This is a genomic window from Pseudomonas sivasensis, from assembly GCF_013778505.1.
GTDB lineage: Bacteria > Pseudomonadota > Gammaproteobacteria > Pseudomonadales > Pseudomonadaceae > Aquipseudomonas > Aquipseudomonas sivasensis.
The window spans coordinates 455,720-568,346 of the sequence record NZ_JAAOWU010000001.1 but is presented as its reverse complement, the minus strand read 5'-3'; the positions used below and the strand labels follow the sequence as shown (position 1 = coordinate 568,346).

The 112,627-nt window shown below is 59.7% G+C and carries 110 protein-coding genes, 1 other RNA gene and 1 riboswitch (2 of these 112 cut by a window edge); of the genes, 68 read left to right on the top strand and 43 right to left on the bottom strand.

Translation table 11 applies throughout. The features are described from left to right. From G9Q84_RS02550 to G9Q84_RS02535, 4 genes are all read left to right on the top strand, one after another. Positions 1-455 carry the end of an aldehyde dehydrogenase family protein gene (locus tag G9Q84_RS02550; RefSeq protein WP_032886252.1) on the top strand. It extends 991 nt beyond the left edge of the window, so 455 of the gene's 1,446 nt are visible here — the last part of the coding sequence; its start codon lies beyond the left edge, outside the window; it ends in the stop codon at positions 453-455. Between the two features lie 98 nt (positions 456-553). After that, complete coding sequence (locus tag G9Q84_RS02545; protein ID WP_032886253.1) at positions 554-1,918, top strand: MFS transporter; 1,365 nt, start codon at positions 554-556, stop codon at positions 1,916-1,918. Positions 1,919-1,929: 11 nt separating this feature from the next. Further along, positions 1,930-3,483, top strand: a complete 1,554-nt coding sequence (gene garD / locus G9Q84_RS02540; protein ID WP_181642845.1) for a galactarate dehydratase — start codon at positions 1,930-1,932, stop codon at positions 3,481-3,483. A 191-nt stretch (positions 3,484-3,674) separates the two neighbouring features. Beyond that, positions 3,675-4,616: an AEC family transporter gene (locus G9Q84_RS02535; protein ID WP_032886255.1), complete on the top strand. Its 942-nt coding sequence runs from the start codon at positions 3,675-3,677 to the stop codon at positions 4,614-4,616. Here G9Q84_RS02535 and G9Q84_RS02530 read toward each other — a convergent pair. The 6 genes from G9Q84_RS02530 to gatC all read right to left on the bottom strand — a co-directional run bounded on the left by G9Q84_RS02530 (position 4,613) and on the right by gatC (position 9,837). Next, positions 4,613-4,993, bottom strand: a complete 381-nt coding sequence (locus tag G9Q84_RS02530; RefSeq protein WP_181642844.1) for a carboxymuconolactone decarboxylase family protein — start codon at positions 4,991-4,993, stop codon at positions 4,613-4,615. The two genes, G9Q84_RS02535 and G9Q84_RS02530, sit on opposite strands and share 4 nt — an antisense overlap. Beyond that, positions 4,990-6,036 carry a calcium/sodium antiporter gene (locus G9Q84_RS02525; RefSeq protein WP_181642900.1) on the bottom strand — a complete coding sequence of 349 codons (1,047 nt, stop codon included), beginning with the start codon at positions 6,034-6,036 and terminating at the stop codon, positions 4,990-4,992. Before G9Q84_RS02525 ends, G9Q84_RS02530 begins: the two co-directional genes overlap by 4 nt. A gap of 58 nt (positions 6,037-6,094) precedes the next feature. Beyond that, positions 6,095-6,466 (bottom strand): septal ring lytic transglycosylase RlpA family protein, encoded by a 372-nt coding sequence (locus tag G9Q84_RS02520; RefSeq protein ID WP_032886258.1) that lies wholly within the window; start codon positions 6,464-6,466, stop codon positions 6,095-6,097. Positions 6,467-6,625: 159 nt separating this feature from the next. Next, positions 6,626-8,071: an Asp-tRNA(Asn)/Glu-tRNA(Gln) amidotransferase subunit GatB gene (gene gatB / locus G9Q84_RS02515; protein ID WP_181642843.1), complete on the bottom strand. Its 1,446-nt coding sequence runs from the start codon at positions 8,069-8,071 to the stop codon at positions 6,626-6,628. Between the two features lie 10 nt (positions 8,072-8,081). Then, on the bottom strand, positions 8,082-9,533 hold the full coding sequence (gene gatA, locus G9Q84_RS02510; protein WP_181642842.1) for an Asp-tRNA(Asn)/Glu-tRNA(Gln) amidotransferase subunit GatA: 1,452 nt from the start codon (positions 9,531-9,533) through the stop codon (positions 8,082-8,084). A 16-nt stretch (positions 9,534-9,549) separates the two neighbouring features. Further along, positions 9,550-9,837: an Asp-tRNA(Asn)/Glu-tRNA(Gln) amidotransferase subunit GatC gene (gatC, locus tag G9Q84_RS02505; protein WP_003188556.1), complete on the bottom strand. Its 288-nt coding sequence runs from the start codon at positions 9,835-9,837 to the stop codon at positions 9,550-9,552. Positions 9,838-10,047: 210 nt separating this feature from the next. Here gatC and mreB point away from each other — a divergent pair, with 210 nt between their 5' ends. The 8 genes from mreB (at position 10,048) to tldD (ending at position 21,272) form a co-directional block, all read left to right on the top strand. Then, the gene (gene mreB / locus G9Q84_RS02500) at positions 10,048-11,085 is read left to right on the top strand and encodes a rod shape-determining protein MreB (RefSeq protein ID WP_002555108.1); all 1,038 of its coding nucleotides are present in this window, start codon (positions 10,048-10,050) and stop codon (positions 11,083-11,085) included. 144 nt (positions 11,086-11,229) lie between these two features. Continuing rightward, positions 11,230-12,345: a rod shape-determining protein MreC gene (gene mreC, locus G9Q84_RS02495; protein WP_181642899.1), complete on the top strand. Its 1,116-nt coding sequence runs from the start codon at positions 11,230-11,232 to the stop codon at positions 12,343-12,345. Continuing rightward, a complete protein-coding gene (gene mreD / locus G9Q84_RS02490; protein WP_032886262.1) occupies positions 12,345-12,833 on the top strand; it encodes a rod shape-determining protein MreD in 489 nt (162 codons plus the stop codon). Before mreC ends, mreD begins: the two co-directional genes overlap by 1 nt. A gap of 51 nt (positions 12,834-12,884) precedes the next feature. Further along, positions 12,885-13,481 carry a Maf family protein gene (locus tag G9Q84_RS02485; RefSeq protein ID WP_032886263.1) on the top strand — a complete coding sequence of 199 codons (597 nt, stop codon included), beginning with the start codon at positions 12,885-12,887 and terminating at the stop codon, positions 13,479-13,481. Between the two features lie 70 nt (positions 13,482-13,551). After that, positions 13,552-15,009: a ribonuclease G gene (gene rng / locus G9Q84_RS02480; RefSeq protein ID WP_032886264.1), complete on the top strand. Its 1,458-nt coding sequence runs from the start codon at positions 13,552-13,554 to the stop codon at positions 15,007-15,009. Positions 15,010-15,085: 76 nt separating this feature from the next. After that, a complete protein-coding gene (locus G9Q84_RS02475; protein ID WP_181642841.1) occupies positions 15,086-18,901 on the top strand; it encodes a YhdP family protein in 3,816 nt (1,271 codons plus the stop codon). Between the two features lie 63 nt (positions 18,902-18,964). Next, complete coding sequence (locus tag G9Q84_RS02470; RefSeq protein ID WP_181642840.1) at positions 18,965-19,813, top strand: carbon-nitrogen hydrolase family protein; 849 nt, start codon at positions 18,965-18,967, stop codon at positions 19,811-19,813. 16 nt (positions 19,814-19,829) lie between these two features. Next, the gene (tldD, locus tag G9Q84_RS02465; protein WP_032886267.1) at positions 19,830-21,272 is read left to right on the top strand and encodes a metalloprotease TldD; all 1,443 of its coding nucleotides are present in this window, start codon (positions 19,830-19,832) and stop codon (positions 21,270-21,272) included. A 45-nt stretch (positions 21,273-21,317) separates the two neighbouring features. Here the strand turns inward: tldD and yjgA are convergent, their stop codons facing one another. Further along, positions 21,318-21,839 (bottom strand): ribosome biogenesis factor YjgA, encoded by a 522-nt coding sequence (gene yjgA, locus G9Q84_RS02460; RefSeq protein ID WP_017138246.1) that lies wholly within the window; start codon positions 21,837-21,839, stop codon positions 21,318-21,320. Positions 21,840-21,947: 108 nt separating this feature from the next. Between yjgA and pmbA the strand changes: the two genes are divergently transcribed. The 6 genes from pmbA (at position 21,948) to G9Q84_RS02430 (ending at position 27,196) form a co-directional block, all read left to right on the top strand. Continuing rightward, entirely contained in the window at positions 21,948-23,294 is a 1,347-nt protein-coding gene (pmbA, locus tag G9Q84_RS02455) for a metalloprotease PmbA (RefSeq protein WP_032886268.1), read from the top strand. A gap of 141 nt (positions 23,295-23,435) precedes the next feature. Then, complete coding sequence (locus tag G9Q84_RS02450; RefSeq protein WP_095183841.1) at positions 23,436-23,831, top strand: FagA protein; 396 nt, start codon at positions 23,436-23,438, stop codon at positions 23,829-23,831. Beyond that, positions 23,824-25,200 (top strand): class II fumarate hydratase, encoded by a 1,377-nt coding sequence (locus G9Q84_RS02445; RefSeq protein WP_095183842.1) that lies wholly within the window; start codon positions 23,824-23,826, stop codon positions 25,198-25,200. Before G9Q84_RS02450 ends, G9Q84_RS02445 begins: the two co-directional genes overlap by 8 nt. A 27-nt stretch (positions 25,201-25,227) precedes the next feature. Continuing rightward, entirely contained in the window at positions 25,228-25,656 is a 429-nt protein-coding gene (locus tag G9Q84_RS02440; protein WP_032886271.1) for a hypothetical protein, read from the top strand. 1 nt (position 25,657) lies between these two features. Beyond that, entirely contained in the window at positions 25,658-26,269 is a 612-nt protein-coding gene (locus G9Q84_RS02435) for a superoxide dismutase (RefSeq protein ID WP_095183844.1), read from the top strand. 33 nt (positions 26,270-26,302) lie between these two features. Next, positions 26,303-27,196: a ZIP family metal transporter gene (locus G9Q84_RS02430; protein WP_181642839.1), complete on the top strand. Its 894-nt coding sequence runs from the start codon at positions 26,303-26,305 to the stop codon at positions 27,194-27,196. Between the two features lie 37 nt (positions 27,197-27,233). Here G9Q84_RS02430 and G9Q84_RS02425 read toward each other — a convergent pair whose 3' ends face one another. The 10 genes from G9Q84_RS02425 to G9Q84_RS02380 form a co-directional block, all read right to left on the bottom strand. Next, the gene (locus tag G9Q84_RS02425; RefSeq protein ID WP_032886274.1) at positions 27,234-27,506 is read right to left on the bottom strand and encodes an HPr family phosphocarrier protein; all 273 of its coding nucleotides are present in this window, start codon (positions 27,504-27,506) and stop codon (positions 27,234-27,236) included. Positions 27,507-27,522: 16 nt separating this feature from the next. Next, positions 27,523-28,380 (bottom strand): RNase adapter RapZ, encoded by an 858-nt coding sequence (gene rapZ / locus G9Q84_RS02420; RefSeq protein ID WP_032886275.1) that lies wholly within the window; start codon positions 28,378-28,380, stop codon positions 27,523-27,525. Positions 28,381-28,382: 2 nt separating this feature from the next. Next, positions 28,383-28,847: a PTS IIA-like nitrogen regulatory protein PtsN gene (gene ptsN, locus G9Q84_RS02415; protein WP_032886276.1), complete on the bottom strand. Its 465-nt coding sequence runs from the start codon at positions 28,845-28,847 to the stop codon at positions 28,383-28,385. 12 nt (positions 28,848-28,859) lie between these two features. Further along, a complete protein-coding gene (gene hpf / locus G9Q84_RS02410) occupies positions 28,860-29,165 on the bottom strand; it encodes a ribosome hibernation-promoting factor, HPF/YfiA family (protein ID WP_095183847.1) in 306 nt (101 codons plus the stop codon). Positions 29,166-29,240: 75 nt separating this feature from the next. Then, positions 29,241-30,734, bottom strand: a complete 1,494-nt coding sequence (locus G9Q84_RS02405; RefSeq protein ID WP_032886277.1) for an RNA polymerase factor sigma-54 — start codon at positions 30,732-30,734, stop codon at positions 29,241-29,243. 197 nt (positions 30,735-30,931) lie between these two features. Beyond that, the gene (lptB, locus tag G9Q84_RS02400) at positions 30,932-31,657 is read right to left on the bottom strand and encodes an LPS export ABC transporter ATP-binding protein (RefSeq protein WP_004372092.1); all 726 of its coding nucleotides are present in this window, start codon (positions 31,655-31,657) and stop codon (positions 30,932-30,934) included. Next, the gene (lptA, locus tag G9Q84_RS02395) at positions 31,657-32,190 is read right to left on the bottom strand and encodes a lipopolysaccharide transport periplasmic protein LptA (protein WP_095183848.1); all 534 of its coding nucleotides are present in this window, start codon (positions 32,188-32,190) and stop codon (positions 31,657-31,659) included. The genes lptB and lptA overlap by 1 nt, the downstream gene beginning before the upstream one ends. Further along, the gene (gene lptC, locus G9Q84_RS02390; protein WP_181642838.1) at positions 32,177-32,749 is read right to left on the bottom strand and encodes an LPS export ABC transporter periplasmic protein LptC; all 573 of its coding nucleotides are present in this window, start codon (positions 32,747-32,749) and stop codon (positions 32,177-32,179) included. Before lptC ends, lptA begins: the two co-directional genes overlap by 14 nt. 8 nt (positions 32,750-32,757) lie before the next feature. Continuing rightward, complete coding sequence (locus tag G9Q84_RS02385; RefSeq protein ID WP_181642837.1) at positions 32,758-33,282, bottom strand: KdsC family phosphatase; 525 nt, start codon at positions 33,280-33,282, stop codon at positions 32,758-32,760. Further along, positions 33,283-34,257 (bottom strand): KpsF/GutQ family sugar-phosphate isomerase, encoded by a 975-nt coding sequence (locus tag G9Q84_RS02380; RefSeq protein ID WP_032886281.1) that lies wholly within the window; start codon positions 34,255-34,257, stop codon positions 33,283-33,285. Positions 34,258-34,568: 311 nt separating this feature from the next. Between G9Q84_RS02380 and G9Q84_RS02375 the strand changes: the two genes are divergently transcribed. The 10 genes from G9Q84_RS02375 to hisC all read left to right on the top strand — a co-directional run bounded on the left by G9Q84_RS02375 (position 34,569) and on the right by hisC (position 42,625). Beyond that, positions 34,569-35,378 carry an ATP-binding cassette domain-containing protein gene (locus G9Q84_RS02375; RefSeq protein ID WP_003171811.1) on the top strand — a complete coding sequence of 270 codons (810 nt, stop codon included), beginning with the start codon at positions 34,569-34,571 and terminating at the stop codon, positions 35,376-35,378. After that, complete coding sequence (gene mlaE / locus G9Q84_RS02370) at positions 35,378-36,175, top strand: lipid asymmetry maintenance ABC transporter permease subunit MlaE (protein WP_010213107.1); 798 nt, start codon at positions 35,378-35,380, stop codon at positions 36,173-36,175. Before G9Q84_RS02375 ends, mlaE begins: the two co-directional genes overlap by 1 nt. Further along, positions 36,175-36,642: an outer membrane lipid asymmetry maintenance protein MlaD gene (gene mlaD, locus G9Q84_RS02365; protein ID WP_003171814.1), complete on the top strand. Its 468-nt coding sequence runs from the start codon at positions 36,175-36,177 to the stop codon at positions 36,640-36,642. The genes mlaE and mlaD overlap by 1 nt, the downstream gene beginning before the upstream one ends. An 11-nt stretch (positions 36,643-36,653) precedes the next feature. After that, positions 36,654-37,301: an MlaC/ttg2D family ABC transporter substrate-binding protein gene (locus G9Q84_RS02360; RefSeq protein WP_032886283.1), complete on the top strand. Its 648-nt coding sequence runs from the start codon at positions 36,654-36,656 to the stop codon at positions 37,299-37,301. Further along, complete coding sequence (locus G9Q84_RS02355) at positions 37,298-37,603, top strand: STAS domain-containing protein (RefSeq protein WP_032886285.1); 306 nt, start codon at positions 37,298-37,300, stop codon at positions 37,601-37,603. Before G9Q84_RS02360 ends, G9Q84_RS02355 begins: the two co-directional genes overlap by 4 nt. Positions 37,604-37,717: 114 nt before the next feature. Then, positions 37,718-37,957: a BolA family protein gene (locus G9Q84_RS02350; protein WP_181642836.1), complete on the top strand. Its 240-nt coding sequence runs from the start codon at positions 37,718-37,720 to the stop codon at positions 37,955-37,957. 23 nt (positions 37,958-37,980) lie between these two features. Beyond that, positions 37,981-39,246: a UDP-N-acetylglucosamine 1-carboxyvinyltransferase gene (murA, locus tag G9Q84_RS02345; protein WP_010213103.1), complete on the top strand. Its 1,266-nt coding sequence runs from the start codon at positions 37,981-37,983 to the stop codon at positions 39,244-39,246. Positions 39,247-39,485: 239 nt separating this feature from the next. Next, complete coding sequence (gene hisG / locus G9Q84_RS02340) at positions 39,486-40,121, top strand: ATP phosphoribosyltransferase (protein WP_003171824.1); 636 nt, start codon at positions 39,486-39,488, stop codon at positions 40,119-40,121. 128 nt (positions 40,122-40,249) lie between these two features. Next, the gene (hisD, locus tag G9Q84_RS02335) at positions 40,250-41,569 is read left to right on the top strand and encodes a histidinol dehydrogenase (RefSeq protein ID WP_032886288.1); all 1,320 of its coding nucleotides are present in this window, start codon (positions 40,250-40,252) and stop codon (positions 41,567-41,569) included. A 3-nt stretch (positions 41,570-41,572) separates the two neighbouring features. Next, positions 41,573-42,625, top strand: coding sequence for a histidinol-phosphate transaminase (gene hisC / locus G9Q84_RS02330; protein WP_032886289.1), 1,053 nt, complete (start codon positions 41,573-41,575; stop codon positions 42,623-42,625). Between the two features lie 124 nt (positions 42,626-42,749). Here the strand turns inward: hisC and G9Q84_RS02325 are convergent, their stop codons facing one another. Beyond that, positions 42,750-44,024 (bottom strand): uracil-xanthine permease family protein, encoded by a 1,275-nt coding sequence (locus G9Q84_RS02325; protein ID WP_181642835.1) that lies wholly within the window; start codon positions 44,022-44,024, stop codon positions 42,750-42,752. Positions 44,025-44,026: 2 nt separating this feature from the next. Beyond that, positions 44,027-44,665 carry a uracil phosphoribosyltransferase gene (gene upp / locus G9Q84_RS02320; RefSeq protein ID WP_004372055.1) on the bottom strand — a complete coding sequence of 213 codons (639 nt, stop codon included), beginning with the start codon at positions 44,663-44,665 and terminating at the stop codon, positions 44,027-44,029. A 164-nt stretch (positions 44,666-44,829) separates the two neighbouring features. Between upp and G9Q84_RS02315 the strand changes: the two genes are divergently transcribed. From G9Q84_RS02315 to G9Q84_RS02305, 3 genes are all read left to right on the top strand, one after another. Continuing rightward, a complete protein-coding gene (locus G9Q84_RS02315; protein WP_032886291.1) occupies positions 44,830-45,387 on the top strand; it encodes a hypoxanthine-guanine phosphoribosyltransferase in 558 nt (185 codons plus the stop codon). 60 nt (positions 45,388-45,447) lie between these two features. Further along, a complete protein-coding gene (locus tag G9Q84_RS02310; protein ID WP_032886293.1) occupies positions 45,448-45,933 on the top strand; it encodes a hypothetical protein in 486 nt (161 codons plus the stop codon). 125 nt (positions 45,934-46,058) lie between these two features. After that, positions 46,059-46,346 (top strand): PA4642 family protein, encoded by a 288-nt coding sequence (locus G9Q84_RS02305; protein WP_095183854.1) that lies wholly within the window; start codon positions 46,059-46,061, stop codon positions 46,344-46,346. 55 nt (positions 46,347-46,401) lie between these two features. On the opposite strand, the gene mqo is transcribed toward G9Q84_RS02305, so the two are convergent. Together mqo and G9Q84_RS02295 are read right to left on the bottom strand one after the other, a co-directional pair. Beyond that, positions 46,402-47,910: a malate dehydrogenase (quinone) gene (gene mqo / locus G9Q84_RS02300; RefSeq protein WP_181642834.1), complete on the bottom strand. Its 1,509-nt coding sequence runs from the start codon at positions 47,908-47,910 to the stop codon at positions 46,402-46,404. 728 nt (positions 47,911-48,638) lie between these two features. Continuing rightward, positions 48,639-48,872 (bottom strand): hypothetical protein, encoded by a 234-nt coding sequence (locus G9Q84_RS02295; RefSeq protein ID WP_032886296.1) that lies wholly within the window; start codon positions 48,870-48,872, stop codon positions 48,639-48,641. 194 nt (positions 48,873-49,066) lie between these two features. On the opposite strand from G9Q84_RS02295, the gene G9Q84_RS02290 reads away from it, so the two are divergent. Further along, positions 49,067-49,654 carry a YajG family lipoprotein gene (locus tag G9Q84_RS02290; RefSeq protein ID WP_181642833.1) on the top strand — a complete coding sequence of 196 codons (588 nt, stop codon included), beginning with the start codon at positions 49,067-49,069 and terminating at the stop codon, positions 49,652-49,654. Positions 49,655-49,710: 56 nt separating this feature from the next. On the opposite strand, the gene G9Q84_RS02285 is transcribed toward G9Q84_RS02290, so the two are convergent. Then, on the bottom strand, positions 49,711-49,920 hold the full coding sequence (locus G9Q84_RS02285; RefSeq protein ID WP_122680353.1) for a hypothetical protein: 210 nt from the start codon (positions 49,918-49,920) through the stop codon (positions 49,711-49,713). Between the two features lie 183 nt (positions 49,921-50,103). On the opposite strand from G9Q84_RS02285, the gene G9Q84_RS02280 reads away from it, so the two are divergent. Continuing rightward, positions 50,104-50,361 (top strand): hypothetical protein, encoded by a 258-nt coding sequence (locus tag G9Q84_RS02280; RefSeq protein WP_095184310.1) that lies wholly within the window; start codon positions 50,104-50,106, stop codon positions 50,359-50,361. Positions 50,362-50,481: 120 nt separating this feature from the next. On the opposite strand, the gene G9Q84_RS02275 is transcribed toward G9Q84_RS02280, so the two are convergent. Next, on the bottom strand, positions 50,482-51,645 hold the full coding sequence (locus G9Q84_RS02275; protein ID WP_181642832.1) for a 1-acyl-sn-glycerol-3-phosphate acyltransferase: 1,164 nt from the start codon (positions 51,643-51,645) through the stop codon (positions 50,482-50,484). A gap of 132 nt (positions 51,646-51,777) precedes the next feature. On the opposite strand from G9Q84_RS02275, the gene G9Q84_RS02270 reads away from it, so the two are divergent. From G9Q84_RS02270 to G9Q84_RS02255, 4 genes are all read left to right on the top strand, one after another. After that, positions 51,778-51,960 (top strand): CPXCG motif-containing cysteine-rich protein, encoded by a 183-nt coding sequence (locus G9Q84_RS02270; protein WP_081797681.1) that lies wholly within the window; start codon positions 51,778-51,780, stop codon positions 51,958-51,960. A gap of 11 nt (positions 51,961-51,971) precedes the next feature. Beyond that, positions 51,972-52,232 (top strand): putative signal transducing protein, encoded by a 261-nt coding sequence (locus G9Q84_RS02265; RefSeq protein ID WP_095183856.1) that lies wholly within the window; start codon positions 51,972-51,974, stop codon positions 52,230-52,232. A gap of 36 nt (positions 52,233-52,268) precedes the next feature. Continuing rightward, the gene (locus tag G9Q84_RS02260) at positions 52,269-52,889 is read left to right on the top strand and encodes an SOS response-associated peptidase (RefSeq protein ID WP_095183857.1); all 621 of its coding nucleotides are present in this window, start codon (positions 52,269-52,271) and stop codon (positions 52,887-52,889) included. A gap of 141 nt (positions 52,890-53,030) precedes the next feature. Beyond that, entirely contained in the window at positions 53,031-53,849 is an 819-nt protein-coding gene (locus tag G9Q84_RS02255) for a M48 family metallopeptidase (RefSeq protein WP_032886302.1), read from the top strand. A 136-nt stretch (positions 53,850-53,985) separates the two neighbouring features. Here G9Q84_RS02255 and G9Q84_RS02250 read toward each other — a convergent pair whose 3' ends face one another. From G9Q84_RS02250 to G9Q84_RS02240, 3 genes are all read right to left on the bottom strand, one after another. Beyond that, positions 53,986-54,570: a TMEM165/GDT1 family protein gene (locus tag G9Q84_RS02250; protein WP_005784895.1), complete on the bottom strand. Its 585-nt coding sequence runs from the start codon at positions 54,568-54,570 to the stop codon at positions 53,986-53,988. Between the two features lie 88 nt (positions 54,571-54,658). Further along, positions 54,659-54,780, bottom strand: a riboswitch (yybP-ykoY riboswitch). Between the two features lie 50 nt (positions 54,781-54,830). Beyond that, positions 54,831-55,829, bottom strand: a complete 999-nt coding sequence (locus G9Q84_RS02245; RefSeq protein WP_122680351.1) for a class I SAM-dependent methyltransferase — start codon at positions 55,827-55,829, stop codon at positions 54,831-54,833. A gap of 30 nt (positions 55,830-55,859) precedes the next feature. Continuing rightward, positions 55,860-56,825 (bottom strand): 2-hydroxyacid dehydrogenase, encoded by a 966-nt coding sequence (locus G9Q84_RS02240; protein WP_181642831.1) that lies wholly within the window; start codon positions 56,823-56,825, stop codon positions 55,860-55,862. An 84-nt stretch (positions 56,826-56,909) separates the two neighbouring features. On the opposite strand from G9Q84_RS02240, the gene G9Q84_RS02235 reads away from it, so the two are divergent. The 7 genes from G9Q84_RS02235 (at position 56,910) to G9Q84_RS02205 (ending at position 67,873) form a co-directional block, all read left to right on the top strand. After that, a complete protein-coding gene (locus tag G9Q84_RS02235) occupies positions 56,910-57,542 on the top strand; it encodes a LysE family translocator (RefSeq protein ID WP_016978297.1) in 633 nt (210 codons plus the stop codon). Between the two features lie 261 nt (positions 57,543-57,803). Next, a complete protein-coding gene (locus tag G9Q84_RS02230) occupies positions 57,804-59,486 on the top strand; it encodes a fatty acid--CoA ligase (protein ID WP_095183859.1) in 1,683 nt (560 codons plus the stop codon). Positions 59,487-59,816: 330 nt separating this feature from the next. Beyond that, positions 59,817-61,691, top strand: a complete 1,875-nt coding sequence (locus G9Q84_RS02225) for a DUF1302 domain-containing protein (protein ID WP_181642830.1) — start codon at positions 59,817-59,819, stop codon at positions 61,689-61,691. A gap of 30 nt (positions 61,692-61,721) precedes the next feature. Continuing rightward, on the top strand, positions 61,722-63,086 hold the full coding sequence (locus G9Q84_RS02220) for a DUF1329 domain-containing protein (protein WP_032886307.1): 1,365 nt from the start codon (positions 61,722-61,724) through the stop codon (positions 63,084-63,086). A gap of 242 nt (positions 63,087-63,328) precedes the next feature. Beyond that, positions 63,329-66,058: a winged helix-turn-helix domain-containing protein gene (locus G9Q84_RS02215; RefSeq protein WP_181642829.1), complete on the top strand. Its 2,730-nt coding sequence runs from the start codon at positions 63,329-63,331 to the stop codon at positions 66,056-66,058. Positions 66,059-66,219: 161 nt separating this feature from the next. Then, positions 66,220-66,864, top strand: a complete 645-nt coding sequence (locus tag G9Q84_RS02210) for an MBL fold metallo-hydrolase (protein WP_122755602.1) — start codon at positions 66,220-66,222, stop codon at positions 66,862-66,864. Between the two features lie 235 nt (positions 66,865-67,099). Next, complete coding sequence (locus G9Q84_RS02205; protein ID WP_032886310.1) at positions 67,100-67,873, top strand: YiaD family glycine zipper/OmpA-like lipoprotein; 774 nt, start codon at positions 67,100-67,102, stop codon at positions 67,871-67,873. A 68-nt stretch (positions 67,874-67,941) separates the two neighbouring features. Here G9Q84_RS02205 and G9Q84_RS02200 read toward each other — a convergent pair whose 3' ends face one another. From G9Q84_RS02200 to G9Q84_RS02185, 4 genes are all read right to left on the bottom strand, one after another. Next, a complete protein-coding gene (locus G9Q84_RS02200; protein WP_032886311.1) occupies positions 67,942-68,523 on the bottom strand; it encodes a BON domain-containing protein in 582 nt (193 codons plus the stop codon). Continuing rightward, positions 68,520-69,113 carry a phosphoheptose isomerase gene (locus tag G9Q84_RS02195; protein WP_032886312.1) on the bottom strand — a complete coding sequence of 198 codons (594 nt, stop codon included), beginning with the start codon at positions 69,111-69,113 and terminating at the stop codon, positions 68,520-68,522. The genes G9Q84_RS02200 and G9Q84_RS02195 overlap by 4 nt, the downstream gene beginning before the upstream one ends. Positions 69,114-69,205: 92 nt before the next feature. Then, positions 69,206-69,577 carry a YraN family protein gene (locus G9Q84_RS02190; protein ID WP_032886313.1) on the bottom strand — a complete coding sequence of 124 codons (372 nt, stop codon included), beginning with the start codon at positions 69,575-69,577 and terminating at the stop codon, positions 69,206-69,208. Further along, on the bottom strand, positions 69,577-71,388 hold the full coding sequence (locus G9Q84_RS02185; RefSeq protein ID WP_095183864.1) for a penicillin-binding protein activator: 1,812 nt from the start codon (positions 71,386-71,388) through the stop codon (positions 69,577-69,579). The genes G9Q84_RS02190 and G9Q84_RS02185 overlap by 1 nt, the downstream gene beginning before the upstream one ends. A gap of 187 nt (positions 71,389-71,575) precedes the next feature. On the opposite strand from G9Q84_RS02185, the gene rsmI reads away from it, so the two are divergent. From rsmI to lpxC, 18 genes are all read left to right on the top strand, one after another. Next, on the top strand, positions 71,576-72,481 hold the full coding sequence (gene rsmI, locus G9Q84_RS02180) for a 16S rRNA (cytidine(1402)-2'-O)-methyltransferase (protein WP_163033157.1): 906 nt from the start codon (positions 71,576-71,578) through the stop codon (positions 72,479-72,481). Between the two features lie 95 nt (positions 72,482-72,576). Further along, positions 72,577-72,930: RNase P RNA component class A (rnpB, locus tag G9Q84_RS02175), an RNA gene on the top strand. Positions 72,931-73,284: 354 nt separating this feature from the next. Next, the gene (gene mraZ / locus G9Q84_RS02170; protein ID WP_003171868.1) at positions 73,285-73,740 is read left to right on the top strand and encodes a division/cell wall cluster transcriptional repressor MraZ; all 456 of its coding nucleotides are present in this window, start codon (positions 73,285-73,287) and stop codon (positions 73,738-73,740) included. After that, a complete protein-coding gene (gene rsmH, locus G9Q84_RS02165) occupies positions 73,737-74,684 on the top strand; it encodes a 16S rRNA (cytosine(1402)-N(4))-methyltransferase RsmH (protein ID WP_032886315.1) in 948 nt (315 codons plus the stop codon). Before mraZ ends, rsmH begins: the two co-directional genes overlap by 4 nt. Continuing rightward, positions 74,681-74,974 carry a cell division protein FtsL gene (gene ftsL / locus G9Q84_RS02160; RefSeq protein WP_003216203.1) on the top strand — a complete coding sequence of 98 codons (294 nt, stop codon included), beginning with the start codon at positions 74,681-74,683 and terminating at the stop codon, positions 74,972-74,974. Before rsmH ends, ftsL begins: the two co-directional genes overlap by 4 nt. Next, complete coding sequence (locus G9Q84_RS02155; protein ID WP_163033163.1) at positions 74,974-76,716, top strand: peptidoglycan D,D-transpeptidase FtsI family protein; 1,743 nt, start codon at positions 74,974-74,976, stop codon at positions 76,714-76,716. Before ftsL ends, G9Q84_RS02155 begins: the two co-directional genes overlap by 1 nt. Beyond that, positions 76,716-78,179: a UDP-N-acetylmuramoyl-L-alanyl-D-glutamate--2,6-diaminopimelate ligase gene (locus tag G9Q84_RS02150; protein WP_181642828.1), complete on the top strand. Its 1,464-nt coding sequence runs from the start codon at positions 76,716-76,718 to the stop codon at positions 78,177-78,179. Before G9Q84_RS02155 ends, G9Q84_RS02150 begins: the two co-directional genes overlap by 1 nt. Continuing rightward, positions 78,172-79,542 (top strand): UDP-N-acetylmuramoyl-tripeptide--D-alanyl-D-alanine ligase, encoded by a 1,371-nt coding sequence (locus G9Q84_RS02145; protein ID WP_181642827.1) that lies wholly within the window; start codon positions 78,172-78,174, stop codon positions 79,540-79,542. Before G9Q84_RS02150 ends, G9Q84_RS02145 begins: the two co-directional genes overlap by 8 nt. Beyond that, on the top strand, positions 79,542-80,624 hold the full coding sequence (gene mraY, locus G9Q84_RS02140; RefSeq protein WP_032886319.1) for a phospho-N-acetylmuramoyl-pentapeptide-transferase: 1,083 nt from the start codon (positions 79,542-79,544) through the stop codon (positions 80,622-80,624). Before G9Q84_RS02145 ends, mraY begins: the two co-directional genes overlap by 1 nt. A gap of 6 nt (positions 80,625-80,630) precedes the next feature. Beyond that, on the top strand, positions 80,631-81,977 hold the full coding sequence (murD, locus tag G9Q84_RS02135) for a UDP-N-acetylmuramoyl-L-alanine--D-glutamate ligase (RefSeq protein WP_032886320.1): 1,347 nt from the start codon (positions 80,631-80,633) through the stop codon (positions 81,975-81,977). Beyond that, positions 81,974-83,197 (top strand): putative lipid II flippase FtsW, encoded by a 1,224-nt coding sequence (ftsW, locus tag G9Q84_RS02130; protein WP_032886321.1) that lies wholly within the window; start codon positions 81,974-81,976, stop codon positions 83,195-83,197. Before murD ends, ftsW begins: the two co-directional genes overlap by 4 nt. Continuing rightward, complete coding sequence (gene murG / locus G9Q84_RS02125) at positions 83,187-84,257, top strand: undecaprenyldiphospho-muramoylpentapeptide beta-N-acetylglucosaminyltransferase (RefSeq protein ID WP_181642826.1); 1,071 nt, start codon at positions 83,187-83,189, stop codon at positions 84,255-84,257. Before ftsW ends, murG begins: the two co-directional genes overlap by 11 nt. Further along, a complete protein-coding gene (gene murC / locus G9Q84_RS02120) occupies positions 84,250-85,695 on the top strand; it encodes a UDP-N-acetylmuramate--L-alanine ligase (protein WP_032886323.1) in 1,446 nt (481 codons plus the stop codon). Before murG ends, murC begins: the two co-directional genes overlap by 8 nt. After that, positions 85,692-86,648 (top strand): D-alanine--D-alanine ligase, encoded by a 957-nt coding sequence (locus G9Q84_RS02115; protein WP_099601151.1) that lies wholly within the window; start codon positions 85,692-85,694, stop codon positions 86,646-86,648. Before murC ends, G9Q84_RS02115 begins: the two co-directional genes overlap by 4 nt. A gap of 4 nt (positions 86,649-86,652) precedes the next feature. Continuing rightward, complete coding sequence (locus tag G9Q84_RS02110) at positions 86,653-87,522, top strand: cell division protein FtsQ/DivIB (RefSeq protein WP_032886325.1); 870 nt, start codon at positions 86,653-86,655, stop codon at positions 87,520-87,522. A 15-nt stretch (positions 87,523-87,537) separates the two neighbouring features. After that, entirely contained in the window at positions 87,538-88,800 is a 1,263-nt protein-coding gene (gene ftsA, locus G9Q84_RS02105; RefSeq protein WP_032886326.1) for a cell division protein FtsA, read from the top strand. Positions 88,801-88,866: 66 nt separating this feature from the next. Continuing rightward, a complete protein-coding gene (ftsZ, locus tag G9Q84_RS02100) occupies positions 88,867-90,072 on the top strand; it encodes a cell division protein FtsZ (RefSeq protein WP_095183868.1) in 1,206 nt (401 codons plus the stop codon). Positions 90,073-90,184: 112 nt separating this feature from the next. Further along, the gene (gene lpxC / locus G9Q84_RS02095; RefSeq protein ID WP_003171886.1) at positions 90,185-91,096 is read left to right on the top strand and encodes a UDP-3-O-acyl-N-acetylglucosamine deacetylase; all 912 of its coding nucleotides are present in this window, start codon (positions 90,185-90,187) and stop codon (positions 91,094-91,096) included. Positions 91,097-91,250: 154 nt separating this feature from the next. Here the strand turns inward: lpxC and G9Q84_RS02090 are convergent, their stop codons facing one another. From G9Q84_RS02090 to G9Q84_RS02065, 6 genes are all read right to left on the bottom strand, one after another. Further along, the gene (locus G9Q84_RS02090) at positions 91,251-92,747 is read right to left on the bottom strand and encodes a sensor domain-containing diguanylate cyclase (RefSeq protein ID WP_181642825.1); all 1,497 of its coding nucleotides are present in this window, start codon (positions 92,745-92,747) and stop codon (positions 91,251-91,253) included. An 87-nt stretch (positions 92,748-92,834) separates the two neighbouring features. After that, complete coding sequence (locus G9Q84_RS02085) at positions 92,835-94,163, bottom strand: OprD family porin (protein WP_099601153.1); 1,329 nt, start codon at positions 94,161-94,163, stop codon at positions 92,835-92,837. Between the two features lie 287 nt (positions 94,164-94,450). Beyond that, entirely contained in the window at positions 94,451-95,815 is a 1,365-nt protein-coding gene (locus G9Q84_RS02080) for a heavy metal sensor histidine kinase (RefSeq protein ID WP_181642824.1), read from the bottom strand. Beyond that, a complete protein-coding gene (locus G9Q84_RS02075; protein ID WP_032886331.1) occupies positions 95,805-96,482 on the bottom strand; it encodes a heavy metal response regulator transcription factor in 678 nt (225 codons plus the stop codon). Before G9Q84_RS02075 ends, G9Q84_RS02080 begins: the two co-directional genes overlap by 11 nt. An 8-nt stretch (positions 96,483-96,490) precedes the next feature. Continuing rightward, positions 96,491-99,580 carry a multidrug efflux RND transporter permease subunit gene (locus tag G9Q84_RS02070; RefSeq protein ID WP_181642823.1) on the bottom strand — a complete coding sequence of 1,030 codons (3,090 nt, stop codon included), beginning with the start codon at positions 99,578-99,580 and terminating at the stop codon, positions 96,491-96,493. After that, positions 99,577-100,743 (bottom strand): efflux RND transporter periplasmic adaptor subunit, encoded by a 1,167-nt coding sequence (locus tag G9Q84_RS02065; RefSeq protein WP_032886333.1) that lies wholly within the window; start codon positions 100,741-100,743, stop codon positions 99,577-99,579. The genes G9Q84_RS02070 and G9Q84_RS02065 overlap by 4 nt, the downstream gene beginning before the upstream one ends. A 213-nt stretch (positions 100,744-100,956) precedes the next feature. On the opposite strand from G9Q84_RS02065, the gene G9Q84_RS02060 reads away from it, so the two are divergent. Next, a complete protein-coding gene (locus G9Q84_RS02060; protein WP_032886334.1) occupies positions 100,957-101,190 on the top strand; it encodes a hypothetical protein in 234 nt (77 codons plus the stop codon). A gap of 166 nt (positions 101,191-101,356) precedes the next feature. Next, positions 101,357-102,130, top strand: a complete 774-nt coding sequence (locus G9Q84_RS02055; RefSeq protein WP_095183873.1) for a transporter substrate-binding domain-containing protein — start codon at positions 101,357-101,359, stop codon at positions 102,128-102,130. 24 nt (positions 102,131-102,154) lie between these two features. Here the strand turns inward: G9Q84_RS02055 and G9Q84_RS02050 are convergent, their stop codons facing one another. The 5 genes from G9Q84_RS02050 to G9Q84_RS02030 form a co-directional block, all read right to left on the bottom strand. After that, a complete protein-coding gene (locus G9Q84_RS02050) occupies positions 102,155-102,898 on the bottom strand; it encodes a YkgJ family cysteine cluster protein (RefSeq protein WP_095183874.1) in 744 nt (247 codons plus the stop codon). 108 nt (positions 102,899-103,006) lie between these two features. Further along, on the bottom strand, positions 103,007-103,489 hold the full coding sequence (locus G9Q84_RS02045; RefSeq protein ID WP_181642822.1) for a GNAT family N-acetyltransferase: 483 nt from the start codon (positions 103,487-103,489) through the stop codon (positions 103,007-103,009). Positions 103,490-103,492: 3 nt separating this feature from the next. Beyond that, positions 103,493-104,395: a chemotaxis protein CheV gene (locus G9Q84_RS02040; RefSeq protein WP_032886338.1), complete on the bottom strand. Its 903-nt coding sequence runs from the start codon at positions 104,393-104,395 to the stop codon at positions 103,493-103,495. An 89-nt stretch (positions 104,396-104,484) separates the two neighbouring features. Continuing rightward, positions 104,485-105,459: a 2-hydroxyacid dehydrogenase gene (locus tag G9Q84_RS02035; protein WP_032886485.1), complete on the bottom strand. Its 975-nt coding sequence runs from the start codon at positions 105,457-105,459 to the stop codon at positions 104,485-104,487. A gap of 213 nt (positions 105,460-105,672) precedes the next feature. Continuing rightward, positions 105,673-106,641: a LysR family transcriptional regulator gene (locus G9Q84_RS02030; protein ID WP_027604744.1), complete on the bottom strand. Its 969-nt coding sequence runs from the start codon at positions 106,639-106,641 to the stop codon at positions 105,673-105,675. Positions 106,642-106,823: 182 nt separating this feature from the next. On the opposite strand from G9Q84_RS02030, the gene G9Q84_RS02025 reads away from it, so the two are divergent. The 4 genes from G9Q84_RS02025 to G9Q84_RS02010 are packed head-to-tail and all read left to right on the top strand — an operon-like array spanning position 106,824 to position 111,584. Then, positions 106,824-108,335, top strand: a complete 1,512-nt coding sequence (locus G9Q84_RS02025; protein WP_179179504.1) for an efflux transporter outer membrane subunit — start codon at positions 106,824-106,826, stop codon at positions 108,333-108,335. A 10-nt stretch (positions 108,336-108,345) separates the two neighbouring features. After that, positions 108,346-110,523: an FUSC family protein gene (locus G9Q84_RS02020; protein WP_032886340.1), complete on the top strand. Its 2,178-nt coding sequence runs from the start codon at positions 108,346-108,348 to the stop codon at positions 110,521-110,523. Continuing rightward, the gene (locus G9Q84_RS02015; RefSeq protein ID WP_032886341.1) at positions 110,513-110,713 is read left to right on the top strand and encodes a DUF1656 domain-containing protein; all 201 of its coding nucleotides are present in this window, start codon (positions 110,513-110,515) and stop codon (positions 110,711-110,713) included. The genes G9Q84_RS02020 and G9Q84_RS02015 overlap by 11 nt, the downstream gene beginning before the upstream one ends. A 10-nt stretch (positions 110,714-110,723) precedes the next feature. Beyond that, on the top strand, positions 110,724-111,584 hold the full coding sequence (locus G9Q84_RS02010; RefSeq protein ID WP_122680340.1) for an efflux RND transporter periplasmic adaptor subunit: 861 nt from the start codon (positions 110,724-110,726) through the stop codon (positions 111,582-111,584). Between the two features lie 102 nt (positions 111,585-111,686). Here G9Q84_RS02010 and G9Q84_RS02005 read toward each other — a convergent pair whose 3' ends face one another. Next, positions 111,687-112,088 (bottom strand): DUF4440 domain-containing protein, encoded by a 402-nt coding sequence (locus tag G9Q84_RS02005; RefSeq protein ID WP_181642821.1) that lies wholly within the window; start codon positions 112,086-112,088, stop codon positions 111,687-111,689. Next, positions 112,088-112,627, bottom strand: partial view of an MFS transporter gene (locus G9Q84_RS02000; RefSeq protein WP_122755612.1) — the final stretch only. Its footprint extends 642 nt past the window's final position; only the last 540 of its 1,182 coding nucleotides appear in the window; its start codon lies beyond the right edge, outside the window — the gene reads right to left on this strand; its stop codon occupies positions 112,088-112,090. The genes G9Q84_RS02005 and G9Q84_RS02000 overlap by 1 nt, the downstream gene beginning before the upstream one ends.

Genomic DNA, 112,627 nt, shown 5'->3' with positions numbered 1-112,627 from the left:
AGTTGGATCAGGACTTGAAATACATCGACATTGGCCAAAGCGAAGGCGCGCGGCTGGTCAGCGGTGGCGGCCTGGTGACGTGTGACACCGAGGGTTACTACTTGGCGCCGACGCTGTTTGCCGACAGCGAAGCCGCCATGCGCATCAGCCGTGAAGAAATTTTCGGTCCAGTGGCAAACGTTGTGCGCGTTGCGGACTACGAGGCGGCACTGGCCATGGCCAACGACACCGAATTCGGTTTGTCGGCGGGCATTGCGACCACATCGTTGAAATACGCCAACCACTTCAAGCGCCACTCCCAGGCTGGGATGGTGATGGTCAACCTGCCCACGGCAGGCGTGGATTACCACGTTCCGTTCGGTGGCCGGAAAGGCTCGTCCTATGGCTCGCGGGAGCAAGGTCGCTATGCACAAGAGTTCTACACAGTGGTGAAAACCAGCTACATCGGCTCGTAAGACGCTGCACCCAGTGGGGGCCGGACGCCTGCCGGCTCCCACGCTAAAAACACAAAACTATTACCCGCAAAAAAAATAATTAGTGGGAGTACTTCTACATGCAAGCGACCAAGCCGACTCACGTCCGCTATTTGATCCTGCTCATGCTGTTCCTGGTGACCACGATCAACTACGCCGACCGGGCCACCATCGCCATCGCAGGCTCCAGCCTGCAGAAAGACCTCGGCATCGACGCGGTCACCCTCGGTTATATCTTCTCTGCATTCGGTTGGGCCTACGTGGCCGGGCAAATTCCCGGTGGCTGGCTGCTGGACCGATTCGGCTCGAAAAAAGTCTACGCCCTGAGCATCTTCACCTGGTCACTGTTCACCGTGCTGCAAGGCTATGTCGGTGAGTTCGGTGTATCCACCGCGGTTGTTGCGCTGTTCATGCTGCGCTTTATGGTGGGCCTGGCCGAAGCGCCTTCCTTCCCGGGTAACGCTCGGATTGTGGCGGCCTGGTTCCCCACCGCCGAGCGCGGTACGGCCTCGGCGATCTTCAACTCGGCGCAGTACTTCGCCACGGTGTTGTTCGCGCCGCTGATGGGCTGGATCGTCTACCGCTTTGGCTGGCAGCACGTGTTTATCGTGATGGGCGTGATCGGCATCGTGTTCTCGCTGATCTGGCTGAAAGTGATCCACAGCCCGCGCCAGCACCCGATGATCAACGAAGCTGAGCTCAACCACATCGCTGCCAATGGCGCGATGGTCGATATGGATCAGGACAAAGGCAAGGGTAAGAAAACCGACGGGCCGAAGTGGGATTACATCCGCCAGTTGCTGACCAACCGCATGATGTTAGGCGTGTACCTGGGCCAGTACTGCATCAATGGCATCACTTACTTCTTCCTGACCTGGTTCCCGGTGTACCTGGTGCAGGACCGTGGCATGACCATCCTCAAGGCCGGTTTCATCGCCTCGTTACCGGCGATCTGCGGGTTTATCGGTGGCGTGTTGGGTGGGGTCATTTCCGACTACCTGCTGCGCAAAGGCCATTCCCTGACCTTCGCCCGCAAGGCACCGATCATCGCGGGCTTGCTGGTCTCCAGTAGCATCATCGCGTGTAACTACGTTGACGTTGAATGGATGGTGGTGGGCTTCATGGCCTTGGCCTTCTTTGGCAAAGGCGTTGGCGCACTGGGTTGGGCGGTGGTGTCCGACACCTCGCCGAAACAAATCGCCGGTCTCAGTGGTGGCTTGTTCAACACCTTCGGTAACCTGGCTTCTATCACCACGCCTATCGTGATCGGCTACATCATCAGCACCACCGGTTCCTTTAAATGGGCCCTGGTGTTTGTCGGTGCCAATGCACTGGTGGCGGTGTTCAGCTATCTGGTTATCGTCGGTCCGATCAAACGTGTAGTACTCAAAGAGCCGCCAACCAAGGGGCCAGAGTTGACCAACCTAACCGAAGCGCATTCCTGAGGGGCCCCGTGATGCAGTTGATTGAACATGCCGACTCGCCGCGTTCCATTCGTTTGCACGAGCGCGACAACGTAGTGATCGTGGTCAATGACCAGGGCGTACCGGCCGGTACCGAGTTTCCGGACGGCCTGGTGACCGTGGATTTCATCCCCCAGAGCCACAAAGTGACCCTGGAAGACATCCCCGAAGGCGGTCAGATTATTCGCTACGGCCAGACCATCGGTTACGCCCTGGCGCCGATTCCGCGCGGCAGTTGGGTCCAGGAAGATCAATTGCGCATGCCGACCGCGCCACCGCTGGACAGCTTGCCGCTGTCCACCGAGGTGCCCGAAACCCAGGCACCGCTGGAGGGGTTTAACTTCGAGGGCTATCGCAACGCCGACGGTACTGTGGGCACGCGTAACATCCTTGGCATCACCACCACGGTGCAGTGTGTGACCGGGGTGCTGGACCATGCGGTCAAGCGCATCAAGGACGAATTGCTGCCCAAGTACCCACACGTCGATGACGTAGTGGCGCTGACCCACAGCTACGGCTGCGGGGTGGCGATCACGGCGACAGATGCGTACATCCCGATCCGTACCGTACGCAACCTGGCGCGCAACCCGAACCTGGGCGGCGAAGCCCTGGTGATCAGCCTGGGGTGCGAGAAATTGCAGGCCGGGCAGGTGATGCACGACAACGACAGTTCGGTCGACCTTAGCGAGCCGTGGCTGTATCGGTTGCAGGATTCCAGCCACGGCTTTACCGAGATGATCGAGCAGATCATGGACTTGGCCGAAGTCCGCCTGAAGAAGCTCGACCAGCGCCGCCGGGAAACCGTGCCGGCATCCGAACTGATCCTGGGTATGCAGTGCGGCGGCAGTGATGCGTTTTCCGGCATCACCGCCAACCCCGCGCTGGGTTACGCCTCTGACTTGTTGTTGCGGGCTGGGGCGACGGTTATGTTTTCCGAAGTGACCGAAGTACGCGATGCCATCTACCTGCTGACTTCTCGTGCGCAAACAAAGGAAGTTGCCGAGGAGTTGGTCAGGGAAATGGACTGGTACGACCGTTACCTGGCCAAAGGCGAAGCAGATCGCAGCGCCAATACCACGCCGGGCAACAAGAAGGGCGGGTTGTCGAATATTGTCGAGAAGTCCTTGGGTTCCATCGTCAAGTCGGGCAGCAGCGCGATCAACGGCGTGCTGGGTCCGGGTGAGCGCTTCAAGAGCAAGGGCCTGATTTTTTGTGCGACGCCGGCCAGCGACTTTGTCTGCGGTACGCTGCAATTGGCGGCGGGGATGAACCTGCATGTGTTTACCACCGGGCGTGGCACGCCGTACGGGCTGGCAATGGCGCCGGTGGTGAAGGTGTCGACCCGTACGGAGCTGGCGCAGCGCTGGCCGGACCTCATCGATATCGACGCCGGGCGCATCGCTACCGGGCGTGCGAGTATCGAGGAGCTGGGTTGGGAGTTGTTCCACTTCTATCTGGATGTGGCCAGCGGTAAGAAAAAGACCTGGGCGGAGCATCACAAGCTGCATAACGACATCACGTTGTTTAACCCGGCGCCGATTACCTGAGACCGAGTCGCCTGCATCGGGGGCAAGGCCCCTCCCACAGTTTGACCGCGTTTATTCTGTAGGAATGCGGTCGAGTGTGGGAGGGTTGGTGCGACGATTCGACTTGCCCCCGATAGCGGTCTACCGGGCGCCGTTGGGCTGTATGGCTTATCATTAGCCACCTAACGACGCTCACCAAGGTTCTCCCCGGCATGCTGGCTATCTTCCTCACCACCCTCACCATCACCGCGCCGGTATTTGCCATGCTGTTCCTGGGTGTGCTGCTCAAGCGCATCAACTGGATCAACGACAACTTTATCCACACGGCTTCGTCCCTGGTGTTCAACGTCACCATGCCGGCGTTGCTGTTCCTGGGCATTCTGCATGCCGACCTGCACTCGGCGCTCAAGCCGGGTTTGCTGATCTATTTTGCCGTCGCCACGCTGGCGAGCTTTGCCCTGGCCTGGGGCTGGGCGATTTTTCGCTGCAAGCGTGAAGACCGGGGCATCTACACCCAGGGCGCGTTTCGCGGCAATAACGGGGTGATCGGCCTGGCCCTGGCCGCCAGCATGTACGGCGACTACGGCATTTCCCTCGGCGCGATTCTCGCGGCGCTGGTCATCCTGTTCTACAACACCCTGTCGACCATCGTGCTGGCGGTGTACAGTCCGGTGATCAAGTCCGACCCGTGGAGTATCTGTAAAAGTGTGGTGGCCAACCCGCTGATCATCAGCGTCATCGTGGCGGCGCCGTTCGCGTTTTTTCAGATTGGCCTGCCGGGCTGGCTGGAAAAATCCATGCAGTACCTGGCGGATACCACCTTGCCGCTGGCCTTGATTTGCATTGGCGGCACTTTGTCACTCGCGGCGTTGCGCAAGAGCGGCAACATGGCGCTGAGCGCGAGCTTGATGAAGATGGTCTGGCTGCCGGTTGTCGCGACCTTGGGCGCGTGGCTGCTGGGCTTTCGCGGTCCGGAGTTGGGGATTCTGTTCCTGTACTTCGGCGCGCCGACGGCCGCTGCAAGTTTCGTGATGGCCAGGGCGGCCGAGGGGAATCATGAGCTGGCGGCGGCGATTATCGTGATCACTACGCTGATGGCGGCAGTGACCACGAATATTGGGATTTTCGTATTGCAGGCGGGTGGCTGGATCTAGCCTTCCTTCTGGAAGCTGTCGATCACTTCCTGGGCCGCGCGGAACGCATCAATCGCAGCCGGTACACCGGCATACACCGCGCAATGCAGCAGCGCTTCGCGAATTTCCTCCACAGTACAGCCGTTGTTCAACGCGCCACGCACGTGGCCTTTGAGCTCCTGTGGGCACTTGAGCGCGGTGAGGGCGGCGAGGGTGATCAGGCTGCGCGTCTTCAGCGGCAAACCTTCGCGGTTCCACACACTGCCCCACGCATGTTCATTGACGAAATCCTGCAGCGGCTGGGTGAAGTCGGTGGCGTTGCCCAGGGCGCGGTCGACGAATACATCGCCCATGACCTGGCGACGCATCTCAACCCCGGGCTTTTTCTGATCGGTCATTTCGATTCCCTCTTGTGTTGGCGGCGCCAGGCGCGCAGCGAGGTGAATAGCAGGATCACCACCAGCGCTGGCAGGACGTAATACAGCATCAATTGTTCAAGCTTGTTGGCCAGGGGCATGCCGGTGGTAAACGACATCACGTGCAGCCCATACGCCAGGTACAGGCCCAGCAATACCAGACCTTCGGCGCGGGTGACGCGGTAGCCGGTATAAAACACCGGCAGGCACAGCACCACCACGCCGAGCATCACCGGCAGGTCGAAATCCAGGGCGTTGGGCGACACCGACAGTGGCGATGGCGCCAGCAGCGCGGTTAGACCCAACACGCCCAGCAGGTTGAACAGGTTGCTGCCGATCACGTTACCCACGGCAATTTCTCGCTGGCCGCGCAGGGCGGCAATCAGTGAGGTCGCGAGGCACGGCAGCGAGGTACCGACGCCGATAAGCGTCAGGCCGATGATGCGTTCCGACAAACCCAGGTCGCTGGCCACGTCCACCGCCGCACCGAGCAGCAGGTGGCCGGCTAGCACCAGGATCAGAAAACCGCCGAGCATCAGCAATACGCTGCTCAGCCAGGGCGCCTGGGTCAAGGTGTCCAGCGTGCGTGGACGCCGCGAGTGTCGGGTCTGGTAGTGCAGCACGCCAAGGTAGGCCATCAAAGCAATCAGCAGCAGAAGACCATCGAGCGGCGTCAGTTCTTCATTGGCTGCAAGGGTAAACACCAGCAGGCCGGCGAGGATCATTACCGGTATATCCAGGCGTACCAACTGACGCGAGACTCGCAAGGGGATGATCAGCGCCGACAGGCCAAGGGTCACCAGGATGTTGAAGATGCTGCTGCCGATTACGCTGCCCACGGCGATGTCGGTATTGCCGGCCAGGGTGGCCTGCAGGCTGACGGTCATCTGTGGCGCGCTGCTGCCGAAGGCCACGATCGTCAGGCCGATGATTAACGGTCGCACTTTGAGGCTGGCCGCCAGGCGCACCGCGGCGCGCACCAGGATTTCGGCGCCGATGATCAGCAGCACAAGCCCGCTGATCAGTTCGAGCAGGCTCCAGGGCGAGAGGGCGGTTAATCCGAAAATGGCCAGGGCTCCGTCTTCAGTTGCTCAGGGCTTGCACGCGAACCCGTGCAGTGCCGCTGCTCAGCATACCCAGTTGCTCGGCAGCCTTGCGTGAAAGATCAATCAAGCGCCCGCGGGTATGCGGGCCGCGATCATTGATGCGCACAACGACGGATTTGTCGTTGTCGAGATTAGTAACCTTGACCTGGGTGCCGAAGGGCAATTGCCGGTGGGCGGCGGTCAGGGCGTTCTGGTTGAAAGGTTCACCGCTGGCTGTTTTCTTGCCATGGTGCCGGGCGCCGTAATAGGAGGCGGTGCCGGTTTCGTCGTAGCCGTTGGGGTTGATGAGGCCGCTGGCGCAGCCGGCCAGTAGTGAAAACAGGGCGCATAGGCCTAATAGACGCTTCATTATCAAGGTGCCCCCATCACAAATATGGGAGGGGGCTCGTCGCCGATAGCGGTGATTCAGTCAAAACATTAATGACTGACACTCCGCCATCGGGGGCAAGCCCCCTCCCACCGCGGGTCCGAGTTAAGCGTGAATTCTCACCCGGACCATTCATCGCATTCAGCCTTCGAGCTTGCTTTTCAGCAGTTCGTTCACCTGTTGCGGGTTGGCCTTGCCTTTGGAGGCTTTCATGGCCTGGCCGACAAAGAAGCCGAACATCTTGCCGCGCTTGGCTTCGTCTGCCGCTCGGTATTGCTCGACCTGTTCGGCGTTGGCCGCCAGCATCTCATCCAGCACCGCCGAGATTGCGCCGCTGTCGGTGACTTGCTTCAGGCCGCGCTTCTCGATGATCTCGTCGGCGCTGCCTTCACCGCTCGCCATGGCTTCAAACACGGTCTTGGCGATTTTGCCGGAGATGGTGTTGTCCTTGATGCGCAGCAGCATGCCGCCCAACTGCTCAGCGGTCACCGGGGCTTCGTCGATTTCCAGGCCCTGCTTGTTCAGCAGGCTGCCCAGCTCAACCATCACCCAGTTGGCCGCCAGCTTGGCGTCACCGGCAATGCTCACGACTTTTTCGAAGTAGTCGGCTTGCTCGCGGCTGGACGCCAATACGCTGGCATCGTAGACCGACAGGCCGAACTGCTCCTGGAAGCGCTCGCGTTTTTGCGGAGGCAATTCCGGCAGGGTTGCGCGGATGTCATTGAGGAACGAATCCTCAAGCACCACCGGCAACAGGTCCGGATCGGGGAAGTAACGGTAGTCGTTGGCTTCCTCTTTGCTGCGCATGGCGCGGGTTTCGTCTTTGTTCGGGTCGTACAGGCGGGTCTGCTGGATCACCTTGCCGCCGTCTTCGATCAGTTCGATCTGGCGACGTACTTCGGTGTTGATCGCCTTCTCGATAAAGCGGAACGAGTTGACGTTCTTGATCTCGCAGCGGGTGCCGTACTCGGCCTGGCCTTTTGGCCGCACCGACACGTTGCAGTCACAGCGCAGTGAGCCTTCTGCCATGTTGCCGTCGCAGATGCCCAGGTAGCGGACCAGCGCGTGGATGGTCTTGACGTAGGCCACGGCTTCCTTGGCGTTGCGCATGTCCGGCTCGGACACGATCTCCAGTAGCGGAGTGCCGGCGCGGTTCAGGTCGATCCCGGTGGCGCCGTTGAATTCTTCATGCAGGCTCTTGCCAGCGTCTTCTTCAAGGTGCGCACGGGTCACGCCGACACGCTTGATGGTGCCGTCTTCCAACGGGATGTCCAGGTAGCCCTTGCCGACAATTGGCAGTTCCATCTGGCTGATCTGGTAGCCCTTGGGCAGGTCCGGGTAGAAGTAGTTTTTGCGCGCGAACACGTTGTGCTGACCGATCTCGGCGTCAATCGCCAGGCCGAACATCACCGCCATGCGTACCGCTTCCTGGTTCAGCACCGGCAATACGCCGGGCATGCCCAGGTCTACCAGGCTCGCCTGGGTGTTGGGCTCGGAGCCGAACGTGGTGGCGCTACCGGAGAAAATCTTCGATTGGGTGGCGAGCTGGGTATGAATCTCCAGCCCGATCACAACTTCCCATTGCATAGTGTTCTCCTCAGAAGCCGTTAGGGGTGCGAGTGTGCCAGTCGGTGTTCAACTGGTACTGGTGCGCCACATTGAGCAGGCGGCCTTCTTGGAAGTACGGCGCGAGCAGTTGCACGCCCACCGGCAGGCCATCGACGAAGCCGGCGGGCATGGACAAGCCCGGCAAGCCCGCGAGGTTGGCGGTGATGGTGTAGAGGTCTTCCAGGTACTCGGCAATCGGTTCGCCGGTCTTGGCGCCGATCTTCCAGGCCGGGTTCGGCGTGGTTGGGCCAAGGATCACGTCGACTTCTTCAAAGGCAGCCATGAAGTCGTTCTTGATCAGGCGACGGATTTTTTGCGCCTTGAGGTAGTACGCGTCGTAGTAGCCGGCCGACAGGGCGTAGGCACCGACCATAATGCGGCGTTGAACTTCGGCGCCGAAACCTTCGCCACGGGAGCGTTTGTACAGATCGGTCAGGTCCTTCGGGTTTTCGCAGCGGTAGCCGAAGCGCACGCCGTCGAAACGCGACAGGTTGGACGAAGCTTCCGCCGGCGCGATCACGTAGTACGCAGGAATGGCGTGCTGGTTGTTCGGCAGGCTGATTTCCTTGATCACGGCGCCCAGGCCTTCCAGCGTCTTGACGCTGTTGTGCACCAATTCGGCGATACGCGGGTCGAGACCGGCGCTGAAGTATTCCTTCGGCACGCCGATGCGCAGGCCTTTGAGCGAGGTATTCAGGCTGCTGCTGTAGTCCGGGACTGGCTCATCGATGCTTGTGGAGTCCTGCGGATCAAAGCCAGCCATGCCTTGTAACAAAATCGCGCAGTCTTCGGCGGTGCGGGCCAGAGGGCCGCCCTGATCGAGGCTGGATGCGTAGGCGATCATGCCCCAACGGGAAACGCGACCGTAAGTCGGCTTCAAACCGGTGAGGTTGGTGAAGGCGGCTGGTTGGCGAATGGAGCCGCCGGTGTCAGTGGCCGTGGCGGCTGGGAGGAGGCGCGCGGCAACGGCGGCGGCGGAACCACCGGACGAACCGCCCGGCACGTGTTCCAGGTTCCACGGGTTTTTCACCGCGCCGTAGTAGCTCGACTCGTTGGCCGAACCCATGGCGAATTCGTCCATGTTGGTTTTGCCCAGGGTCACGGCCCCAGCAGCGGCCAGCTTGGATACCACGGTGGCGTCGTAGGGCGCTTTAAAGTTGTCGAGCATCTTCGAGCCGCAACTGGTGCGAATACCCTGGGTGCAGAACAGGTCTTTGTGGGCGATAGGTGCGCCCAGCAGCGCGCCATTTTCACCGTTGGCGCGACGTACGTCGGCGGCCTTGGCCTGGCTCAGGGCCAGCTCTTCGGTGATGCTGATGAAGCTGTTGACCTTGGGATCGAGCTCGGCGATACGCGCCAGCAAGGTCTTGGTCAGCTCTTCGGAAGAAAACGTTTTGTCGGCGAGACCGCGGGCGATCTCGGCCAGAGTCATGTGATGCATTGCAGGCTCTTTCCCTTTAGTCGATGACTTTCGGAACCAGGTACAGGCCGTTTTCGACCGCTGGCGCGATGGACTGGTAGGCCTCGCGATTATTGCGCTCGGTCACGACGTCTGCGCGCAGGCGCTGGCTCGCTTCCAGCGGGTGAGCCAGGGGCTCGATGCCGTCGGTGTTTACGGCCTGCATTTGGTCAACCAGCCCGAGAATGCTGTTCAGGGCTGCGGTGGTCTGTGGAAGATCGGCGTCATTGAGGCCAAGCGAGGCCAGATGCGCGATTTTTTCCACGTCGGAGCGTTCAAGCGCCATGGGAATCTCCTGTGGAAAACAGAACGGAGGCTGTCCGTGTGTTAGATTGTCGGAACACTACCGCATTTCTACGGTCATAAGGCCGCGATTGTGGGGGTTGGTGCACAGAAAGTCGGCCAATTTAGCACATTGGCGCCTTGCCCAAAATCCCTGTCGTTGTTAGAGTTTGCCGCACTTTTTTACCCACGCGTTGCCTAGGGTCCTTTCCCCATGTTCAAGAAACTGCGTGGCATGTTTTCCAGCGATCTTTCCATTGACCTGGGCACTGCCAACACCCTTATTTACGTGCGCGAGCGCGGTATCGTTCTGAATGAGCCATCGGTTGTGGCCATTCGGACCCATGGTAATCAGAAAAGTGTCGTTGCCGTTGGCACCGAGGCCAAGCGCATGCTCGGCCGTACACCAGGCAATATTGCTGCCATTCGTCCGATGAAAGACGGCGTGATCGCCGACTTCAGTGTCTGCGAGAAGATGCTGCAGTACTTCATCAACAAGGTTCACGAAAACAGTTTCCTGCAGCCCAGCCCTCGTGTGCTGATCTGCGTTCCATGCAAGTCCACCCAGGTTGAGCGTCGTGCCATCCGTGAATCGGCCCTTGGCGCCGGTGCCCGCGAAGTATTCCTGATCGAAGAGCCAATGGCTGCTGCGATCGGTGCCGGCCTGCCGGTTGAAGAAGCTCGCGGTTCGATGGTGGTGGATATCGGTGGTGGTACTACCGAGATCGCCCTGATTTCCCTGAACGGTGTGGTGTATGCCGAATCCGTACGCGTAGGCGGCGACCGTTTCGACGAAGCGATCATCACTTACGTTCGTCGTAACTACGGCAGCCTGATCGGCGAATCCACCGCCGAGCGCATCAAGCAGGAAATCGGTACCGCTTACCCGGGCGGCGAAGTTCGCGAAGTCGATGTTCGCGGTCGCAACCTGGCCGAAGGCGTTCCACGTGCTTTCACCCTGAACTCCAATGAAGTGCTGGAAGCTCTGCAAGAGTCCCTGGCCACCATCGTTCAGGCTGTGAAGAGCGCCCTGGAGCAATCGCCGCCGGAGCTGGCTTCCGATATCGCCGAGCGAGGCCTGGTGCTGACCGGTGGTGGCGCCCTGTTGCGTGACCTCGACAAGTTGCTGGCCCAGGAAACCGGCCTGCCGGTGATCGTCGCCGAAGACCCGCTGACCTGCGTTGCGCGTGGCGGTGGTCGTGCACTGGAAATGATGGATAAACACACCATGGACCTGCTTTCCAGCGAATAAGCTCGTTGGTTGCGCCATGTTTCGCCCGCAGGCAGCACTTCTCAGTGCTGCCTGTCGGCGTTTATCTTCTTCAATCTGCATCCAGGCCGGTTAGATGCCGTATGAATAAAGAGAACATTTGCCTGGGAGGAGCGGCTTATTAAACTGCTTTTCGCCAAAGGCCCCTCATTGGGCGTGCGCTTATTGGTGCTGGTCGTGCTTTCGGTCGCGCTGATGGTGGTCGATGCCCGCTTCTCACTGCTCAAGCCGGTGCGTAGCCAGATGTCGCTGGTGTTGATGCAGACTTACTGGATCACCGACCTGCCGCAACGTCTGTTCCAGGGCGTGTCCAGCCAATTTGGCAGCCGCACCGAGCTCGTCGCCGAAAACGAAAAACTCAAGACTGAAAACCTGCTTTTGCAGGGGCGCATGCAAAAGCTCGCGGCCCTCACGGAGCAGAACGTTCGGCTGCGCGAGCTGCTCAATTCTTCGGCACTGGTCAACGAGAAGGTCGAAGTGGCCGAGTTGATCGGCATGGACCCGAATCCCTTTACTCACCGCATCATCATCAACAAGGGTGAGCGCGACGGTGTGGTCCTCGGGCAGCCGGTACTGGATGCCCGTGGCCTCATGGGGCAAGTAGTAGAGCTGATGCCCTACACATCGCGGGTTCTGCTGCTGACGGACACGACCCACAGCATTCCGGTGCAAGTGAACCGTAACGGCTTGCGCGCGATTGCCAGTGGCACCGGCAACCCCGAGCGCCTGGAACTGCGTCACGTCGCCGACACCGCCGACATCAAGGAAGGCGACCTGTTGGTCAGCTCCGGTCTGGGTCAGCGGTTCCCGGCGGGTTACCCGGTAGCGACAGTTAAGGAAGTGATCCACGATTCCGGTCAGCCCTTCGCCATTGTACGCGCCGTGCCCACTGCCGCCTTGAACCGCAGCCGCTACCTGCTGCTGGTGTTCAGCGATAACCGCACCCCGGAAGAGCGCGCCAACGACGCCGCCCAGGCCCAGGAAGCGGAGGACAAGAAAAACGGCACGGCGCCGGTGATTCCCGCGACCGTACCCAAGCCCGCAGCGGCGACTCCCGTTGTTCCGGCGGCAACTCCAGCAGTTGCAGCGCCCGTGGCCACGCCGGTCAAGCCCGCGGCCCATAACGCGCATCCGGTGAAACCGGCCGCAGCGAAACCGCCGGTCAGCACGCCTGCCACCACGACGCCCGCTACGAAGCCTCCAGCCGCAGCTGCGGCTACCACGCGGCAGAGGGAGGAATAATGGCCAGTACTCATTCGAGCAATGGCTGGATCGTTTGGTTGACGTTCGCCATTGGACTGCTGCTCAGCGTTTCACCGCTGCCGCAATTCATGGAAATCTTGCGACCCCTCTGGCTGGCATTGCTGCTGGCCTTCTGGTCACTGAACCTGCCGCATAAAGTGGGCATGGTCACAGCCATGTTCCTGGGCTTGGCGGAAGATGTGCTATATGGCACCTTGCTGGGCCAGAACGCGTTGATCCTGACCCTCATCACCTTTCTGGTGCTGTCGTTGCAGCAGCGTTTGCGCATGTTCCCGATGTGGCAGCAGTGCCTGGTGATTCTGGTGATCTTCGGCCTGGCGCAGTTGGTACAACTGTGGCTCAGTGCCTTGACCGGTAACCGTCAGCCTACCCTGGCGCTGGTGTTGCCAGCTTTGGTCAGTGCGCTGTTGTGGCCCTGGATCAGTTTCGGTCTGCGTGGGTTACGTCGACGCTATAAAATCAATTGAATGGATTGCGAGGCTCTGCCTGGTTATCGAACCCCACAGGGAGAGTCTGCAATGAATTCGCTTTATCTGGCCTCGGGCTCCCCAAGACGGCGTGAATTGCTGACCCAGATCGGTGTGCCTTTCACCGTGGTCAGCGCCGCTATCGATGAAACTCCTCTTACCAATGAATCAGCTGTTGCCTACGTCGAGCGTCTTGCGCGCGGCAAGGCGTTGGCCGGATTTGCTGCGCTTGATCATCCATTGGGTGCTTGTGTGCTGGGTGCCGACACGGCAGTGATCGTGGACGGTCAGATCCTCGGTAAGCCGGTAGACCAGGCCGATGCCCTGGCGATGTTGATGGCCTTGTCTGGACGTGAGCATGAAGTGCTCACCGCCATCGCGCTCACCGACGGCCAGCGCTGCGAAACCCAATGTGTAAGCAGTCGTGTACGTTTTTGTGGGATCACTGTCGAACAAGCGACAGCCTACTGGCACAGTGGCGAACCCCAGGACAAGGCGGGCGGCTATGCTATTCAAGGGCTTGGCTCGGTGTTTGTCGCGGGCCTCAATGGCAGTTATTCCGCCGTAGTAGGGCTGCCGGTGTGCGAAACCGCGCAACTGCTCGACCAATTCGGCATACCCTGTTGGCAAAACCTTACCGTGCGCTAAACGCCTTGCATCAGCGCCCAGCCTTAAGCGATCGGTCACTATTGTGAAAACGCCTGAACGAGACCCAGCCATGAGTGAAGAGATTCTGATCAATATCACGCCGATGGAATCGCGCGTGGCGGTGGTAGAGAACGGTGTTCTGCAAGAAGTGCACGTTGAGCGCACCCAGAAACGCGGGATCGTGGGCAATATCTATAAAGGCAAAGTAGTGCGGGTGTTGCCGGGCATGCAGGCGGCTTTTGTCGACATAGGCCTGGACCGCGCTGCGTTTATCCACGCTTCGGAAATTTCCCTGCGTGAAGGGCCAGCGGTAGAAAGCATCAGCGCCCTGGTACATGAAGGGCAGAGCCTGGTGGTGCAAGTCACCAAGGACCCCATCGGTTCCAAGGGCGCACGCCTGACCACCCAGCTGTCGATTCCGTCGCGTTACCTGGTGTACATGCCGCGTACTGCCCACGTCGGCATTTCGCTGAAGATCGAAGATGAGGCTGAGCGCGAGCGCCTGAAAAAGGTGGTCAGCGACTGCGTGGCCGCCGAAGGCATCAAAGAGGCGGGCGGTTTTATTCTGCGTACTGCCGCTGAAGGCGCGGGTGCCGATGAAATCCTTATGGACATTCGCTACCTCCGGCGTCTGTGGGATCAGATCGGCGCACAGATCAAAACCATCGGTGCGCCAAGCGTCATCTATGAAGACCTGGGCCTGGCGCTGCGCACGTTGCGCGACCTGGTCAGCCCCAAGATCGAGAAAATTCGTATCGACTCGCGGGAAACCTTCCAGCGAACCACGCAATTTGTTGCCGAGTTGATGCCGGAAATTGCTGACCGCTTGGAACACTACCCTGGCGAGCGGCCGATCTTCGACCTGTATGGCGTCGAAGACGAAATCCAGAAGGCCCTGGAGCGCAAGGTCCCGCTCAAGTCCGGGGGCTATCTCGTGGTGGACCCGGCGGAAGCTATGACCACCATTGACGTCAACACTGGCGCTTTCGTTGGCCATCGCAATCTCGAAGAGACCATCTTCAAGACCAACCTTGAGGCCGCTACTGCGATTGCGCGCCAACTGCGCCTGCGCAACCTGGGCGGCATCATCATCATCGACTTTATCGACATGGAAGATGAAGACCACCAGCGTCAGGTGCTGCGCACCCTGGAGAAGCAGCTCGAGCGCGATCACGCCAAGACCAATATCATCGGTATTACCGAGCTGGGCCTCGTGCAGATGACGCGCAAGCGCACCCGTGAAAGCCTTGAGCAGGTGCTATGCGAACCGTGCAGCAGTTGCCAGGGACGGGGTAAGTTAAAGACCCCCGAAACGGTTTGCTACGAGATTTTCCGGGAAATCTTACGAGAGGCGAGGGCCTATCAGGCCGAAGGTTATAGAGTGCTTGCCAATCAGAAAGTGGTCGACCGGCTGCTGGACGAAGAGTCCGGCAACGTTGCCGAGCTGGAAGGATTTATTGGGCGCACGATTCGTTTCCAGGTTGAAACCATGTATTCCCAGGAACAATACGACGTGGTGCTGCTCTGATCCCCATTCGCGTTCTTTCTTCGAGACCGGCAGACCTTGATCTGCCGTCCGCCTACTGCCTTGAGGGTCGCCTGACATGGAGCGTCTGATACGCTTTTTTGCCGCTTTGACCCGCTGGGGCCTGGGTCTGTGCGCCTTGCTGCTGGTTTTGGCGGCGGTGTATGTGAGCTTGGGTCGTGAATTGACCCCCCTGGTAGCCGAATACCGTGCCGAAGTCGAAGCCAAGGCCCAGGCGGCGTTGGGCGTGCCGCTGCACATCGGCAGCCTGGAAGGGCGCTGGAGCGGTTTTGCCCCGGTGTTGCTGGCCCATGACGTCATGGTCGGCGAGGGCAGCAGTGCCTTGCGTCTTGACCAGGTCGAAGTGGTGCCGGCTATCTGGGAAAGCCTGATGGCGCGTGAGGTGCGTCTCGCGCACCTGCAGGTCAGCGGTCTGCAACTGAGCGCCAAGGAAGACAAGGACGGTCATTGGGCGCTTCAGGGCATGCCGGTTCAGGACGAGCAGCCGCTGGATCCGGAGCAATTGCTCAAGCGCATGCAGATGGTAAAGCGCGTGTCCTTGCTCGACAGCCAGCTCACTTTGCAACCGTTCGATCAGGCACCGGTCACCTTGACCTACGTGGGTCTGAGTCTGCACACCGGCATCACCCGTCAACGTCTGGACGCACGCCTGACCCTGCCAGACGGGCAGCCTATGGCGCTCAGCCTGCGCAGCCGCATTCGCGCCAGCCAATGGAAGGATGCCGAGGTTCAGGCCTATCTCAGCCTGCCGCAAAGCGACTGGGCCAAGTGGATTCCGGCCAAGCTGACTCAGCAGTGGACACTCACGCAGTTCAAAGCCGGCGGTGAATTCTGGCTGAACTGGGGCAAAGGTACTGTGCAGAGCGCGGTGGTGCGCCTCAACTCTCCACAAGTGAAAGGCCGCTACGCAGAACGCAAGCCAGTGCTCATCGAAAACCTGGCCCTCACGGCTTACCTGCAACGCAGTGATACGGGACTTAAGGTGCTGTTTGATTCCCTGGCGATGAACCTGGGTGAAACTCGCTGGGAGTCGCGCCTGCAATTGCAACAGACTCTGGCTACCGATAAGGACCAGGAAGTCTGGAAGTTGCAGGCTGACCGCCTCGACCTGACCCCTATCACGCCATTGCTGAACGCTCTGGCGCCGCTGCCGGAAAGCTTCGCCAAGACCGTCGAGCATCTGAAGGCCATCGGCCTGTTGCGCAACGTGCTGGTGGATTTCCGTCCTCAGGATACGACCGATCAAAAAGTCAGTTTTGCTGCCAACCTTGAGCGGGTCGGGTTTGACGCCTATTTCGGAGCACCGGCCGCGCGAAACGTGTCTGGCAGTATCAGCGGCGACTTGGGCGGTGGCGAGTTGCGCATGGACAGCAAGGATTTTTCCCTGCACCTCGATCCGATCTTCGCCAAGCCCTGGCAATATCTACAGGCCAATGCGCGCCTGACCTGGAAGCTGGATAAAGAAGGCTTCACCCTCATAGCCCCGTATATCAAGGTGCTGGGAGAAGAAGGCAAGATCGCTGCGGACTTCCTGATCCGCCTGCATTTCGACCATAGCCAGGAAGACTACATGGACCTGCGGGTCGGTATGGTCGACGGCGATGGGCGTTTCACTCCAAAGTACCTGCCTGCGGTGCTGAGCCCGGCCCTTGATGAATGGCTGCGCACGGCGATTCTCAAGGGGGCGGTGGATCAAGGGTTTTTCCAGTATCAGGGTTCGTTGAATCACGACGCGTTGCCGGCTTCGCGCAATATCAGCCTGTTCTTCAAGGTGCATGACGCCGAGTTAGCGTTCCAGCCGGGCTGGCCTCATGTGAGCAAGGTCAAGGGTGAGGTGTTTGTCGAAGAGACTGGTGTGCGCATCCTGGCCAGCAAGGGCCAGTTGTTGGATACCAAGGTCAAGGACGTGTACGTCAATATTCCCCACGCACCGTCCGGCAAGGAAAGTCACCTGCTGCTGACAGGTGGTTTTGCCGGCGGCCTGGGGGATGGGCTGAAGATCCTTCAAGAAGCGCCAATTGGTACCGCTTCCACCTTTACCGGCTGGAAAGGCGAAGGCGACCTGCAAGGCAAGTTGGACCTGGATGTTCCGCTTGTTAAAGGCATCGAGCCCAAGATCGTAGTGGATTTCCAGACCGACAAGGCACGCCTGCAACTGGCTGAACCACCCCTGGACCTGACTCAACTCAAGGGCAATTTCCGCTTCGACAGCGCCAAGGGCCTCAGTGGCGAGAACATCACGGCCCAGGCGTTTGACCGGCCGATCTCCGCGCAAATCTTTGCCGATGGCAAACCGGGCAATATCAGCACCCGTGTAACCGCCAGGGGCCAGGTGACGGTCAAGCGGCTGACAGAGTGGTTGAAAATCAGCCAGCCGTTGCCGGTTTCCGGTGATATTCCGTATCAGTTGCAGCTCAACCTGGACGGTGCCGACAGCCAGTTGATGGTCAGCTCCAATCTCAAGGGTGTTGCGGTGGACTTGCCTGCACCGTTCGGCATGCCAGCGAGCCAGGGGCGTGACAGCGTATTCCGCATGACCTTGCAGGGCGCCGAACGACGCTACTGGTTTGATTACGGTGAGCTGGCCAACTTTACCTTTGCTGCGACGCCGGACAAATTCAATGATGGCCGTGGCGAGTTGTTCCTCGGCGATGGCGATGCAGTGCTGCCCGCGGCCAAAGGCTTGCGCATTCGTGGGGTGCTTTCGGAGCTCGACATCGATCCGTGGAAAAAACTGGTGAGCCAGTATGCCGGCAACGATCCGGGTGGCAGTGCCAAGCAACTGCTAAGCGGTGCCGACTTCAAGATAGGCAAGCTCACCGGTTTAGGCACTCAGTTCGATCAGGTCAATCTGCAGTTGGACCGAAAACCCGTTGCCTGGGGCTTGCAGTTCGACAGCCAGCAGGCCAAGGGCAGTGTGACCTTGCCTGATAGTAAGGTCGCGCCGATTGGGGTCAACCTGCAATACGTAAAACTACCGGCGGTGGACCCGACGGTGCAGGCCGATGAAAACGCCCCCGACCCGTTGGGCAGCATCGACCCAAAAGATATTCCGGCTCTGGATATCGCCATTGCGCAACTGTTCCAGGGGCCAGAGCTGCTGGGCGCGTGGTCGCTAAAAATCCGTCCAACCACTAAAGGCTTGGCTTTCAGCGATCTGGACCTGGGCCTGAAGGGCATGCAGCTCAAAGGCGCTGGCGGATGGGAAGGCGCTCCAGGGGGCAGCAGCAGTTGGTACAAAGGCCGCCTGGACGGTAAAAATATCGCCGATGTACTCAAGGGCTGGGGCTATGCACCCACTGTAACCAGCGAAGACTTCCATCTGGATGTGGATGGGCGTTGGCCTGGTTCGCCGGCGTGGGTCGGGCCAAAGCGCTTCTCCGGTAGCCTGGATGCAGCGTTCCGAAAAGGTCAGTTTGTTGAAGTAGAAGGTGGCGCCCAGGCGCTGCGGGTGTTCGGTCTGCTCAACTTCAACTCCATCGGGCGACGCCTGCGGCTGGATTTCTCCGACCTGCTCGGCAAAGGCTTGAGCTATGACCGAGTCAAAGGCCTGTTGGCGGCGAGCAACGGTGTGTTCGTCACGCGGGAGCCGATCACTATGACCGGGCCGTCGAGCAACTTGGAACTGAACGGTACCTTGGACTTGGTAGCTGACCGCGTCGATGCCAAGTTGTTGGTGACGTTGCCTGTGACCAACAACCTGCCGATCGCTGCACTGATCGTCGGTGCACCTGCCATTGGTGGGGCTTTGTTCCTGATCGACAAGCTGATTGGTGATCGGGTTTCGCGTTTTGCCAGCGTCCAATACAAGGTGGAAGGACCGTGGAAGGATCCAAAAATCACCTTCGACAAGCCATTTGAAAAACCAAACTGAGGGCCTGCGGAGTAGCATGGGGCTCTCTTTTTTTGGTGCATGCCCATTACGGAGTGTCGGCTCATGTCCTTTGCGGTAATTCAAATGGTCAGCCAGAGCGATGTGTTGGCCAATCTGGCACAGGCTCGGCGTTTGTTGGAAAAAGCGGCGGCGGGCGGCGCGAAGCTGGCGGTGCTGCCGGAAAACTTCGCCGCAATGGGCCGCCGCGACGTGGCGGACATCGGTCGGGCTGAGGCTCTGGGCGAAGGTCCGATCCTGCCGTGGTTGAAACAGACCGCCCGCGACCTCACCTTATGGATAGTGGCCGGCACATTGCCGTTGCCGCCCAAGGACCAACCGAACTCCAAATCCAATGCCTGCTCGCTGTTGATCGATGATCATGGCGAAATCGTTGCTCGGTACGACAAGCTGCATTTGTTTGACGTGGATGTGGCGGATGCCCGGGGTCGCTATCGGGAGTCCGACGACTATACTTTCGGGAGTAACGTGGTGGTGGCGGATACACCGGTCGGCCGTTTGGGCCTGACGGTGTGTTACGACCTTCGCTTTCCTGAGCTGTACAGCGAGTTGCGGGCGGCGGGGGCTGAATTGATCACTGCGCCCTCGGCCTTTACCGCTGTAACCGGTGCCGCGCACTGGGACGTGCTGATACGCGCACGGGCCATCGAAACCCAGTGCTATGTGCTGGCGGCGGCCCAGGGCGGCGTGCATCCGGGACCACGGGAAACCCATGGTCATGCAGCGATTGTCGACCCGTGGGGGCGTGTGCTGAAACAACAGGATCAAGGCGAAGCGGTGTTGCTGGCCGAGCGCGATAGCAGTGAACAGGCGTCGATACGGGCGCGCATGCCGGTGGTCAACCATCGGCGCTTTTTCTCGCAGGGCGCGCAGCGGCCTGCTTCAGAACGATGAATTTAAGGCCAAACCTATGAGCGAGTTGTTGTCCTCAGTCAGTGAACACCTCCTGGCACCCGGTGGCGTGACCATCGAAAGCTTGCAAACCGTGTTGGGTGATCTTGCCGGGCCAGGAATCGACGCCGCTGACCTGTATTTCCAGGGCCAGATTTCCGAGTCCTGGGCGCTGGAAGATGGCATCGTCAAGGAAGGCAGTTTCAACCTCGACCAAGGTGTCGGCGTGCGCGCGCAATCCGGTGAAAAGACCGGTTTTGCCTACAGCAACGCAATCACTTTGGAGGCCTTGGGTCTTGCCGCACGTGCAGCGCGTTCTATCTCCCGGGCTGGCCAAAATGGCACGGTGCAAGCGTTCAGTACTCAGGACGTTGCCCAGCTATACGCGCCGGACAACCCTTTGGAAGTGATCAGCCGGGCGGAAAAGGTCGATTTGCTCAAGCGCATCGACGCGGCTACCCGCGCCTTGGATCCACGTATCCAGCAGGTCACCGTGAGCATGGCCGGTGTGTGGGAGCGCATCCTGGTGGCATCCACCGACGGCGGCCTGGCGGCGGATGTACGGCCTTTGGTGCGCTTCAATGTCAGTGTGATCGTCGAACAGAACGGTCGCCGCGAGCGCGGTGGGCATGGCGGCGGCGGGCGTACTGACTACCGTTATTTCCTTACTGAAGACCGCGCGATGGGCTATGCCCGTGAAGCGCTGCGCCAGGCGTTGGTGAACCTGGAAGCTATTCCGGCCCCGGCGGGTACGCTGCCGGTGGTGCTGGGTTCTGGCTGGTCAGGGGTATTGCTCCACGAAGCCGTGGGCCACGGCCTGGAAGGTGACTTCAACCGCAAGGGCAGCTCTGCCTACAGCGGGCGTATGGGCGAGATGGTTGCGTCCAAGCTCTGCACCATTGTCGATGACGGAACCTTGGCTGGTCGCCGTGGTTCGCTGAGCGTCGATGACGAAGGCACGCCTACCGAGTGCACCACCTTGATTGAAAATGGTGTGCTCAAGGGTTACATGCAAGACAAACTCAATGCCCGCCTGATGGGCGTGGCGCGCACCGGTAATGGCCGCCGTGAGTCCTACGCGCACCTGCCGATGCCCCGCATGACCAACACCTACATGCTCGGTGGCGAAAGCGATCCGGCGGAAATCATCGCCTCGGTGAAACGCGGTATCTACTGCGCCAACCTCGGCGGCGGCCAGGTGGATATCACCAGTGGCAAATTCGTGTTCTCCACCAGCGAGGCGTACCTGATCGAAGACGGCAAGATTACCGCGCCGGTCAAAGGGGCAACGTTGATTGGCAATGGCCCGGAAGCCATGAGCAAGGTGTCGATGGTCGGCAACGACTTGGCGCTGGACAGCGGCGTCGGCGTGTGCGGGAAAGATGGGCAGTCAGTACCGGTCGGTGTCGGCCAGCCAACCCTGAAAATTGATGCGATCACCGTGGGTGGCACGGGGTCGTAAGGGATGGAGCTTCGGGTGGCGAAGACCGCCACCCGGGGAAGGGCATCAACGCAGTCCGCGTTGAGTCTCGTCCAGCTCACGGATGTATTTGAAGATTTTACGGCTGGTCGCGGGCGCCTTGTTATGCGCCTGCTCATGCTGGGCTTGACGGATCAGGGAGCGCAGTTGTTGGCGGTCCGCATCCGGGTAGTCCAGCACGAATTTCTCCAGCACTGCGTCATCGCCCGAGATCAGGCGGTCACGCCAACGTTCCAGATTATGGAAACGTTCGTTGTACTGGCGAGTGGAGGCATCGGTTTGATCAAGCAAGGCCAGAATGGCGTCAGTGTCCTGATCGCGCATCAGCTTGCCGATAAACATGATGTGCCGTTTACGCGCGATATTCGCAGTGTGCTTGGGTGCGTCAGCAAGCGCCCGGCGCATCTCGTCGGTCAGTGGCAGTTTTGCAATCAAGTCTTTCTTGAGCGTTGTAAGGCGCTCGCCAAGGTCAACCAGAGCATGCAGCTCACGTTTGACCTGGGTTTTGCTTTTCTCCCCATCGAGGGAGTCGTCGTAAGAATCAACCATGGTGGCAGTCCGCAAAGAAACGCCGCCATGATAACCAGTCGGGGGCCGCTTGTCCGGCCCGGTCGCTCGATGGCCTTAACCGAAAGCAGAATTTGAGTGGAGAAAACCATGAGTGCAGCCCAAAGCGTCGGTCCGCAAGCGTTACCGGCCCTGCAGGAACAAGTCGAGCAGATCCTTGCCGAGGCTAAGCGCCAGGGGGCCAGTGCCTGTGAAGTTGCGGTCTCGCTGGAGCAGGGTCTGTCGACGTCGGTACGTCAGCGGGAAGTAGAAACTGTTGAATTCAACCGCGACCAAGGCTTTGGCATCACCTTGTATTCTGGGCAGCGCAAAGGGTCGGCCAGTACCTCCGCCAGTGGCCCGGAAGCCATTCGCGAGACTGTGGCCGCCGCGTTGGCGATTGCCAAGCACACTTCCGAAGATGAAAGCTCAGGTCTGGCAGACAAAGCGCTGATGGCCAAGGACTTGAAGGATTTCGATCTTTTCCATGCCTGGGACATTACGCCCGAGCAGGCCATTGAGCTGGCGCTGACCTGTGAAGCCGCTGCGTTTGATGCTGATGCCCGCATCAAGAACGCCGATGGCACCACGTTGAATACTCACCAAGGCTGTCGTGTTTATGGCAACAGCCACGGGTTTATCGGGGGATATGCATCCACCCGTCATAGCTTGAGCTGCGTGATGATCGCCGAGGCCAATGGCCAGATGCAGCGTGATTACTGGTATGACGTGAGCCGTCAGGGTGAACTGCTGGCCGACCCGGTCAGCATTGGTCAGCGTGCCGCACAACGTGCCGCTAGCCGCCTGGGCGCCCGTCCGGTGCCAACCTGCGAAGTGCCGGTGCTGTTTTCGGCGGAGCTGGCGGGCGGTTTGTTTGGCAGTTTCCTTGGCGCAATTTCGGGCGGCAATCTGTATCGTAAGTCGTCTTTCCTTGAAGGCGCGATTGGCCAGAAGCTCTTTCCCGATTGGTTGACCATTGATGAGCGTCCGCACTTGATGCGCGCCATGGGCAGCTCGGCGTTCGATGGCGATGGCCTGGCCACGTACGCCAAGCCGTTCGTCGAGAACGGTGAGTTGGTGTCTTACGTACTGGGTACTTACTCAGGCCGCAAACTCGGCCTGCCCAGCACTGCCAACTCCGGCGGCGTACATAACCTGTTCGTGACCCATGGCGATGAAGATCAGGCAGCGCTGTTGCGGCGTATGGGACGTGGCCTGTTGGTAACCGAATTGATGGGGCACGGCCTGAACATGGTCACCGGCGATTACTCACGCGGCGCGGCGGGTTTCTGGGTGGAAAATGGCGAGATTCAGTTCGCGGTTCAGGAAGTGACGATTGCCGGCAATATGCGTGACATGTTCAAGCAGATCGTTGCCGTGGGTAACGATCTGGAACTGCGCAGCAATATTCGCACCGGGTCGGTGTTGATCGAGCGGATGACTGTCGCCGGCAGCTGATCGATCCTCTCTGAGAAGCGCGCTATCCCACGGATAGCGCGCTTTTTTTGTGCTTGGAATTCAGGGCGATCACAATGCTGCCATTGCGTTGATTCTCAATATCATTTAATAATAAATATCATTATCGAATGAGCGTGGATCATGAGTTCTGTCCTGCATGAGGATCCGTACCTGGAAAGCTGGCGCTGGATGAGTCGTCAGATTCGCTGCGGCCTCGATCCTGATGAACCTCGCCTGATCGAACATTACCTAAATGAGGGTCGATACCTGGCGTGCTGCACTGCGACTCATCCGTGGACGATCGCTGAAACATCATTCCGCCTGTTAATCGATACCGCCAGTGATATCGCCTTGCCTTGGCATTGGCGTTCCACTTGTCTGGATCAGGCTTGGCGCCCTCTGCGCGACTTGGAAAAACTCTCCCACTGTGCCTGCCGCCTCAAGCGCTGGCAGACCTTTGCCTGGCAATTGGCGACGTGCGAATTGCTGCCATCAATCTCTCACTCCGACCTGGTGCAAGGATCTAACGATGAGTAACACCCGTATCGAACGCGACAGCATGGGCGAACTGCAAGTGCCTGCCGAGGCCTTGTATGGCGCACAGACCCAGCGCGCAGTGAACAACTTCCCTATCAGCCACCAACGTATGCCGGCACAGTTTATTCGCGCCTTGATCCTTGCCAAGGCTGCTGCCGCCAAGGTCAACGTCGACCTCAAGCAAATCAGCGAAGGGCAGGGCAAGGCCATCGTTGATGCTGCCCAAGGGTTGCTGGAAGGCGACTTCATGCAGCACTTCCCGGTGGATATCTTCCAGACCGGCTCTGGTACCAGCTCCAACATGAACGCCAACGAAGTGATCGCGACCCTCGCCAGCCGTTTGCTGGGCGAAGCGGTGAACCCGAACGATCACGTCAACTGCGGCCAAAGCAGCAACGACATTATCCCGACCACTATTCACGTCAGCGCGGCGCTGGTATTGCACGAGCAAACGCTTCCGGCGCTTCTTCACCTGGTGCAGGTGATCGAGCAGAAAGCCAAAGAAGTTCACCCGTTCATCAAGACAGGCCGCACGCACCTGATGGACGCCATGCCGGTCCGTATGAGTCAGGTACTCGATGGTTGGGCGCAGCAACTCAAAGCCAATATCGGTCATCTGCAGGACTTGCTGCCAAGCCTGCAGGCCCTCGCGCAAGGCGGAACGGCGGTGGGCACTGGGATCAACGCCCATCCGGAATTCGCGGCGCGTTTCAGTCAGCAACTAAGCAGCCTTACGGATGTGAAATTCACTCCGGGTAAAAACCTGTTTGCGCTGATTGGTTCCCAGGACACAGCCGTGGCGGTGTCCGGCCAACTGAAAGCCACCGCCGTATCGCTGATGAAAATCGCCAATGACCTGCGCTGGATGAACTCCGGTCCACTTGCCGGCCTGGGTGAGATCGAGCTGGAAGGCCTGCAGCCGGGGTCTTCGATCATGCCCGGCAAGGTCAACCCTGTAATCCCTGAAGCGACTGCCATGGTGGCTGCACAAGTCATTGGCAATGACACGGTGATTACCGTCGCTGGCCAATCCGGCAACTTCGAGCTGAACGTGATGCTGCCTATCATCGCCCAGAACCTGCTCAGCAGCCTCGAACTGCTGGCCAACTCCAGCCGCCTGCTGGCGGACAAAGCCATCGCCAGCTTCAAGGTCAATGAAGCCAAGCTCAAGGAAGCACTGTCGCGCAACCCGATACTGGTTACTGCACTCAACCCGATCATTGGATACCAAAAGGCTGCTGAAATCGCCAAGAAGGCCTATCAGCAAGGCCGTCCAGTGATTGATGTCGCCCTTGAGCACACCGACTTGCCGCGCAGCCAACTGGAAATCCTGCTGGATCCGGAAAAGCTCACGGCTGGCGGCGTTTAATCACCGACTCTGCTTTGGAGGCTCACCATGGAGCACTGGAAGCGCACGATCGAACGGGCCAATCGCTGCTTTATGCAAGGCGAGTTGGTTGACGCTCGCGAGGCCTATTTGCAAGCCCTGGCCTTGGCCCAGGTGCTGTTCGAACGCTGGGCGAATGCCGACGAAGCAGTGGCGGCTTGCGTCATTTCCCATCACAACCTGGCGGACCTGCACCTGCACTTGAATCAGCCTGAGGAAAGCGCCGAATACCTTTGCGCCATTCACCAGCGCCTGCTGCAGACCATGCAGGACGCGCGCCTGAGCCCGCAGCTGCGGGAGGCGGCCCTGCGCCAGAGCAGCAAGACTTACGTCGAACTGTTGAATTTCATCAGCGATCACGGCGAGTACCCGCGCACCCATCGCTTGCTGGGCGGTACTGCTGCGCAACCGACTACGCCTCAATACGGAGCACATTGATATGACCTATACCTTGCCTGCCTTGCCTTACGCCTACGATGCCCTGGAGCCGCATATTGATGCGCAAACCATGGAAATTCACTACACCAAGCATCACCAGACCTACATCAACAACCTTAATGCCGCCGTCGAGGGCACTGAGTTCGCCGGCTGGCCGGTGGAAAAACTGGTGTCCAGCGTGCAGCAACTACCGGAAAAGCTTCGCGCTGCCGTGATCAACCAAGGTGGCGGCCACGCTAACCACTCGCTGTTCTGGGCGGTGATGTCACCTCAAGGGGGCGGTAAGCCAGAGGGCGCATTGGGCAAGGCAATTGACGAGCAAGTTGGAGGTTTTGATAGTTTCAAGGAGGCCTTCACCAAAGCCGCATTGACCCGCTTCGGCAGTGGCTGGGCTTGGCTGAGCGTTACGCCGCAAAAGACCTTGGTGGTGGAAAGCAGCGGTAACCAAGACAGCCCGCTGATGAACGGCAACACGCCGATCCTCGGCCTGGACGTATGGGAGCATGCTTACTATTTGCGCTACCAGAACCGCCGCCCGGAATACATCAATGCCTTCTACAGTGTTATTAACTGGCCAGAAGTTGCCGCACGCTATCAGGCTGCTATGGCCTGACATTTACCTCTATAACAAGATCTAAGGCCGACTATGGGCACTGAAACACTGGCGATCGGCAGCGTGCGACTGTTTCGCTATGCGCTTGGCTCGCTACTGCTACTGGCAGGTACTGCATTGCTTGTGGCCCACGGGCTGGCCTGGCTGGACGTTGAACCGCGCATCCTGCGTGCTTTGCAGGGCGGGGCGATCTGCGCGCTCGGTACTGCGCTGGGCGCGGTTCCGGTATTGGTGATTCGGCGGATGCCGGTGGCCGTGAGCGATACCTTGCTGGGCTTTGGGGCTGGCGTGATGCTGGCTGCAACCGCCTTTTCACTGGTGGTACCGGGTATCGCTGCTGCAGAAAGCCTGGGGCTTACGTCCTGGGGCGCGAGCGGGCTGATCAGTTTCGGCATTATGTTGGGAGCGTTCGGGCTGTATCTGGTTGACCGCAGGGTCTCCGGCGCGAGTCCGGAAATGCTGGTGGGCACGCCGGACAAACCGGTGATACCGCCGCGCATCTGGCTATTCGTGTTCGCTATCATTGCTCACAACATTCCGGAAGGCATGGCGGTTGGCGTCTCTGCCGGTGGCGGCATGCCGGATGCCGACAGCTTGGCCATGGGCATCGCCTTGCAGGATGTGCCCGAAGGTCTTGTGATTGCGTTGGTGTTGGCCGGGGCAGGGATGTCGCGGGCCAAGGCATTCCTGATTGGTGCTGCTTCAGGCTTGGTGGAACCGGTGTTTGCCGTGCTCTGCGCTTGGCTGGTGAGCCTGGCCGAGGTGTTGTTGCCTTTGGGGCTGGCGCTGGCTGCCGGGGCGATGCTGTTGGTAGTGACCCATGAGGTGATCCCGGAGTCGCGGCGCAATGGCCACGAAAAGCTCGCCAGCTTGGGGCTCTGCATTGGATTTTGCTTGATGATGGCGATGGATACCGCATTGGGGTGAAGCCGTTGCGGCTTCACGTTTGTGTCAAAGGGTGAGGTTACTCACCCTCATCAAAGTAGTTGTTGATCAACGCCACCAGAGCTTCCATCGCTTCCTGGTCTTGCTCGCCTTCGGTCTTCAAATGAATTTTGGTGCCTTTGCCGGCCGCCAGCATCATCATCGCCATGATGCTTTTGCCGTCGACCATGCTTTCAGGTGTGCGTCCAGCCCTGATCTGGCAGGGGAACTGCCCGGCTACTCCGACAAACTTGGCCGAGGCGCGGGCGTGCAAGCCCAACTTGTTGATGATTTCAATTTCCAGAGCGGGCATCGCGCAGGTGTTCCTTTCAGCTAAGGTCGCGGTGGCGAACCTGGACGTTCTTGAGGGTTTGTTGCAGTGCTTGGCCCAAGCGCTCGGTCAGGTATACCGAACGGTGATGACCGCCGGTGCATCCAATGGCAATAGTGACATAGGCCCGGTTGCTCGCGGCAAAGCGCGGCAGCCACTTGAGCAGATAGCTGGAAATGTCCTGGAACATCTCCTCCACATCCGGCTGCGCGGCTAGGTACTCAGCCACAGGTAGGTCCAGCCCTGATTGGTCGCGTAACTCTGGCTTCCAGTAGGGGTTGGGCAGGCAGCGCACGTCGAACACCAGATCGGCATCCACCGGCATGCCACGTTTGAAGCCAAAAGACTCGACCAGAAACGCCGTGCCAGGCTCCGGTTGGTTCAGCAGGCGCAGCTTGATGGCATCGCGCAGCTGGTAAAGGTTAAGGCCGGTGGTGTTGATCTTAAGGTCGGCGAGGTCAATGATCGGCCCCAGCAACTTGGTTTCGTCCTCGATGGCTTCAGCCAGAGAACGGTGAGGGCTGCTGAGGGGGTGGCGTCGACGGGTTTCGGAGAAGCGTTTGAGCAGCGTCTCTTCATCGGCGTCCAGGTACAGCACATCACAATGAATATGCTTGGCGCGCACTTCTTCCAACAGTTCCGGGAACCGAGAGAGGTGGCTGGGTAGGTTGCGGGCGTCGATCGAAACGGCAACCAGAGGTTGCGCCAGCTCGGTGTGGATCAGAGCGCGTTCCGCCAACTCCGGCAGTAGGCCGGCCGGCAGGTTATCGATGCAATAGAAGCCGTTGTCCTCAAGAACGTTGAGGGCGGTACTTTTACCCGAGCCGGAGCGGCCGCTGACGATGATCAAACGCATGATTACTGCCCGTTTTGCTCATCCAGGACAACTTGGTACAGCGCCTCATTGCTGCCGGCACTGCGCAGTTTGTCGCGTACTTCTTTGCGGTCGAGCATGCTGGCGATCTGCCGAAGCAGTTCCAAGTGCGCATCGGTGGCGGCCTGTGGGACCAACAGAACAAACAGCAGGTCGACCGGGGCGCCATCAATGGCATCGAAATCGATAGGCGCGTCCAAGTGCAGCAGCGCGCTGACAGGTGTCTCACAGCCTTTGAGGCGACAGTGAGGAATGGCGATGCCGTTACCAAAACCGGTGGAACCCAGTTTTTCACGGGCAATCAGAGCCTCGAAGACATCTTGCATCTCCAGTTCAGGCACTTGGCTGCTGATCAGGTTGGCAATTTGTTCGAGGGCTTTCTTCTTGCTGCCGCCCGGCACGTTCACGAGGGAACGGCCGGGGGTCAGGATGGTTTCAAGTCGAATCATGGGTGGGGAGTGTTAGCGGCCTGTGCCCTGAAGAAGGCTCTGCTGCTTTTCCTTATGCTTTTTAAGTTGGCGGTCGAGCTTGTCAGTCAAGGCATCGATTGATGCATACATGTCTTCATGCTCGGCGTTGGCGACTACTTCGCCACCAGGAATCTGTAGGGTCGCTTCGATTTTCTGCTGAAGCTTGTCGACCTTCATGATCACTTGCACATTGGTGATCTTGTCAAAATGACCCTCAAGCTTTTTCAGCTTTTGCTCGACATATTCGCGCAGGGGAGGGGTGACTTCTACATGGTGTCCACTGATGTTGACTTGCATACAGCTTCTCCTTCGTTGCCAGTGCATAAAGCGGCGGGTAGGAATACCCGCCACTGGAACGCTGTGGCCCGCCCGTCACATCAAACGCTTACGCTCGCTGGAAGGCGCGATCCCAAGGGATTCGCGGTACTTGGCGACGGTTCGACGGGCGACCTGAATGCCTTGTGCCTCCAGTAAACCAGCGATCTTGCTGTCACTCAACGGCTTTTTCTGATTTTCCGCGGCAACCAGTTTTTTGATGATTGCGCGGATTGCCGTGGACGAGCATTCGCCGCCTTCTGAGGTGCTGACATGGCTGGAGAAAAAGTATTTCAACTCATAAATACCCCGTGGGGTATGCATGAATTTTTGCGTGGTAACGCGGGAAATCGTCGACTCGTGCATGCCTACCGCTTCGGCGATATCGTGCAGAACCAAAGGCTTCATCGCTTCATCGCCGTATTCCAGGAAGCCGCGCTGATGCTCGACGATCTGCGTGGCGACTTTCATCAGGGTTTCGTTACGGCTTTGCAGGCTCTTGATGAACCAGCGCGCCTCCTGCAACTGGTTGCGCATGAAGGTGTTGTCGGCACTGGTGTCGGCGCGTCGCACGAAACCTGCATATTGCGGGTTGACTCGCAGGCGTGGCACTGACTCCTGGTTAAGCTCCACCAGCCAACGCTCGTTGTCCTTGCGCACGATCACGTCAGGAACTACGTATTCGGCTTCGCTGGACTCGATCTGCGAGCCGGGACGCGGGTTGAGGCTTTGCACCAGCTCGATGACCTGGCGCAGATCGTCTTCCTTGAGCTTCATGCGACGCATCAGTTGGCTGTAATCGCGGCTGCCGAGCAGGTCGATGTAGTCGGTGACCAGGCGCTGGGCCTCGGCGAGCCATGGGGTCTTGGCGGGCAGCTGGCGCAGTTGCAGCTGCAGGCATTCGCTAAGGGTGCGCGCACCAATACCCGCGGGCTCAAATTGCTGGATGCGGTGCAGGACGGCTTCGATTTCGTCCAGTTCGATATCTAGTTCGGGGTCGAAGGCCTCAAGAATCTCTTCGAGTGTCTCGTCCAGATAGCCTTGGTTATTGATGCAATCGATCAGGGTGACGGCGATCAGGCGATCGGTGTCCGACATCGGCGCGAGGTTCAGCTGCCACAACAAATGGCTCTGCAGACTTTCGCCGGCGGACGTGCGGGTAGTGAAGTCCCACTCATCATCGTCGTTGCTGGGCAGGCTGCTGGCGCTGGTCTGGTAGACGTCTTCCCAAGCAGTGTCTACGGGAAGCTCGTTGGGAATGCGTTCGTTCCAATCGCCTTCCTCAAGGTTATCCACCGTAGGGGCGGTCTCTTGGTAGGACGGTTCCTGCACGTCTGCGTTGGGCTTTTGCTCGATGTTGTCGGCCAACGGGTCTGCATTATCGAAGTCGTCGCCTTCTTCCTGGCGTTCGAGCATCGGATTAGACTCCAGGGCCTCCTGGATTTCCTGTTGCAGGTCCAGGGTCGACAATTGGAGCAGGCGGATGGCCTGTTGCAGCTGCGGTGTCATCGTCAGCTGCTGGCCCATTCTTAGGACTAGCGATGGTTTCATGGCAGGGGCTTAACACCTTATTCGCCGGCGCAACGCGCCATCCACGACAGGGCGCGTGAGCGCCAAACATAAGCAAATTATATGCCTGATATCGAGGGCTTTGCCTAGAGCGCGGTAACAATAAAAAACCGGAGGTTTTCATTGACTCCCGCGCATCAGGCAAACGACCTGCCACCGCCTTGTTTGTGCAGGCGGCTTTACAGGCGAAACTCGTGACCCAGGTACACTTCCTTGACCAGTTCGTTGGCCAGAATGGTGGCGGAGTCGCCTTCTGCGATCAGTTGACCATCGTTGACGATATACGCGGTTTCGCAGATATCGAGGGTCTCACGCACGTTGTGATCGGTGATCAGTACACCGATGCCCTTGGCCTTGAGGTGATGGATGATCTGCTTGATGTCGCCAACCGAGATAGGGTCGACGCCGGCAAACGGTTCGTCCAGCAGAATGAACTTGGGGGCAGTGGCCAGGGCGCGGGCGATTTCCACGCGACGCCGCTCACCACCGGACAGGCTCATGCCAAGGTTGTCGCGAATGTGGTTGATATGGAATTCCTGCAGCAGGCTTTCCAGCTCCTGTCGGCGGCCGTCACGGTCCAGTTCCTTGCGAGTTTCAAGGATGGCCATAATGTTGTCGGCAACTGACAGTTTGCGGAAGATCGATGCTTCTTGAGGAAGATAGCCGATACCCGCGCGTGCACGACCGTGCATTGGCTGGTGGCTGACATCCAGATCGTCGATCAGTACGCGACCCTGATCCGCCTGGACCAGGCCAACAATCATGTAGAAGCATGTGGTCTTGCCTGCGCCGTTGGGGCCGAGCAAGCCGACGATCTGGCCGCTGTCGATCGACAGGCTGACGTCGCGCACGACCTGACGGCTTTTATAGGCCTTGGCCAGATGCTGGGCTTTCAGGGTTGCCATTACTCGGCCTTCTTCTTCGGCTGGATAACCATGTCGATGCGTGGGCGCGGTGCGGTGACCTTGCTGCCATTGGCACGACCGGCGTTAGCGATCTGTTTCACGGTGTCATAGGTGATCTTTTCACCTTCCGTGGAGTTGCCATCGGGGCTGAGCACCTTGGCCTGGTCGATCAGCACAATGCGATTCTGCTGGGCGTGATACTGAATGGTCTTGCCGTAGCCCTTCATCGGGCCAGTGTCGGCAGCGGACTGCTTCTGTTCGAAGTAAGCCAGGTTGCCCACTGAGGTCACGACGTCGATGTCACCGGCTTGGGTACGCGTCAGTGTCACGGTATTACCGGTGATCTTCATCGACCCTTGGGTGATGATTACGCCGCCGGTATAGGTGGCAACACCTTGCTTGTCATCCAGTTGCGCATCGTCAGCCGAGATGTGGATCGGTTGCTGGCTATCGTTCGGCAGAGCCCAGGCGCTCACGCTTCCCAGTGCTGCGCCCAAACCGAGCAAAATAGGGAGAGTTTTAACGAGCCTCATACTGTCCTCTTACGTTCGATAGCAGGTGTATCCTGCTTTCTTTCAAATACGCTTTCATTCCCTTGCCAGTCGATACACCGCCAGCGCCGTCGATTCTAACGTCTTGCTCGGTCTGCGCATATTGCTTCTGCGGGAATACGGTCATGCGACTGCTGGTAATCACCGTGTCACGGGCTTTGGCGTCCGTGCGCGCAACACGTACCGAGTCAATCAGTTCTACCTCGGTGCCGTCGGGGTTCACCTCACCACGCTTGCTGGTGACATGCCACGGAAATTCGGTGCCGCGGTACAGGTTCAGGTCCGGATTAGTCAGCAGAGTGACTTCGGTGGCCTTCAAGTGCTCGACTTTGTCCGACGTCATTTCGTACTGCAGCTTGCCGTCGGGCAGGAACTGCACGCTATAGGCATTGGTGGCGTAATAGTCGATGGCCCCCTCGTCGACCCGCGCAACAGGCTGGTCGAGGAAGCGCCCCGGACTGATATTCCAGTAGCCCACCGCGAGGAACAGCGCGGCAATGACCCCGAATAACAGGAAGTTGCGAATCTTTTTGCTCAGCATAAAACGCTCTATAGGTAGGCGGCGTGGGCCGCTTCAAGGCTGCTTTGGGCTCGCAGGATCAGTTCGCAGAACTCGCGTGCTGCACCTTCGCCACCACGGGCGCAGGTGATGCCATGGGCGTGCTCGCGAACAAACGCCGCCGCATTGGCGACGGCCATGCCAAGCCCTACTCGACGAATGACCGGCAGGTCGGGCAGATCATCGCCTAAGTAGGCGACCTGCTCATAGCTTAGGTTGAGTTGGCCAAGAAGCTCGTCCAGAACTACCAGTTTATCCTCGCGGCCCTGATACAGGTGAGGAATCCCCAGGTTTTGTGCGCGGCGTTCCACAACGGGCGTTTTTCGGCCGCTGATAATCGCGGTTTGCACGCCTGCAGCCATCAGCATCTTGATGCCTTGGCCATCGAGGGTGTTGAACGTCTTGAATTCGCTGCCGTCTTCGAGGAAGTACAGGCGGCCATCGGTCAGCACGCCGTCAACGTCGAAAATCGCCAGTCTGATGTTTTTGCCGCGTTGCAACAGGTCGCTGGTCATTTACATCACTCCCGCACGCAGCAAGTCGTGCATGTTCAGGGCGCCAACCGGGTGGTCGTCGCTATCGACAACCACCAGGGCGCCGATCTTGTGGTCTTCCATGATCTTCAATGCTTCGGCTGCCAGCATCTCAGGGCGTGCGGTCTTGCCGTGTGGCGTCATCACTGCATCGATGGTCGCAGTGTGGATATCGATGGTGCGGTCCAGGGTGCGGCGCAGGTCGCCGTCGGTGAATACCCCAGCCAGGCGGCCGTCAGCTTCAAGGATCACGGTCATGCCCAGGCCCTTGCGAGTCATTTCCATCAGCGCGTCCTTCAGTAAGGTGCCGCGCTGGACGTGGGGCAATTCATCGCCTGAATGCATAACGTTTTCCACTTTCAGCAGCAGGCGGCGGCCCAGTGCGCCACCCGGGTGGGAGAACGCGAAGTCTTCAGCCGTGAACCCGCGAGCTTCAAGCAGCGCAACGGCCAGGGCGTCGCCCATAACCAAGGCAGCGGTAGTGGAGGAGGTTGGTGCCAGATTCAGCGGGCAGGCTTCGTGGGCGACGTGAACGTTCAGGTTAACATCGGCAGCCTTGGCTAGGGTCGACTCCGGGTTGCCGGTGACGCTGATCATCTGGATGCCAAGGCGCTTGATCAGCGGCAGCAGGGTCACGATTTCGTTGGTGGTGCCGGAGTTGGACAGCGCCAGGATGATGTCATCTTTGGTGATCATGCCCATGTCGCCGTGGCTCGCCTCCGCCGGATGCACGAAAAACGCCGTGGTCCCGGTGCTCGCCAGGGTGGCGGCGATCTTGTTGCCGACGTGGCCCGATTTGCCCATGCCGACCACGACAACGCGGCCCTTACTGGCCAGAATCATCTCGCAGGCGCGTACGAAATCTGCGTCGATATGGGCCAGTAAGCCTTCTACGGCTTCGACTTCGAGGCGGATGGTGCGTTGTGCGGATTGGATAAGGTCGCTGGATTGGCTCATGTCTGAAATCGTATAGCCTGACGAAAAGTCGGCGATTATAGCGGTAATGATCAATTCCCTCACGCAAGTTCGTCAGGCTTTATTCAGCAGGGGACTGAGATCGATCCTCAGTCACACAGTCGGCAACGTTTTTTCCCTGTCCCCAAACTGAACTAGCGCTGTTCCGGCCTTGGGCGCCTTGTACGAGCAGTGATATAGTTCGCCGCCAGTTCGGTCCGCCCAGCCCATGTGGCTATCTATATGCGTCGCCGTTGCAAACGTTTGTCGCATGCGTGGTGTCTGAGTGAGAGGCTGCATCCCAAGGAGTTTAGATGAGTGCCGATAACGCCTACGCGGTCGAGCTGAAGGGACTGACCTTCAAGCGCGGGACGCGCAGCATCTTCAATAACGTCGATATTCGCATTCCCCGTGGCAAGGTCACGGGCATCATGGGGCCGTCCGGTTGCGGCAAGACCACGCTGTTGCGGTTGATGGGCATGCAATTGCGTCCCAGCGCCGGCGAAGTGTGGGTCAATGGCCAAAACCTGCCTACGCTGTCGCGCAGTGATCTGTTCGATGCGCGCAAGCATATGGGCGTGCTGTTCCAGAGCGGTGCGCTGTTCACCGACCTCGATGTGTTCGAGAACGTAGCGTTTCCGCTGCGGGTGCATACCCAGCTGTCCGACGAAATGATTCGCGACATTGTGTTGCTGAAATTGCAGGCCGTCGGCCTCCGTGGCGCAATTGATCTGATGCCCGACGAACTGTCCGGCGGCATGAAGCGCCGTGTGGCCCTGGCGCGAGCCATTGCCCTCGATCCACAGATTCTCATGTACGACGAGCCCTTCGTGGGTCAGGATCCGATCGCCATGGGTGTGCTGGTACGACTGATCCGTCTGCTCAACGATGCCCTGGGTATCACCAGTATCGTGGTCTCCCACGACCTTGCAGAAACCGCGAGCATTGCCGATTACCTCTATGTGGTCGGTGATGGCCAGGTGCTGGGGCAGGGTACGCCTGAAGAGCTGATGAACGCCGACAACCCGCGCATTCGCCAATTCATGACCGGCGACCCCGATGGCCCTGTGCCTTTCCACTTTCCGGCAGCGGATTACCGCTCAGATCTTCTGGGGAAGCGTTGATGCGCAAAACATCTCTTATCGAGAAAGTTCGCCTTTTCGGTCGCTCCGGCATCGACATCGTCGAAGTGCTCGGCCGCTCGACGATTTTCCTGTTCCACGCCTTGCTCGGCCGCGGCGGTATTGGCGGTGGCTTTGGCCTGTTGATCAAGCAGCTGCATTCGGTGGGTGTGATGTCCCTGGTGATCATTGTGGTCTCCGGGGTGTTCATCGGCATGGTGCTGGCGTTGCAGGGCTTCAATATCCTGTCCAGCTACGGTTCGGAGCAGGCAGTGGGGCAGATGGTTGCCCTGACGCTGCTACGTGAACTGGGACCGGTGGTGACCGCGTTGCTGTTCGCCGGGCGCGCAGGTTCCGCGTTGACTGCCGAAATTGGCAACATGAAGTCTACCGAGCAGCTGTCCAGCCTCGAAATGATCGGTGTGGACCCGCTCAAATACATTGTTGCCCCGCGCCTGTGGGCCGGCTTCATTTCCCTGCCATTGCTGGCGATGATCTTCAGCGTGGTCGGTATCTGGGGCGGTTCGTGGGTAGCGGTGGACTGGCTTGGCGTCTACGACGGCTCCTACTGGGCCAACATGCAAAACAGCGTGACCTTCAGTGGTGACGTGCTCAATGGCATTATAAAGAGCATCGTCTTCGCCTTTGTAGTGACCTGGATCGCCGTATTCCAAGGCTATGACTGTGAGCCCACCTCAGAAGGGATCAGTCGTGCCACCACCAAGACCGTTGTGTACGCCTCGCTGGCAGTACTTGGCCTTGACTTCATTTTGACCGCCTTGATGTTTGGAGACTTCTGATGCAAAACCGCACTGTGGAAATCGGTGTCGGCCTTTTCTTGCTGGCTGGCATCCTGGCTTTACTGTTGCTGGCTCTGCGAGTCAGCGGTCTTTCGGCCAGCCCAACCGCCGATACTTATAAACTTTACGCGTACTTCGACAATATCGCCGGTTTGACTGTCAGAGCTAAAGTGACCATGGCCGGTGTAACCATTGGCAAGGTCACGGCAATCGATCTGGATCGCGACAGCTTCACCGGGCGAGTGACGATGCAACTGGACAAGAAGGTGGATAATCTGCCTACCGACTCTACTGCATCTATCCTCACTGCGGGGCTGCTGGGCGAGAAGTACATCGGTGTCAGCGTGGGCGGGGAAACAGCCCTGCTCAAGGATGGTTCGACCATCCACGACACTCAGTCGTCGCTGGTACTTGAGGACCTGATCGGAAAATTTTTGCTCAATACGGTCAATAAAGACGCCAAATGAGGAATCTGTTCATGATCTCTACCTTGCGACGTGGCCTGCTGGTACTGCTTGCAGCACTGCCATTGATGGCCAACGCGGCAGGTTCTGCGCACGAACTGGTGCAGGACACCACCAGCAAGATGCTGGCTGACCTGACGGCCAATAAAGAACAGTACAAGCAAGATCCAACCAAGTTCTATGAAGCGCTCAACAGCATCGTCGGTCCGGTCGTCGATGCTGAAGGCATCTCACGCAGCATCATGACGGTCAAATATTCGCGCAAGGCCACGCCTGCGCAGATGCAGACGTTCCAGGAAAACTTCAAGCGCGGCCTGTTCCAGTTCTATGGCAACGCTTTGCTTGAGTACAACAACCAAGGTATTACCGTTGCTCCAGCCGGTGATGAGTCGGGCGATCGCACCAGCGTCAACATGAGCGTCAAAGGTAATAACGGTGCCGTGTACCCGGTGCAGTACACCTTGGAGAAGATCAACGGCGAGTGGAAACTGCGCAACGTGATCATCAACGGCATCAATATCGGCAAGCTGTTCCGTGACCAGTTTGCCGACGCCATGCAGCGCAATGGCAACGACCTAGACAAAACCATCAATGGTTGGGCCGGTGAAGTCGCCAAGGCCAAGGAAGAAACCGATAAAGCTGCTGGGAAGCCGGCGCAATGACCGAGTCGGCTGTTCGTCTCGGCGACTCTGGCCAGCTGTTCATCAGCGGGGTGCTGGATTACCGAACTGGCCCGGCTCTGCGCAAGCATGGCCAAGCACTGATCAAGTCGAGCGCTGCGCCGGAGTTGGTCCTGGATTGCTCAGCGGTAACCAAGTCCAGCAGTGTCGGGTTGTCGTTGCTGCTGTGCTTCATGCGTGATGCCGAAGCGGCCAAGAAGCCGGTTAGCATCCGTGCGTTGCCCGAAGACATGCGCGAAATTGCCGAAGTTTCCGGTCTGACCGAGCTGTTGGCGCATCCTTAATACACATTATTAGAGAAGCCCCCCGTCAGAGTCCTGCTATGCGGGGTTCGCAGGCGCGGGGCTTTTTTGTATGATGTGCGACCCGTGCGCACTGGGCGCCGATAGAGGTTGAGCATGCAGGCCCTAGAAGTTAAGAGCTTTCTTGAAGGAAAGCTGCCGGATACGACCGTAGAAGTTGAAGGCGTAGGCTGCAACTTCCAGCTGAACGTGATTAGCGATGAACTGGCGGCATTGAGCCCAGTCAAGCGTCAGCAGCAGATCTATGCCCATTTGAACCCGTGGATCACCGATGGCAGCATCCATGCGGTCACTATGAAATTTTTCAGCCGCGCGGCCTGGGCCGAGCGCACCTGAGCCCCCTAGGCGTCGAGATTCTTATGGATAAATTGATTATTACCGGCGGTGCTCGCCTTGATGGCGAGATTCGCATTTCCGGTGCAAAAAACTCCGCCTTGCCGATCCTGGCAGCGACCCTGCTGTGCGATGGCCCGGTGACCGTGGCCAACCTGCCGCACCTGCACGACATCACTACCATGATCGAGCTGTTCGGTCGCATGGGCATCGAGCCTGTGATTGATGAGAAGCTGGCCGTCGAAATTGACCCACGCACCATCAAGACCCTGATCGCCCCGTACGAACTGGTGAAAACCATGCGTGCGTCGATCTTGGTGCTGGGCCCGATGGTTGCCCGTTTCGGTGAAGCCGAAGTCGCCCTGCCTGGCGGCTGCGCTATCGGCTCGCGTCCAGTGGACCTGCACATCCGTGGCCTGGAAGCCATGGGCGCAGTCATTGACGTTGAAGGCGGCTACATCAAAGCCAAGGCGCCGGAAGGCGGCCTGCGTGGTGCGAACTTCTTCTTTGATACCGTCAGCGTGACCGGTACCGAGAACATCATGATGGCCGCTGCCCTGGCCAAAGGCCGCAGCGTCCTGCAAAACGCCGCGCGTGAGCCGGAAGTGGTCGACCTGGCCAACTTCCTGAACGCCATGGGCGCGAAGGTTTCCGGTGCCGGCACCGACACCATTACCATTGATGGTGTAGAGCGCCTGCACACTGCAACCTATAAAGTGATGCCTGACCGCATCGAGACCGGTACCTACCTGGTTGCTGCCGCCGTTACCGGTGGTCGCGTCAAGGTAAAGGACACCGATCCGACCATCCTGGAAGCGGTCCTGGAAAAACTGCGCGAAGCTGGCGCCGAAATCACCACCGGCGAAGACTGGATCGAGTTGAACATGCACGGCAAGCGGCCGAAAGCCGTCAACGTGCGGACCGCTCCGTACCCGGCGTTCCCGACTGACATGCAAGCGCAGTTCATCTCCCTGAACGCGATTGCCGAAGGCACTGGTGCCGTGATCGAGACCATCTTCGAAAACCGCTTCATGCACGTGTATGAACTGCACCGCATGGGCGCGAAGATTCAGGTTGAAGGCAACACCGCCATCGTTACCGGCACCGAGAAGCTCAAGGGCGCGCCAGTCATGGCTACCGACCTGCGTGCTTCGGCCAGTCTGGTGATCTCGGCGCTGATCGCCGAAGGCGACACTCTGATCGACCGCATCTACCACATCGACCGTGGTTACGAGTGCATCGAAGAGAAACTGCAGATGCTCGGCGCTAAAATCCGCCGCGTACCGGGCTAGTTCCCGGAGCTGAAAACACCGTCACTGTGGTGAGCGGGCTTGCCCCGCGCCGGACTGCGTAGCAGTCCCGTTTTTTGGGTCGCTACGCAGTTCAGCGTGGGGCAAGCCCACTCACTACAGACGGTGTCAGCTCGCAGTATGCTGAATTTGTTTCAAATCGAGGCTGTCATGGCCTCGATCTGCGTCTGGCGCCGTTTGCGACCGGACAGCAATAGCCTGATGAAGGACTGACGTTTCCCATGTTGACCATCGCACTGTCCAAGGGCCGCATCCTTGACGACACTTTGCCGCTTCTGGCTGAAGCGGGCATCGTGCCGACCGAGAATCCGGACAAGAGCCGCAAGCTGATCATCCCTACGACCCAGGACGACGTTCGCCTGCTGATCGTGCGGGCTACCGACGTGCCGACCTACGTTGAGCATGGCGCGGCCGACCTCGGCGTCGCCGGTAAAGACGTGTTGATGGAATACGGTGGCCAGGGCCTGTATGAGCCGCTGGACCTGCGTATTGCCCTGTGCAAGCTGATGACCGCCGGCCGTGTCGGTGACGTCGAGCCTAAAGGCCGCCTGCGCGTGGCAACCAAGTTCGTCAACGTTGCCAAGCGCTACTACGCCGAGCAAGGCCGCCAGGTCGACATCATCAAGCTCTACGGCTCGATGGAGCTGGCGCCGCTGATCGGCCTGGCCGACAAGATCATCGATGTGGTCGACACCGGCAACACCCTGCGTGCCAATGGTCTCGAACCACAGGATTTCATCGCCGATATCAGCTCCCGCTTGATCGTCAACAAAGCGTCGATGAAGATGCAGCACGCCCGTATCCAAGCGTTGATCGACACCCTGCGCACCGCAGTGGAGTCTCGACACCGCGGTTGACCTACCCGCGTAGCTGAAAGGCTGCGCCCGTCTATCCGCCTCATAGCCAGAATTCTCAGGTGCCCAAGCGGAAACGACTGCTAGTTTAGGGCGCCTGAGTTTTTGCCAATTCTATTGAGGCCCTCGCTATGACCACGTCCACTGCAATTGCCCGACTCAACGCTGCCGACCCGGATTTCGCCCATCATCTGGATCATCTGCTGAGCTGGGAAAGCGTGTCCGACGACTCGGTCAACCAGCGGGTGCTCGACATCATCAAAGCCGTGCGCGAGCGTGGTGATGCGGCGCTGGTGGATTTCACCCGTCAGTTCGACGGTCTGGACGTCAAATCCATGTCCGATTTGATCCTTCCCCGAGAACGCCTGGAGCTCGCACTGACGCGCATCACTGCGCCTCAGCGTGAAGCCCTGGAAGTCGCGGCGGCGCGGGTGCGCAGCTACCACGAAAAGCAGAAGCAGGACTCCTGGAGCTATACCGAAGCCGACGGCACTGTGCTGGGCCAAAAGGTCACGCCGCTGGATCGTGCCGGTCTCTACGTGCCGGGTGGCAAAGCGTCGTATCCATCGTCGGTGTTGATGAACGCAATTCCGGCCAAGGTGGCGGGCGTGACCGAAGTGGTTATGGTGGTACCGACCCCGCGCGGCGAAATCAACGAACTGGTGCTGGCTGCGGCCTGCATCGCTGGTGTTGACCGTGTGTTCACCATTGGCGGTGCTCAAGCCGTCGCGGCCCTGGCCTACGGCACCGAAAGCGTGCCGAAGGTCGACAAAGTGGTGGGGCCTGGCAACATCTACGTCGCCACCGCCAAGCGCCACGTTTTTGGCCAGGTTGGCATCGACATGATCGCCGGTCCCTCGGAAATTCTCGTAGTGTGCGACGGCCAGACCGATCCGGATTGGATCGCCATGGACCTGTTCTCCCAGGCCGAGCACGACGAAGACGCCCAGGCGATTCTGGTCAGCCCCGATGCCGAGTTCCTCGACAAGGTCGCCGCCAGCATCGATAAGCTGCTGCCTACCATGGACCGTGCAGAGATCATCGAGAAATCCATCAACGGCCGTGGCGCGCTGATCCTGGTGCGTGACATGGAACAGGCCATCGAAGTGGCTAACCGTATCGCCCCGGAGCACTTGGAGCTGTCCGTGGCTGACCCACAGGCCTGGCTGCCGTCGATTCGCCATGCGGGTGCGATCTTCATGGGGCGTCACACCAGTGAAGCGCTGGGCGACTACTGCGCCGGCCCGAACCATGTGTTGCCGACCTCCGGCACCGCGCGGTTCTCATCACCGCTGGGGGTGTACGACTTCCAGAAGCGCTCGTCGATCATCTTTTGCTCGCCACAAGGTGCTTCCGAGTTGGGCAAGACCGCTTCGGTGCTGGCCCGTGGTGAGTCGTTGAGCGCACACGCCCGTAGTGCTGAGTATCGAATCCTGGAAGAAGGGAAATAACACATGAGCAAATTCTGGAGCCCCTTCGTCAGGGACCTCGTGCCTTACGTACCCGGCGAACAGCCAAAGCTGACCAAGCTGGTCAAGCTCAACACCAATGAGAACCCCTACGGTCCGTCGCCCAAAGCACTGGCCGCGATGCAGGCCGAGTTGAACGACAACCTGCGTTTGTACCCGGACCCCAACAGCGACCTGCTCAAGCAGGCGGTGGCCAAGTATTACGGGGTCGACGCCGGCAAAGTGTTTCTCGGTAACGGCTCTGATGAAGTGCTCGCGCACATCTTCCACGGCCTGTTCCAGCACGACCTGCCGCTGCTGTTCCCGGATATCAGCTACAGCTTCTATCCGGTGTACTGCGGTCTTTACGGCATCCAGTCCGACCCAGTGCCGTTGGATGAGAAATTTCAGATCCGTGTTGCGGATTACGCCAGGCCCAACGGCGGGATCATCTTCCCCAACCCGAATGCGCCGACCGGCTGCGTGCTGGCGCTGGACGCAGTAGAGCAGATCCTCAAGGCCAGCCCGGATTCGGTGGTGGTGGTCGATGAAGCCTATATCGACTTCGGCGGCGAAACCGCCATCAGCCTGGTGGATCGCTACCCTAATCTGCTGGTGACCCAGACCCTTTCCAAATCGCGCTCACTGGCCGGTTTGCGCGTGGGCTTGGCCGTGGGTCACCCGGACCTGATCGAGGCGCTGGAGCGGGTCAAGAACAGCTTCAACTCCTACCCGCTGGATCGTTTGGCGATTGTCGGCGCGGCAGCGGCGTTTGAGGACCGTGAGTACTTCGAGAAGACGTGCCAGTTGGTGATCGACAGCCGTAACAAAGTAGTCGCGCAATTGGAAGGCAAAGGTTTTGAGGTGCTGCCATCAGCGGCCAACTTCATCTTTGCGCGCCACCCACGGCATGACGCTGCCGGCCTAGCGGCCAAGCTGCGTGAGCAAGGGATTATCGTGCGGCACTTTAAGCAGGAGCGGATTGCCCAGTTCCTGCGGATCAGCATCGGTACGCCGGAGCAGAACCAGGCGCTGATTGATGGCCTCGGCGAGCTTTAACGGGCGCTGAAATCAAATGTGGGAGGGGGCTTGACCCCGATGGCGGCGTATCAGTCAGTTAATGTATTGACTGACACACTGCTATCGGGGGCAAGCCCTCTCCCACATTGGTTTGTATTGGCAGTTAGATCAACGGCTCATCTGGCTTCTTGTTCTTCCAGCCATCATTGCCCGGCAGCAGCAGGTTCAAACCAATCGCTACCACCGCGCACAGAGCAATGCCCTTCAGGCCGAAGTCATCTGGACCAGTTCCGGTCCCCACCAGCACACCGCCAATACCGAACACCAGGGTCACCGACACAATCACCAGATTGCGCGCCTCACCCAGGTCGATCTTGTGGCGGATCAACGTGTTCATCCCCACCGCGGCAATCGAGCCGAACAGCAGGCACAGGATCCCGCCCATCACCGGCACCGGGATGCTTTGCAGCAGTGCACCGAACTTGCCGATGAACGCCAGGCTGATGGCAAACACCGCCGCCCAGGTCATCATCTTCGGGTTGTAGTTCTTGGTCAGCATCACTGCGCCCGTCACTTCGGCGTAGGTAGTGTTCGGCGGGCCGCCAAACATGCCTGCTGCCGTGGTGGCGATCCCGTCACCCAGCAAAGTGCGGTGCAGGCCAGGCTTCTTCAGGTAGTCGCGACCGGTCACGCTGCCCACCGCAATCACACCACCGATGTGTTCAATCGCAGGGGCCAGGGCCACTGGGACGATAAACAGGATCGCCTGCCAGTTGAATTCCGGCGCGGTGAAGTGGGGCAGGGCGAACCAAGGCGCAGCGGCGATCTTGGCCGTGTCGACAACGCCAAAGTAGAACGACATGGCAAAACCTACCAGCACACCGGAGATGATCGGCACCAGGCGGAAGATACCTTTGCCGAACACCGCCACGATCAACGTGGTAAGCAGCGCTGGCATCGAGATCAGCATGGCGGTCTTGTATGGGATCAGTTCGGCACCGTTGTCGCCTTTACCCATCGCCATGTTGGCCGCGATCGGCGCCATGGCCAGGCCGATGGAAATAATCACTGGCCCGATTACCACAGGCGGTAGTAGTCGGTCGATGAAACCAGTGCCTTTGATCTTTACCGCTGCCCCTAGGAAGGTGTAAACAAAACCGGCCGCCATTACCCCGCCCATGGTCGCCGCCAGGCCGAACTGCTGCTTGGCGAGAATGATCGGGGTAATGAAGGCAAAGCTCGATGCCAGGAATACCGGCACCTGCCGCCCTGTCACCACCTGGAACAACAACGTGCCCAGGCCGGCGGTGAACAGTGCGACGTTTGGATCAAGACCTGTGATCAGCGGCATCAACACCAGCGCGCCAAATGCTACGAAGAGCATTTGTGCGCCAGACAGGATCTGGCGCCAAAGCGGGTCGTTGAATTCATCCTGCATGCTCACGCGTCCTTCTGCTTGGTGCCGAAGATCTTGTCACCGGCGTCGCCCAGGCCGGGGATGATGTAACCGTGTTCATTCAGGCGCTCATCGATGGAAGCGGTGTAGATCTGCACGTCCGGGTGGGCTTTCTCGACGGCGGCGATGCCTTCGGGAGCGGCGACCAGCACCATGGCGCGGATGTCCTTGCAGCCGGCTTTCTTCAGCAGGTCGATGGTGGCGACCATGGAACTGCCGGTAGCGAGCATCGGGTCAATGATCATGGCCAGGCGCTCGTCGATTTCCGGTACGAGTTTTTCCAGGTAGGTGTGAGCCTGCAAGGTTTCTTCGTTGCGGGCCACGCCCACGGCGCTGACTTTGGCACCCGGAATCAGGCTGAGTACGCCTTCGAGCATGCCGATACCTGCGCGCAGGATCGGCACCACGGTTATTTTCTTACCAGCGATTTTTTCCACCTGGACGGGACCGGCCCAACCGGGGATCTCGTAGGTTTCCAGGGGCAAATCCTTGGTGGCTTCGTAAGTGAGCAACGCTCCGACTTCCTGAGCAAGCTCACGGAAGTTCTTCGTGCTAATGTCGGCGCGGCGCATAAGGCCGAGCTTGTGCTGGATCAGCGGGTGGCGGATCTCGCGAGTGGGCATGGGAAAGGCTCCGGCGGCGGGCAAAAAAACCGGCCTAGATTAATCTATCCGAGGGTGTTGTCCTATAGGCATCTAGTACGTTAGTCCATTAAGGCTTGCTCGGAGCGCATGAGAAGCGTACCTTCGCCCGCTTTTCTTGCCACAGCACCCCCTTGGAGAGCGCCATGTCCGCTGATCTTGAGCATATCCGTCAAATCATGCGTGAGGCTGATTGCCTGTACACCGAAGCGCAAGTCGAAGCTGCGATCGCCAAGGTTGGCGCCCACATCACTCGCGAAATGGCCGACACCAACCCGGTGGTCTTTTGCGTGATGAACGGCGGCCTGATCTTCGCCGGCAAATTGCTGACTCACCTGCAATTTCCGCTGGAAGCGTCTTACCTGCACGCGACTCGCTATCGCAACGAAACCACTGGCGGCGATCTGTTCTGGAAGGCCAAGCCGGAAGTCTCGTTTATTGACCGCGACGTGCTGATCATCGACGACATCCTCGACGAAGGTCACACCCTCGGCGCGATCATCGATTTCTGCAAACACGCCGGCGCACGCAAAGTGCACACCGCCGTACTGATCGACAAAGACCACGACCGCAAGGCTCGCCCGGACCTTAAGGCTGATTACGTTGGCCTGCCGTGCATCGACCGCTACATCTTCGGTTATGGCATGGACTACAAAGGCTACTGGCGCAACGCCAATGGGATCTACGCCGTCAAAGGTATGTGATCCAGGCCCGGCGCAGGGTTGTCATGCTATCGTGCTTGGCCCCTGCGTCTGGAGCTGTCCATGAGCCTGTTGATTCGCACTTGCGCCGCCCTGGCGCTGACCCTGAGTTTGCCCCTGGCCGCCGCACCGGCGCCTATGCATGGTCAATTTCTGCCTCCCGATGACCTCACCCTGCGGACTGAAAGCCCTGACCAGCAGCAGTTGCTGCAAGTCACGGAGTACGCGGTGGTGGTGGGCAACCAGCGCCAATCCAACCAGCAACCTATCCCGGTGACCTCGCCACTGATGCTCCGGCTTAAGGGCAAGCCCCTGAACAAAGGTGCGAGCATCAGCCAAGTGGTGCTCAACTTCGATGCCGAAAGTAAAAGCCTGAAAAAGCCGGTGTTTGACGACAAGAGCAAGACCCTGACGCTGTCTTATCCGGTGGCCCAGTACCGGGTGATCGTCGATTTGCTGCGCAATGACACGGTGTATGTTCAGTTCCTCAGTTACGCCAACGGCCATATCTGGGCGGACCTGCATACCGGCGTTGTACGTACCAAGTAGCGCTAACAATGAAGAATAAATGTGGCGGGGGATTGCTCCCACATTGGTTCTTCAGCGCTTTCGAAGCCCGCGGCTCGCAGGTAGACTTCAAACCCCGTGTAAATGTCTGCAGGCTGGAGTCGGTAATGCGTAAAGATAAGAAACAGGTGATTGGCGATGAGATCGGCGACGATCAGATCAAGTTGTTCCTGGACTTCGAGCCGGTCGACGCGACTTCACCGTCCCTGCACAAACTGATCAAGGCCTATCGTGGCCTGCGTATCGACGACTTTGAGCGCTTCCTGGGCTTTTTCAAGGAAGCCGGCCTGGACCTGGATGGCAAGGATGAGCATGGCCAGACCTTTGTTGATCTGATCAAGGATCAGCGCAACGCGGACGATTACATCGAGCTGATCAAAAACGCTCGCGGCTGATTATCCCGGCCACAAAAAAACGCCCCGAGGGGCGTTTTTTTATTGCAGCCAGGCCTCAAGCGTAGCTTTCGGCCTCGTTGCTTTGCTCAACCAGTTCCAGGCTGATGTTGTTCTGCGTGTTGATCTTGCGATACAGCTCGGCATCAGTCTCAAGCACTTTTTCCCGGGCAGGGAAGATCTCGTGCAGCTTGGCTGCCCACTCACCGGCGGCTTTGGCCGGGAAGCAGCGCTCAATCAGTTCCAGCATGATCGACACCGTCACCGAAGCGCCTGGGGACGCGCCCAGTAACGCCGCCAGCGAGCCGTCTTTGGCCGCTACCAGCTCGGTGCCGAATTGCAGCACGCCGCCTTTTTTCGGGTCTTTCTTGATGATCTGCACCCGTTGGCCGGCCACTTCAAGACGCCAGTCTTCGGCTTTCGCCTCAGGGTAGAAGCGACGCAGGGATTCCAGGCGTTGTTCCATGGACTGACGCACTTCGCTGACCAGGTACTTGGTCAGGTCCATGTTGTCGCGGGCCACGGCTAGCATCGGTCCGATGTTGCTGGCACGAATCGACATCGGCAGGTCTAGGAACGAGCCGTGCTTGAGGAACTTGGTGGTGAAACCGGCGTATGGCCCGAACAGCAGGGATTTCTGGCCATCCACTACACGGGTGTCGAGGTGCGGCACCGACATCGGTGGCGAGCCGACGGCGGCCTGGCTGTAGACCTTGGCCTGGTGGTGCTTGACCACTTCCGGGTTGTCGCAACGCAGCCATTGGCCGCTGACCGGGAAGCCGCCGAAGCCTTTACTTTCTTCGATGCCCGAAGCTTGCAGCAGCGGCAGCGCCGCGCCACCGGCGCCGAGGAATACAAACTTGGCGTCCACCTCACGGCTGGTACCGCTGTTGACGTCCTTGATGCTCACGGTCCAGCCGGCGCCGTTGCGCTTGAGGCCGGTCACGCGCTTGCTGTACTTGACCTGGGCGTCCGGGGAACTGGTCAGATGGCCAAGCAGCTGATTGGTCAGGGCGCCGAAGTTGACGTCGGTGCCATTCATTACGCGAGTGGCAGCGATTTTTTCGTCGAGCGGGCGGCCCGGCATCATCAGCGGCATCCATTCGGCCATTTCGCTGCGGTCTTCGGTGTAGTGCATGTCCGAAAACGCGTGGTGCTGGCTGAGGGTTTCAAAGCGCTTCTTGAGGAAGTCCACGCCTTTGTCGCCCTGTACGAAGCTCAGGTGCGGCACCGGACTGATAAAGGACTTGGACGAGCCAAAGGTGCCCTTTTTGGTCAGGTACGCCCAGAACTGCTTCGACACCTCGAACTGAGTGTTGATGTGCACGGCTTTCTTGATGTCGATGGAACCATCGGCGGCCTGCGGCGTGTAGTTCAGCTCGCACAGACCGGCATGACCGGTACCGGCGTTGTTCCATGGGTTGGAACTCTCCGCTGCACCCGAATCCATCAGCTCAACGACTTCCAGCTTGAGGCCGGGGTCGAGCTCTTTGAGCAATACGGCCAGGGTGGCACTCATGATGCCGGCCCCTACCAGTACTACGTCGACTGCTTCGTTATGCGCCATTTAACGCGTCTCCAAAATCTGCAGCACCAAATTGACGGCATGGCTGCCAGGAGTGACGGGGCGGTTCACGTGTTGCCCCAGGTTACCCATGGCCAGGATCGCCATGTCCGTTTCGCAATTCTTTGCAACTTCGGCGCACGCTTCCTGCCCGGCCTAATCTGCCTATGAACGCATTCATGGGCGCCTGTGGCAATTCGACTTATGGTCAAAGCGTGCGATTCGTGCAATCAATCCGTAGCGGACAGGCTCAAGCTCCGGTTGTTGAGGAGTACTCAGTCCTGTGTGGTTGGGCTGTTCCAGACGCTGATGGTGCTTTTACAAACGCCAAACTATTCATTTGCTCGCCACACTCTTGTGAAGTTGTGAAAACCCGTTTTTTCACGCTCTTTTGAAGACGTGAACCTCAAAAAAGGGCTGCCTCAGCCTGGCACTTGGCCCGCAAGACATCTGCCGACACGCGGCAATACGGGCAAACAACTCAAGTGGCCGAGCGCAATGGCAGCTCTGGCAGATTCGGTAAAGGCGGGTGGTTTGCAAAGGAAACAGCAAGCGCGCCAGCTTCACTCGATCTGTGTGGGCGGCTCTCTGTGGGCGATTCTTGGAGTTAATACCGAGGCATTAACGATGCTGCGAGGCCCGATCAGGAGACGTCCTTATAATCGGGGGGAGATTGTAGCGAAGAACGTCAGGGAAATGGGCGTGTTTTATGACTTTTATTAGGTCTTCGGTCAGGCGGCCAACGGCTGGTGCCGCGGCGACCGCGCCGGGCGTGGGCTGACACGGGCGCCGGCGGGCAGCGGGTGGTGCATCCAGCTCAGGCGGATTTCATCAATTTCTACCCAGCCGTCGCCCAAAGGCGGCTGGCTGCACTCTTTAAAGGCCTGGCAGCGGCCTTGCGCATCAAGCCGGGCGAACTGGCGAAGGGCAGGTTTGCGCGTAAACAGCGTCCAGAGAAAATGCATGGCGATAGACCTCCTGAGATTGAGGCCAAGCATGCCTTGCGAGGATGACGAGCCCATGTAACGGCTATTACATATCGGTGACAGCGAACCGCTGTCGAGCCGACGAGTCATAGGTTGTAACTGACGCTAGTTCCCTGCGGGGGCGCCCCGTTATACTGCCGGCCTGTCGGTACCTGATTTCTGGAGAGAAGCGCATGTTGCAACGCCTGTTGTTCGGTTTGATCACTGTGACCAGTTTGACCTTGGTTGGCTGCGCCAACAGCCCGCAACAACTGAGCCCGCAACCGAAGCTCACCACGCAGTTGGGGCCAGTGGGTCATGGTCAGCCGGTGTCGGTGCGTGTTGTGGATGGTCGTCCTTCGCCAACGTTGGGCTCTCGCGGGGGCTTGTACCCGGAGACCGCGCTTATCTCGGTGACTGGTCAGGACGTGCTGCCCAAGTTGCAAGCTCAGGCCGAAGCCGCCGTGCGCCTGCTGGGCTTTACCCCGAGCGCCAACGCGCCGGGCGCTCCTCAGTTGACCATCACCTTGGCTGAGCTGAAGTATCAGTCGCCTAAAGAAGGTCTCTATGTGACTGAAGCCGCCATCGGCGCAACCTTCAAGTCCGATGTCACCGCTGGCACCCGTCGCTATAGCGGTCGTTACGGCGCATCGTTGAACCAGCGTTTCGGTATGTCGCCGAACCAGGAAACCAACACCAAGCTGGTCAGCGACGTCCTGAGCGACGCCTTGACTCGCCTGTTCAAGGATCCAAGCATCGGTTCATTGCTCAGCTCGCAGTAACCGTCCAAATAAAGACCGGGCTCAGTCATGAGCCCGGTTTTTTTTCGTCTGCAGTTTCACGCGGCGGTGTCAATACAGAAGTCCAGCAGGCTCACACCCGTCAACAGGTCGGCCTCTGGCGAGTTTGCATGCTGGTGCCCGCCAAGGGCGCAATAGACCAGCCAATGGCGGTCCTGCACGTTGAACGCCAGGCTGCCGACCAGCGCCTCCTGCTCATCGCTTTGAGCAATTAGATACAGCCGATCCTGGTTGTGCGCGTGCAGCATGACAAGCTCCTGAGTGTTCGAAGGGCAACAGAGTGGCTTGTTAAGGTGACGTTCAGGTGACGCCGTAAATTACTGGATACATTAGCCGTCCATGGAAGATGGAGCGGTTTGGCGCTGGCCGCCACTACCGTTCAGGTTGATATCGGAACCGATACCCAGACACCGTTTCACCCGAGGTTTGCGATGGCGCTGCCCGCACTGTTGATCAATGTTGTGGCTTTATTGGTGGCCTGCTCCGGTGCAGCGCTGCTCTCCATCACCCGCCTGCGCGAGCAGCGCGCCATGGCTGACCTGGCTGCGCAAAGTGAAGCGCGCGCGATCGATCAGCCCATGCTGTTCCTGGATGCGCGTACCGAGCGGGCAAATCGTGTGGCTTACCGCATCGGGTTCGCCTGCCTGGTGCTGGCGCTGGCTATTTCCTGGCTCAGCACCCGAATCTAAAACACGGCAGAACCCATGTAAGAGGGGGCTTGCCCCCGATAGCGGTGTGTCAGCCAAGTATTCATTAGCTGACTCACCGCTATCGGGAGCAAGCCCCCTTCCACATTTTCTGATCGGTGTTTACAGCGGGATTCCGGCCTTGACCCGATATTGATTACGCACCGGCGTCGCATATTGCACCACCAAAAATGGTCGGTGTTCCGCCGGGCATTCGTTCAAGCGCCGCTCCCACTCCGCCTTCGCCTTGGCCAGTTCATCGGCCGGGAACACGTCGGCCGCCTTCGGCACCTGCAACTGCGGGTCGGCATCGCTCCACTGGGCGTACGCAAGGTAGTGCACCGGGAATAGCCGATAACCACCGAGAATTTGCCGATCCATTTCCACGGCCAGCACTTTGGTGTCTTCGAAGCGCTCGCTAATGGGCGGCGCGAAGTTGATGTGCACGCGGCCTTTGTAGCCGGTGATGCCCAGGGCAATGCTCACGTCATCTTCACCCTGTGCCTTGACGTAGGTCCCGGTGGTGGCGCGGATATACAACTCGCGGGCCTTGGCTGCATCGCACGGGTCGTACTCGTAGCTGATGGATACCGGCGTCAGGTTCAGTGACTGGATCACCTCGGCAAACGGCTCGTCCTTGCGGCTGACATGGAACATCTTGAGGATGGCTGACTCGGTGCGGTCATCCCCATCCTTGGCGCGGCCTTCGGCCTGGGCGATCCAGATCGACTGGCAGTCGTTGCGTATCGAATGATTGATGTAGGCCGATAGCAGGTTGAACGCCGCCATCTTCTCCTTTCGCCCGGTGATCGAGCGGTGCACGATAAAGCTCTTGTTCAGGCGCATCAGGTCGCTGACAAACGGCTTTTGCAGCAAGTTGTCGCCGATGGCGATGCGTGGCGTCGGCAGGCCGGCGTGGTACACGGCATAGTTGACGAAGGCCGGGTCCATCACGATGTCGCGGTGGTTGGCCAGAAACAGGTAAGCGGTACCGGATTTGAGCTGTTCGACGCCTGTGTAGGTAACGCCATCGGTCGCCCGGTCAATGGTATGGTCGACGTAGTACTCGACTTTGTCCTGCAGCGTAGCCACGGTGGTGACGCCGGCAAATTCACGGCGCAGCTTGCGGGCAATCATCGGCTTGAGCAGCCAGCCCAGGGCGCCGGCAAAGCGCGGGAAGCGGAAGTGGGTCAGGATGTCCAGAAAGGCCTTGTCACTGAACAGTCGGTCCAGCACTGCCGGGACTTCGCTGTCGTTGTAAGGTCGGATGGTATCGAATTCGCCCATCATGCTCTCTTGTTAGAAACGGCTAGGGTAAGTAGAGGAAATATCAGGGTGCGGCCCGAGTAATGGGCTCGGCCGGAAATAGCCCTGTAAATAGACCGGCGATTATACGCACAAGTCACCTTGGAGGCTGCGATGCTGGAAACTACGACGTACGATTGTCCTTATTGTGGTGAAACGGTAGAGACAGCGGTGGATTTATCCGGCGGTGATCAGACCTACATAGAAGATTGTCAGGTGTGTTGCCGACCGATTATTTTCGACCTGCAGGTCCATGGTGAAGAGTGGATGCTTGAAACCCGCAGTGAAAACGAATAACAGGCAAGCTCATGCAGCGAATCTACGAACCGGAAAACCTGATGGAAGGCGAGCTGCTGCAACAGATGCTCGCCAGCGAAGGCATCGAAGCACATTTGGTGGGGCGCCATTTGCTCGGCGGCACCGGCGAGCTACCGATCTTCGGTCTTCTGGGTTTGGAAGTAGACAATGACCGGGCGGCTGATGCCCGGGAGCTGATTACTGCCTATATCGGGGCGCAACCGCTGCCGGGTGATGAACCCGACAGCTTCCCCGACGTGCTGGTCTGTTAGGCTGTCGGCCGGTTTACCCAAGAGTCGTGTTGCCCCATGTGTGGACGTTATGCCCTGTTTCGCTGGAATCCCTCCTTTGCTGCCTTGCCAGGCTTTCCGGCTGACCAGCAGGCCCAGTGGAACATCTCCCCGAATGATTCGGTGCTGATCCAGCGCCTGAACGACGGCCATCACACCCTGGCCCGCGCCCGCTGGGGCCTGACGCCGCCCTGGCTGACCGACCTTTCCCGCACCCCGGCCCATGCTCGCGCCGAAACCCTGGCCGAGCAGCCGATGTTCCGCGAGGCCTTTCGCCAGCGCCGCTGCCTGCTGCCCGCCAATGGTTTTTATGAATGGCGCGGCACCCAGCGCAAACGCCCGTACTGGCTGACGCCGGGGGAAGGCTCCACGTTGTTTTTTGCGGCGATCTGGGAGGCCTACCCTGTGCAGGAACAAGTGTGGTTGAGCACGGCGGTGGTGACCCAGGCGGCCCAGAGCCAGCGCCGGCCGCTGATTCTTGATGCCGCAGGGCAGGCCGCCTGGCTCGATCCCGAGACGCCGTTGCATGTGCTGCAAGGTCTATTGGCCAGTGAGCCCATCCCACTGCGCGAGCGGGTCCTGGCTAATATGGTCAACGATCCCAAGCTCAATGGGCCGGAGTGCCTGACTCCGGCCTAAACCTGAAGGCGCCGTGGGATGTATCCGAAAATCCGCGGTTACGCGTCTGTTGTATCTGGCGCTGATACAAATGAGCGCCTACGATACGCGCCATGTTTTGAGGGCGTTTTTCAGGGCGTCTTTTTCAGGGAGAGAGTGTTGATGAAAAGAACATTGGCGGTAAGTGTATTGGCTGCGGCGATGCTGCTGGCTGGGTGTCAGTCGGTCAATACCACCAGCGGCGGCGCCGTTGGGGTTGAGCGCAAGCAATACATGTTCAGCATGCTGTCGAGTCAGGAAGTCGACCAGATGTATGCCCAGTCCTACCAGCAGACGCTGGGTGAAGCCAGTACCAAAGGCCAGTTGGACAAGACCAGCGCCAACGCCAAGCGCGTGCAGGCAATTGCCAAGCGTTTGATCGCCCAGGCGCCCACCTTCCGTCCTGATGCAGCGCAGTGGAAGTGGGAAGTGAATTTGATCAAAAGCGATGAGATGAACGCCAACTGTGGGCCTGGCGGCAAGATTTTTGTGTACAGCGCACTGATCGACAATCTCAAGCTTACCGATGACGAGTTGGCAGCAGTGATGGGCCATGAAATCGCCCACGCCTTGCGCGAGCACGGTCGTGAGGCAATGTCCAAGGCGTACGGTATCGAGATCGCCAAGCAGGGGGCTGGTGCGTTGTTCGGCTTGGGTCAAGATAGCCTGGCATTGGCGGACACGGTCGCCAACTACGGCATGACCTTGCCCAACAGCCGGAGCAATGAAAACGAAGCGGACCTGATCGGCCTGGAACTGTCGGCTCGCGCCGGCTACAACCCGAACGCCGCCATCACGCTGTGGAACAAGATGGCCAAGGCATCGGAAGGCTCGCCACCGGAGTTCATGAGTACTCACCCGGCGTCGGACAGCCGAATCGCGTCCTTGCAGGCGGCGATTCCTAAGGTGATGCCGTTGTATCAACAGGCCAAGAAGTCCTAAGGCTTGATGAAGATCCAAATGTGGGAGGGGGCTTGCCCCCGATGGTGTTGGGTCAGTTAGCAGATGCATTGACTGATCTACTGCTATCGGGGGCAAGCCCCCTCCCACATTGGATTGGGTTTGCAGGCTTAGATCCTTAGATCCACCCGCTGCTCTGCATGGCCTTGTACACCGCCACGATCGCCAGGACAAAAAACGCCGTAGCCGCCAGTCGACGAATCAACGTCAGCGGCAGTTTCTCCGCCGCGAAATTCCCCGCCAGAACCACCGGTACGTTGGCAATCAACATGCCCAGAGTGGTGCCGATAATCACCAGCCACAGCTCCGGATATTGCGCGGCCAGCATCACCGTGGCGATCTGAGTCTTGTCACCGATTTCCGCCAGGAAGAATGCAATCAGCGTGGTCAGGAACGGCCCGAACTTGCGCGTGGTACTGGCTTCGTCATCGTCGAGTTTGTCTGGCACCAGTGTCCACAGCGCAGTGGCGCAGAAGCTCGCTGCGAGGATCCAGTGCAACACCGCATCCGAGAAAAAACTGCCAAACCAGGCCCCCACTGCGCCGGCAGCCGCATGGTTGGCCAGGGTCGCGGCGACGATGCCGGCGATGATTGGCCAAGGCTTGCGGAAGCGAGCAGCGAGAATGAGCGCGAGCAGTTGCGTCTTGTCGCCGATTTCGGCCAAGGCAACGATTGCGGTAGGAACGAGTAATGAATCCAGCATCAGGTAAGTTTCCAGGGGCGGGTCGACACGGCTATGACACGTACAGCCTTCCCGCCCCGGGTAAGGTGTGCGTGTCATAGGTCTTGTCAAACCCCGGTCCGTCTGTGCGGACTCCTGGGTCGCATACGCCATGGTCTGTTGACCAAGTATGTTGACGTATGCCGGACGAGCGTGGCGCTCGTGGGAGACTACTCCCCTAGGACGGAGCGGATTCTGCCTAGGCAAAATCCATTCGGCAAGCCTTCTTTTTCAAATAGCCATCAGCCGCGTTTGGCACGGTAGATGCGAAAACCATTGCCCTCGGCCTTGATCGCACACACGCCCAAATGCTCTTCAATCAGCGGTTGGTATTTCAGGAAACTGTTAGCTACCAGGCGAAGTTCGCCACCTTTTGCCAAGTGTTTCGCTGCTTTTCGCAGCAGGTTCTCGGTGGCGAAATAATCGGTGTGCACACCGACATGGAACGGCGGGTTGCTCAAGATCGCATTCAGACCCATCGGTGCAGCATCGATGCCATCACCGGTGAGCACCTCGGCTTCCAGCCCATTGGCAGCGAGGGTCAAGCGGCTGCTGGCAGCGGCGAAGGCGTCCACGTCCAGCATCGTCACGCTGTTGTGCGGGTAGCGACGTTTCACCGCAGCCCCCAGCACGCCGGCGCCGCAACCAAAGTCCAACAGATGGCCGCTCGGCAATTTGTCCAAATGCGCCAGCAACAACTCGGTGCCACGATCCAGGCGGCCATGGCTGAACACGCCCGGCAGGCTCACTACTTTGAGCGGACCTTCGGCCAGTGGCACTTCGAAGACTTGCGCCAGGCTCTCCAGTTCCACTGCTTGCGGCGCGTTGGCAACGGTGATTTGCCACAGCTGGCAATGCCGGGCGTTGTCGAGCTTGCGGGGCTTGCCAAAGGGGATCATCTGCTTGGCGGCACTTTCGATACCGCTTTTTTTCTCGCCGACCAAGAACAGCTCGGCGCCGGGCAGGCGTGCGGCCACGGCGTTGAGCAGGTAGTCAGTGAGGTCCTTGGACTTGGGCAGGAAAATCACCGCTGCGTCGAACTCACGCTCTGGCACATTCACGCCAAATTGGCTGCGTTCCGGGAAGCGTGCGTCGAGCGCCGCCTGGTCACCGGCATGCCAGCACCACCCATGGGCGTTGGGCAGGCGACCCAGCAGGTCGTCGGCGGGCAAGCCCACCAACAGCAGGTTGCCTTGAAAAAGTTCGGCCTGACGAAGCAGTACTTCACTGCGCGGATCCATGGTCTGCTCCTTGAAAAGGGGCGCAGTTTATCAACTGACGATGCGCAGCGGGGCGCCGCTGAAAAAGCCCAGGGCGTTTTCCGTCAGTTGGCCGACGATCCGCTGCCGCGCTTCGCGACTGCCCCAGGCATTGTGCGGTGTGACGATCAGCCGGGGAATGTCATCGGCCAGCAACGGGTTGCCGTTGACTGGTGGCTCCACGCTCAGCACATCGGTGGCCGCGCCGCCCAAGTGACCGCTGCGCAAGGCATCCGCCAGGGCCTGTTCGTTGATCAAGCCACCGCGCGCGGTGTTGACCACAAACGCGCCTGGCTTGAGCAGTGCGAGTTCGCGGGCGCCGATAAAGTCGCGAGTGTGCTCGTTGAGTGGACAGTGGAGGGTGAGTGCGTCCACTTGGGCCAGCAGTTCATCCAAGGGCACGCGGTCGGCACGTGCAGGGCGCCCGGGAATGGCCCCAAGAATTACGCGCATGCCAAAAGCCTCGGCCAGCCGCGCCACGGCGCTGCCCAATTCACCATGGCCGAGCAAACCGAGGGTTTTGCCTTCAAGCTCGACGATGGGGTAGTCCAGCAGGCAGAACTGCTTGGCTTCTTGCCATTTGCCTGCGCTCACATCGCGCTGATAGTCCTTTACACGCGTCACCAGGTTGAGCAGCAGCATGATCGTATGCTGCGCCACTGAAGGCGTGCCGTAGCCTTGGCAATTGCTCACCGTGATGCCGTGAGCGCGGGCGGCGTCGAGGTCAACGTTGTTGGTGCCGGTGGCCGATACCAGGATCAGCTTGAGGTCCGGGCAGGCCGCCAGGGTTTCGGTGTTCAGGGCAATCTTGTTGCTGATAACTACTTGGACGCCTTGCAGGCGCGCAATCACATTCAGCGGCGTGGTATCAGAGTACAGCTGCAGGTCGCTGAAGCAGTCTCTCAGACCGCTGAGGTCGAGGTCCCCAAGGTCCAGAGACGGGTGATCAAGGAAGACGGCGCGGCGATTGTTCGTCATCAACTGTACCTTTTGCGACAGGGTTCGAAGGCGTAATCTGCCGAGCCTATCAGATGAAATAATCCGTTACTTAATGGAGTGAATATGTACGCCGCCGAGTTTTTGACCGTAGCCCTGATTCACCTGTTGGCGGTGGCCAGCCCCGGCCCGGATTTCGCGGTGGTGGTTCGCGAAAGTGTTACCCACGGCCGTCGCGCCGGGACCTGGACCGCGCTGGGTGTGGGCTCGGCGATTTTTCTGCACGTGGGCTATTCGTTGCTCGGTATCGGCCTGATCGTTTCCCAGTCCATCGTGTTGTTCAACGCCCTGAAATGGGCGGCGGCGGCCTACCTGCTGTACATCGGCTTCAAGGCCCTGCGCGCGCAACCGGCCAAGCCTGTCGCCGAGGGCGAGTTGCACCGTGAAGCGGGCGAGCGCACCCCGCGCGGCGCGTTTACCGCCGGTTTCGTGACCAATGGCTTGAATCCCAAGGCCACGCTGTTCTTCCTGTCGCTGTTCACCGTAGTGATCAACCCGCACACGCCGCTGGCGATCCAGGCCGGTTACGGTGTGTATCTGGCGGTGGCGACGGCGCTGTGGTTTTGCCTGGTGGCGATGTTGTTCAGCCAGCAGCGCGTGCGCGCAGGCTTTGCGCGGATGGGGCACTGGTTTGATCGGACCATGGGGGCGGTGTTGATTGCAATCGGCGTGAAACTGGCGTTCACGAGCATGAAGTAAACGCGGGTCTCAAGTGAGCACAATCGAATGTGGGGGCTTGCTCCCGATGGCGGTGGATCAGTCAATACGTGTGTCGACTGAAACACCGCTATCGGGAGCAAGCCCCCTCCCACATTTGACCTCTAGTGTCCCTGGATAATGGCGCAAAGCTAGCATTCACTGGGGGCTGCAAATCATTCCTTTGGCTGATTTAGCTGAAACATAAGCGCTCTACAGTGCAGATCGTTCAGCCAAGACCGTGCAGTCATAAAAGGGATTCGTATGTTGCAGACCCGTGTTATTCCCCCCGCCGAAGGTGCGTACCAATATCCGCTGTTGATCAAGCGCCTGTTGATGTCCGGCGCCCGCTACGAAAAGACCCGGGAAATCGTCTACCGCGACAAGCTGCGTTACACCTACCCGACCCTGATCGAGCGGGTCGCGCGCTTGGCCAACGTGCTGACCGAAGCCGGGGTAAAGGCCGGTGATACCGTGGCAGTGATGGACTGGGACAGCCATCGTTACCTGGAATGCATGTTTGCTATCCCGATGATCGGCGCGGTGATCCACACCATCAACGTGCGCCTGTCGCCGGAACAGATTCTCTACACCATGAACCACGCCGAAGACCGCTTTGTGCTGGTCAACAGTGAGTTCGTGGGCTTGTACCAAGCCATCGCCGGGCAACTTACCACCGTCGACAAGACGCTGCTGCTCACTGACGGTGAATCAAAAACGGCCGAGCTGCCTAACCTGGTAGGCGAGTACGAAACCCTGTTGGCTGCCGCCAGCACCAAGTACGACTTTCAGGATTTCGACGAGCATTCCGTCGCGACCACGTTCTACACCACCGGCACCACCGGTAACCCCAAAGGCGTGTACTTCACCCACCGCCAATTGGTACTGCACACCATCGGGGTGTCGACCATCATGGGCAGCATCGACAGCGTGCGCCTGCTAGGCACCAACGACGTGTACATGCCGATCACGCCGATGTTTCACGTTCACGCCTGGGGCCTGCCGTATGTGGCGACCATGCTCGGCCTGAAACAGGTCTACCCCGGCCGCTACGACCCCGAATACCTGGTGGAGCTGTGGCGCAAGGAGAAGGTCACCTTCTCCCACTGCGTGCCGACCATCCTGCAAATGGTGCTCAACGCCAAGGCCGCCCAAGGCGTCGATTTTGGCGGTTGGAAAATCGTCATCGGTGGCAGCGCCCTCAATCGCACGTTGTATGAGGCGGCGAAGGCGCGTGGGATTCAGCTGACCGCTGCGTACGGCATGTCCGAGACCGGGCCGCTGGTGTCCTGCGCCCACCTCAACGAAGAACTACTGGCCGGCAGCGAAGACGAGCGCATCACCTATCGCATCAAGGCCGGCGTGCCAGGGCCGTTGGTGGACGCGGCAATCATCGACAGCGAGGGCAACTTCCTGCCCGCCGACGGCGAGTCCCAGGGCGAGCTGGTGCTGCGTGCGCCGTGGCTCAGCGAGGGCTATTTCAACGAGCCGCAGAAGGGCGCAGAGCTATGGGCCGGCGGCTGGATGCACACCGGCGATGTGGCCACGCTGGATGCATTTGGCGTGATCGATATCCGCGACCGCATCAAGGATGTGATCAAGACCGGCGGCGAGTGGATCTCCTCCCTGGCCCTTGAGGACCTGGTCAGCCGTCACCCGGCGGTACGCGAAGTAGCGGTGGTGGGCATCGCCGATCCGCAGTGGGGCGAGCGTCCGTTTGCGCTGCTAGTGGTGCATGATGGCCATGTGATAGGGGCCCGCGAGCTCAAGGAGCACCTCAAGCCTTTTGTCGAACTGGGCCATTTGAGCAAGTGGGCGATTCCGAGCCAGATCGCCGTTGTTACCGAAATTCCCAAGACCAGTGTCGGTAAGCTCGACAAAAAACGTATCCGTATTGACATCGTCGAGTGGCAGGCCAACAACAGTACCTTCCTGTCCACCCTCTGAGCTGATTTGCCGTGCCCTCGTGGCACGGCGATGCTCTATCTCGCGCCCTCACTTGTGATTTGCCAATTTTCAGCCATCCTTGCCGCGTCGGCCTTCGCCGACATGGCGAAAGGGCTGTGGCAGACGGGTTGGTGATGCAAATCACACTTTAGAGGGATCAAGCGGTACCCCCTGCTGGCTATAGTCCCACCCAGAGTTTTTCAAGGATGCGTCGCTTCGGGCCATGGAGGTTCAGTTGCCAGGCGGCATTGGAATCGTTGTATTCCGGCCGTTACAAGCATCACAGAAAGAACTCACTGCCATAACAATAATGCACATGGAGTAGCGTCGATGACCTCAGTAAACCAGTTCTGGCGCCGGGCAAGACTGCCCCTGGCCGTCAGTCTCGCCTCTACGCTCGCCGGGCCCGCATTCGGCGTCAGTTTCAATATCGGTGAAATCGAAGGGAGTTTTGACTCGTCGCTTTCGGTGGGGGCGAGTTGGTCGACAGCTAAGCCTGATCGAGACCTCATCGGCGTTAACAACGGCGGCAAGGGGTTGTCCCAGACCTCCGATGACGGTCACTTGAACTTCAAGCGCGGTGAGACCTTCTCGAAAATTTTCAAGGGTATTCACGACCTTGAACTGAAGTACGGCGATACCGGTGTGTTTGTGCGTGGCAAGTACTGGTACGACTTTGAACTCAAGGATGAAAGCCGTGAGTTCAAGGACATCAGCGATAACAATCGCAAAGAGGGCGCCAAGTCTTCTGGTGGTCAGATTCTTGATGCGTTTATCTACCATAACTATTCCATTGCCGATCAGCCCGGCAACGTGCGGTTTGGTAAGCAGGTAGTGAGCTGGGGTGAAAGCACCTTCATCGGCGGCGGCATCAACTCCGTCAACCCGATCGACGTGTCCGCATTCCGTCGTCCAGGGGCCGAGATCAAGGAAGGCTTGATTCCGGTCAATATGTTCTATGTGTCGCAAACCCTGACGGATAACTTGTCGGCAGAAGCTTTTTACCAGTTGGAATGGGACCAGACTGTTACGGATAACTGCGGGACGTTCTTCTCTCAGCCTGATGTTATTTCCGATGGCTGTACCGACAACCTCCGTCTGCTCAGCAAGCGTTCGTTCCTCGCTACTCAGCCCGGCGCGTTGCCGCTGCTGAACAACTTTGGGGTCAACGTCAACGAAGAGGGCGTGTTGGTCAAGCGTGGGCCTGATCGTGATGCGCGCGACAGTGGTCAGTTCGGCGTGGCGTTTCACTATAACTACGAACCGCTGGACACCGAGTTCGGCGCCTATTTCATGAACTATCACAGCCGGGCACCGATTTTCAGTGCGCGTGGCGCGTCGGCCGGTACTTACGCGGCAGCCAATGCCCTGACGCCTACCCCGGCGGTTGGCCTGCGTCCCCTTATCGTTGCAGGCAACTCCAGCTACTTCGTCGAGTACCCAGAGGATATTCGCCTTTATGGTTTGAGCTTCTCCACGACGTTACCTACCGGCACCGCCTGGAGCGGAGAACTCAGCTACCGACCAAACGCACCTGTGCAACTCAACACCACGGACATTCTCTACGCGGGCGTCACGCCGTTGATTGGTCTGGGCGCTGCTTCTCCGCTCAAGGGCGCTGCCGACACCGACCTGAACGGCTATCGTCGTAAAGAAATCACTCAGTTCCAGACAACCTTCACGCACTTTTTCGATCAGGTCATGGGGGCCAGCCGCCTTACGCTGGTCGGCGAAGTGGGTGTGACGCATGTGGGTGGCTTGGAAAGCCGCGACAAAGCGCGTTACGGACGAGACCCTGTGTATGGCCCTGGACAAGGTGCTCTCTGTACAACGCTTAACTCCGGCACGATCACCGGTGCGGGTCCTGGTGCTGATGCCAGCAACCGTACTACCAATTGCAATAATGATGGCTTCACTACCTCAACGTCCTGGGGCTACCGTGGCCGCGCAATCTGGGAATACCCGGATGTCTTTGCAGGTGTGAACCTCAAACCCAACGTGGCGTGGTCCCATGACGTGAGTGGTTATTCGCCAGGTCCTGGTGGCAACTTTGAAGAGGGTCGCAAAGCAGTGAGCCTGGGGTTGGATGCTGAGTATCAGAACACCTATACCGCGAGCCTTGCCTACACCAACTTCTTTGGTGGCGACTTCAACACCTCAAGTGACCGCGACTTCGTCGCCCTCAGCTTCGGCGCGAACTTCTAAGCACACTGTATTTTCAGGAAGAACCAGAACATGAAAATAACCAAAAGTCTGTTGCACGTCGGTGTGCTTGGACTGTCGATCCTGGCGAGCAACGTCATGGCGGCAGTGTCGGCGGATGAAGCCGCCAAGCTGGGTACGAGCCTGACCCCGATGGGCGCTGAAATGGCCGGTAACGCGGCGGGCACTATCCCTAAGTGGTCGCCACTGCCTACCAACGCGGGTGCTGTGGATGCCAAAGGCTTCCTGGCCAACCCATACGCCAGTGAACAACCGCAATTCACCATCACCGCGCAGAACGTCGAGCAGTACAAAGACAAGCTTGCGCCGGGGCAGTACGCGATGTTCAAGCGTTACCCGGAAACCTTCAAGATGCCGGTCTACCCGACCCATCGCGGCGCTACCGTGCCGGCGGATGTGTTCGCCGCCATCAAGAAGAACGCCACCACCACCAACCTGGTGTCGGGCGGCAACGGCCTGGAAAACTTTGAAACCGCCGTACCGTTCCCGATCCCGAAAAGCGGCGTGGAAGTTATCTGGAACCACATCACCCGTTATCGCGGTGGCAGCGTGACCCGCCTGGTGACCCAGGCCACGCCGCAAACCAACGGTTCCTACAGCCTTGTGTACTTCCGCGACCAGTTCGTGTTCCGCGACAAGATGAAGGACTTCGATCCGAAAAACCCGGGCAACGTGCTGTTCTACTTCAAGCAGCAAGTGACCGCGCCGGCACGTCTGGCCGGTGGTGTGCTGCTGGTGCACGAAACCCTGGACCAAGTGAAGGAGCCGCGTTCGGCGTGGGTCTACAACGCAGGCCAGCGCCGTGTGCGCCGGGCGCCGCAAGTGTCCTATGACGGGCCGGGTACCGCCGCCGACGGCCTGCGTACCTCCGATAACCTCGACATGTACAACGGTGCGCCGGATCGCTACGACTGGAAACTGGAAGGCAAGAAGGAAATCTACATCGCCTCCAACAGCTACAAGATCGACGATCCGAAACTCAAGTACGCCGATATCATCAAGGCCGGCCACATCAACCAGGACCTGACGCGCTACGAGCTGCGCCGTGTCTGGCATGTGGTCGCCACTTTGAAAGAAGGCCAGCGCCACATCTATGCCAAGCGTGACTTCTTCATCGACGAAGACACCTGGCAAGCGGCAGTGATCGATCACTACGACGGTCGCGGCCAACTGTGGCGCGTCGCCGAGGCCCATGCCGAGAACTACTACGACAAACAGGTGCCGTGGTATGCCCTGGAAACCCTCTACGACCTGCAGTCCGGCCGCTACCTGGCTTTGGGCATGAAGAACGAAGAGAAGCAGGCCTATGATTTCGGCTTCACCGCCACGACCAGCGACTTCACCCCAGCGGCCCTGCGCCAGGACGGTGTTCGCTAAGCGGCACGAGTAACTCAATGTGGGAGGGGGCCTGCCCCCGATAGCGGTGTGACAGTCAGCACGTGTATTGACTGATCCGCCACTATCGGGAGCAAGCCCCCTCCCACTTTTTGTTTGTGGCGATATTTTTTGTCTCAGTTCTTTTTCAGGCAAATGTTGCAAAGATCTACAAAGCTGCTGCTTTTACCGCTAGTCTGCGGACATCTGCAATGCCGACAACAGCCTTCTACAAGAGCCCGGCGATGACTGATCTGTCCCGAATCCAAGGGCCTGCCAGTGCGGTAATCCCGACTCTGGAAGGTCGCTTCTACAGGCCTCCGCTGCCTGACGGCTATGTGCTGCGCCCCCGCCTGTGTGAACGGCTGAGCGCTGGCCTCGAAGGACGGTTGCTGCTGGTCAGCGCCCCGGCGGGGTTCGGTAAGAGTTCGTTGGCGGTGGAGTTCTGCCAGAGCCTGCCGGCCCACTGGCAAAGTCTGTGGCTTGGGCTGAGCCCTCGGGACAACGACCCGGGGCGCTTCCTTGAGCGTCTGCTCGAGGGGTTGCAACACTATTTCCCCGCACTCGGCGCTCAATCCCTGGGCTTGCTGAAAATGCGTCAGCGTCACCAGCCCTTTGCCTTTGAAGAATGGCTCGATGGCCTGCTTGATGAGCTCGCGGTTCACCTGTCCACGCGCGCGCCATTGTTACTGGTGCTGGATGACTATCATCTGGCCCAGGGTCCGGTGCTGGACCGTTGTCTTCAGTTTTTCCTCAACCATTTGCCGGATGGCCTGCTGGTATTGGTCACCAGTCGCCAGCGCCCTGACTGGCATCTGGCACGCTTGCGCTTGTCACGGCACTTGCTGGAGTTGCACGAGCAAGACCTGCGCCTGACCCATGCCGAATCCCAGGCGCTATTGGATCGCCACAGCAGTTCCCTGAGTGGTGAGGCCCTCGACAACCTGATCCGCCGCAGCGAAGGCTGGGTAGCCGGTTTGCGTTTCTGGCTGCTGGCGGCTTCCGAAGCCGGCAACGAAGACGCATTGCCGCAAAGCCTGCACGGTGGAGAAGGGTTGATCCGCGACTACCTGCTGGAGGAGGTGATCGATTGCTTGCCACCCGAAGTGCAGGCGTTCCTGTTCGATACTGCGCCCCAGGACCGTTTCTGCAGCGAACTGTGTGACGCCGTGCGCGAAGCTCATGACAGCGCCGAAATCCTGCGTTATCTGCAAGCGCACCAAGTGTTCCTGGTGCCCTTGGACGAGCAGGGCCACTGGTACCGTTATCATCATTTATTCTCCGACCTGCTGCGTACCCGCCGTGCGAGCAGCAATGTATTGCCAGCCGCCAGCCTGCACCTGCGCGCGTGTCGTTGGTTCAACGCCCAGGGTTTGATCGATGAGGCGGTGGAGCAGGCTTTACGCGCCGGGCACCTCGACGTGGCGGCCAACCTGGTGCAGAACCTGTCCGAAGAGCAACTGCTGGCCGAGCAGAATGTCGGCATGTTGCTGCGCTGGAAAATGGACTTGCCCGACAGCCTGCTGATCAGCACACCGCGCTTGATCGTGTTGTACAGCTGGGCCTTGGGGTTGGCCTGCCAGTTGGATGCGGCGGAGGAATTGTCCGCGTACCTCAGTCGCTTCCTGCCGGCGCCCTCGGCCACTGCACAGCGCTCAATGCTGGCCCAATGGCTGGCGCTGAGCGGGATTATCGCTCGGGGCCGAGGTGATCGTGAATTGACTCAGCGCTATTGCAGTGAGGCGTTGGAAAGCCTGCCGCAACGGCGTTACGGCCAGCGCCTGGTGTGTCTGTCGACGCTGTCCAACTTGGCCATCGCCGATGGCGATTTGTGGCGCGCCCGTGGCCTGAACCGTGAATCCTTGGAACTGGCGCAGCGCGTCGGCAACCCTTTGTTCGAAGCCCTGGCCCATTACGACCGCGCGCGGGTATTGCAGGCTCGCGGCGAAATCCTGCGTGCCCTTGATGAAGTGCGTCAGGGCCTGCAACGTTTGCACGGTCTGGCGCCGCAGAGGCTGTATGCGGTGCGCGCGCGACTGTCGTTGTACGAAGGCTATTTGCTGTTAATGCGTAATCAACCTGACGCCGGTATCGCTCACCTGCGGGCGGGTCTGGCCGAGGCGCGCGCCTGTCGCGACATCAGCGTACTGATCGGCCATTGCGTGATCGCCAGCTTCGAAGGGCGGCGCAATGACTTTTCCAAAGCCTTCGCCGAACTCGCCGAAGCCGAACGCTTGATGCATATCTGGGACGTGCCGCCGATCTACTATCTGGCGATGATCACCCTGATCAAATGCGAGCTGTGGCTGGCCCAAGGCCGCACCGACCTGGCCGATGCCTGGTTGACGCGGCTGGGGCAGACTTACAACGGCGAGCATGCTGCCGCTGCGCCGGAATTCCACCCGCATTTGCCGCAACATATCGGGCTGCAACAAGCCGCGCTTGATGCCATTCGTCATCAACCCGACGCTGCTTTGCAACGGCTCGACGAACTGGCGCAACACGCTCATAGCTGTGGGCGGCAGATGATTGCACTGATGGCATTCGCCCAGCAGACGCAGTTGCTGCTGGAATGCGGTCAGGAAGCCAAGGCGCGGCCGGTACTGTCCCGAGCGCTTGAGGCTGGCGCCGGAGGGGCGTTGCAACCTTTCCAGAGGCTGCTGGAAAATCACCCGGACTGGATGCGCGAGCAACTCAGCAAGGATCCCCATGGCTTGCTGAATCAGAGCCTTCTGGCACTTCTGCCTACCGTTGCTGAAGTGCACGCGTCACCTAGTCATGAAAGTCTGAGCGCCCGGGAACTGGCAGTGCTGCAACTCATCGCCCAAGGTTGCTCCAACCAGGAGATCAGCAACCGACTGTTTATCTCCCTGCACACTGTCAAGACTCACGCCAGCCATATCAACAGCAAGCTCGGCGTGGAGCGACGCACCCAGGCGGTGGCGCGGGCACAGGAGTTGAGGTTGATTGGTTAGCGCTTGACCATTTGCGGTGAGAGTTTTTGTGTGAGTAAGCTTCTTGTGGCGAGCGAGCTTGCTTGCGTTGGGCCGCGAAGCGGTCCCAGTCTGTTTTAATAGTGCAATTATCCTGGCGATACTGCCCAACCCCCCAGTTAATTTGCACCAGAGGCCCGTTCATGGAAACCGCACAGCCTTCCCTCATACGCGAAACCTTCCCTGTCGGTCCCCTGCAGTGCAACTGCACCATCATCGGCGATCCCATTACTAAAAAAGCCATTGTGGTCGACCCGGGCGGCAACCATGAATTGATCCTGGCCCGCCTGGACGCGCTGGGCCTCAAGGTGGTGAGCATCATCCATACCCACGCCCACCTCGATCACTTCCTGGCATCGGGTCAGTTGAAAGAGAAAACTGGCGCCACCTTGCACCTGCATAAGGAAGACCAGTTTCTGTGGGACAACCTGGAAATGCAGTGCCAGATGTTTCGCGTGCCTTATACCCCCGTGCCGTCGCCAGACCGTTGGCTGGAAGATGATGAAGAGTTAGCCTGCGGCTGTGGCGTTGCCTTGCATACTCCGGGTCACACGCCGGGCTCGATGAGTTTCTGGTTTGCCGACGCCAAGCTGCTGATCGCCGGCGATACGCTTTTCCGTCGTGGCGTGGGGCGTACAGATCTGTGGGGTGGGGACCAGGCCACGATTGTGCGCTCGATCAAACAGCGGCTTTATACGCTGGACGAGAGTGCCACGGTGGTCACCGGCCACGGACCGGACACGCGACTGGGCGATGAGATGCGCGAGAATCCATTTGTGCGGGCTTGAGGAGGTGAAAGCGGGCTGATGCATGTTTCATGAGGGGTAATCTGTTGTAGTAAAAACGCAGGTCGCGTTCAGGCTGGGTCTGCTACGTTTTCTACAGCGGTAATGCGGGCTAACGTTTCGTTACAGCTGCGCGAGTGTTCACGGAATTTTTGCCATTTGTCGTGTTCCAAACTCGGCAAAGGTCCATTGCCAATGTCCTCTGCACCACAGAATGCAAAAAGTAGGAGCTCTCTTCATGTTCACTCCGCGTCGTCTGCTTGTAGTCGCCACCGCCGTAGCCCTTTTGTCCGGCTGCGCTTCACCTAATCCTTATGACGGCAGCAGCCAGGGACAGGCGAATAATGAATCCAGCGGTATGAGCAAAACCGCCAAGTACGGTGGTCTCGGTGCTCTTGCCGGTGCGTTGGCCGGTGCTGCCATTGACCATAACAACCGTGGCAAGGGTGCGCTGATCGGTGCGGTGGTGGCGGGTGCTGGTGCCGCGGGTTATGGCTACTACGCCGACCAACAGGAAAAGAAACTGCGCGAGAGCATGGCCAACACTGGAGTTGAAGTTCAGCGCCAGGGTGACCAGATCAAGCTGATCATGCCGGGCAACATCACCTTCGCGACCAACTCGGATGCGATCTCCAGCAGCTTCTATCAGCCGCTGAACAACCTGGCCAACTCCCTCAAACAGTTCAACCAAAACACCATCCAGATTGTGGGCTACACCGACAGTACCGGTAGCCGCCAACTGAACATGGATCTGTCCCAGCGTCGTGCGCAGAGCGTGGCCAACTACTTGACCTCCCAAGGCGTCAACGGTGCAAACCTGAGTGCCCGTGGTGCCGGTCCGGATAACCCGATTGCCAGCAACGCCGACGTCAACGGTCGCGCTCAGAACCGTCGCGTGGAAGTTAACCTGGGCCCAATCCCTGGCCAGCAGTACGGCCAGCCGGGCACCCAGCAACAGGCGCCACAACAGAACAACCAGTTCCAAGGCAACCCGTACTCGCAGTACCAGTAAACAACGGCTAATAAAAAGGGCGCCGTGCAGTCAATGCACGGCGCCCTTTTTTGTGGCTGTCGATTACATCAGTCGATGTATTCGAACACCTTCACGATTTTCTGCACGCCGGATACGCCCTGTACCAGGTTGGACGCACGGGTGGCTTCTGCCTGGGTCAGCAGGCCCATCAGGTAAACGATGCCGTTGTCCGTCACGACCTTGATACGCGAGCCGGGGATCGCATTGTCGGTGAGCATCTGCGCTTTGATCTTGGTGGTCAGCAGCGCGTCATTACTGATGGCAAGCAGGGTGATCGGATCCATGACCTGCAATTCGTTGTGGACCTTCTTGACCCGCTGAACCGACGCAGCGGCCTGCTCGGCCTGGGCCTTGAGGTCGGCGCGCGGCGTTTGGCCTGCGAGCAGCACCACGCCGTTGAAGCTGGTTACGACGATACGCGACGCACCGTTGCCCAAGTCCGTTGCGGCTTTGGCGACGTTTACTTCGACCTTTGTTTCGATCAACGAGTCGTCAATCTTGCTGCCGAAGGTGCGGGTGCCCTTGTCGTCCTGAATAGGGGTGTCACGTGTCGCAGTGATCGCCGTGCTGCAGCCGCTGATGCCGAGGCACAGCGTAATGGCCAAGAGGCCGAGGCGGTTAACGGTCATTCTTCACTCCCAAACAGTTGGCTGTCGATCAGATCGCACAGGCAGTGGATCGCCAGCAGGTGGACTTCCTGAATACGTGCGGTGACATTGGCCGGGACGCGAATTTCAACATCTTCGGGCAGTAACAGCGAGGCCATGCCGCCGCCATCGCGTCCGGTCAATGCTACGACAATCATTTCGCGATCATGTGCGGCCTGGATCGCTTGAATAATATTCGCCGAGTTGCCGCTGGTGGAAATCGCCAGCAGTACATCGCCTGGTTGGCCCAAGGCGCGGATCTGCTTGGAGAAGATTTCGTTGTAGCTGTAGTCATTGGCTATCGAGGTGATCGTCGACGAGTCGGTGGTCAAGGCGATAGCCGGCAGGCTCGGACGCTCCCGCTCGAAGCGGTTGAGCAATTCGGACGAGAAATGCTGGGCATCGCCGGCCGAACCGCCGTTGCCGCACGAAAGCATTTTGCGTTCGGTAAGCAAGGCATTAACCATGACCTGACTGGCTTGCTCGATGTGCGGTGCAAGTACGTCCATCGCCTGTTGCTTGGTGTCGATGCTGGCCTGGAAAAGCTGGCGAATTCGGGATTGCATGTCCATCTGTGTGACCTTAATTAGCGCGGCTATTTGGCACAGGAATGTGCAGCCCGCAAAGCAAAGAGCAAAAGTGTGTGGTGAAGATGTCCGGCGAATCAGCTGTCGAAGGCATCTTTGAGCCAGTTCAGATCAGCCTTGCCTGACGGTGTGCTTTCTATGGCAACCACGTCGAAACGGCAGGGGGAGTTGGCCCAGCGATGCTCTTTTTGCAGGAAAAACTGCGCGGCGAGTATCAGCTTCTGACGCTTGCGCCCGTCGATACTGGCGAGCGCGCCACCCCATTGTGCGTGTTTTCTGTAGCGGACTTCGACGAATACTACTGTATCGCCGTCAAGCATGACCAGATCAAGCTCGCCGCGTTTACACAACCAGTTCTGCGCCAGCAGGCGCAGGCCTTGTTTCTGCAAGTGTTGCAGAGCTTGAAGTTCGGCATCCTTGCCGCTTTGCGCACTGGACCTCTCGGGCATCAGCGCGGGGTGTCCGGCAGGCGTTGGATCTCGCCACCGACGAACTTCGCCCATGGCATCTGGCGATCAACGCGCTGGTTGGCGCTGATACCCAGGTTGCCCGAAAGGCCGTCAACCCGTGTGTCCGGCAGGGCCTTGAGCTGGCCAAGGCGTGGCGCGAGGCGGTAGGCGTCCACACCCATTGCATACAGGCGGCCCAGGCTGCCGTTGGCTTGTGGCCATTGCGCCGCAACCTGGTTGCGCAGCGGGTCAGTGGTGTTGAGCAGCCAAGGCGTTTCGCAGAACATCACATTGGTCATGTCCAGGTACTGGTTGCGGTCACCGCTGGCGCTGAAAACGTGGGACGTTGCGTAGACCGGTACATCACCGGCGTACTGGAAGTTCAGGGTCGGCTTGATCTGCTGGGCCAGTTGCGGAGTGACGGCCAGGAAGATGAATTCGATGTCCTGGCGACGCGACGGTTGTGCCGCTACGTCAGTACCAACGGTGCTTTGCAGGCTCTTGGCGCGGCCTTCGCTTTTACGCAGTTGGAACAGATCGGCAATCTGCTGGGCCAGGGCGACCGGCTGGTCGACATACTCGACCCCCATGACGGTGCCGCCGTTGGCTTCCCAATCCTGGCGGAACGCTTTGTAGACGCGCTCACCCCATTCGCCACGGGGCACCATCGCGGCAGCGCGATGCAGGCCGTCGGCACGGGCACGGCGCGAGACTTCGCGAGCTTCGTCTTCAGCGGCCAGGCCGAACTGGAACAATTGCGCTGGACCTTGATCGGTTTCGCTGTAGTTCAGTGCCAGGGTGGTGATCGGCAGTTGCGGGCGCGCACTGAGCTGCTTGACCAGCGGCTTCTCCAGTGGGCCGACGACTAATTGCACGCCGGCAGCCTGGGCCTTGGCGTAGAAGTCGTCGATGGAAGTCAGGCGCGAGCTGTCATAGAACTCGATCACCGGGGGCTTCTGCCCGGCTTGTTCAGCCTGGTAGTGAGCGGCCATGAAGCCTTCGCGCAGTGCCTTGCCCACGGAAGCCAGGGGGCCCTCTTGGGGCAGTAGCAGGGCAATCTTGCTCAAGGGCTGGCTTGCGAGTTCCTTGAGCTTGGTCAGCGGTGTTGGCAACTGCACGGCAGCCGGGTGGCCGGGGTTCTGCGCGCGCCAGGTGTCGATAGCGGCTTGTTGTTGCTCCAGCGTGCCGGCACCCTTGACCGCTTGGGCCAAGGTGATCCAGCCGTCCAGGGTCGGGTTGCCACTGGCTTGCAGTTGTTCGGCAGGTAGTGCGGCAATCAAAGTCCAGATGGCTTCGTGATTGCTTTGGGCTGCATCGCCAGTGAGCAGTGGCGCCATGGCGACACGCTCGCGGGCAGCGTTGAGGGTTTGGCCATCAGCCTCATAAGCACGAGCATGCACGGTACCTGTGCGAATCTGCTGTTCAGTCGGCAGGTCCTTCAGACTTTGCAGGCTAGCGTGGTTCAAGGCAGTCAGCGCAGCCTTCGGCTGGTTGCGTGCCATGGCCAGCTCGGCGGCCAGGGTGCTGGCGAACACTTGTGCTGCCGGCTTGAGGGCGTCCAGGGGCACTTGGGCAAGAATTTGCGACGAGCGGCCAGGGTTGTTTTGTTTATAAGCCATGTCTGCCGCACTCAGGCGCAGCAATGCGGCCTTTTCTGGCGTCTTGGCGGTTGTTGCCTGTTCGAGCAGTTGCTCGATACTGGCATCCGGGGTCCGTGGAAGTTCGCCAAGGCTGGACGAGGGCGAGCTGGCGCAAGCCGCCAGTAAGGCAGCGAGGCAGAGGGCAGAGAGCAGCCGCAGGCAAGCGATCATGTAAGTGTTCCTGATACCGATCAAATTAGCGTGGAATTGTACCCAAGCACTGGCCCAGGCGCGATGTTACTGGTGTGAAACCGTCGATTTAGGTCGTGCAAATGTTGGTATTGGGCTGTTGTAGGCAATCGGCGGCGGAAACGGCATCGACCGTGATGGCATATTTTCAAAGCATCTACGCGCTACAATGCGGCTTTTGCCAACCATCGAGGTGTGCGTTTTGACTGCTCCAGGTCCTTTGAATTCCACTGCAGGCTCGCTTTTTGTCGTGGCGACGCCCATTGGCAACCTGGACGACATCAGTGCCCGGGCGCTGAAAGTGTTGCGCGAGGTTAAATTGATCGCGGCGGAAGACACCCGGCACTCCCAGCGGTTGATGCAGCATTTTGGTATCAGCACGCCATTAGCCGCCTGTCACGAGCACAACGAGCGCGAAGAAGGCAGCCGCTTTATCGTGCGCCTGCTGGCCGGTGACGATGTGGCGCTGATCTCCGACGCGGGAACGCCGCTGATTTCTGATCCGGGTTACCACTTGGTTCGCCAAGCGCGGGCCGCTGGTATCAATGTAGTGCCTGTTCCGGGTGCGTGCGCGCTGATTGCTGCATTGTCGGCTGCGGGGCTGCCTTCAGATCGGTTTATTTTCGAAGGTTTTTTGCCGGCCAAAGCAGTGGGGCGTCGTGCGCGTCTTGAAGCGGTAAAGGAAGAGCCGCGTACTTTGATCTTCTACGAAGCGCCGCACCGCATCCTTGAATGTCTGCAAGATATGGAATTGGTGTTTGGCGGCGAGCGCCTGGCATTGTTGGCGCGAGAACTGACTAAAACATTCGAAACCCTCAAGGGGCTGCCGCTGGAGGAGTTGCGTGCATTTGTCGAGGGCGACAGCAATCAACAGCGTGGCGAGTGTGTGGTGCTGGTGGCGGGCTGGACGGCGCCGGAGGCCGAAGATGCGGTCGGCAGCGAGGCCATGCGTATTCTTGACCTGCTCCTCAAGGAGATGCCTCTCAAGCGCGCCGCGGCCCTGGCTGCAGAAATTACCGGTCTGCGCAAGAATGTGTTGTATCAAGTTGCGCTGGATAAACAGAAAGCTGAATAGTTCCGGGGTTAAACCGGTATTCCGTCTGAACGTGATGGCCTTGGTGACTATTATTACTTGTCCTGAGGCCGCCGTGCCGTTAACCTGCGCGGCGGAGAGTCGATTGGACAGTCGCTGCCTTCTATGAAAATTAGGGGGGGGAGGAAAGTCCGGGCTCCATAGGGCGAAGTGCCAGGTAATGCCTGGGAGGCGTGAGCCTACGGAAAGTGCCACAGAAAATAACCGCCTAAGTACTTCGGTACCGGTAAGGGTGAAAAGGTGCGGTAAGAGCGCACCGCACGACTGGCAACAGTTCGTGGCTAGGTAAACCCCACTTGGAGCAAGACCAAATAGGGTCCCAAGGCGTGGCCCGCGCTGGGACCGGGTAGGTTGCTAAAGATGTCCAGTGATGGCCATCGTAGACGAATGACTGTTCAAGACAGAACCCGGCTTACAGATCGACTCTCCACCTTTTTCCTTCTGCCCGAGTCTCGGGCAGAAAACCGGTAATAACGCAAGAATCCTTCCCTGCCAAATCATTGGCAGATGCATCTTCGTAATACCAAAAAAATCTTACTCTTAATAAATTACTTTAACTTTAAGTCGTAGCTCTTTGAGCTATTTGCCCTTATTGGGTCAAAAATACCGCCGAACTCTGGTTTCTCCTGCTTTTACGCTCCTAAATCTCCGTTCTGTAAGGCTTTTCCTTGAATCCGCGCCTTGACGGTGTGGTGGGCGCATTCCTATAGTGTGCGCAAGTGGCGGAAAGTGGCACAAAGTGGGTTTTTTGAACGTAAAACGCTAAAATTTGGAGAAACGCATCTGTGTTTCGCGGAGCTAACGCTATCAGTCTCGATGCAAAAGGCCGTCTCGCCATGCCGAGCCGGTATCGTGACGAGCTGATTTCGCGAAGTTCCGGGCAATTAATCATCACTATCGATGCTGTTGATCCTTGTTTATGTGTTTACCCGCTCGATGAGTGGGAGTTGATTGAAACCAAATTGCGCGCCCTGCCTTCATTGCGTGAAGAAAACCGCCGCCTGCAGCGTTTGCTGATCGGTAATGCCGTCGACCTTGAGCTCGATGGCAGTGGTCGTTTCCTGGTGCCCCCGCGTCTTCGCGAGTACGCCAAGCTGGACAAGCGCGCAATGCTGGTTGGCCAACTGAACAAGTTCCAATTGTGGGACGAAGATGCCTGGGATGCTGTTTCTGCAGCTGACCTGGCTGCTATTCAACAACCGGGCGCTATGCCTGATGAACTGCGTGATTTGATCCTGTGACTATTGATAGCGGCTTTAACCACATCACCGTACTGCTTGACGAAGCCGTTGAGGCTCTCGCCGTACGCGCGGATGGCTGCTATTTGGATGGCACCTTTGGCAGGGGCGGGCACAGCCGGTTGATACTCAGCCAGCTCGGTCCCGACGGCAAGCTCCTCGGGTTCGACAAAGACCCCCAAGCGATTGCCACCGGGCAAGCGCTAGCGGCCGAAGACGGCCGCTTTGTCGTTGTGCAGCGCAGCTTTGCCGAGCTGGGTGCTGAAGTCGCCGAGCGTGGTATGGCGGGCAAGGTGGCCGGGGTTTTGCTCGACTTAGGCGTGTCTTCGCCGCAGCTCGATGATCCGGAGCGCGGCTTCAGCTTCATGAACGATGGCCCTCTCGATATGCGCATGGATCCTACCCGTGGCATCAGTGCGGCACAGTTCATCGCCACCGCTCCCCATGAAGAAATTACCCGCGTATTCAAGGAATACGGTGAAGAGCGTTTCGCTGGTCGCATGGCACGTGCCGTGGTGGAGCGCCGTGAAATTCAGCCGTTCGAACGCACCGCCGACCTGGCCGAAGTACTCAAAGTCGCCAACCCTGCATGGGAAAAGGGCAAGAATCCTGCGACCCGTGCGTTCCAAGGCCTGCGCATTCACGTCAACAACGAACTGGGCGATCTGGAAGCTGGTCTTGAAGCCGCGCTGGACGCTTTGGAAGTGGGCGGTCGTCTAGTGGTGATCAGTTTCCACTCCCTTGAAGACCGCATCGTCAAATTGTTCATGCGTCGGTTGGTCAAGGGTGAGTCCGACAACCTGCCGCGCAACCTGCCGGTGCGTTTCGAAGCCTTTGTGCCGAAAATCAAAATCCATGGCAAAGCGCAGTTTGCTTCCGAAGCCGAACTCAAGGCCAACCCACGCTCCCGTAGCGCCGTCATGCGCGTCGCGGAGAAGCTGCGGTGAGCAAGCTTTTCGCCAAGCCCCTGCCGGGCGGCAGCTTCTTTATGTTGCTGTTGTTTGTCGGCGTGCTGGTGTCCGCGATTGCGGTGTCCTACAGCGCCCACTACAACCGTCAACTGCTTAACACCCTGTACGGGGAATTGAGTGTGCGCGACAAAGCGCAGGCGGAATGGGGTCGGTTGATCCTGGAGCAAAGCACCTGGACGGCCCATAGCCGTATCGAAGTTCTGGCCACCGAACAACTGAAAATGCACATTCCGGGCGCGGCCGAAGTCCGCATGGTGGCGCCATGATGAAGCTCGAGGGCGCACTTTATCCATGGCGCTTCCGACTGATGCTCGGGTTGCTGGCATTGATGGTGGGGGCGATTGCCTGGCGGATCATTGACTTGCAGGTCGTCGACCGTGACTTCCTGATCGGCCAGGGCGACGCCCGTAGCCTTCGTCATATCCCGATTCCTGCGCACCGCGGCCTGATCACCGACCGTAACGGCGAGCCTCTGGCCGTCAGTACGCCGGTAACTACCCTGTGGGCCAACGCCAAGGAGTTGCAGGTTGCCAAGGACAGGTGGCCACAACTGGCTGCCGCACTGGGCCAGGATCCAAAAGCCTTGGCCGAGCGCCTTGAGGCTCAAGCCAATAAAGAATTCATCTACCTTGTTCGTGGCCTCACCCCCGAGCAGGGCCAGCAAGTGCTCGACCTTAAAGTCCCCGGTGTCTACGGCATCGAGGAATTCCGTCGTTTCTATCCGGCCGGTGAAACCACCGCCCACATGGTCGGCTTTACCGACATCGATGACCACGGCCGCGAAGGCGTGGAGTTGGCCTACGACGAATGGCTGGCTGGTGTTCCCGGTAAACGACAAGTCATCAAGGATCGGCGCGGCAGACTGATCAAGGATGTCCAAGTCACCAAAAACGCCAAGGCCGGTAAGCCCTTGGCGTTGTCGATTGACCTGCGTCTGCAATACCTGGCCAACCGCGAGCTGCGTAACGCGATCATCGAGAACGGCGCCAAGGCCGGCAGCCTCGTGATCATGGACGTGAAGACCGGCGAGATCCTGGCTATGGTCAACCAGCCGACCTACAACCCGAATAACCGTCGCAACCTGCAGCCGGCGATGATGCGCAACCGCGCCATGATCGACGTGTTCGAGCCGGGTTCGACCATGAAAGCCATCTCCATGAGTGCCGCACTGGAAACCGGACGCTGGAAACCCAGCGACAAGGTCGAGGTGTACCCAGGCACTTTGCAGCTTGGCAAATACACTATTCGTGACGTATCGCGCACCGAAGGTCCGGTGTTGGATTTGACAGGCATCCTGATCAACTCCAGTAACGTGGGCATGAGTAAGGTCGCCTTCGATATCGGCGGTGAAACCATCTACCACCTGGCGCAGAAAATCGGCTTGGGCCAACCCACCGGTCTGGATTTTCCCGGTGAGCGTGTCGGCAACCTGCCGAACTACCGCGACTGGAAAAAGGCCGAGACCGCCACGCTTTCCTATGGTTACGGCCTGTCGGTAACCGCAATCCAACTGGCGCACGCGTTCTCCGTGCTGGCCAACAACGGTCGCATGGTGCCGCTGAGCCTGATTCACGTCGACGAAGCGCCGAAAGCCACCCAGGTGATCCCGGAAAACGTCGCCAAGACTATGCAAGGCATGCTGCAACAAGTGATCGAAGCGCCGCGCGGTGTATTCCGTGCCCAGGTGCCGGCGTATCACGTGGCAGGCAAGTCCGGTACCGCGCGTAAAACGTCGGTGGGTACCAAGGGCTATGCCGAAAACTCCTACCGTTCGCTGTTCGCCGGCTTTGGCCCGATGAGCGATCCACGTTACGCCATTGTTGTAGTGATCGACGAGCCGAGCAAAGCCGGTTACTTCGGTGGTCTGGTCTCGGCGCCAGTGTTCAGCAAAGTGATGTCCGGCACCCTGCGCTTGATGAACATCACGCCGGACAACTTGCCGCCGACTCAACAAGCGAATGCCGGACCACCGGTTGCTGCAGTCAAAGCCAATGGAGGGCGCGGCTGATGTCTCTTAGCCTGAATAAGATTTTTGCCCACGCTGGTCGCGATCTGCTGATTCGCGAGTTGACCCTCGACAGCCGTAACGTGCGCGCCGGTGACCTGTTCCTGGCGGTGCCAGGCGGCAAGGTCGATGGTCGTGCGCATATTGCCGACGCCTTGCAGCGCGGCGCCGCGGCCGTGGCTTATGAAGTGGAAGGCGCCACGGTGCTGCCGATCACCGACTTGCCGCTGATCCCTGTCAAAGGCTTGGCCAAGCAATTGTCGGACATCGCCGGGCGCTTCTATGGCGACCCAAGCCGCCATCTCAATCTGGTGGGTGTGACCGGTACCAACGGCAAGACCAGTGTGACCCAACTGGTTGCCCAAGCGCTTGACCTGCTGGGCCAGCACTGCGGCATCGTTGGCACCCTTGGCACCGGTTTTTATGGCGCGCTTCAAAGCGGCCTGCACACCACGCCCAATCCTATTGCTGTGCAAGCGACCCTGGCCGACCTGAAAAAGGCCGGTGCCAAGGCGGTTGCCATGGAAGTCTCGTCCCATGGTCTGGACCAGGGCCGCGTAACCGCCCTGGCCTTTGATGTGGCGGTGATGACCAACCTGTCCCGCGACCACTTGGACTACCACGGCACGATGGAGGCATATGCGTCCGCCAAGGCCAAGCTGTTCGCCTGGAATGACCTGAAGTGCCGGGTTGTGAACCTGGACGACGAGTTCGGTCGCCAGTTGGCCGCGCAGGACAGCGAATCGCGTTTGATCAGCTACAGCCTGCTGGACTCCAGCGCGTACCTGTATTGCCGCGAAGCCCAATTTAATGACGAAGGTGTTCGCGCCACGTTGGTAACGCCCCAAGGCGAACATCACCTGCGCAGCACCTTGCTCGGGCGGTTCAACCTCAGCAACGTCCTCGCCGCTATCGGCGCGCTGCTTGGCCTGGATTACGCCCTGGACGAAATCCTCAAAGTGCTGCCGAAGCTGGAAGGTCCGGCTGGTCGCATGCAACGCCTGGGTGGCGGCACCCAGCCGCTGGTGGTGGTTGATTACGCCCACACCCCGGATGCCCTTGAAAAAGTCCTCGAAGCCTTGCGTCCTCACGCCAAAGGGAAGTTGCTGTGCCTGTTCGGTTGCGGCGGTGATCGCGATCGCGGCAAGCGTCCGCTGATGGCCGAGATTGTCGAGCGCCTGGCCGACGGCGTACTCGTCACCGATGACAACCCGCGCAGCGAAAACCCGAGCCAGATCTTCGACGATATCCGCGCAGGCTTTAAAGACGCGTCCAAGGCTACTTTCGTTGCCGGTCGTGGTGCCGCCATCGCCCAGTTGATCGCCAGTGCCAGCGCTGATGACGTGATAGTACTGGCCGGCAAGGGACACGAGGACTACCAGGAAATCAATGGCGAGCGTCATGCCTTCTCCGATCTGGTCGAGGCCGATCACGCCTTGACCGCCTGGGAGATTGCCCATGCTTAAAGCGATGAAATTCAGCGAGCTGAGCCAGGCTCTGTCCGCTCGTATGCTGTCGAGCGATTGCTGCTTCGATGGCGTGAGTATCGACAGTCGCGCGATCAAGCCTGGGCAACTGTTTGTCGCCTTGGCCGGACCGCGCTTTGACGGTCACGACTACCTGAATGAAGTGGCCGCCAAAGGTGCCGTGGGTGCCTTGGTTCAGCGCGAAGTCGCCGACTCCACCTTGCCGCAACTGCTCGTCGCGGATACCCGCTTGGCTCTGGGTCAATTGGGTGCGCTGAACCGTGCCGCTTTTGATAAGCCTGTCGCAGCCGTTACCGGCTCCAGCGGCAAGACAACGGTCAAGGAACTGCTTGCTGGTGTACTGCGTACGCGCGGCCCGGTGCTTGCGACCCGTGGCAACCTTAATAATGACTTTGGCGCTCCGCTGACCCTGCTTGAACTCGCCCCGGAACACACGGCGGCAGTGATCGAACTGGGGGCTTCGCGTATCGGCGAAATCGCCTACACCGTGGCGCTGACCAAGCCCCACGTAGCAATTATCAACAACGCCGGTACTGCCCACGTTGGCGAGTTCGGTGGACCGGAAAAAATCGTCGAAGCCAAGGGCGAGATTCTTGAGGGCCTGGATGCATCTGGCACCGCGGTTTTGAATTTGGACGACAAGGCCTTCGAGACCTGGCGTGTACGCGCCGCCGGTCGCAAGGTCCTGACGTTTGCCGTGCTTAACGCAGCGGCTGATTTCCATGCATCCAACATCACTGTCGATGCCCGCGGCTGTCCGTCCTTCACCTTGCACACCCCGCAAGGTGACGAACACGTGCAACTGAATTTGTTGGGCAACCATAACGTCGCCAACTCCCTGGCCGCCGCCGCTGCGGCCCATGCCTTGGGCGTTTCGCTGTTCGGTATTGCCACGGGCCTGGGCGCGGTGCAACCGGTCAAGGGTCGTACCGTGGCGCAGTTGGCAACCAACGGCATGCGTGTGATTGATGACACCTACAACGCCAACCCATCGTCCATTAATGCCGCTGTAGACCTGCTAAAGGGTTTTGACGGTCGCAAGGTGCTGGTGCTGGGTGACATCGGCGAATTGGGCGACTGGGCTGAACAAGGCCACCGCGAAGTCGGCGCGTATGCCGCAGGCAAAGTCGACGCCCTCTACGCCGTTGGTACGAACATGGCCCATGCCGTGGCTGCCTTCGGCCAAGGTGCGCGACATTTCGCAACCCAGGCCGAGTTGATTCAGGCGCTGGGCACAGCAGAACAAGACAAACACACAACCATTTTGATCAAGGGATCGCGCAGCGCGGTGATGGAAAACGTCGTCGCGGCCTTGTGTGGCTCAAGTACGGAGAAACATTAATGCTGCTGCTGCTGGCTGAGTATCTGCAACAGTTCCACAAAGGCTTCGCGGTCTTTCAGTACCTGACCCTGCGCGGGATCCTGGGTGTGCTGACCGCGCTGTCTTTGTCGCTGTTTTTGGGGCCGTGGATGATCCGCACCCTGCAGAACCTGCAAATTGGTCAATCGGTTCGTAATGACGGCCCGCAGTCGCACCTGTCCAAGTCCGGCACCCCGACAATGGGCGGCGCGTTGATCCTGTCGTCCATCGGCATCAGCACCTTGCTGTGGGCCGACCTGCACAACCGCTACGTCTGGGTGGTGCTGCTGGTGACCTTGCTGTTCGGCGCCATCGGCTGGGTCGATGACTACCGCAAAGTGATCGAGAAAAACTCCAAGGGGCTGCCAAGCCGCTGGAAGTATTTCTGGCAGTCGGTGTTCGGCCTGGGCGCAGCGATCTTCCTGTACACCACGGCGCCAAGCGCAGTGGAAACCACCCTGATCATCCCGATGCTCAAGGACGCCAGCATTCCATTGGGTATCGGCTTCGTGGTGCTGACCTACTTCGTTATCGTCGGCTCCAGCAACGCGGTGAACCTGACCGACGGCCTCGACGGCCTGGCGATCATGCCGACGGTGATGGTGGGCGGCGCGCTTGGCATCTTCTGCTACCTGTCGGGTAACGTGAAGTTCGCGGAATACCTGCTGATCCCTTACGTACCGGGCGCGGGTGAACTGATTGTGTTCTGCGGCGCACTGATCGGTGCCGGTCTGGGCTTCTTGTGGTTCAACACCTATCCGGCACAAGTCTTCATGGGCGACGTCGGCGCCCTGGCGCTGGGCGCAGCCCTGGGCACGATCGCGGTGATTGTTCGCCAGGAAATCGTGTTGTTCATCATGGGCGGTGTGTTCGTGATGGAAACCCTGTCGGTGGTCATCCAGGTGGCGTCCTTCAAGTTGACCGGGCGCCGCGTGTTCCGCATGGCGCCGATTCACCACCACTTTGAACTCAAGGGCTGGCCCGAGCCACGCGTGATTGTCCGTTTCTGGATCATCACCGTGATTCTCGTACTGGTCGGCCTTGCCACCCTGAAACTGAGGTAGAAACGAGTGTCCTTGATCGCTTCAGACCACTTCCGCATCGTTGTCGGCCTCGGCAAGAGCGGCATGTCCCTGGTTCGCTTCCTGGCGAACCGGGGCACGTCGTTTGCCGTGGCCGATACGCGGGAAAATCCACCGGAGCTGGTCACGCTGCGCCGTGACTACCCGCACGTGGAAGTGCGTTGTGGCGAGTTGGATGTCGAGTTTCTGTGCCGCGCCGATGAGCTCTACGTGAGCCCCGGCCTAGCCCTGGCGACACCGGCCCTGCAAGCCGCAGCGGCCCGTGGCGTGAAGCTGTCCGGCGATATCGACCTGTTCGCGCGTAACGCGAAGGCGCCGATAGTAGCCATCAGCGGTTCCAACGCGAAAAGCACCGTGACCACACTGGTCGGTGAGATGGCGATGGCGGCCGGCAAGCGCGTGGCCGTGGGCGGTAACCTCGGCACCCCGGCGCTGGACCTGCTCAGCGACGACATCGAGCTGTACGTGATGGAACTGTCTAGTTTCCAGCTGGAAACCACCCATGACCTCGGCGCCGAAGTCGCCACTGTTCTGAACGTCAGCGAAGACCACATGGACCGCTACAGCGGCCTGCCGGCATATCATCTGGCCAAGCACCGGATCTTCCGCGGCGCCAAGCAATTTGTGGTCAACCGCCAGGATGCCCTGAGCCGTCCGCTGATGGGCGAGGGCATGCCCTGCTGGACCTTCGGTTTGGGCAAGCCCGACTTCAAGGCCTTCGGTATCCGCGAAGAGAACGGCGAGAAATACCTGGCCTTCGAATTTCAGAACCTGATGCCAGTGCGCGAGCTGAAAATTCGTGGTGCCCATAATCAGTCCAACGCCCTGGCGGCATTGGCGCTTGGCCATGCCGTTGGCCTGCCATTCGACGCGATGCTCTCCAGCCTGCGCACCTTCGCCGGTCTTGAACACCGCTGCCAGTGGGTGCGTGATCTCGATGGCGTCAGCTATTACAACGACTCCAAAGCCACCAACGTCGGCGCCGCACTGGCTGCGATCGAAGGGCTTGGCGCCGATATCGACGGCAAGCTGGTGCTGATCGCCGGTGGCGATGGCAAGGGCGCCGATTTCAAAGATCTCAAGGCACCGGTGGCCGCGCATTGCCGCGCCGTGGTCTTGATGGGCCGCGACTCCGACTTGATCGCCGCCGCGCTTGGTGACGCCGTGCCACAGGTGCGTGCCACCTCCTTGGACGACGCCATTGCCCAATGCAAAGCCCTGGCCCAACCAGGCGATGCGGTACTGCTGTCGCCGGCGTGCGCCAGTTTCGACATGTTCAAGAACTACGAAGAGCGCGGCCAGTTGTTCGCCCGCGCCGTGGAGGGCTTGGCATGAGCATTGATTTCAGAAACATCATTAAGCCGTACCCGTCGCCGATCATTACCGGGCGCGGCATCGACCTCGATTTCCCAATGCTCGCCGGTTGCCTCGCGCTGCTGGGCCTGGGCCTGGTGATGATCACCTCGGCCTCTTCCGAAGTGGCTGCCGTGCAGTCGGGCAACACCTTGTACATGATGATCCGTCACTTGGTGTACCTGATCATCGGTCTGGGTGCGTGCATCGTCACCATGATGATCCCCATCGCCACCTGGCAGCGTCTCGGTTGGCTGATGCTGATCGGCGCGTTTGGCTTGCTGGTCATGGTGATCGTGCCGGGTATCGGCCGCGAGGTGAACGGCTCGATGCGCTGGATTGGTTTCGGCGCGTTCAACGTGCAACCGTCTGAAATCGCCAAGGTGTTCGTGGTGATCTATCTCGCCGGTTACCTGGTGCGTCGTCAGAAGGAAGTGCGCGAAAGCTGGATGGGCTTCTTCAAACCATTCATCGTGCTTTTGCCCATGGCCGGCCTGTTGCTGATGGAGCCCGACTTCGGCGCCACCGTCGTGATGATGGGCGCGGCCGCGGCGATGCTGTTCCTCGGCGGCGTGGGCCTGTTCCGCTTCAGTTTGATGGTGGTGCTGGCAGTGGCGGCCGTGACCATCCTGGTGCAGGCGCAACCCTACCGGATGGCGCGTCTGATTACCTTTACCGACCCGTGGTCCGACCAGTTTGGCTCCGGCTATCAATTGACCCAGGCGTTGATCGCCTTTGGTCGTGGTGAGTGGCTGGGCGTTGGCCTGGGCAATAGCGTGCAGAAGCAGTTCTACCTTCCGGAAGCCCACACCGACTTCGTGTTCTCGGTACTCGCCGAAGAGTTGGGCGTGGTTGGTTCGCTGTGCACCGTCGCGCTGTTTGTGTTCGTGTGTGTACGCGGCATGTACATCGGCTTGTGGGCCGAGAAGGCCAAACAGTATTTCGCCGCCTATGTGGCGTACGGCTTGTCGTTCCTGTGGATCGGCCAGTTCTTGATCAATATCGGTGTGAACGTCGGCCTGCTGCCGACCAAGGGGCTGACCTTGCCGTTCCTCAGTTACGGCGGCAGTTCGCTGGTGATTTGCTGCGCCTGTCTGGGCTTGTTGCTGCGCATCGAGTGGGAGAGTCGAACCCACTTGGGCAGCGAAGAGATGGAGTTCAGCGAAAGCGACTTCGCCGAGGAGCCGACCCATGGGCGCTAATGTGCTGATCATGGCTGGCGGCACTGGGGGCCACGTATTCCCAGCCCTAGCGTGTGCGCGCGAGTTCCAGAACCGTGGCTACACCGTGCATTGGTTGGGCACGCCGCGCGGTATCGAAAACGAATTGGTACCGAGTGCCGGCTTGCCGTTGCATCTGATCAACGTCACAGGCCTGCGCGGCAAAGGCAAGTTGTCCTTGCTCAAGGCACCTTTCGTCTTGCTCAAGGCGGTGTGGCAGGCGCGCAAGGTCATCCGTGAATTGCAGCCAGTGTGTGTGCTCGGTTTTGGTGGTTATGTAACCGGCCCTGGCGGCGTCGCGGCCAAGCTCGCCGGTGTGCCGGTGATCGTGCACGAGCAGAACGCTGTGGCCGGCACCGCCAACCGCTTGCTGGTGCCGTTGGCTGCGCGGGTGTGTGAAGCGTTTCCCAACACTTTCAGTGTGTCGGATAAGCGCCGTACCACCGGCAACCCGGTGCGCACCGAGCTGTTTATGGCCATCGCCCGCGAAGCGCTCGCGGGTCGCAAGGCGCACCTGCTGATCCTGGGCGGAAGCCTGGGCGCTGAGCCATTGAACAAATTGCTACCGGAAGCGGTGGCGCAACTCCCTGTGGAATTGCGCCCGGAGATCTTCCATCAGGCCGGCAAGAACCACGATGAAATCACCGCCACGCGTTATCGCGAGGCCGGTGTTGAGGCGAACGTACAGCCTTTCATCAAAGACATGGCCCATGCCTATGGCTGGGCCGACCTGGTGGTCTGTCGCGCTGGTGCGCTGACCGTCAGTGAACTGGCCGCCGCCGGTCTGCCGTCCTTGCTGGTGCCTTTGCCCCACGCCATCGACGATCACCAGACCCGCAACGCCGAATATTTGGCCGGGGAGGGCGCTGCCTTCCTGCTGCCGCAAAGAACGACTGGCGCCGCCGATTTGGCCGCACGCCTGACCGAGGTTTTGATGCAACCGGAACGACTCAACAACATGGCGAGCACCGCAAGCCGCCTGGCCAAACCTGACGCAACCCGCACCGTGGTGGATATCTGCCTGGAGGTGGCCCATGGTTGAGAATCAGAAAGCCATGCCACAACCCGAGATGCGCCGCATCCGTCGCATCCACTTCGTCGGTATCGGCGGCGTGGGCATGTGCGGCATTGCCGAAGTGTTACTGAACTTGGGCTACCAAGTGTCCGGCTCGGACTTGAAAGAGTCGCCGGTCACCGAGCGCCTGAAGTCGTTTGGCGCACAGATTTTCATCGGCCACCGCGCTGAGAACGCCGCTGAGGCCGACGTGCTGGTGGTGTCCAGCGCCGTGAACACTTCCAACCCGGAAGTGGCCACCGCCCTTGAACGCCGCATTCCCGTGGTGCCACGTGCCGAGATGCTGGCCGAGTTGATGCGTTATCGCCACGGCATCGCCGTCGCCGGTACCCACGGCAAGACCACCACGACCAGCCTGATCGCTTCGGTGTTCGCCGCTGGTGGCCTGGACCCGACCTTCGTTATTGGTGGCCGCCTGAATGCAGCCGGCACCAATGCCCAGCTCGGCACCAGCCGCTACCTGATCGCCGAAGCCGATGAAAGCGACGCGAGCTTCCTGCACCTGCAACCGCTTGTGGCCGTCGTGACCAACATTGACGAAGACCACATGGCGACCTACGACGGTGACTTCAACAAGTTGAAGAAAACCTTCGTTGAGTTTCTGCATAACCTGCCGTTCTACGGTTTGGCCGTGGTATGCCTGGACGATCCGGTAGTGCGTGAAATCCTGCCGCTGGTCAAGCGTCCGACCGTGACTTACGGCTTCAGCGAAGACGCCGACGTGCGTGCGATCAATGTGCGCCAGGAAGGCATGCAAACCTTCTTCACCGTGCTGCGTCCTGACCGTGAGCCGCTGGATGTGTCGGTGAACATGCCGGGCAACCACAACGTATTGAATTCCCTGGCGACCATCTGCATCGCTTCCGATGAAGGCGTCAGCGATGAAGCCATCGTGGAAGGCCTGTCGCGTTTTGCGGGTGTCGGCCGTCGTTTCCAAGTCTACGGCCAACTGCCGGTAGAGGGTGGCGACGTGATGCTGGTGGACGACTACGGTCACCACCCGACTGAAGTTGCCGCAGTGATCAAGGCCGTGCGCGGTGGTTGGCCGGAGCGCCGCCTGGTGATGGTCTACCAACCGCACCGCTACAGCCGGACCCGCGATCTGTATGACGACTTCGTCAATGTATTGGCCGATGCCAACGTGCTGCTGTTGATGGAGGTTTACCCGGCCGGTGAAGAACCGATCCCGGGCGCCGATAGCCGCAAGCTGTGCAACAGCATTCGTCAGCGTGGTCAGCTTGACCCGATCTACATCGAGCGCGGTGTGGACCTGGCACCGATCGTCAAACCGCTGCTGCGCGCTGGTGACATTCTGCTGTGCCAAGGCGCAGGTGATATCGGCGGCCTTGCCCCTAAACTATTGGCGAGCCCGCTGTTTGCCGCCGAGAAGGGGAAGTCGAAATGACCACTGACTACGGCTCCCTGTTTTCGACAATCGCGCCAGCCGACTTCGGCCGTGTGGCGGTGCTGTTCGGCGGCAAGAGCGCCGAGCGCGAAGTGTCGCTCAAGTCCGGCAACGCCGTGCTCGAAGCCCTGCAAAGCGCCGGCGTGAATGCGTTTGGTATCGACGTAGGCGATGACTTCCTCGCCCGCCTGCAGGCCGAAAAGATCGACCGCGCCTTCATTATTCTTCACGGCCGTGGCGGTGAAGACGGCAGCATGCAGGGTCTGCTGGAATGCGCCGGTATTCCTTACACCGGCAGTGGCATCCTCGCCTCGGCACTGGCCATGGACAAGTTGCGCACCAAGCAGGTATGGCACAGCCTGGGTATTCCAACCCCGCGTCACGCTGTTCTGTGCAGCGAAGACGATTGTATTTCTGCAGCCAAGGAACTGGGCCTGCCTTTGATCGTCAAACCAGCCCATGAAGGCTCCAGTATCGGCATGGCCAAAGTGAACTCGGCCGCCGAATTGATCGACGCATGGAAAGCGGCAAGTACCTACGATTCGCAAGTGTTGGTGGAACAGTGGATCCAGGGTCCCGAGTACACCATCGCCACCCTGCGTGGCCAAGTATTGCCGCCTATCGCATTGGGCACGCCCCACACCTTTTACGACTACGACGCCAAGTACCTGGCATCCGATACCCAGTATCGGGTCCCATGCGGCCTTGACGCAGCCAAGGAACAGGAATTGATGGACCTCACGGCGAAGGCCTGTGAGGCGCTGGGTATCGCCGGCTGGGCGCGGGCAGACGTGATGCAGGATGACCAGGGGGAATTCTGGTTCCTGGAAGTCAACACTGCGCCAGGCATGACCGACCACAGCCTGGTACCTATGGCCGCTCGCGCAGCCGGCTTGGATTTCCAGCAGTTGGTGCTGGCAATTCTTGCCGCCAGCATTGAGCCAAGAGGCTAAGGACATGAAAGGCGCATCGCTTCGTCATCAGCCCCCACAAGCACCGAGCCGCAAGCCGGTGCCACGGGGTGCCAGCCGAATGGTGGCTAAAGAGCCGATGTCGGCGCGCCTGCCGAAAGCCAACTTTGGTTTCCTCAAGGCGCTGTTCTGGCCGGTGCTGCTGGTGGCATTGGGTTTCGGCACTTACGAAGGTGCGCAGCGTCTATTGCCGTACGCCGACCGTCCGATCACCAAGATCAGCGTGCAGGGCGACTTGAGCTACATCAGCCAGCAAGCGGTGCAGCAGCGCATTGGCCCGTACCTGGCCGCGAGCTTCTTCACCATCGACCTGGCCGGTATGCGCGGTGAGCTGGAACAGATGCCGTGGATCGCCCACGCCGAAGTCCGACGTGTGTGGCCGGACCAGGTGACGATCCGCCTGGAGGAACAACTGCCCGTGGCCCGTTGGGGTGATGAAGCGCTGTTGAACAACCAGGGCCAGGCGTTCACCCCGCGTGAGCTGGCCAACTATGAGCACCTGCCGCAGCTGTTCGGGCCGCAGCGGGCGCAGCAGCAAGTAATGCAGCAGTACCAGGCCTTGAGCCAGATGCTGCGGCCAATGGGCTTCTCCATTGCACGCCTGGAACTGCGTGAACGGGGTAGCTGGTTTTTGACGACCGGGGCAGGCAGTTCCGGCCCGGGCATCCAGTTGTTGCTGGGACGCGACCGCTTGGTGGAAAAGATGCGCCGTTTCATTGCCATCTACGACAAGACCTTGAAAGAACAGATTACGAACATTGCGAGCGTCGACCTGCGTTACGCCAACGGCCTTGCCGTCGGCTGGCGTGAACCGGCTGCGCCCACGGCAGCGCAACCCGCTGTCGCGAAGAATTAAGAAGAGGCAGGACCCATGGCAAACGTGCAAAGCGGCAAAATGATCGTCGGTCTCGATATCGGCACCTCCAAAGTGGTGGCGCTGGTGGGCGAGGTCGGGGAAGACGGCGCGATCGAAATCGTCGGTATTGGCACGCATCCGTCCCGGGGCCTGAAGAAGGGCGTGGTGGTGAACATCGAGTCCACTGTGCAATCGATCCAGCGCGCTATCGAAGAAGCGCAGCTGATGGCCGGTTGCCGGATTCACTCGGCGTTTGTCGGCGTCGCGGGCAACCATATCCGTAGCCTGAACTCTCACGGCATCGTGGCGATCCGTGACCGTGAAGTCAGCGCCGCCGACCTTGAGCGCGTCCTCGACGCCGCCCAGGCCGTGGCGATCCCGGCCGATCAGCGCGTGCTGCACACCCTGCCGCAGGATTACGTGATCGATAACCAGGAAGGCGTTCGCGAGCCTCTGGGCATGTCGGGCGTACGTCTGGAAGCCAAGGTCCACGTGGTGACCTGCGCTGTCAACGCTGCACAGAACATTGAAAAATGCGTGCGCCGCTGCGGCCTGGAAATCGACGACATCATTCTTGAGCAACTGGCGTCTGCGTACTCGGTACTGACCGACGACGAGAAAGAGCTGGGCGTGTGCCTGGTGGACATCGGCGGCGGCACCACCGACATCGCGATCTTCACCGAGGGTGCGATCCGTCACACCGCCGTAATCCCGATTGCAGGCGACCAGGTTACCAACGACATCGCCATGGCGTTGCGTACACCGACCCAGTACGCCGAAGAAATCAAGATCCGCTACGCCTGCGCCCTGGCCAAGCTGGCCGGTGCCGGCGAAACCATCAAGGTTCCGAGCGTGGGCGACCGTCCACCGCGCGAACTGTCGCGCCAGGCTTTGGCCGAAGTGGTCGAGCCGCGTTACGACGAGCTGTTCACCCTGATCCAGGCTGAACTGCGTCGCAGTGGCTACGAAGATTTGATCCCGGCCGGCATCGTGCTGACGGGTGGCACCTCGAAGATGGAAGGCGCGGTCGAACTGGCCGAGGAAATCTTCCACATGCCGGTCCGCCTGGGCGTGCCCCATGGCGTCAAAGGCCTGGGAGACGTGGTGCGCAACCCGATTTATTCCACCGGTGTGGGCTTGCTGTTGTACGGACTGCAAAAGCAGACCGACGGCATTTCCCTGTCGGGCCCGAGCATCCGTGACAGCTACCGCAGCGACGACGAGGCCAAAGCGCCGTTGTTCGAACGGTTGCAGGCTTGGGTAAAAGGCAATTTCTAAAGCTTTACCGCAACACCGATGTAAGCAGTAGGCGAAAAAACTAGAGATAACGAAAGGAGAGGGAACATGTTCGAACTCGTAGACAACATCCCCGCCAGCCCGGTCATCAAAGTGATCGGTGTCGGCGGTGGCGGCGGCAACGCTGTCAACCATATGGTCAAGAGCAACATTGAAGGCGTTGAGTTCATCTGCGCCAACACTGATGCCCAGGCGCTGAAAAGCATCGGCGCGCGGACCATCCTGCAATTGGGCACTGCTGTGACCAAGGGCCTCGGCGCTGGCGCCAATCCGGAAGTTGGCCGTCAAGCCGCTTTGGAAGACCGTGAGCGTATTGCCGAAGTGCTGCAAGGCACCAACATGGTGTTCATCACCACTGGCATGGGCGGCGGTACCGGTACCGGTGCGGCCCCGATCATTGCCGAAGTGGCCAAGGAAATGGGCATTCTGACGGTTGCAGTCGTGACCCGTCCGTTCCCGTTCGAAGGTCGCAAGCGCATGCAGATCGCCGACGAAGGTATCCGTCTGCTGTCTGAAAGCGTCGACTCGTTGATCACCATTCCTAACGAGAAATTGCTGACCATCCTGGGCAAGGACGCAAGCCTGCTGTCCGCGTTCGCCAAGGCTGACGATGTACTGGCCGGTGCCGTTCGCGGTATTTCCGACATCATCAAACGCCCAGGCATGATCAACGTCGACTTTGCCGACGTACGTACTGTCATGAGCGAAATGGGCATGGCGATGATGGGCACTGGCTGCGCCAGCGGTCCTAACCGTGCACGTGAAGCCACCGAAGCGGCCATCCGCAACCCGCTGCTGGAAGACGTGAACCTGCAAGGCGCACGCGGCATCCTGGTGAACATCACTGCCGGTCCTGACCTGTCCCTGGGTGAGTACTCCGACGTGGGTAGCATCATCGAAGCCTTCGCTTCCGAGCACGCGATGGTCAAAGTCGGTACCGTTATCGATCCAGACATGCGCGACGAACTGCACGTGACTGTGGTTGCTACCGGCCTGGGCGCGAAAATCGAGAAGCCTGTAAAGGTTATCGACAACACCGTTCATACAAACCATGCCAGCCACGCCAGCCAATCGGCTGCAGCTCCAGCGCCTGTGCGCCCGGAAATGCCGTCGGTGAACTACCGTGACCTGGATCGTCCGACCGTGATGCGCAACCAGGCTCAGGCCGGTGCTGCGGCGTCCCGTAGCCCGAATCCGCAAGATGACCTGGACTACCTGGACATCCCGGCATTCCTGCGTCGTCAGGCCGATTGATGGAATGTATCAGGGCTATGAAGGTGATTGGTGTTCAGCAAAGGTCTGGTCTGCTATTATCGCCAGCCTTTGTTGATACCAGTTCGCAATTTGCGCTCAAGCGGTCCAAGCCATGATTAAACAACGCACCCTGAAGAATATTATCCGTGCCACAGGTGTAGGTCTGCACTCCGGGGAGAAGGTATACCTGACCCTCAAACCTGCACCTGTCGACACCGGCATCGTGTTTGTTCGTGCCGACCTGGACCCTGTGGTGCAGATTCCTGCTCGCGCGGAAAACGTTGGCGAAACCACTATGTCGACCACATTGGTCAACGGTGACGTCAAAGTGGACACGGTGGAGCACTTGCTCTCGGCCATGGCTGGCCTGGGCATCGATAACGCCTACGTCGAGCTCTCCGCGTCCGAAGTCCCTATCATGGATGGCAGCGCTGGACCCTTCGTATTCTTGATTCAATCTGCCGGCCTGGAAGAACAGGACGCAGCCAAGAAGTTCATACGCATTCTGCGGGAAGTGACAGTAGAAGACGGCGACAAGCGCGCCACCTTCGTCCCGTTCGAAGGCTTTAAAGTGAGCTTTGAGATCGATTTCGATCACCCGGTATTCCGTGACCGCACCCAAAGTGCAAGCGTGGATTTTTCCAGCACTTCGTTCGTAAAAGAAGTCAGCCGCGCCCGTACCTTTGGTTTCATGAGTGACATCGAGTACCTGCGCAAGCACAACCTCGCACTCGGCGGCAGCGTTGAAAACGCCATTGTGGTCGACGCGGATGGTGTACTGAACGAAGACGGCCTTCGCTACGAAGACGAATTCGTGAAGCACAAGATCCTCGATGCAATCGGTGACCTCTACCTGCTGGGCAATAGCCTGATAGGCGAGTTCAAAGGCTTCAAGTCGGGCCACGCCCTTAACAACCAGCTGCTGCGCAAGTTGATTGAGCAGACAGACGCTTGGGAAGTCGTGACCTTCGAAGATGCCAGCACCGCACCGATCTCTTACATGCGTCCCGTTGCGGCGGTGTAAGTAACAACTCTCTTTCTTTAGTTTTTAAAGGCTGCCTTCGGGTGGCCTTTTTTTATGGCTGTTTTTCTGGTGAACAGACTTGCTGTGGCAAGCGGGCCTGTTGTAGTGAGTAATGCTGTGACAGCAAGTCTTCTGTGGACATTAGTCTGATGCCTCATGACAGCGTGGCTGCATCCACGATCCGATTACGCCCCGTATGCTTGGCCTCATACAACGCCTGGTCCGCACTCAGCAGCAATGCTTCCAACGACATACGACTGTGCTTATCCCAGGTGCTCATACCAATACTCACAGTAATCGGCCGCTCATCCCCGGCTATCCGCGGTAAGTGTTCGACGCTGCTGCGGATGTGCTCGGCGATTACCTGTGCGCCCTTGGCATCGGTAATCGGAAGCACCACTGCAAATTCCTCACCGCCATAGCGCGCCGCCAGATCAGCAGGGCGACGAATGTTGCCGCCGATCACTTGGGCCACGGAGCGTAAGGCTTCATCGCCCCCCTTATGGCCATGGCGATCGTTAAAAGCCTTGAAGTGGTCCACGTCAATCATCAGAAGCGTCATCGGCTCCGTTGAGCGTTGGGCGCGGTCCCATTCCAGGCGCAGGCGTTCATCCAGAATGCGGCGGTTGGGCAGGCCGGTGAGGGCGTCGGTGGCTGCCAGTTCTGACAGCACCCGTTCTGCGCGGTAGCGTCGTCGCAGTTCACGACGCAGCATCCAGGTCAGCCACAACAGACCTATACACAGGATGCCGGTGGCGCCACTGGTCAGCAGCGCGGCGCGTTTCCAAGGGGCGAATACATCTTCACTGGACAGTGCCACTACCACGATCAGCGGTAATTCCCCGACGTTGGTGAACGTGTACAGGCGCTCCTTGCCGCTGAGAGCCGAGATGGCTTGGAAGCTGCCACTGCCTTCACTCAGCATGCGCTTGAAGTTCGGTCGCTCGCTCAAGTCCTTATCGATCATGTCGCGTTCGAGCAGCGGCTGTTGGGCCAACAAAATGCCTTTGTTGTTGAGCAGGTTGACGCTGCTGCCGTTGCCGATGGTCAGGGTGTTGAACAGTTGGTCGAAATACGCCAGACGCATGGTCGCGACCGCAACGCCGGCAAACTCACCGTTGGGTCCCGATACTCGCCGGCTGAATGCCATGCGCCAGACCTGGTCACAGTCGCAATGGATTTTGAACGGTCGGCTGATGAACAAACCGGCCTGGCTGTCCTTTACGTGCACCTGGAAATAATCGCGGTTAGAAAAATTACGCGGCGTCGGCTGCAGCGTTGATGAGTCTGCGATAACGGCGCCGTTGGGGTCCAATAACAGCACTTCGCCCTTGAAAGGCGCTGCGGTGGCGAGGTCGAACTGCACCAGATGCTGGATACTCGCGGCCACCTGGGACAGGTCTTCACGTTGTTTGGCCGCGATCAGCCCTTTGAGTGCCAGGTCATACAATTCAACGTTGCGCAGCACGTCGGCATTGATCAGTTGGGCAATGTTGGTGGTTGAACGTTTGGCTTCCTGAAGGGTGCTGGCGTGTTCGCGGACCAACAACGCCGCAACGATAATCACAATCAGGGCGACCGTGAGGCCGCTGCCCAGAATCAGAAAAAGCTCAGGATGTGCAGGCGAGGTACGAACAGGGCGTTGACTCATCGGGCAGACTTCAGCGGTGTGAATGCTGGCAGTTTAGTTCTACCCGATGAAAATTAAATCATTGGCTAAAAAGAAAGATTCCAGGGGTCAGAACACGTTGATCGGGTAGTCGATAATCACCCGATATTCATCCACGTCCCGGTCAACCGCCGAATAACCATTGCTGCCGCGGTTGGTTGCCCATTGAAAACGCATTGCCAAATCCTTGGCCTTGCCGCCTTGCACCACGTATTTCACGTCGATATCCCGTTCCCAGTGCTTGGCGTCTTTGCCATCGGCGCTGTACCAGGCGCTGTAGCCTCGGCTTTGCGGGTCGACCTTGGTCAGGTCGGTCTTGCCACTGATGTAGGACACCGCCGAGGTCAGCCCGGGCATACCGAGGCCGGCGAAGTCATAGGCGTACTTGAGCTTCCACGAGCGCTCGTTGGGGCCGTTGAAGTCCGAGTATTGTTGGGAGTTATCCAGGTACACGCTGTCGCCCTGAGCGATGTAGTCGAACGGCGTGTTTCCGTTGACCCGCTGGTAAGCGGCGGTGACGCTGTGATTACCCACGCCCACGGTGAAATGCAGGCTGTAGGTGTTGTTGTCGATGCCGCCGAGCAACGACTGGCCGGTGTCTTGGGTGTGGTAGTAGTGCAGACCCGGGTTGAGGCTGACCAGGTCATTGAGTGCGTAGGTGTAGTCCAGGTCGTAGTAGTACTGGTGCCACACGTCCTTGAGTTCGGAGGCGTACAGGTTGCTGGTCAGGCCGGGAATGCCGCTGAACGAAACGCCGGCCCAGTTCATGTGCTGGCTGTCGGTGTTAGTCGGCAGCGCGCCGTAGCTGGTGCCAATGCGACGGTGGCCGCTCTGGTTGTAGAGCTTGGTGAAGCTGGCCTGGCCGCCTTCGAACATCCAACCGTCGAAGCTGTGATTGCTTAGGCTCACGCCGCGGAAAGTCTGCGGCAGCATGCGCGTCTGGCCGCCCGCGATGACCGGGTTGTTGAGGAACAGATCACCGGCCTTCAACTCGGTATCAAAGGCACGCATCTTCAAAGTAGCGCCAGCGGTGGAGAACGATCCGGGGGCTTTGCCGCTGCCGTCAGTACTGCCGTAGGGAAGAATGCTGGAGCCGTCAGTGCCGCCACCGCCGTCGAGTTTGAGGCCGAGCATGGCGTGGGCATCCAGGCCGAAGCCGACGGTGCCTTGGGTGTAGCCGGATTCGAAAGTGCCGAGAAAGCCTTGGCCCCACTCCTTGCTGTCATCGGTATGAATGTCACGACGGTCGCGGTTCATGTAGTAGTTGCGGGTGTTGATGTTGAGGTGCGAGCCCTCGATGAAACCTTCAGTAGGGGTAGTGTCTGCCGCGTGGGCAAGGGGGACGATCGTTGCTGCAATCGCGAGGAATAACGGGGTGAACGTCAGCGAGTTCTTCACCGGTAAGGCTCCTTTGGTCTATCGAAAACGGCCAATGTCGTGGGGGTGTGCCTGGCCTTTTTTACGGCAAAAAAAAGCCGCTGATATCAGCGGCTTTAAGACAGATTCCCAGTGTAGAGCCCTGGAAATAAGTCGAGGGAAATTCGGGTAAGCGGGTAGCTGCCTTTGCCGCCGCGCTCATCGATGCGTCAAATTAACGCAGGTGAGCGGTACGATATAGAGTGTAACAAGAGAATGACTGTTGCCCAAATCGCAACAGTGATTGGGTCTGATTCCATGTGGGCGGCCTACATCGGCAGAGTAATGCCGAAGGTATTGCCCCCCTGTTCGCTGCGCACAAACACGTCGCCACCGTGCATCAACGCAATCGCCTTGACGATCGCCAGCCCCAATCCATGATTCGCCCCGCTGTTGCTACGCGAGGCGTCCACCCGATAAAACCGCTCGAACAACCGTGGCAGGTGCTCGCCAGCAATTGCCTCGCCGGGGTTGGTCACGGCGATGGCCACCTGATGGTCCAGCACGTCAATGCTCACATCGATCACCTGCCCCGGCGCCGTGTGCTGAACCGCATTGCTCAACAGGTTGATCAGCGCACGGCGCAGGTGGGCTTTTTCGATCTGTACCTGGGCGTCGCCGTGGACCTGCACCCGCACCTGAGCGTCTTCGAGAATGAAGTCCAGGTAGTCGAGCGTGGTCGCCACCTCATCGGCCAGGGAGCTTTCGATCAGCTTGGTGGCCTTGCTGCCCTGGTCGGCGCTGGCGAGGAACAGCATGTCGTTGATGATCGAACGCAGGCGTTCCAGCTCTTCCAGGTTCGACTCCAGCACTTCCAGATAATGCTCGGCCGAACGCCCACGGGTCAGCGCCACTTGGGTCTGGCCGATCAGATTGGTCAGCGGTGAACGCAGTTCATGGGCCACATCGGCGTTAAAGGATTCCAGGCGCGAGTAGGCCTGCTCAACGCGGTCGAGGGTGGAGTTGAACGAGTTGACGAACTGCTTGAGCTCCGGGGGGAGTGGCGACAGTTGCAGGCGTCCGGAGAGTTTTGGCGGCGCGAGTTTGCGCGCTTCATCCGAGAGTCTACCCAGGGGCTTGAGGCCAATGCGCGACACCCAGAACCCCAACAGCGCAGCCAGCACCACGCCAACCAGCGCAAGGCTGACCAATGCCACCAGCAAGTGATGCTGAGTGGCGCGGAAGTTCTCGGTGTCGATGGCAATCATGAAGCGCAACGGCGGGCGCTGGTCCTTGGCTGGAAACTGGCTCACCAGCACTTTGAACGGATGGGTGTAGCCCGGCAGATGCAAATCGCGCTTGCCGCTCGGGCCCTCGGCGAAGGCGCGGATCTGCGCATCCGGTTCGCCATACTCGAAGTTCGGATCAGTGCTGACTACCCAGAAGCGGATGCGCTTGTCTTCCTCGCTCAATAGTTTGAGCTTGGCCTTGATCTTCACCCAATGGTCCGGCGTGCCGAAGCGGTTCACCGAGGACTCCAGCACGCTGTAGCGCGCATCCAGTTCCGCGCCCGGCAACAATCCGAGGCTGCGGTCGACCTGCTGGTACAGCGCGCCACCGATCAACACAAAAATCAGCAGCGCCACCAACGTGAACATGCCACTCAGGCGCAAGGCGATGGAATTAGACGGCACTGCGGTTCTCCAGCACATAACCCATGCCACGAATGGTGTGCAGCAATTTGTGTTCGAACGGCCCATCCAGCTTGGCGCGCAGGCGCTTGATCGCGACTTCGACCACATTGGCGTCGCTGTCGAAATTGATGTCCCAGACCATCTCTGCAATCGCTGTCTTGGACAGAATTTCACCCTGGCGCCGCGCCAACACGCTGAGCAGCGAGAACTCCTTGGCCGTCAGGTCCAGGCGCACACCGTTGCGGCTGGCTTTGCGGCTGATCAGGTCAATCCACAGGTCGGCGACGGTGACTTGCACCGGCTCATGACCACCGCTGCGCCGGGTCAGGGCTTGCAGGCGCGCCACCAGTTCGAGAAACGAGAACGGCTTGCCCAGATAATCGTCGGCGCCTTCGCGCAGCCCGCGTATGCGGTCTTCCACGCGCTCGCGGGCGGTGAGCATGATGACTGGCGTCTGCTTGCGCGCACGCAAGGCACGCAGTACGCCAAAGCCGTCGAGGCCGGGCAGCATCACGTCGAGCACGATCACCGCGTAATCGTTCTCCAGCGCCAAGTGGAGACCTTCGACGCCTTCGCGGGCCACGTCGACGGTGTAGCCCTGTTCCGTCAGGCCGCGGTGCAGGTAGTCGGCGGTTTTTTCTTCATCTTCAACAATCAGTACGCGCATGACCCGCCTCAGTGTGTGGTCGCCAGCTCGGCAGCTGGTTTGGGCCGGTGGAAAAAACGCTCAAGGTACAAGTATATGACCGGCGTGGTGAACAGCGTCAGCGCCTGGCTCACCAGCAGGCCGCCGACCACGGCTATCCCCAGCGGCTGGCGCATTTCTGCACCCGGTCCGCTGCCGACCATCAGCGGCACCGCGCCGAGCAGGGCGGCGAGTGTCGTCATGATGATCGGGCGGAACCGCGTCACGCAGGCTTCGTAGATCGCTTCTTCCGGCGGTAGCCCGCGCACGCGCTGGGCCTCCAGGGCGAAGTCGATCATCAGGATGCCGTTCTTCTTCACGATGCCGATCAACAGCACCAGGCCGATCAACGCCATGATCGAAAAGTCCTGCCCCATTAACCACAACATGATCAACGCGCCCAAGCCGGCCGAGGGCAAGGTGGAAATAATCGTCAGCGGGTGCACGAAGCTCTCATACAGCACCCCAAGGATGATGTAGACCGCCACCAGCGCCGCAAGGATCAGCCACGGCTGGCTGGCCAGCGAGCTTTGGAACGCCTGTGCCGCGCCCTGGAAGTTGCCGATGATGGTCGTCGGCATGCCGATTTCATTCTTGGCCTGGTTGAGCATGACGACCGCATCACCCAACGCCACGCCGGGCGCCAGGTTGAACGACAGGTTGGCAGCCGGGAACATGCCGTCATGGCTGATGGACAACGGCCCCACGGTGGGCGGGTCGACCTTGGCCAGTGCCGACAGCGGCACCATTTCATTGGTCAGCGGCGAGCGCAGGTAGAAGTAGTTCAGACTCTCGGCCTTGCCCCGTTGTTGGGTGTCCAGTTCCAGCACCACCTGGTACTGGTTGATCTCGGTCTGGAACTCGTTGATCTGGCGCTGGCCGAAGGCGTCATACAGCGCCTGGTCGACATCGGTCGCGTTCAGGCCAAAGCGTGCGGCCGCCTGACGATCGATGCTGATGTGGGTGATGCTGCCGCCCAGTTGCAGGTCGTTGGACAGGTCGCGAAACGCCGGGTTGGCACGCAGTTTTTCGGTGAGGCGCTGGGTCCAGGTGTTGAGCGTCGGGCCGTCGTTGCTCTTGAGCACGTATTGGTACTGGGCACGGCTGGGGCCGGAGCTGAGGTTGATGTCCTGGCCGGCACGGAGGTACAGCACGATGCCCGGCACTTTGGCCAGTTTCGGGCGGATGCGGTCGATGAACTGGCTGGCCGAAACATCTCGATCACCCCGGTCTTTCAGGGCGATCCAGAAGCGCCCGTTGGCGATAGTCTGGTTGCTGCCCGTCACGCCCACCGAATGGGAAAACGCCTGCACTGCCGGGTCATCCTTGACGATCTCGGCCAAGGCTTTGTGCTTGGCGACCATGTCCGGGTACGACACATCGGCCGCCGCTTCGCTGGTGCCGAGCACAAAGCCGGTGTCCTGTACCGGAAAGAAGCCCTTGGGGATAAACACGTAGCCGACCACGGCCAGGGCCAGGGTCACCACAAAAATGGCGGCCATGGTGCGTTGATGGGCCAGTGCGCGGCGCAGGTTGCGCGAGTATCCGGCCAGCAGGCGTTCGCTGAAGCCGGGTTTGTCGTGGGCGGGGTGGGTCGGGGCGCGCATGAACAGCGCGGCCAAGGTTGGCGCCAGGGTCAACGAGACCACCACCGAAATCAGGATGGTCGCCGTCGCCGTCAGCGCGAACTCCTTGAACAAGCGCCCGACCACGCCACCCATGAACAGCAGCGGAATAAACGCCGCCACCAGCGAGAAGCTGATGGACACCACCGTAAAGCCGATCTCCCCAGCGCCCTTGATGGCCGCTTCGCGTTTGTCGAGGCCCGCTTCCAGATGGCGGTGGATGTTTTCCACCACCACGATGGCGTCATCCACCACGAAGCCAACGCTGATGACAATCGCCACCAGGGTCAGGTTGTTCAGGCTGAACCCCATCAGGTACATCACCGCGAAACTGGCGACCAGCGACACGCCGAGCACGCTGGACACAATCAGCGTCGCCGACAACTGGCGCAGGAACAACGCCATCACCGCCACCACCAGCAGGATGGCGATCAGCAGCGTCACTTCCACCTCATGCAGCGAGGCGCGGATGGTCTTGGTGCGGTCGGTCAGTACGCTGACCTGCACCGACGCCGGCAACATGCCTTGCAGGCGCGGCAGTTCAGCCTGGATGCGGTCCACGGTTTCGACGATGTTTGCGCCGGGCTGGCGCGAGATCACCAGGTTTACGCCGGGTGTATCACCGGACCAGGCTTGCACGTAGGCGTTTTCCGAACCGTTGATGACTTTGGCGATATCGCGCAGTTGAACCGGTGCACCGTCCTTGTAGGAAACGATCAGTTGGGCGTAGTCCTCCGGGTGAAACAGCTGGTCGTTGGTCGACAAGGTCGACACGCTGTTTTCCCCATAGATCGCGCCCTTGGCCAGATTGAGGCTCGATTGCTGGATTGCCAGGCGCACATCGGCCAGGGTGAGGCCGATGGCGGCGAGTTTGTCAGGCGAGGCCTGGACGCGTATCGCCGGGCGTTGCTGGCCGGTGATGTTGATCTGGCCCACACCGTCAATCTGGCTGATCTGCCGCGCCAGCAGGGTTTCCACGTAGTCACTCAGCTCGGTGCTCGGCATGCTGTCGGAGCTGACGCTGAGGATCAGTACCGGGCTGTCCGCCGGGTTGACCTTTTTCCAGGTCGGCAGGCTCGGCATGTCGCTGGGCAGCTTGCCCGACGCGGTGTTGATCGCCGCCTGTACTTCCTGGGCGGCGGTGTCGATGCTCTTGTCGAGTGTGAATTGCAGGGTCAGCAGGCTTGAGCCCAGGGCACTGCTGGAGGTCATCTGGGTCATGCCGGGGATGGCACTGAATTGCACTTCCAACGGTGTGGCCACCGATGAGGCCATGGTGTCCGGGCTGGCGCCGGGCAATTGTGCGGTGACCTGGATCGTCGGAAATTCCGCTTCCGGCAGTGGGGCGATGGCCAGGCGAGGGAAGGCAATCATCCCGAGCAGTACCAGGGCGAAGGTCAGCAGCAGGGTGGCGACCGGGTGGTCGACGCACCAGGCTGAAGGCGAGCGGCTCATGGCTGCACCTTGGCATCGACGGTCTGGATCACTTGCGGTGGCTCTTTGAGCACCTCCACCTGAGCACCGGCCTTGAGTCGCGACTGGCCATCACTGACCAGCACGTCACCGGCTTGCACACCCGTGATGATGTTCACGTCGCTGTTTTGATAGGTGACCTGCACCGGCACCACCTCAACCTTGTCCCCCTTGACCCGGTACACGAAGTGCGAATCCAGGCCGCGTTGCACCACGGTCGGCGGCACCACCAGGGCATTTTTGTCGAGGGCGGTCTGGATTTTGATGGTCACCAGTTGCCCCGGCCACAGGCGCTGGGAGGCGTTGCTGAACTCAGCCTTGGCGCGCAGTGTGCCGGTGGTGGAGCTGATCTGGTTGTCGATCAGGCTCAAATGGCCTTCACCGAGCAAGTCGCCGGTCTGGCCGTCGGTGTCAGCGCCCAGATAGGCGTCGACACTCGCCGGGGCAGGCGCGGCGATCAGGCCTTGCAGGGTCGGCAGCATCTGCTGCGGCAGCGAGAACTCAACGGCAATCGGGTCGATCTGGGTCACTGAGAACAGGCCCTGGGTATCACTGGTGCGCAGGAAATTGCCCGCGTCCACGTTACGAATACCGACGCGGCCACTGACGGGGGAGCGGATCTGGGTGTAGGAAAGCTGGACCTGGGCCGAATCGATTGCGGCCTGGTTGCCTTGGGCGGTGGCCTTGAGCTGGTTGACCAGAGCTTGTTGCTGGTCATAGGTCTGCTTGGACACGCCGTCGTCGATACTCAACTCCTTGTAGCGCTTGAGGTTGACCAGCGCTACCTGCAGTTGCGCCTGGCTCTCGCCCAACTGCGCCTTGGCCTGGTCGAGACTGGCGCGAATCGAGCGGTCATCAATGGTCGCCAGCAGGTCGCCGACCTTGACCCGTTGGCCTTCCTTGACCAGCAATTGGGTCAGGATGCCGTCGACTTGCGGGCGAATCACCACGCTGTGCAGCGATAACACCGTGCCAATGCCGCTGACAAAACGCGGGATATCCTGTTGCACCACGCTCACCACCCGGACCGGGATCGCGGTCGGTACTGCCAGCTTGGTCTTGGCCGGCCGGGTCAGCGCCCAGGCTGCAATCGCTACGACCACGAGGACACCCACAATCAGGGCGGTTTTTCGTTGAATCTGCATGGGTGAGGCGCCGGGGCAAAGGATGGGGAGAGTGAGTGATCTTTATAGCCCTTCAACCCGGTCAGCAGGGTGACTGCTAACTGACAGCGCTGTCAGCAAACTCCGACCATTCGTACAGGCGGTGGTTAAAGATCTCAGGCGCGCAGGTATACTGCGCGCCAGTGTGGCCCGCAAGCCGGCCCCGCATCATTTTCTGCACGCTCCGGAGCTTCCATGACTTCCCCGACACAACCCCCTGTTGACGCGACCGACATCGTCGATCCGGCCAGCGCTGAAGGCGTTGAAAAAGCCGAGATCCCGGCGTTTAAGTTTCCGTTCAAGCCGGGTGAGCTGGCTGGGGCCAAGAATGCCGCCCAGCCTTGGTACAAGAACGGTGCCAAAAACGGCCACACCAAGTCACCGGGCATGGCGCCGCCGGGCACCCGTCGTTCGATGGGTAAACGCTGAGGTTAACAAGCGGCACATTGTGTCGATTGTTGCCTACAGCTTCTGCTGATCTTTCTGATTGTAGGTCCACTGCCGTTTCTTGAAAGCTTGCACAGCCTTTGCTCTGCCCCCGAGGTTCATGGGGGGAGCGAGGCGACGCTGGTCTTTCCGGAAAAGGACGTTTCCCTTGGCCCTGATACACATCTGTGTAGTGCTTGCCCTGTTGTTTTCGGCTGATGCCCTTGCGGCCGATGATCAAACGCGTCGCGAAATCCGCTTCGCCGTTGCTGCGCAATTCCCCCCCTTCCAGAGCCGCGACCCGCAAGGGCAGTTGGTTGGCCTCAATATCGAGTTGGGCAATGCCCTGTGCGTGCAGTTGAATGCGCGCTGCGTTTGGGTCGACCAAGTGGTTGTCGAAGACTTCCTCTCCCTTGAAGCCAGAAAATTCGACGCGATCATGGGGATGGCGCCTACGTCGGAACGGCGGCGTTGGGTAAGCTTCACCGATAACCTCTATCCCTTTACCACCCGGCTGGTGGGCCGTAGCACATCAGGCCTGCTGCCCCATGTTAAGTCGCTCAAGGGCAAGCGGGTTGGCGTATTGCTGGGGAGCAATCGTGAAGCGTTTGCCCGTACGAAGTGGGCGCACAGGGGCGTCATCGTCAAGAGCTTCTGGCTCAATAATGATTTGGTCCGCAGTCTGATAGCCGGCGAAATCGACGCGACCCTGCAAGGCACCGTAGAAATTCGCGAAGCCTTGCTCGACACCGACGAAGGTCGGGATTTCGACTTCCTGGGCCCGCCCATTTCGGCCGCATTGCTGGGGGATGGCGTGGCGATTGCGGTGCGTAAGCCCGACACCGCACTGCGCAAGGAACTCAACTGCGCCCTCGAACAGCTGAAACAGAATGGTGAGTATCAGCGGATAATCCGGCATTACCGGTTAGACGCTGCGCCATGAGCGCTTTTGGGGTCGATAAAGAGACTATGCAGCCCGCAACGAAATAAACGCGTAGTTGGCCGGCACCTCGGTAGCAATCTGCGCCCCGGCGTCCAGCACCTGTTCGGCGATGTCCAGCCCGGACACATGAAACACCCACTCATTGGCCACGGACGGCTGATCAATTGCCAACTCAATCGCCTGGGCAAATGCGCCCATGTCCGGCAAGTACGCGGTAAACCCATCCCCCTTGAGCGCTGTGGTGCGAATGCCCAGCAAGGCGCACACCGCTTCCTTGGTCTGCACGTCATCGCGGTCTGCCTGGCGCGAACGCTGGATCAGCGCCCCGAGTTCCTGGTCCATCAGTTCGCCGCCGATGATCAACGCCGGGCCCTGTTCCCAGGATTCTGGCGGGCAATCCTTGGCGGCAGGGTTGAGCGGGATATGCGGGTTGATCTCCATCGGGTAGATGCGGCAGACCAACGGTCGACGCTCATAGATGCGACACAGGTTGTCTTCGTCAAGATTCCGGCAGCGCCCGGCGTTGTAGGCGGCAAACGTGATTGCCACAAATGCTTCGGTGTTGCCGCTGGGCACCACCACCGAACGGCGTTCGGCGTGCTCGCGTTGCTGTTGGGGCAGGCCCAGTCCGCTACCGAGGAATCCCTCTACCAGAACAATGACGTTACCGCCGTCCGCCGCCCACATACGGGCTTCGGCGAGGGTCAGGGGGACGTGGTGGTCGGTGCAGCATTTACCGCAACCGACGCAGGAAAAATGGGTGTTCATGGCGGATCTGTCACCAGGCTAGGTCAGAGGGCACGCAGTTACGGTGACGGGTTTTTACCTCTTTCCACCGGTACGATTCTCTGGAAGCAAGTTATGCGCCAGCGTCTGTCAGTCCTCTTCGACCACATCGCGCAGTACAAACACCATACCCGCGCTCTCGTACAGCTGCCGGGCGCGTAGGTTGCTTTCCAGTACCTTGAGGTCCACATAGGGTTCACCACGTTGCTTGAACACCTGGAAGGTGTGCAGCAATAACGCGCGGCCCAGCCCCTGGCCTTGAGCGCAAGGATGTATGGAGAGGTTCTTGATGAAGGCGCTGGTCCAGCACTGGGCTACGCCGAGGATACCGTCGGCGTTGCTGGCGACCAGGCACAGCGTGGGGTCGAATTCGGCATCGGTGACGAACTGTTGCCGCCATTCATCGAGGTTGGCGACACGACCACCGCCCTGATCCTGGGTCATGCGCAGTACGGCGTGAATCGCTGGGGCCAACGCGTCACGGTAATGGTCCAGCACGGTCCCGGCCGTCCATTGTGGCGCGGGCAGGCCGGCAGTGAGGTCGCGGCGCAGCAGTTGGTAATACGCCGTCACCGATTACAGACCCTGTTGCGCCACGGTTTGCGCAGCCACCACCAGGCATTTGGTCAGTTCGGGGGATGAGAACTTGGTCAGTACCGCGTTGGCGCCGGCCAGGCGCGCTTTTTCGCTGTTCATCGCGCTGTCCAGGGAGGTGTGCAGCAAAACGTACAGATGCTGGAAGTCTGGCGTTTCACGCAGGGTGCGGGTCAGGGCGTAACCGTCCATCTCGGACATCTCAATGTCCGACACCACGACATTGATCTGCGCGGCGGTACCTTGCAGTTCCAGCAGCACATCAATGGCTTCCTTGGCGCTGCGCGCGGTGTGGCAGGTCAGGCCGAGGTTGCGCAGGGTATGAACCGACTGCTGCAGGGCTACCTGGCTGTCATCCACCACCAGAATCCGTGCATTGCCGAGCACTTCGGCTTCTTCCATGGTCAAGTCGGTGGGCGCCGCTTCAATCGGTGCCGGCGCGATGCCGTGGATGACTTTTTCAATGTCCAGCACCTGCACCAGGCCGCCTTCCACCTGAGTCACCCCAGTGATAAACGCACGGTTGCCGCCGGAGCCGTAGGGTGGCGGGCGGATGTCGGTCGTCAGGCAGTGCACGATCTTGCTCACCGCCTGCACATGCAAACCCTGTTTGGAACGGCTCACGTCAGTGACAATCAGGCAGCCGCCGTTCGGGTCTTCCAAGGGCCGTTCGCCCAGGGCGCGGCTCAGGTCGATCACCGACAGCGAGGCACCGCGCAGGGTGGCGATGCCTTTAACGTTCGGATGAGACTCCGGCAGTTTGGTCAGCGGCGGGCAGGGAATGATTTCGCTGACTTTCAGCAGGTTGATGGCCATCAGCTTGCCGCTGCGCAAGGTAAAGAGCAGAAGTGAGAGTGAGTCTGCGCGGGCTTTGGTGGTGGACATAAAAACCTTCTGTGGATCAGGGATGACGATCTATGAAAGGTTATCGACCCAGCCGCTGGAAACTGTAGGCGCGATCAGGGCCCTTAACATCAGCCCTTCCAGACCTGCGGGTTCACCAAATCCTGCGGACGCTCGCCCAGCAGAGCACTGCGCAGGTTGTCCAACGCGCGGTTGGCCATGGCCTCACGGGTTTCATTGGTTGCCGAGCCGATATGCGGCAGGGTCACCGCGTTGCTCAATTGGAACAACGGCGACTGCGCCAGTGGCTCCTGCTCATACACATCCAGCCCGGCGCCGCGAATGGTCTGGTCCTGCAGGGCCTGGATCAGCGCCGGTTCGTCGACCACCGGGCCACGGGAGATGTTGATCAGAATCGCGCTGGATTTCATCAGCCCCAGCTCGCGCGTGCTGATCAGGTGACGGGTCTTGTCGCTCAGCGGCACCACCAGGCAGACAAAATCCGCCTCGGCCAGCAACTGGTCCAGGCTGCGGAATTGCGCGCCCAACTCCTGTTCCAGCTCCAGCTTGCGGCTGTTACCGCTGTACAGAATCGGCATGTTGAAGCCCAGGCGCCCGCGACGGGCCACGGCCGCGCCGATATTGCCCATGCCGACGATGCCCAGGGTCTTGCCGTGTACATCACAGCCAAACAACGGCGCGCCGACGCTGGCTTTCCACTGACCGGCCTTGGTCCAGGCGTCCAGCTCTGCCACTCGGCGCGCGCTGCTCATCAGCAGGGCGAACGCCAGGTCGGCGGTGCTTTCGGTGAGTACGTCAGGGGTGTTGGTGAGCATGATCCCGCGCTCGTTGAAGTACGGCACGTCGTAGTTGTCGTAGCCCACTGACACGCTGGACACCACCTCCAGTTTGCTCGCGCCTTCGAGCTGCGCACGGCCCAACTTGCGACCCACGCCGATCAAACCGTGGGCGTGGGGCAGGGCTTCATTGAACTGCGCATTGATGTCGCCCAGCTTTGGATTTGGCGCGATCACCTCGAAATCCTGTTGCAGGCGTTCGATCATGGCTGGGGTGACGCGGCTGAAGGCGAGGACAGTCTTTTTCATAGCAGGCGGGCTCATCGACTACGGAAGAATGCCAAGCAAGCTAACATTCCTTGCCACTGTTGTCAGGACACGGCAGACCTAAAGTGGGCAGGGAAACATGTAGGAGGGGGCTTGCTCCCGATAGCGGTGCGTCAGTCGCCAGATGTATTGACCGATCCACTGCCATCGGGAGCAAGCCCCCTCCCACATTTGACCTGTATCGCCTGGTAGCAATCAGTTCGCCAGGCGCGCACCGCTCAGGCTGCCACTCAACTCGTACGCCACCAGCTCCGCCTGATGCGCCGCCAGAATCTCCGGCAACGAACCGCGCAGGTATTCCACCCAGGTCTTGATCTTCGCATCCAGGTACTGGCGCGAGGGGTAGATGGCGTACAGGTTCAGCTCCTGGGAACGGTAGGTGGGCATGACCCGCACCAAGGTGCCATTACGCAGGCCTTCAATGGCCGCATACACCGGCAACAGGCCTACGCCCATGCCGCTGGTGATCGCGGTTTTCATCGCGTCCGCCGAGTTCACCAGAAACGGCGAGGTGTTGATCGCCACGCTTTCCTGGCCTTCGGGGCCGTTGAAGGTCCACTTGTCCAACTGAATCACTGGGCTGACCAGGCGCAGGCAGGCATGGTTGAGCAAGTCCTGGGGGCGCTGTGCACAGCCCTTGGCCTTGACGTAGTCGGGCGAGGCGCAGGCGATGCTGTAGGTGATGCCCAGGCGTTGGGAGACGAAGCCTGAATCCGGCAGTTCGCTGGCCAGCACGATGGACACGTCATAGCCCTCGTCCAACAGGTCCGGCACGCGGTTGGCCAGGGTCAGGTCGAAGGTCACGTCCGGGTGGGTGCGGCGGTAGCGGGCAATGGCGTCGATTACGAAGTGCTGGCCGATACCGGTCATGGTGTGCACTTTCAACTGTCCGGCGGGGCGCGCATGGGCGTCGCTGGCTTCGGCCTCGGCTTCTTCGACGTAGGCCAGGATCTGTTCGCAGCGCAGTAGGTAGCGTTTACCTGCTTCGGTAAGGGCAATGCGCCGGGTGGTGCGGTTGAGCAAGCGGGTTTGCAGATGGGCCTCCAGATTGGAGACCGCGCGCGAGACGTTGGCCGTGGTGGTGTCCAGTTGGGCGGCAGCGGCGGTGAAGCTGCCGGCTTCGGCCACGCAACTGAAGGCGCGCATGTTTTGCAAAGTGTCCATGGAGTGTTCTCAGGGGAGATAACAAATTGTGACAGAAAGTTACGCCGTCCAGTGATCCCTACCAACGGATTATCGCTTGAACGGTAACAAAGATTCACAGGAATGCCAGCTTATCGCCATTCCTCCCGCCCCCTAGAATTGCGCCACCTTCCCCGCATCACCACCTCAGGAATTCGCTTGCCGTGCCGCGTCGCATCAGCAGAGAGCTGAAGACTCTCAGTGTTTGGGCCTTATCGTTAGCAATCAGCGGCTGCATCGGAACCGGAGGAATCGCCCCCCAAGGCCACGCGTTGAACGCCAATACCCTGGCCACCGACGAAGCGATCCAGAGCGCCGCCCAGGACGCCCATTGGCCCACCGCACAATGGTGGCAAGCCTACGGCGACCCGCAACTTAACCATTGGGTCGAACTCGCCACGCACAGCAGCCCGAGCATGGCCATCGCCGCCGCGCGGGTGCGAGAAGCGCGGGCGATGGCCGGGGTTGCCGAGTCGGCCGAGTCGTTGCAGGTCAACAGCGACACCACCCTCAAGCGCCACAACTGGCCCAAGGATCAGTTCTACGGCCCCGGCGAACTGAGCGGCGCCAATACCTGGGATAACAACTCATCCTTGGGCCTGAGCTACGCCCTCGATCTGTGGGGCCGCGAAAGCAACGCCACCGAGCGTGCCGTCGACCTGGCGCACATGAGCGCTGCCGAGGCGCGCCAGGCCCAGTTGGAATTGCAGAACAACGTGGTGCGCGCCTATATCCAGCTGTCGTTGCACTACGCCAACCGCGATATCGTCGCCGCTACGTTGGCCCAGCAACAGCAGATCCTCGACCTGGCCAACAAACGCCTTGATGCCGGGATCGGCACCCACTTCGATGTAAGCCAGGCCGAAACCCCGCTGCCGGAAACCCACCGCCAACTGGACGCCCTCGACGAAGAAATCGCCCTGAGCCGTAACCAACTGGCGGCCTTGGCGGGTAAAGGCCCGGGGGAGGGCGCGCAGTTGCAACGGCCGAGCCTGTCCCTTGCCGCGCCACTGAAACTGCCGTCCACCCTGCCTGCGCAGTTGCTCGGCCAGCGCCCGGATGTGGTCGCCAGCCGTTGGCAAGTGGCGGCCCAGGCCCGTGGCATCGATGTGGCTCACGCGGGTTTTTATCCCAACGTGGATCTGGTCGGCAGCCTCGGCTACATGGCCACCGGTGGCGGCATGCTGGAGTTTCTGGCGGGCAAGAAATTCAACTACAACGTCGGTCCGGCGATCACCTTGCCGATCTTCGACGGCGGCCGCTTGCGTGCCGAGTTGGGTGAAGCCAGCGCCGGTTACGACATCGCCGTTGCTCGTTACAACCAGACCCTGATCAATGCGCTCAAGGGCATCAGCGACCAGTTGATCCGCCGAGAATCCATGGACAAGCAACAAGGATTCGCCGCGCAATCGGTGGCCTCGGCGCAGAAAACCTATGACATCGCGATGATCGCCTACCAGCGCGGCCTCACCGATTACCTCAATGTGCTCAACGCCCAGACCCTGTTGTTTCGCCAGCAACAGATCGAGCAGCAGGTCCAGGCCGCGCGTTTGAGCGCACACGCCGAACTGGTGACCGCCCTGGGCGGTGGCCTCGAAGCAGGCAAGGACGCACCGCAGGACGCCAAGACCCTCCCGAGCAAAACCCCGGCGGCCCTCGCCGTATTCGATCACTGAGTAGGTTGTAATGACTCCCTTGCCTGCACCGCTGCGCTGGCTGCATTCCCTTGAGTGGCGCCGTGGTTTTTTCGACTGGGCACGCAGCGACGGCGTGACCTGGGTGTACATCTTCAAGGTGTTGATCGCCGCGTTCCTCACTCTGTGGCTGGCCATGCGCCTGGAGTTGCCGCAACCGCGCACCGCGATGATCACCGTGTTTATCGTGATGCAGCCGCAGAGCGGCCAGGTGTTCGCCAAGAGCTTTTACCGCTTCCTTGGCACCCTGACGGGCTCGGCGGTGATGGTGTTGTTGATCGCCTTGTTTGCGCAAAACACCGAACTGTTTCTGGGCGCCTTGGCGATCTGGGTCGGCATCTGCACCGCCGGTGCGACGCGCAACCGTAACTTCCGTGCCTATGGGTTTGTGCTGGCCGGTTATACGGCGGCGATGGTTGGCCTACCGGCGCTGGCCCATCCGGATGGCGCCTTTATGGCGGCCGTTTGGCGAGTACTGGAAATCTCCCTGGGAATTATCTGCTCCACGCTGGTGAGCGCTGCGATTCTGCCGCAGACCTCCAGCGCCGCCATGCGCAATGCCTTGTATCAGCGCTTCGGGGTGTTCGCGCAGTTCGTCACCGATGGCTTACGCGGGCGCAGCCAGCGTGAAGGCTTCGAGGCCAGCAACGTGCGCTTCATCGCCGAAGCCGTGGGCCTGGAAGGGCTGCGCAGCGTTACCGTGTTCGAAGACCCGCATATGCGCCGGCGCAATGGCCGGCTCAGTCGCCTCAACAGCGAATTCATGAGCATCACCACGCGCTTCAATGCCTTGCACCAGTTGCTCGAACGGCTGCGCACGGATGCTGCGGATCACGTGGCGGCGGCGATCAAGCCCGGCCTGCAGGACCTTGCCGAAGTGCTCGATGGGTTCTCCGGTCGCGCATTAACCAGCCCCGATGCGGCACGCCTCGTCAACCAACTGTCGGCCTACAAAGACGGCCTGCCGGCCAAGGTACGCAGCCTGCGCACGGCCTTCCAGGAAGGTGAGCCCACTGAGGCCGAGCAACTGGATTTCCATACCGCCTACGAGTTGCTTTACCGCTTCGTCGACGACCTGCACAACTACGCGCAAACCCATGCCTCACTGGCCGACCACAGCCATGCGCGGGAAGACTGGGACGAAGCCTACACGCCGAAAACCAACTGGCTGGCCTGCGCCGCTTCGGGGATTCGTGCGTCGTTTATCCTGATCGTGCTCGGCAGTTATTGGGTGGCGACCGCCTGGCCCAGCGGCGCCACCATGACCCTGATTGCCGCCGCTACCGTCGGCCTGTCAGCCGCCACGCCCAACCCGAAACGCATGGCGTTCCAGATGGCCTGCGGCACCTTGATCGGCGCGTTGGTGGGCTTTGTCGAAATGTTCTTCGTGTTCCCGTGGATCGACGGCTTCCCGCTGCTGTGCGTGATGCTCGCGCCGGTGATCATCCTCGGTGCTTTCCTCGCCTCACGCCCGCAGTACGCAGGCGTTGGCGTGGGCCTGCTGATTTTCTTCAGCACGGGCTCGGTGCCGGACAATCTCACGGTTTACAACCCCTATACCTTCATCAACGACTACATCGCCATGATCATCGGCATGCTGGTGTGTGCGGCCGCCGGCGCGATCATCCTGCCGCCCAACAGCCGCTGGCTGTGGCGCCGCCTGGAGCAGGATTTGCGCGAGCAGGTGGTGTACGCGATCAGCGGCAAGCTCAAGGGTTTGGCGTCGAGTTTTGAAAGCCGCACCCGTGACCTGTTGCACCAAGCCTATGGCCTCGCCGTCGGTCAGCCGCAGGTACAACGTGATTTGCTGCGCTGGATGTTTGTTGTGCTGGAAGTCGGTCACGCGATCATCGAGTTGCGCAAGGAACAAGCGATCCTGCCAGTGCACCCGGCGTATGCCGAGTCCCAGCCGTGGCGCCAGGCGATCCGCGTGATGGGCCGCTCGCTGGTGCGGCTGTTCCTGCAACCCAGCGCGAGCAATCTGGAGCGCGGCCTGATCGCCGTCGACCACGCGATCAGCCGCGTGCAGGCCACCGACGAACCCTTCGCCCCACACTTCGACACCTCGGCGCTGCGCCGGGTGAAGAGCTACCTGCACTTTATCCGCACCTCGTTGCTCGACCCGCAATCGCCGCTGGCGGCCCTTAAAGGATCCCCCCATGCCCCGTGAAATCGCGTTCCACGGCCTCTACATGCCGACGATGACCTTGATGTTCCTGATCGCTGCAGGCCTGGCGTGGGCGCTGGACCGCTTCTTGGCCGGCTTCGACCTGTACCGTTTTTTCTGGCACCCGGCGTTGCTGCGCCTGAGCCTGTTCGTTTGCCTGTTCGGCGCCCTGGCGCTGACCGTCTACCGTTGAGAATGCCCCGATGAAAAAGTTTTTCAGCCTGCTTGCGACCCTGCTGGTATTGGCTTTGGCGATCTGGATTGGCCGCACGTTGTGGGTGCACTACATGGAAACGCCATGGACCCGCGACGGCCGGGTACGCGCCGACATCATCAACGTCGCGGCGGACGTTACCGGCGAAGTGGTCGACGTGCCCGTGCGCGATAACCAATTGGTCAAAAAGGGCGACCTGCTGATGCAGATCGACCCCGAGCACTACCGCATTGCGGTCAAGCAAGCGCAATCGTTGGTGGCCTCGCGCAAAGCCACCTGGGAGATGCGCAAGGTCAACGCCCACCGCCGCGCCGACCTCGACGCCTTGGTGATTTCCAAGGAAAACCGCGATGACGCCAGCAACATCGCCGACTCGGCCCTGGCGGATTACCAGCACGCGCTGGCACAACTCGAAGCGGCCGAACTCAACTTGAAACGCACCCAGGTCGTGGCGGCGGTGGATGGCTACGTCACTAACCTCAACGTGCATCGTGGCGACTACGCGCGCATCGGTGAAGCCAAGCTGGCCGTGGTGGATATGAACTCGTTCTGGGTCTATGGCTTCTTCGAAGAAACCAAGCTGCCCCATGTGAACGTCGGTGACAAAGCCGATATGCAGTTGATGAGCGGCGAGACGTTGAAGGGCCACGTAGAAAGCATCTCCCGAGGCATCTACGACCGTGACAACCCCGAGAGCCGCGAGCTGATCGCCGACGTGAACCCGACCTTCAACTGGGTGCGCCTGGCCCAGCGCGTGCCTGTGCGAATTCACATTGATGAAGTGCCGGAAGGCGTTTTGTTGGCGGCGGGCATCACCTGCACCGTGATCGTTAACCAAACGCCGAACTGAAATGTGGGAGGGGGCTTGCTCCCGATTGCGGTGAATCAGTCAACGTATCAAGTGACTGATACTCCGCAATCGGGAGCAAGCCCCCTCCCACATTTGACCGAGTCAGGCCTTGATAAATGTTTCATGCAAATGCCGCCACAACAGCGCGCCACTCGCCTGCTTCTCAAACACCACGGTCGCGCGGCGATCGGTCCTAGTACCGCTGTCATCCACCTGAAGCTCCCGATAAGTCACCGTGGCCCCGCGCGCATGTCGGTCAATCCCGGTCATTTCACTCAAGGTGATTTTCAATCCCGGGCGCATTCCGCCCAGGCGAGTGAACAGAGCGTTGACCCCGGCGGCATTGACGCGTGTGCCGGTGGTGGGGGCGATCATGCTGAACTCGGGCGAGAAGCGCGCAAGCAGGTTTTGCAGGGTGCCTTCTGGCGCAACCCCGGCAAACCATTGCTCGATCTCGACGTGGGTCTGGATCACTTCTTCAAAAAAATCGCTGTAATCGATCATCAGGGAGACTCACTGGCAGGGTGGAGCAATGTGCGGACCCTGGACGCATCCAGGCGCAGCACTGCAAAAAGAGGCAGCAGGGTCAAGGCTGCTGCAATCGTGAAGGTTAAGGCGTAAGAATCCAAGGCCGACAACAGCGCACTGAGTGCGGCTGCGCCCAGGCAAAAGCTGATTTGCCGATTGATATTCCACAAAGCGCTGGCGTTGCCCATGCGTTCGGCGGGGATGTCGAGAAACGCCAGCGTCTGTGCCGTGCTGCTGCACAAGCTGCCGCCCAGGCCCATCAAGGCGTAGGCCGGAATAATCAGGGCCGGTTCGTTCAACACCAGAATGCCACTGCATTGCAGCGCCATGCCCGCCATCAGCAACGGTTTTGGCCCGCAGCGATTGAACAGTTTTTTGCCGAGGAAAATCGCCAGTGCCGAGGCCATTGCCCAAGGCAGCATCAGCGCGCCGGTTTGGGTGGCGTCGTATCCAAGGTCGTGAAGGTAGAGGATGGCGATCAGGCTGGTGCCGATGAATACGCCGGGAATGAACAA

What these genes read in the sequence shown, in the direction of transcription:
- G9Q84_RS02545 (WP_032886253.1), top strand. Translation starts at nt 554, where the DNA reads ATGCAAGCGACCAAGCCGACTCACGTCCGCTATTTGATCCTGCTCATG.
- garD (WP_181642845.1), top strand. Translation starts at nt 1,930, where the DNA reads ATGCAGTTGATTGAACATGCCGACTCGCCGCGTTCCATTCGTTTGCAC.
- G9Q84_RS02535 (WP_032886255.1), top strand. Translation starts at nt 3,675, where the DNA reads ATGCTGGCTATCTTCCTCACCACCCTCACCATCACCGCGCCGGTATTT.
- G9Q84_RS02530 (WP_181642844.1), bottom strand. Translation starts at nt 4,993, where the DNA reads ATGACCGATCAGAAAAAGCCCGGGGTTGAGATGCGTCGCCAGGTCATG.
- G9Q84_RS02520 (WP_032886258.1), bottom strand. Translation starts at nt 6,466, where the DNA reads ATGAAGCGTCTATTAGGCCTATGCGCCCTGTTTTCACTACTGGCCGGC.
- gatB (WP_181642843.1), bottom strand. Translation starts at nt 8,071, where the DNA reads ATGCAATGGGAAGTTGTGATCGGGCTGGAGATTCATACCCAGCTCGCC.
- gatA (WP_181642842.1), bottom strand. Translation starts at nt 9,533, where the DNA reads ATGCATCACATGACTCTGGCCGAGATCGCCCGCGGTCTCGCCGACAAA.
- gatC (WP_003188556.1), bottom strand. Translation starts at nt 9,837, where the DNA reads ATGGCGCTTGAACGCTCCGACGTGGAAAAAATCGCGCATCTGGCCTCG.
- mreB (WP_002555108.1), top strand. Translation starts at nt 10,048, where the DNA reads ATGTTCAAGAAACTGCGTGGCATGTTTTCCAGCGATCTTTCCATTGAC.
- mreD (WP_032886262.1), top strand. Translation starts at nt 12,345, where the DNA reads ATGGCCAGTACTCATTCGAGCAATGGCTGGATCGTTTGGTTGACGTTC.
- G9Q84_RS02485 (WP_032886263.1), top strand. Translation starts at nt 12,885, where the DNA reads ATGAATTCGCTTTATCTGGCCTCGGGCTCCCCAAGACGGCGTGAATTG.
- rng (WP_032886264.1), top strand. Translation starts at nt 13,552, where the DNA reads ATGAGTGAAGAGATTCTGATCAATATCACGCCGATGGAATCGCGCGTG.
- G9Q84_RS02475 (WP_181642841.1), top strand. Translation starts at nt 15,086, where the DNA reads ATGGAGCGTCTGATACGCTTTTTTGCCGCTTTGACCCGCTGGGGCCTG.
- G9Q84_RS02470 (WP_181642840.1), top strand. Translation starts at nt 18,965, where the DNA reads ATGTCCTTTGCGGTAATTCAAATGGTCAGCCAGAGCGATGTGTTGGCC.
- tldD (WP_032886267.1), top strand. Translation starts at nt 19,830, where the DNA reads ATGAGCGAGTTGTTGTCCTCAGTCAGTGAACACCTCCTGGCACCCGGT.
- yjgA (WP_017138246.1), bottom strand. Translation starts at nt 21,839, where the DNA reads ATGGTTGATTCTTACGACGACTCCCTCGATGGGGAGAAAAGCAAAACC.
- pmbA (WP_032886268.1), top strand. Translation starts at nt 21,948, where the DNA reads ATGAGTGCAGCCCAAAGCGTCGGTCCGCAAGCGTTACCGGCCCTGCAG.
- G9Q84_RS02450 (WP_095183841.1), top strand. Translation starts at nt 23,436, where the DNA reads ATGAGTTCTGTCCTGCATGAGGATCCGTACCTGGAAAGCTGGCGCTGG.
- G9Q84_RS02445 (WP_095183842.1), top strand. Translation starts at nt 23,824, where the DNA reads ATGAGTAACACCCGTATCGAACGCGACAGCATGGGCGAACTGCAAGTG.
- G9Q84_RS02440 (WP_032886271.1), top strand. Translation starts at nt 25,228, where the DNA reads ATGGAGCACTGGAAGCGCACGATCGAACGGGCCAATCGCTGCTTTATG.
- G9Q84_RS02435 (WP_095183844.1), top strand. Translation starts at nt 25,658, where the DNA reads ATGACCTATACCTTGCCTGCCTTGCCTTACGCCTACGATGCCCTGGAG.
- G9Q84_RS02430 (WP_181642839.1), top strand. Translation starts at nt 26,303, where the DNA reads ATGGGCACTGAAACACTGGCGATCGGCAGCGTGCGACTGTTTCGCTAT.
- G9Q84_RS02425 (WP_032886274.1), bottom strand. Translation starts at nt 27,506, where the DNA reads ATGCCCGCTCTGGAAATTGAAATCATCAACAAGTTGGGCTTGCACGCC.
- rapZ (WP_032886275.1), bottom strand. Translation starts at nt 28,380, where the DNA reads ATGCGTTTGATCATCGTCAGCGGCCGCTCCGGCTCGGGTAAAAGTACC.
- ptsN (WP_032886276.1), bottom strand. Translation starts at nt 28,847, where the DNA reads ATGATTCGACTTGAAACCATCCTGACCCCCGGCCGTTCCCTCGTGAAC.
- hpf (WP_095183847.1), bottom strand. Translation starts at nt 29,165, where the DNA reads ATGCAAGTCAACATCAGTGGACACCATGTAGAAGTCACCCCTCCCCTG.
- G9Q84_RS02405 (WP_032886277.1), bottom strand. Translation starts at nt 30,734, where the DNA reads ATGAAACCATCGCTAGTCCTAAGAATGGGCCAGCAGCTGACGATGACA.
- lptB (WP_004372092.1), bottom strand. Translation starts at nt 31,657, where the DNA reads ATGGCAACCCTGAAAGCCCAGCATCTGGCCAAGGCCTATAAAAGCCGT.
- lptA (WP_095183848.1), bottom strand. Translation starts at nt 32,190, where the DNA reads ATGAGGCTCGTTAAAACTCTCCCTATTTTGCTCGGTTTGGGCGCAGCA.
- lptC (WP_181642838.1), bottom strand. Translation starts at nt 32,749, where the DNA reads ATGCTGAGCAAAAAGATTCGCAACTTCCTGTTATTCGGGGTCATTGCC.
- G9Q84_RS02385 (WP_181642837.1), bottom strand. Translation starts at nt 33,282, where the DNA reads ATGACCAGCGACCTGTTGCAACGCGGCAAAAACATCAGACTGGCGATT.
- G9Q84_RS02380 (WP_032886281.1), bottom strand. Translation starts at nt 34,257, where the DNA reads ATGAGCCAATCCAGCGACCTTATCCAATCCGCACAACGCACCATCCGC.
- G9Q84_RS02375 (WP_003171811.1), top strand. Translation starts at nt 34,569, where the DNA reads ATGAGTGCCGATAACGCCTACGCGGTCGAGCTGAAGGGACTGACCTTC.
- mlaE (WP_010213107.1), top strand. Translation starts at nt 35,378, where the DNA reads ATGCGCAAAACATCTCTTATCGAGAAAGTTCGCCTTTTCGGTCGCTCC.
- mlaD (WP_003171814.1), top strand. Translation starts at nt 36,175, where the DNA reads ATGCAAAACCGCACTGTGGAAATCGGTGTCGGCCTTTTCTTGCTGGCT.
- G9Q84_RS02360 (WP_032886283.1), top strand. Translation starts at nt 36,654, where the DNA reads ATGATCTCTACCTTGCGACGTGGCCTGCTGGTACTGCTTGCAGCACTG.
- G9Q84_RS02355 (WP_032886285.1), top strand. Translation starts at nt 37,298, where the DNA reads ATGACCGAGTCGGCTGTTCGTCTCGGCGACTCTGGCCAGCTGTTCATC.
- G9Q84_RS02350 (WP_181642836.1), top strand. Translation starts at nt 37,718, where the DNA reads ATGCAGGCCCTAGAAGTTAAGAGCTTTCTTGAAGGAAAGCTGCCGGAT.
- murA (WP_010213103.1), top strand. Translation starts at nt 37,981, where the DNA reads ATGGATAAATTGATTATTACCGGCGGTGCTCGCCTTGATGGCGAGATT.
- hisG (WP_003171824.1), top strand. Translation starts at nt 39,486, where the DNA reads ATGTTGACCATCGCACTGTCCAAGGGCCGCATCCTTGACGACACTTTG.
- hisD (WP_032886288.1), top strand. Translation starts at nt 40,250, where the DNA reads ATGACCACGTCCACTGCAATTGCCCGACTCAACGCTGCCGACCCGGAT.
- hisC (WP_032886289.1), top strand. Translation starts at nt 41,573, where the DNA reads ATGAGCAAATTCTGGAGCCCCTTCGTCAGGGACCTCGTGCCTTACGTA.
- G9Q84_RS02325 (WP_181642835.1), bottom strand. Translation starts at nt 44,024, where the DNA reads ATGCAGGATGAATTCAACGACCCGCTTTGGCGCCAGATCCTGTCTGGC.
- upp (WP_004372055.1), bottom strand. Translation starts at nt 44,665, where the DNA reads ATGCCCACTCGCGAGATCCGCCACCCGCTGATCCAGCACAAGCTCGGC.
- G9Q84_RS02315 (WP_032886291.1), top strand. Translation starts at nt 44,830, where the DNA reads ATGTCCGCTGATCTTGAGCATATCCGTCAAATCATGCGTGAGGCTGAT.
- G9Q84_RS02310 (WP_032886293.1), top strand. Translation starts at nt 45,448, where the DNA reads ATGAGCCTGTTGATTCGCACTTGCGCCGCCCTGGCGCTGACCCTGAGT.
- G9Q84_RS02305 (WP_095183854.1), top strand. Translation starts at nt 46,059, where the DNA reads ATGCGTAAAGATAAGAAACAGGTGATTGGCGATGAGATCGGCGACGAT.
- mqo (WP_181642834.1), bottom strand. Translation starts at nt 47,910, where the DNA reads ATGGCGCATAACGAAGCAGTCGACGTAGTACTGGTAGGGGCCGGCATC.
- G9Q84_RS02295 (WP_032886296.1), bottom strand. Translation starts at nt 48,872, where the DNA reads ATGCATTTTCTCTGGACGCTGTTTACGCGCAAACCTGCCCTTCGCCAG.
- G9Q84_RS02290 (WP_181642833.1), top strand. Translation starts at nt 49,067, where the DNA reads ATGTTGCAACGCCTGTTGTTCGGTTTGATCACTGTGACCAGTTTGACC.
- G9Q84_RS02285 (WP_122680353.1), bottom strand. Translation starts at nt 49,920, where the DNA reads ATGCTGCACGCGCACAACCAGGATCGGCTGTATCTAATTGCTCAAAGC.
- G9Q84_RS02280 (WP_095184310.1), top strand. Translation starts at nt 50,104, where the DNA reads ATGGCGCTGCCCGCACTGTTGATCAATGTTGTGGCTTTATTGGTGGCC.
- G9Q84_RS02275 (WP_181642832.1), bottom strand. Translation starts at nt 51,645, where the DNA reads ATGGGCGAATTCGATACCATCCGACCTTACAACGACAGCGAAGTCCCG.
- G9Q84_RS02270 (WP_081797681.1), top strand. Translation starts at nt 51,778, where the DNA reads ATGCTGGAAACTACGACGTACGATTGTCCTTATTGTGGTGAAACGGTA.
- G9Q84_RS02265 (WP_095183856.1), top strand. Translation starts at nt 51,972, where the DNA reads ATGCAGCGAATCTACGAACCGGAAAACCTGATGGAAGGCGAGCTGCTG.
- G9Q84_RS02260 (WP_095183857.1), top strand. Translation starts at nt 52,269, where the DNA reads ATGTGTGGACGTTATGCCCTGTTTCGCTGGAATCCCTCCTTTGCTGCC.
- G9Q84_RS02255 (WP_032886302.1), top strand. Translation starts at nt 53,031, where the DNA reads ATGAAAAGAACATTGGCGGTAAGTGTATTGGCTGCGGCGATGCTGCTG.
- G9Q84_RS02250 (WP_005784895.1), bottom strand. Translation starts at nt 54,570, where the DNA reads ATGCTGGATTCATTACTCGTTCCTACCGCAATCGTTGCCTTGGCCGAA.
- G9Q84_RS02245 (WP_122680351.1), bottom strand. Translation starts at nt 55,829, where the DNA reads ATGGATCCGCGCAGTGAAGTACTGCTTCGTCAGGCCGAACTTTTTCAA.
- G9Q84_RS02240 (WP_181642831.1), bottom strand. Translation starts at nt 56,825, where the DNA reads ATGACGAACAATCGCCGCGCCGTCTTCCTTGATCACCCGTCTCTGGAC.
- G9Q84_RS02235 (WP_016978297.1), top strand. Translation starts at nt 56,910, where the DNA reads ATGTACGCCGCCGAGTTTTTGACCGTAGCCCTGATTCACCTGTTGGCG.
- G9Q84_RS02230 (WP_095183859.1), top strand. Translation starts at nt 57,804, where the DNA reads ATGTTGCAGACCCGTGTTATTCCCCCCGCCGAAGGTGCGTACCAATAT.
- G9Q84_RS02225 (WP_181642830.1), top strand. Translation starts at nt 59,817, where the DNA reads ATGACCTCAGTAAACCAGTTCTGGCGCCGGGCAAGACTGCCCCTGGCC.
- G9Q84_RS02220 (WP_032886307.1), top strand. Translation starts at nt 61,722, where the DNA reads ATGAAAATAACCAAAAGTCTGTTGCACGTCGGTGTGCTTGGACTGTCG.
- G9Q84_RS02215 (WP_181642829.1), top strand. Translation starts at nt 63,329, where the DNA reads ATGACTGATCTGTCCCGAATCCAAGGGCCTGCCAGTGCGGTAATCCCG.
- G9Q84_RS02210 (WP_122755602.1), top strand. Translation starts at nt 66,220, where the DNA reads ATGGAAACCGCACAGCCTTCCCTCATACGCGAAACCTTCCCTGTCGGT.
- G9Q84_RS02205 (WP_032886310.1), top strand. Translation starts at nt 67,100, where the DNA reads ATGTTCACTCCGCGTCGTCTGCTTGTAGTCGCCACCGCCGTAGCCCTT.
- G9Q84_RS02200 (WP_032886311.1), bottom strand. Translation starts at nt 68,523, where the DNA reads ATGACCGTTAACCGCCTCGGCCTCTTGGCCATTACGCTGTGCCTCGGC.
- G9Q84_RS02195 (WP_032886312.1), bottom strand. Translation starts at nt 69,113, where the DNA reads ATGGACATGCAATCCCGAATTCGCCAGCTTTTCCAGGCCAGCATCGAC.
- G9Q84_RS02190 (WP_032886313.1), bottom strand. Translation starts at nt 69,577, where the DNA reads ATGCCCGAGAGGTCCAGTGCGCAAAGCGGCAAGGATGCCGAACTTCAA.
- G9Q84_RS02185 (WP_095183864.1), bottom strand. Translation starts at nt 71,388, where the DNA reads ATGATCGCTTGCCTGCGGCTGCTCTCTGCCCTCTGCCTCGCTGCCTTA.
- rsmI (WP_163033157.1), top strand. Translation starts at nt 71,576, where the DNA reads ATGCGGCTTTTGCCAACCATCGAGGTGTGCGTTTTGACTGCTCCAGGT.
- G9Q84_RS02155 (WP_163033163.1), top strand. Translation starts at nt 74,974, where the DNA reads ATGAAGCTCGAGGGCGCACTTTATCCATGGCGCTTCCGACTGATGCTC.
- G9Q84_RS02150 (WP_181642828.1), top strand. Translation starts at nt 76,716, where the DNA reads ATGTCTCTTAGCCTGAATAAGATTTTTGCCCACGCTGGTCGCGATCTG.
- G9Q84_RS02145 (WP_181642827.1), top strand. Translation starts at nt 78,172, where the DNA reads ATGCTTAAAGCGATGAAATTCAGCGAGCTGAGCCAGGCTCTGTCCGCT.
- mraY (WP_032886319.1), top strand. Translation starts at nt 79,542, where the DNA reads ATGCTGCTGCTGCTGGCTGAGTATCTGCAACAGTTCCACAAAGGCTTC.
- ftsW (WP_032886321.1), top strand. Translation starts at nt 81,974, where the DNA reads ATGAGCATTGATTTCAGAAACATCATTAAGCCGTACCCGTCGCCGATC.
- murG (WP_181642826.1), top strand. Translation starts at nt 83,187, where the DNA reads ATGGGCGCTAATGTGCTGATCATGGCTGGCGGCACTGGGGGCCACGTA.
- murC (WP_032886323.1), top strand. Translation starts at nt 84,250, where the DNA reads ATGGTTGAGAATCAGAAAGCCATGCCACAACCCGAGATGCGCCGCATC.
- G9Q84_RS02115 (WP_099601151.1), top strand. Translation starts at nt 85,692, where the DNA reads ATGACCACTGACTACGGCTCCCTGTTTTCGACAATCGCGCCAGCCGAC.
- G9Q84_RS02110 (WP_032886325.1), top strand. Translation starts at nt 86,653, where the DNA reads ATGAAAGGCGCATCGCTTCGTCATCAGCCCCCACAAGCACCGAGCCGC.
- ftsA (WP_032886326.1), top strand. Translation starts at nt 87,538, where the DNA reads ATGGCAAACGTGCAAAGCGGCAAAATGATCGTCGGTCTCGATATCGGC.
- ftsZ (WP_095183868.1), top strand. Translation starts at nt 88,867, where the DNA reads ATGTTCGAACTCGTAGACAACATCCCCGCCAGCCCGGTCATCAAAGTG.
- lpxC (WP_003171886.1), top strand. Translation starts at nt 90,185, where the DNA reads ATGATTAAACAACGCACCCTGAAGAATATTATCCGTGCCACAGGTGTA.
- G9Q84_RS02090 (WP_181642825.1), bottom strand. Translation starts at nt 92,747, where the DNA reads ATGAGTCAACGCCCTGTTCGTACCTCGCCTGCACATCCTGAGCTTTTT.
- G9Q84_RS02075 (WP_032886331.1), bottom strand. Translation starts at nt 96,482, where the DNA reads ATGCGCGTACTGATTGTTGAAGATGAAGAAAAAACCGCCGACTACCTG.
- G9Q84_RS02070 (WP_181642823.1), bottom strand. Translation starts at nt 99,580, where the DNA reads ATGAGCCGCTCGCCTTCAGCCTGGTGCGTCGACCACCCGGTCGCCACC.
- G9Q84_RS02065 (WP_032886333.1), bottom strand. Translation starts at nt 100,743, where the DNA reads ATGCAGATTCAACGAAAAACCGCCCTGATTGTGGGTGTCCTCGTGGTC.
- G9Q84_RS02060 (WP_032886334.1), top strand. Translation starts at nt 100,957, where the DNA reads ATGACTTCCCCGACACAACCCCCTGTTGACGCGACCGACATCGTCGAT.
- G9Q84_RS02050 (WP_095183874.1), bottom strand. Translation starts at nt 102,898, where the DNA reads ATGAACACCCATTTTTCCTGCGTCGGTTGCGGTAAATGCTGCACCGAC.
- G9Q84_RS02040 (WP_032886338.1), bottom strand. Translation starts at nt 104,395, where the DNA reads ATGTCCACCACCAAAGCCCGCGCAGACTCACTCTCACTTCTGCTCTTT.
- G9Q84_RS02035 (WP_032886485.1), bottom strand. Translation starts at nt 105,459, where the DNA reads ATGAAAAAGACTGTCCTCGCCTTCAGCCGCGTCACCCCAGCCATGATC.
- G9Q84_RS02030 (WP_027604744.1), bottom strand. Translation starts at nt 106,641, where the DNA reads ATGGACACTTTGCAAAACATGCGCGCCTTCAGTTGCGTGGCCGAAGCC.
- G9Q84_RS02020 (WP_032886340.1), top strand. Translation starts at nt 108,346, where the DNA reads ATGACTCCCTTGCCTGCACCGCTGCGCTGGCTGCATTCCCTTGAGTGG.
- G9Q84_RS02015 (WP_032886341.1), top strand. Translation starts at nt 110,513, where the DNA reads ATGCCCCGTGAAATCGCGTTCCACGGCCTCTACATGCCGACGATGACC.
- G9Q84_RS02010 (WP_122680340.1), top strand. Translation starts at nt 110,724, where the DNA reads ATGAAAAAGTTTTTCAGCCTGCTTGCGACCCTGCTGGTATTGGCTTTG.
- G9Q84_RS02005 (WP_181642821.1), bottom strand. Translation starts at nt 112,088, where the DNA reads ATGATCGATTACAGCGATTTTTTTGAAGAAGTGATCCAGACCCACGTC.